Annotated in this window: 76 protein-coding genes and 12 pseudogenes (1 of these 88 only partly in view); 42 read left to right on the top strand and 46 right to left on the bottom strand. The window is 61.8% G+C overall.

What is annotated here, in order from left to right:
- Nucleotides 1-92: 92 nt before the first annotated feature.
- From AB4O25_RS03695 to AB4O25_RS03685, 3 genes and pseudogenes are all read left to right on the top strand, one after another.
- The gene (locus AB4O25_RS03695; protein WP_177412897.1) at nucleotides 93-1,418 is read left to right on the top strand and encodes a C4-dicarboxylate transporter DctA; all 1,326 of its coding nucleotides are present in this window, start codon (nucleotides 93-95) and stop codon (nucleotides 1,416-1,418) included.
- 107 nt (nucleotides 1,419-1,525) lie between these two features.
- A complete protein-coding gene (locus AB4O25_RS03690; protein WP_017527926.1) occupies nucleotides 1,526-2,227 on the top strand; it encodes a FadR/GntR family transcriptional regulator in 702 nt (233 codons plus the stop codon).
- 16 nt (nucleotides 2,228-2,243) lie between these two features.
- A pseudogene (locus AB4O25_RS03685) lies at nucleotides 2,244-2,929 on the top strand (GntR family transcriptional regulator).
- Between the two features lie 215 nt (nucleotides 2,930-3,144).
- Here the strand turns inward: AB4O25_RS03685 and AB4O25_RS03680 are convergent.
- Nucleotides 3,145-8,013 carry an NAD-glutamate dehydrogenase gene (locus tag AB4O25_RS03680; protein ID WP_017527928.1) on the bottom strand — a complete coding sequence of 1,623 codons (4,869 nt, stop codon included), beginning with the start codon at nucleotides 8,011-8,013 and terminating at the stop codon, nucleotides 3,145-3,147.
- 491 nt (nucleotides 8,014-8,504) lie between these two features.
- Between AB4O25_RS03680 and AB4O25_RS03675 the strand changes: the two genes are divergently transcribed.
- From AB4O25_RS03675 to AB4O25_RS03630, 10 genes and pseudogenes are all read left to right on the top strand, one after another.
- Nucleotides 8,505-8,858: a hypothetical protein gene (locus AB4O25_RS03675; RefSeq protein ID WP_017527929.1), complete on the top strand. Its 354-nt coding sequence runs from the start codon at nucleotides 8,505-8,507 to the stop codon at nucleotides 8,856-8,858.
- A gap of 259 nt (nucleotides 8,859-9,117) precedes the next feature.
- A complete protein-coding gene (locus tag AB4O25_RS03670) occupies nucleotides 9,118-10,077 on the top strand; it encodes an AAA family ATPase (protein WP_003174327.1) in 960 nt (319 codons plus the stop codon).
- Nucleotides 10,078-10,082: 5 nt separating this feature from the next.
- Nucleotides 10,083-11,015 (top strand): DUF58 domain-containing protein, encoded by a 933-nt coding sequence (locus AB4O25_RS03665; RefSeq protein ID WP_017527930.1) that lies wholly within the window; start codon nucleotides 10,083-10,085, stop codon nucleotides 11,013-11,015.
- A complete protein-coding gene (locus AB4O25_RS03660) occupies nucleotides 11,012-11,506 on the top strand; it encodes a DUF4381 domain-containing protein (RefSeq protein WP_017527931.1) in 495 nt (164 codons plus the stop codon). Before AB4O25_RS03665 ends, AB4O25_RS03660 begins: the two co-directional genes overlap by 4 nt.
- Nucleotides 11,499-12,284 (top strand): annotated as a pseudogene (locus tag AB4O25_RS03655) (VWA domain-containing protein); the annotation flags it as partial. The gene AB4O25_RS03660 and the pseudogene AB4O25_RS03655, both read left to right, overlap by 8 nt.
- A gap of 300 nt (nucleotides 12,285-12,584) precedes the next feature.
- Nucleotides 12,585-14,318 (top strand): annotated as a pseudogene (locus AB4O25_RS03650) (tetratricopeptide repeat protein); the annotation flags it as partial.
- Nucleotides 14,319-14,321: 3 nt separating this feature from the next.
- Nucleotides 14,322-15,962 (top strand): BatD family protein, encoded by a 1,641-nt coding sequence (locus AB4O25_RS03645; protein WP_135196551.1) that lies wholly within the window; start codon nucleotides 14,322-14,324, stop codon nucleotides 15,960-15,962.
- A 195-nt stretch (nucleotides 15,963-16,157) separates the two neighbouring features.
- Nucleotides 16,158-17,399: an exonuclease SbcCD subunit D C-terminal domain-containing protein gene (locus AB4O25_RS03640; RefSeq protein ID WP_460150506.1), complete on the top strand. Its 1,242-nt coding sequence runs from the start codon at nucleotides 16,158-16,160 to the stop codon at nucleotides 17,397-17,399.
- Complete coding sequence (locus tag AB4O25_RS03635) at nucleotides 17,396-21,034, top strand: AAA family ATPase (RefSeq protein ID WP_460150504.1); 3,639 nt, start codon at nucleotides 17,396-17,398, stop codon at nucleotides 21,032-21,034. Before AB4O25_RS03640 ends, AB4O25_RS03635 begins: the two co-directional genes overlap by 4 nt.
- Nucleotides 21,031-21,624: a glutathione S-transferase gene (locus AB4O25_RS03630; protein WP_065878415.1), complete on the top strand. Its 594-nt coding sequence runs from the start codon at nucleotides 21,031-21,033 to the stop codon at nucleotides 21,622-21,624. Before AB4O25_RS03635 ends, AB4O25_RS03630 begins: the two co-directional genes overlap by 4 nt.
- Before the next feature lie 47 nt (nucleotides 21,625-21,671).
- Here the strand turns inward: AB4O25_RS03630 and AB4O25_RS03625 are convergent, their stop codons facing one another.
- The 3 genes from AB4O25_RS03625 to AB4O25_RS03615 form a co-directional block, all read right to left on the bottom strand.
- Nucleotides 21,672-21,854, bottom strand: a complete 183-nt coding sequence (locus tag AB4O25_RS03625) for a hypothetical protein (protein ID WP_017527938.1) — start codon at nucleotides 21,852-21,854, stop codon at nucleotides 21,672-21,674.
- A 157-nt stretch (nucleotides 21,855-22,011) separates the two neighbouring features.
- Complete coding sequence (locus AB4O25_RS03620) at nucleotides 22,012-23,187, bottom strand: lactonase family protein (protein WP_065878411.1); 1,176 nt, start codon at nucleotides 23,185-23,187, stop codon at nucleotides 22,012-22,014.
- The gene (locus tag AB4O25_RS03615; RefSeq protein ID WP_065878409.1) at nucleotides 23,174-23,464 is read right to left on the bottom strand and encodes a DUF5629 family protein; all 291 of its coding nucleotides are present in this window, start codon (nucleotides 23,462-23,464) and stop codon (nucleotides 23,174-23,176) included. The genes AB4O25_RS03620 and AB4O25_RS03615 overlap by 14 nt, the downstream gene beginning before the upstream one ends.
- Nucleotides 23,465-23,636: 172 nt before the next feature.
- On the opposite strand from AB4O25_RS03615, the gene AB4O25_RS03610 reads away from it, so the two are divergent.
- Both AB4O25_RS03610 and AB4O25_RS03605 read left to right on the top strand, forming a co-directional pair.
- Nucleotides 23,637-28,271, top strand: a complete 4,635-nt coding sequence (locus tag AB4O25_RS03610; protein ID WP_460150501.1) for a hypothetical protein — start codon at nucleotides 23,637-23,639, stop codon at nucleotides 28,269-28,271.
- 129 nt (nucleotides 28,272-28,400) lie between these two features.
- Nucleotides 28,401-33,272, top strand: a complete 4,872-nt coding sequence (locus AB4O25_RS03605) for a hypothetical protein (RefSeq protein ID WP_460150500.1) — start codon at nucleotides 28,401-28,403, stop codon at nucleotides 33,270-33,272.
- Nucleotides 33,273-33,340: 68 nt separating this feature from the next.
- Here the strand turns inward: AB4O25_RS03605 and AB4O25_RS03600 are convergent.
- Nucleotides 33,341-35,717: pseudogene (locus AB4O25_RS03600) on the bottom strand (efflux RND transporter permease subunit).
- Between the two features lie 15 nt (nucleotides 35,718-35,732).
- Nucleotides 35,733-36,773 (bottom strand): WD40/YVTN/BNR-like repeat-containing protein, encoded by a 1,041-nt coding sequence (locus AB4O25_RS03595; RefSeq protein ID WP_017527944.1) that lies wholly within the window; start codon nucleotides 36,771-36,773, stop codon nucleotides 35,733-35,735.
- A 317-nt stretch (nucleotides 36,774-37,090) separates the two neighbouring features.
- On the opposite strand from AB4O25_RS03595, the gene AB4O25_RS03590 reads away from it, so the two are divergent.
- Nucleotides 37,091-38,206 carry a Gfo/Idh/MocA family protein gene (locus AB4O25_RS03590; protein ID WP_065878400.1) on the top strand — a complete coding sequence of 372 codons (1,116 nt, stop codon included), beginning with the start codon at nucleotides 37,091-37,093 and terminating at the stop codon, nucleotides 38,204-38,206.
- Between the two features lie 133 nt (nucleotides 38,207-38,339).
- On the opposite strand, the pseudogene AB4O25_RS03585 reads toward AB4O25_RS03590, so the two are convergent.
- From AB4O25_RS03585 to AB4O25_RS03535, 11 genes and pseudogenes are all read right to left on the bottom strand, one after another.
- Nucleotides 38,340-40,044: pseudogene (locus tag AB4O25_RS03585) on the bottom strand (AMP-binding protein).
- A 33-nt stretch (nucleotides 40,045-40,077) separates the two neighbouring features.
- Nucleotides 40,078-41,376 (bottom strand): acetyl-CoA C-acetyltransferase, encoded by a 1,299-nt coding sequence (locus AB4O25_RS03580; protein ID WP_460150498.1) that lies wholly within the window; start codon nucleotides 41,374-41,376, stop codon nucleotides 40,078-40,080.
- The gene (locus AB4O25_RS03575; protein WP_065878395.1) at nucleotides 41,373-42,263 is read right to left on the bottom strand and encodes a MaoC/PaaZ C-terminal domain-containing protein; all 891 of its coding nucleotides are present in this window, start codon (nucleotides 42,261-42,263) and stop codon (nucleotides 41,373-41,375) included. The genes AB4O25_RS03580 and AB4O25_RS03575 overlap by 4 nt, the downstream gene beginning before the upstream one ends.
- A 4-nt stretch (nucleotides 42,264-42,267) precedes the next feature.
- Nucleotides 42,268-43,613: pseudogene (locus AB4O25_RS03570) on the bottom strand (3-oxoacyl-ACP reductase).
- A 138-nt stretch (nucleotides 43,614-43,751) separates the two neighbouring features.
- Nucleotides 43,752-46,288: pseudogene (locus AB4O25_RS03565) on the bottom strand (acyl-CoA dehydrogenase).
- Nucleotides 46,289-46,569: 281 nt separating this feature from the next.
- On the bottom strand, nucleotides 46,570-48,009 hold the full coding sequence (locus AB4O25_RS03560) for an outer membrane protein transport protein (RefSeq protein ID WP_017527951.1): 1,440 nt from the start codon (nucleotides 48,007-48,009) through the stop codon (nucleotides 46,570-46,572).
- Between the two features lie 126 nt (nucleotides 48,010-48,135).
- Nucleotides 48,136-48,663 carry an alkane oxidation protein activator PraB gene (praB, locus tag AB4O25_RS03555; protein ID WP_017527952.1) on the bottom strand — a complete coding sequence of 176 codons (528 nt, stop codon included), beginning with the start codon at nucleotides 48,661-48,663 and terminating at the stop codon, nucleotides 48,136-48,138.
- Between the two features lie 134 nt (nucleotides 48,664-48,797).
- Nucleotides 48,798-49,292: an alkane oxidation protein activator PraA gene (praA, locus tag AB4O25_RS03550; RefSeq protein ID WP_017527953.1), complete on the bottom strand. Its 495-nt coding sequence runs from the start codon at nucleotides 49,290-49,292 to the stop codon at nucleotides 48,798-48,800.
- Between the two features lie 111 nt (nucleotides 49,293-49,403).
- A complete protein-coding gene (locus tag AB4O25_RS03545) occupies nucleotides 49,404-50,684 on the bottom strand; it encodes an alkane 1-monooxygenase (protein WP_460150496.1) in 1,281 nt (426 codons plus the stop codon).
- A 301-nt stretch (nucleotides 50,685-50,985) separates the two neighbouring features.
- Nucleotides 50,986-51,252, bottom strand: coding sequence for an alpha/beta fold hydrolase (locus AB4O25_RS03540; protein ID WP_460150494.1), 267 nt, complete (start codon nucleotides 51,250-51,252; stop codon nucleotides 50,986-50,988).
- Nucleotides 51,228-51,974: an alpha/beta fold hydrolase gene (locus AB4O25_RS03535; protein ID WP_460150492.1), complete on the bottom strand. Its 747-nt coding sequence runs from the start codon at nucleotides 51,972-51,974 to the stop codon at nucleotides 51,228-51,230. The genes AB4O25_RS03540 and AB4O25_RS03535 overlap by 25 nt, the downstream gene beginning before the upstream one ends.
- A gap of 276 nt (nucleotides 51,975-52,250) precedes the next feature.
- On the opposite strand from AB4O25_RS03535, the gene AB4O25_RS03530 reads away from it, so the two are divergent.
- From AB4O25_RS03530 to AB4O25_RS03520, 3 genes are read left to right on the top strand one after another with little or no spacing between them, the layout of a single operon-like run.
- The gene (locus tag AB4O25_RS03530) at nucleotides 52,251-53,789 is read left to right on the top strand and encodes a flavin-containing monooxygenase (RefSeq protein WP_116079570.1); all 1,539 of its coding nucleotides are present in this window, start codon (nucleotides 52,251-52,253) and stop codon (nucleotides 53,787-53,789) included.
- Nucleotides 53,786-54,676 (top strand): SDR family NAD(P)-dependent oxidoreductase, encoded by an 891-nt coding sequence (locus AB4O25_RS03525; protein WP_017527957.1) that lies wholly within the window; start codon nucleotides 53,786-53,788, stop codon nucleotides 54,674-54,676. The genes AB4O25_RS03530 and AB4O25_RS03525 overlap by 4 nt, the downstream gene beginning before the upstream one ends.
- Before the next feature lie 15 nt (nucleotides 54,677-54,691).
- Entirely contained in the window at nucleotides 54,692-55,534 is an 843-nt protein-coding gene (locus AB4O25_RS03520) for a metal-dependent hydrolase (protein WP_017527958.1), read from the top strand.
- On the opposite strand, the gene AB4O25_RS03515 is transcribed toward AB4O25_RS03520, so the two are convergent.
- The gene (locus AB4O25_RS03515) at nucleotides 55,531-57,606 is read right to left on the bottom strand and encodes a PTS sugar transporter subunit IIC/EAL domain-containing protein (protein WP_017527959.1); all 2,076 of its coding nucleotides are present in this window, start codon (nucleotides 57,604-57,606) and stop codon (nucleotides 55,531-55,533) included. The two genes, AB4O25_RS03520 and AB4O25_RS03515, sit on opposite strands and share 4 nt — an antisense overlap.
- A 304-nt stretch (nucleotides 57,607-57,910) precedes the next feature.
- On the opposite strand from AB4O25_RS03515, the gene AB4O25_RS03510 reads away from it, so the two are divergent.
- Nucleotides 57,911-58,240: a DUF6388 family protein gene (locus AB4O25_RS03510; protein ID WP_017527960.1), complete on the top strand. Its 330-nt coding sequence runs from the start codon at nucleotides 57,911-57,913 to the stop codon at nucleotides 58,238-58,240.
- On the opposite strand, the gene AB4O25_RS03505 is transcribed toward AB4O25_RS03510, so the two are convergent.
- The 15 genes and pseudogenes from AB4O25_RS03505 to tssA all read right to left on the bottom strand — a co-directional run bounded on the left by AB4O25_RS03505 (nucleotide 58,237) and on the right by tssA (nucleotide 77,999).
- On the bottom strand, nucleotides 58,237-59,082 hold the full coding sequence (locus AB4O25_RS03505) for a serine/threonine-protein kinase (protein WP_460150490.1): 846 nt from the start codon (nucleotides 59,080-59,082) through the stop codon (nucleotides 58,237-58,239). The two genes, AB4O25_RS03510 and AB4O25_RS03505, sit on opposite strands and share 4 nt — an antisense overlap.
- Nucleotides 59,079-59,792: a PP2C family protein-serine/threonine phosphatase gene (locus AB4O25_RS03500; protein WP_032883446.1), complete on the bottom strand. Its 714-nt coding sequence runs from the start codon at nucleotides 59,790-59,792 to the stop codon at nucleotides 59,079-59,081. The genes AB4O25_RS03505 and AB4O25_RS03500 overlap by 4 nt, the downstream gene beginning before the upstream one ends.
- Before the next feature lie 5 nt (nucleotides 59,793-59,797).
- A pseudogene (gene tssM, locus AB4O25_RS03495) lies at nucleotides 59,798-63,180 on the bottom strand (type VI secretion system membrane subunit TssM).
- Nucleotides 63,181-63,195: 15 nt separating this feature from the next.
- On the bottom strand, nucleotides 63,196-64,059 hold the full coding sequence (gene icmH, locus AB4O25_RS03490; protein ID WP_068934785.1) for a type IVB secretion system protein IcmH/DotU: 864 nt from the start codon (nucleotides 64,057-64,059) through the stop codon (nucleotides 63,196-63,198).
- Between the two features lie 5 nt (nucleotides 64,060-64,064).
- Nucleotides 64,065-65,393 carry a type VI secretion system baseplate subunit TssK gene (tssK, locus tag AB4O25_RS03485; RefSeq protein WP_017527965.1) on the bottom strand — a complete coding sequence of 443 codons (1,329 nt, stop codon included), beginning with the start codon at nucleotides 65,391-65,393 and terminating at the stop codon, nucleotides 64,065-64,067.
- A 1-nt stretch (nucleotide 65,394) separates the two neighbouring features.
- On the bottom strand, nucleotides 65,395-65,880 hold the full coding sequence (gene tssJ / locus AB4O25_RS03480; protein WP_083221651.1) for a type VI secretion system lipoprotein TssJ: 486 nt from the start codon (nucleotides 65,878-65,880) through the stop codon (nucleotides 65,395-65,397).
- 5 nt (nucleotides 65,881-65,885) lie between these two features.
- On the bottom strand, nucleotides 65,886-67,070 hold the full coding sequence (tagH, locus tag AB4O25_RS03475; protein ID WP_460150488.1) for a type VI secretion system-associated FHA domain protein TagH: 1,185 nt from the start codon (nucleotides 67,068-67,070) through the stop codon (nucleotides 65,886-65,888).
- Nucleotides 67,071-67,277: 207 nt separating this feature from the next.
- Nucleotides 67,278-68,810, bottom strand: coding sequence for a sigma-54 interaction domain-containing protein (locus tag AB4O25_RS03470; protein WP_460150486.1), 1,533 nt, complete (start codon nucleotides 68,808-68,810; stop codon nucleotides 67,278-67,280).
- Complete coding sequence (locus tag AB4O25_RS03465) at nucleotides 68,807-71,242, bottom strand: AAA family ATPase (RefSeq protein ID WP_460150484.1); 2,436 nt, start codon at nucleotides 71,240-71,242, stop codon at nucleotides 68,807-68,809. Before AB4O25_RS03465 ends, AB4O25_RS03470 begins: the two co-directional genes overlap by 4 nt.
- Nucleotides 71,243-71,254: 12 nt before the next feature.
- Nucleotides 71,255-72,263: pseudogene (gene tssG / locus AB4O25_RS03460) on the bottom strand (type VI secretion system baseplate subunit TssG).
- Complete coding sequence (gene tssF / locus AB4O25_RS03455) at nucleotides 72,227-74,014, bottom strand: type VI secretion system baseplate subunit TssF (RefSeq protein ID WP_017527971.1); 1,788 nt, start codon at nucleotides 74,012-74,014, stop codon at nucleotides 72,227-72,229. Before tssF ends, tssG begins: the two are co-directional and overlap by 37 nt.
- Nucleotides 74,004-74,423 (bottom strand): type VI secretion system baseplate subunit TssE, encoded by a 420-nt coding sequence (tssE, locus tag AB4O25_RS03450; RefSeq protein WP_116079575.1) that lies wholly within the window; start codon nucleotides 74,421-74,423, stop codon nucleotides 74,004-74,006. The genes tssF and tssE overlap by 11 nt, the downstream gene beginning before the upstream one ends.
- A complete protein-coding gene (gene tssC, locus AB4O25_RS03445) occupies nucleotides 74,420-75,895 on the bottom strand; it encodes a type VI secretion system contractile sheath large subunit (protein ID WP_017527973.1) in 1,476 nt (491 codons plus the stop codon). Before tssC ends, tssE begins: the two co-directional genes overlap by 4 nt.
- A 28-nt stretch (nucleotides 75,896-75,923) precedes the next feature.
- Nucleotides 75,924-76,421, bottom strand: a complete 498-nt coding sequence (tssB, locus tag AB4O25_RS03440) for a type VI secretion system contractile sheath small subunit (RefSeq protein ID WP_017527974.1) — start codon at nucleotides 76,419-76,421, stop codon at nucleotides 75,924-75,926.
- A gap of 30 nt (nucleotides 76,422-76,451) precedes the next feature.
- Nucleotides 76,452-77,999, bottom strand: coding sequence for a type VI secretion system protein TssA (gene tssA, locus AB4O25_RS03435; RefSeq protein ID WP_460150482.1), 1,548 nt, complete (start codon nucleotides 77,997-77,999; stop codon nucleotides 76,452-76,454).
- A 480-nt stretch (nucleotides 78,000-78,479) separates the two neighbouring features.
- On the opposite strand from tssA, the gene AB4O25_RS03430 reads away from it, so the two are divergent.
- A complete protein-coding gene (locus AB4O25_RS03430) occupies nucleotides 78,480-78,995 on the top strand; it encodes an Hcp family type VI secretion system effector (RefSeq protein ID WP_017527976.1) in 516 nt (171 codons plus the stop codon).
- Between the two features lie 53 nt (nucleotides 78,996-79,048).
- Here the strand turns inward: AB4O25_RS03430 and AB4O25_RS03425 are convergent, their stop codons facing one another.
- The gene (locus tag AB4O25_RS03425; protein WP_460150480.1) at nucleotides 79,049-79,870 is read right to left on the bottom strand and encodes an aldo/keto reductase; all 822 of its coding nucleotides are present in this window, start codon (nucleotides 79,868-79,870) and stop codon (nucleotides 79,049-79,051) included.
- Nucleotides 79,871-79,976: 106 nt separating this feature from the next.
- On the opposite strand from AB4O25_RS03425, the gene AB4O25_RS03420 reads away from it, so the two are divergent.
- The 12 genes from AB4O25_RS03420 (at nucleotide 79,977) to AB4O25_RS03365 (ending at nucleotide 95,388) form a co-directional block, all read left to right on the top strand.
- Nucleotides 79,977-80,471, top strand: a complete 495-nt coding sequence (locus AB4O25_RS03420; protein WP_017527978.1) for a DUF1543 domain-containing protein — start codon at nucleotides 79,977-79,979, stop codon at nucleotides 80,469-80,471.
- A gap of 100 nt (nucleotides 80,472-80,571) precedes the next feature.
- On the top strand, nucleotides 80,572-80,853 hold the full coding sequence (locus tag AB4O25_RS03415) for a peptidylprolyl isomerase (protein ID WP_010210937.1): 282 nt from the start codon (nucleotides 80,572-80,574) through the stop codon (nucleotides 80,851-80,853).
- 126 nt (nucleotides 80,854-80,979) lie between these two features.
- Complete coding sequence (locus AB4O25_RS03410; protein ID WP_017527979.1) at nucleotides 80,980-82,839, top strand: extracellular solute-binding protein; 1,860 nt, start codon at nucleotides 80,980-80,982, stop codon at nucleotides 82,837-82,839.
- The gene (locus tag AB4O25_RS03405; protein WP_017527980.1) at nucleotides 82,839-83,900 is read left to right on the top strand and encodes a microcin C ABC transporter permease YejB; all 1,062 of its coding nucleotides are present in this window, start codon (nucleotides 82,839-82,841) and stop codon (nucleotides 83,898-83,900) included. The genes AB4O25_RS03410 and AB4O25_RS03405 overlap by 1 nt, the downstream gene beginning before the upstream one ends.
- Nucleotides 83,900-84,922, top strand: a complete 1,023-nt coding sequence (locus AB4O25_RS03400) for an ABC transporter permease (protein ID WP_017527981.1) — start codon at nucleotides 83,900-83,902, stop codon at nucleotides 84,920-84,922. Before AB4O25_RS03405 ends, AB4O25_RS03400 begins: the two co-directional genes overlap by 1 nt.
- Nucleotides 84,923-84,932: 10 nt before the next feature.
- Nucleotides 84,933-86,507, top strand: a complete 1,575-nt coding sequence (locus tag AB4O25_RS03395) for an ABC transporter ATP-binding protein (RefSeq protein ID WP_065878363.1) — start codon at nucleotides 84,933-84,935, stop codon at nucleotides 86,505-86,507.
- The gene (locus tag AB4O25_RS03390; protein WP_068934772.1) at nucleotides 86,504-87,907 is read left to right on the top strand and encodes a sigma-54 interaction domain-containing protein; all 1,404 of its coding nucleotides are present in this window, start codon (nucleotides 86,504-86,506) and stop codon (nucleotides 87,905-87,907) included. The genes AB4O25_RS03395 and AB4O25_RS03390 overlap by 4 nt, the downstream gene beginning before the upstream one ends.
- A gap of 287 nt (nucleotides 87,908-88,194) precedes the next feature.
- On the top strand, nucleotides 88,195-89,586 hold the full coding sequence (locus tag AB4O25_RS03385; RefSeq protein ID WP_017527984.1) for a GntP family permease: 1,392 nt from the start codon (nucleotides 88,195-88,197) through the stop codon (nucleotides 89,584-89,586).
- Nucleotides 89,587-89,593: 7 nt separating this feature from the next.
- Complete coding sequence (locus AB4O25_RS03380; protein ID WP_017527985.1) at nucleotides 89,594-90,367, top strand: 3-hydroxybutyrate dehydrogenase; 774 nt, start codon at nucleotides 89,594-89,596, stop codon at nucleotides 90,365-90,367.
- Between the two features lie 72 nt (nucleotides 90,368-90,439).
- Complete coding sequence (locus tag AB4O25_RS03375) at nucleotides 90,440-92,392, top strand: acetoacetate--CoA ligase (RefSeq protein WP_017527986.1); 1,953 nt, start codon at nucleotides 90,440-90,442, stop codon at nucleotides 92,390-92,392.
- Between the two features lie 139 nt (nucleotides 92,393-92,531).
- Complete coding sequence (locus AB4O25_RS03370) at nucleotides 92,532-95,081, top strand: PAS domain-containing protein (RefSeq protein WP_460150478.1); 2,550 nt, start codon at nucleotides 92,532-92,534, stop codon at nucleotides 95,079-95,081.
- 31 nt (nucleotides 95,082-95,112) lie between these two features.
- Complete coding sequence (locus AB4O25_RS03365; RefSeq protein ID WP_003174397.1) at nucleotides 95,113-95,388, top strand: peptidylprolyl isomerase; 276 nt, start codon at nucleotides 95,113-95,115, stop codon at nucleotides 95,386-95,388.
- Nucleotides 95,389-95,427: 39 nt separating this feature from the next.
- Here the strand turns inward: AB4O25_RS03365 and AB4O25_RS03360 are convergent, their stop codons facing one another.
- The 8 genes from AB4O25_RS03360 to AB4O25_RS03325 form a co-directional block, all read right to left on the bottom strand.
- A complete protein-coding gene (locus AB4O25_RS03360) occupies nucleotides 95,428-96,333 on the bottom strand; it encodes a sugar kinase (protein WP_116079578.1) in 906 nt (301 codons plus the stop codon).
- 45 nt (nucleotides 96,334-96,378) lie between these two features.
- Nucleotides 96,379-97,587 (bottom strand): amino acid deaminase, encoded by a 1,209-nt coding sequence (locus AB4O25_RS03355; RefSeq protein ID WP_460150477.1) that lies wholly within the window; start codon nucleotides 97,585-97,587, stop codon nucleotides 96,379-96,381.
- A gap of 9 nt (nucleotides 97,588-97,596) precedes the next feature.
- Nucleotides 97,597-98,361, bottom strand: a complete 765-nt coding sequence (locus AB4O25_RS03350) for an IclR family transcriptional regulator (protein WP_017527990.1) — start codon at nucleotides 98,359-98,361, stop codon at nucleotides 97,597-97,599.
- A gap of 166 nt (nucleotides 98,362-98,527) precedes the next feature.
- A complete protein-coding gene (locus AB4O25_RS03345; protein ID WP_017527991.1) occupies nucleotides 98,528-98,917 on the bottom strand; it encodes a RidA family protein in 390 nt (129 codons plus the stop codon).
- Nucleotides 98,918-98,932: 15 nt separating this feature from the next.
- Nucleotides 98,933-99,715, bottom strand: a complete 783-nt coding sequence (locus tag AB4O25_RS03340) for an amino acid ABC transporter ATP-binding protein (protein WP_017527992.1) — start codon at nucleotides 99,713-99,715, stop codon at nucleotides 98,933-98,935.
- A complete protein-coding gene (locus tag AB4O25_RS03335) occupies nucleotides 99,712-100,374 on the bottom strand; it encodes an amino acid ABC transporter permease (protein WP_460150475.1) in 663 nt (220 codons plus the stop codon). The genes AB4O25_RS03340 and AB4O25_RS03335 overlap by 4 nt, the downstream gene beginning before the upstream one ends.
- Before the next feature lie 11 nt (nucleotides 100,375-100,385).
- Nucleotides 100,386-101,048, bottom strand: a complete 663-nt coding sequence (locus AB4O25_RS03330) for an amino acid ABC transporter permease (RefSeq protein WP_017527994.1) — start codon at nucleotides 101,046-101,048, stop codon at nucleotides 100,386-100,388.
- Between the two features lie 52 nt (nucleotides 101,049-101,100).
- Entirely contained in the window at nucleotides 101,101-101,949 is an 849-nt protein-coding gene (locus AB4O25_RS03325) for a transporter substrate-binding domain-containing protein (RefSeq protein WP_017527995.1), read from the bottom strand.
- 360 nt (nucleotides 101,950-102,309) lie between these two features.
- Here AB4O25_RS03325 and AB4O25_RS03320 point away from each other — a divergent pair, with 360 nt between their 5' ends.
- Nucleotides 102,310-102,654 (top strand): thioredoxin family protein, encoded by a 345-nt coding sequence (locus AB4O25_RS03320; RefSeq protein ID WP_017527996.1) that lies wholly within the window; start codon nucleotides 102,310-102,312, stop codon nucleotides 102,652-102,654.
- Between the two features lie 43 nt (nucleotides 102,655-102,697).
- Here AB4O25_RS03320 and AB4O25_RS03315 read toward each other — a convergent pair.
- The 3 genes and pseudogenes from AB4O25_RS03315 to rpiB form a co-directional block, all read right to left on the bottom strand.
- Nucleotides 102,698-104,256: pseudogene (locus tag AB4O25_RS03315) on the bottom strand (TerC family protein).
- Nucleotides 104,257-104,569: 313 nt separating this feature from the next.
- On the bottom strand, nucleotides 104,570-105,550 hold the full coding sequence (locus AB4O25_RS03310) for a sugar-binding transcriptional regulator (protein WP_017527998.1): 981 nt from the start codon (nucleotides 105,548-105,550) through the stop codon (nucleotides 104,570-104,572).
- A gap of 63 nt (nucleotides 105,551-105,613) precedes the next feature.
- A complete protein-coding gene (gene rpiB / locus AB4O25_RS03305) occupies nucleotides 105,614-106,075 on the bottom strand; it encodes a ribose 5-phosphate isomerase B (RefSeq protein ID WP_460150472.1) in 462 nt (153 codons plus the stop codon).
- A gap of 283 nt (nucleotides 106,076-106,358) precedes the next feature.
- On the opposite strand from rpiB, the gene AB4O25_RS03300 reads away from it, so the two are divergent.
- The 7 genes and pseudogenes from AB4O25_RS03300 (at nucleotide 106,359) to dhaL (ending at nucleotide 113,656) form a co-directional block, all read left to right on the top strand.
- Nucleotides 106,359-107,846 carry a sugar ABC transporter ATP-binding protein gene (locus AB4O25_RS03300; protein ID WP_017528000.1) on the top strand — a complete coding sequence of 496 codons (1,488 nt, stop codon included), beginning with the start codon at nucleotides 106,359-106,361 and terminating at the stop codon, nucleotides 107,844-107,846.
- A pseudogene (locus AB4O25_RS03295) lies at nucleotides 107,843-108,831 on the top strand (ABC transporter permease). The gene AB4O25_RS03300 and the pseudogene AB4O25_RS03295 overlap by 4 nt, the downstream one beginning before the upstream one ends.
- A 37-nt stretch (nucleotides 108,832-108,868) precedes the next feature.
- Complete coding sequence (locus tag AB4O25_RS03290) at nucleotides 108,869-109,876, top strand: substrate-binding domain-containing protein (RefSeq protein ID WP_017528002.1); 1,008 nt, start codon at nucleotides 108,869-108,871, stop codon at nucleotides 109,874-109,876.
- A gap of 90 nt (nucleotides 109,877-109,966) precedes the next feature.
- Nucleotides 109,967-110,722, top strand: a complete 756-nt coding sequence (locus AB4O25_RS03285) for an SDR family oxidoreductase (RefSeq protein WP_017528003.1) — start codon at nucleotides 109,967-109,969, stop codon at nucleotides 110,720-110,722.
- A 24-nt stretch (nucleotides 110,723-110,746) separates the two neighbouring features.
- Nucleotides 110,747-111,862: an MDR/zinc-dependent alcohol dehydrogenase-like family protein gene (locus AB4O25_RS03280; protein ID WP_065878341.1), complete on the top strand. Its 1,116-nt coding sequence runs from the start codon at nucleotides 110,747-110,749 to the stop codon at nucleotides 111,860-111,862.
- Between the two features lie 144 nt (nucleotides 111,863-112,006).
- On the top strand, nucleotides 112,007-113,008 hold the full coding sequence (locus tag AB4O25_RS03275) for a dihydroxyacetone kinase subunit DhaK (RefSeq protein ID WP_068934757.1): 1,002 nt from the start codon (nucleotides 112,007-112,009) through the stop codon (nucleotides 113,006-113,008).
- A 3-nt stretch (nucleotides 113,009-113,011) separates the two neighbouring features.
- Nucleotides 113,012-113,656, top strand: coding sequence for a dihydroxyacetone kinase subunit DhaL (gene dhaL / locus AB4O25_RS03270; protein WP_116079584.1), 645 nt, complete (start codon nucleotides 113,012-113,014; stop codon nucleotides 113,654-113,656).
- A 51-nt stretch (nucleotides 113,657-113,707) separates the two neighbouring features.
- On the opposite strand, the pseudogene sohB reads toward dhaL, so the two are convergent.
- Nucleotides 113,708-114,732: pseudogene (gene sohB / locus AB4O25_RS03265) on the bottom strand (protease SohB).
- Between the two features lie 195 nt (nucleotides 114,733-114,927).
- On the opposite strand from sohB, the gene AB4O25_RS03260 reads away from it, so the two are divergent.
- A protein-coding gene (locus AB4O25_RS03260) for a histidine phosphatase family protein (protein ID WP_368949855.1) crosses the window boundary here: on the top strand, nucleotides 114,928-115,343 show its 5' portion. 295 nt of this gene lie beyond the right edge of the window; the window shows 416 of its 711 coding nt (coding positions 1-416); its start codon is at nucleotides 114,928-114,930; its stop codon lies off the right edge, out of view.

The following is a 115,343-nucleotide window of genomic DNA, read 5'->3' as shown; positions in this document are numbered from 1 at the left end:
TTATTTCAAAAATACCTGGCCTAGACTGGCCACGCACTGGACTTACCGGTATGACCAATAACAATTAAGCCCTGGAACCACCAGGGCACCGAATAGAGATCCCTCCCATGCTCAGATGGTGCTCGCGTTCGATTTTCCTCCAAGTCGTCATTGGCCTGATGCTCGGCATCGCCTGCGGCCTGGCCCTTCCCGAATTTTCCTCGCAACTCAAACCTTTGGGTGACGGCTTTATCAAGCTGATCAAAATGCTAATTGGCCTGATCGTGTTCTGCGTGGTGGTCAGCGGTATTTCCGGCGCCGGCGACCTGAAGAAAGTCGGGCGCATCGGCCTCAAGTCGGTGATCTACTTTGAAGTGCTCACCACCATTGCGCTGGTGATCGGCCTGGTCATGGCGTTCAGCACCGGTATCGGCCAGGGCGCCAATATCCATCTGGAGCAACTCTCCTCCGCCGGCCTGAATGAACTGGCCGACAAGGGCCAGCACATCAAGGGCACCAGCCAGTTCCTGATGGACCTGATCCCCAACTCGGTGATCGGCGCCTTTGCCGACAACAACGTGTTGCAAGTGCTGCTGTTCTCGGTGCTGTTCGGCAGTGCGCTGAACCTGGTGGGCGAAGCGGCCTCGGGCATCACGCGACTGATCAATGAGCTGAGCCATGTGATTTTCCGCATCATGGGCATGATCGTGCGCCTGGCGCCTATCGGCGTGTTCGGCGCGATCGCCTTCACCACCAGCACCTACGGCCTCGATTCGCTGCAACACCTGGGCAGCCTGGTGGGTTTGTTCTACCTGACCTGCTTCGCTTTCGTCGCGCTGATCCTCGGCGTGGTGATGCGCGTGTCGGGGCTGCGCATGCTGCCACTGCTCAAGTACTTGCGCGAAGAACTGCTGATCGTCATGGGCACCGCCTCCTCCGATGCGGTACTGCCGCAGGTCATGCGCAAGCTCGAACACCTGGGTATCGGCAGCTCGACCGTGGGCCTGGTGATTCCGACGGGATATTCGTTCAACCTGGACGGTTTCTCGATCTACCTGACCCTGGCCATCGTATTTATTGCCAACGCCACCGGCACGCCGCTGTCGATGACCGACCTGCTGACCATCCTGCTGGTGTCGCTGATCACCTCCAAGGGCGCCCACGGCATTCCCGGTTCGGCGCTGGTGATTCTGGCGGCGACGCTCACCGCGATCCCGGCGATTCCGGTGGTGGGCCTGGTGCTGGTGCTGGCGGTGGACTGGTTCATGGGTATCGGCCGCGCATTGACCAACCTGATCGGCAACTGCGTGGCCACCGTGGCGATTGCGCGCTGGGAAAAAGACATCGATATCCAGCGCGCCAACAAAGTGCTCGACGGCCAGCAAGGGTACGCCTTCCAGGCCAAGAAGCCGGTATTGCCGGCGCATCAGGAGTTCTGAAGCAATTCGATAAGCACCACAAATCAACGGTGGGAGGGGCTTGCTCCCTCCCACGCTGGACCTTCCTCGTATCGAATAATGGGTTTGCAGCTTAAGGAGCATACGACGTGATCAGCACCTCAACCGTCGTCAATTCAGTGGTAGAAAAACTGCGCGCCGCGCTCAAGCGGGGCCAGTGGCGGCGGGGTGAAATGCTGCCCGGCCAACGTGAGCTGGCCGAACAGATGGGCATCAGCCGCCCCAGCCTGCGCGAGGCGGTGATCGTGCTGGAAACCCTTGGCCTGGTGCGCTCCATGCCCGGCAAAGGCGTGGTGGTGCTCGAAACCAGCGTCAGCGAACCGCAATCGAGCGACGCCGTGGCGCATGCCAGCCTCGAAGATATTCTGCAACTGCGCTACACCCTGGAGCCATTCATTGTCGGCCTGGTGGCCCAGACCATCAGCAGCAAGGATGTCGGCCAACTGCGCCTGACCCTGATGGACATGCGCGAGGCCCTGGAGGCTGGTGATGCCGAAGCCGGGATGAACGCCTACATCGGCTTCCACGAAGAGCTGTTTGCCCTCACCTCCAACCCGATCTTCCAGAACGTGGTGCAACAGACCCGCGACGCCCTCAAGCAAAGCGCCCAAGTGCTGCGCAATTCCCCCGAACACCTGGCCGAACGCCTACAGGAAAACGAAGCGGTAGTACGCGCCATACGCAACAAGAACAGTGCCTTGGCCAGCGCCGAGATGCGTCGGCACATCCTCCAGGAAGGCCTGCGCATGGGCATCGCCCTGAACATCCCGGACGACCATCTGGGCAGCTGATTTTTTGGAGACGACCATGACCGTCCACGCTCTGCAACGCGAGCCTTTCCTCCCTGCCCTGCGCCTGGTGGCCGGTAAAAAGCCTTCAGTGGATGACATCTACCCACGGCTGTTCGACGCGATCCTTGAACAACGCATCGCGCCGGCCAGCCGTTTTACCGAGGAAAGCCTGGGTGAAACCTTCGGCGTGAGTCGCAGCGTGATCCGCCGGGTGTTGGCCAAGCTGTCCCATCAGCAGGTAATCATCCTGCGCCCCAATCAACGCGCCCAGGTGGCGGCGCCGGATACCCAACAAACCCGGCAGATTCTCGAAGCACGGCGCATGACCGAAATCACCGTGGTGCAGCTGGCGTGCGCCCAGGCCACACCCGCACACATTCGCCAGTTGCGCGAACTGATCGCGTGCGAACGCGATTGCATAGAACGCGACCAGCGTGGGCCGGCGATTCGTTTGTCGGGGAATTTCACCTGCATTTGGCGTCGATCGCCGGCAATGGCCCACTGGCCCAGTTCCTGAACAGCCTGGTGCCGTTGACGTCGTTGGTCATTGCCCAATATGAAGCGAAAGCCTGCACGTATTGCGCGTGGCAGGAGCATGTGGCGATTGTGGACGCGATTGAGCATCGGGACTCAACCACCGCAGTGGCGTTGATGACCCAACACCTGGACCACCTGGAAAGCAAATTACTGAAACACCACTGACCTCCAGACTATAAGGTGGTCCAAATGTGGGAGGGGCGGTGCGACGATTCGACTTGCTCCCCGATAGCAGGGTGTCAGTCAACCTCTTCGGTACTGACCCACTGCTATCGGGAGCAAGCCCCCTCCCACACTGAACCTTCAGCGCTTGATAAATAGTGTTCCAACAAAAAGCCCCCGCCTCTTACGAGACGGGGGCTTTTGGTTTAGCCGCTAAATCAAGCCGGTTGCAGTACCGACTGACCGCTCAACGCCAGGTCCAGCAGTTCACGGTTGGCGACCGCATACATGGCGTAGTCCGTGCCGACCGCGGCACGGATTTCCACCATCATGGCGCGCCAGCGATCGGCCATGTCCTGGTGCTGCTCAAGCCACAGGGCCACGCGGGCTTCCATGTCTTGTGGCGCATCGGCCATTTGCAGTACCGAGATGGTGATCGCGCGTTGCTGCCAGTCCACATCGTCACGGAACGCTTCGCGCGCCTGGGCCTGCCAGTTGTTGGCCACGGGCAGATCACTGATCTGCTGCAGGTACCACGGCAAGTCCAAAGCGCTGCCGACGGCGAAATAAGCCTTGGCCACTTCGGCGGCGTCATGCCCGGTCACGTCGGCGGCTTCGATGATCGGCAGCAAGGTGTACAGGTGGGTGGTACCTGCAACCATGCGCGCCAACAACTCCGGTACGCCGGCCTGGGTGTAGGCCTGGTAGCGGTTCTGCCAGCCTTCACGGGTCGGGCCTTCCAGCAACTCGTCGAGCTTGAGCCCCAGCGCGGCCAGGTGCGGACCGAAGTGCGCGGTGTCACGGCCAGCATCCTGCTCGTTGCGACGGCTGCGCAGGAACCAGCGCGTAGCACGACGGCCCAGGCGCATCAGCTCGTCCATCAGCTCCAATTGCACGTCTGCCGAAACCTGGTGGTCCAGGGCTTCGATCTGACGGAACCAGTGCGGGAGGTGGAAGATGTCGCGCACGATCACATATGCGCCCGCCACGTTCGCCGGGCTCATGCCGGTCGACTCTTTGAGTCGCTGAACGAAGGTGATGCCCATGTGGTTGACCAGGTCGTTGGCGATCTGGGTGCTGACGATCTCGCGCTTCAAACGATGGCGACGCATGGCTTCGCCGAATTTCGCCACCAGGCTCGGTGGGAACGCGGTTTCCATATCACGGGTGAGGTAGTCGTCATCCGGTACCAGCGACTTGAGCAACGCTTCCTTGAGGTCGATCTTGCTGTACGAGATCAGTACCGACAGCTCCGGACGGGTCAGGCCCTTGCCGGCGGAGGCGCGCTCGGCCAACTGGTCTTCAGTCGGCAGGTACTCAATGGCCCGGTCCAGCTTGCCACGGCCTTCCAGATCGCTCATCAGGCGCTTGTACTCGGCAGCTCGCTCGTAAGCCTTGCGGGCAGCCAGGGACAGGGCCTGGGTTTGCTTGTAGTTGTTGCCCAACACCAGGCTGCCGACTTCGTCGGTCATGCTCGCCAGCAACTGGTTGCGTTGCTTGTCGGTCATGTCACCGGCCTGCACCACTTCGTTGAGCAGGATCTTGATGTTCACTTCGTGGTCGGAGCAGTCCACGCCACCGGCGTTGTCGATGAAGTCGGTGTTGGAGCCGCCGCCATTGAGGCCGAATTCCACGCGACCCAGCTGGGTCATGCCGAGGTTGCCGCCCTCGCCCACCACCTTGCAGCGCAGCTCGTTGCCGTTGACGCGCAACGCATCGTTAGCCTTGTCGCCCACATCGGCGTGGCTCTCGGTGCTGGCCTTGACATAGGTGCCGATGCCGCCGTTCCACAACAGGTCCACCGGCGCCTTGAGCAAGGCGTTCAGCAGTTCGGTCGGGGTCAGCTTGTCGGCCTGGATGTCGAAGCGTTCTTTCATCTGTGGCGAGATGGCAATGCTCTTCGCGCTACGCGAGAAGATACCGCCACCTTCGGACATGATGCTGGTGTCGTAGTCGGTCCAGGCCGAACGCGGCAGCTCGAACATGCGCTGGCGCTCGACGAAGCTGGTGGCCGGGTTCGGGTTCGGGTCGATGAAGATATGCAGGTGGTTGAAGGCCGCGACCAGTTGCAGCTTGTCGGACATCAGCAAGCCGTTACCGAACACGTCGCCGGCCATATCGCCGACGCCGACCACCGTGATGCTGTCTTCCTGCACGTTGATGCCGCGCTCACGGAAGTGACGCTGCACACCCACCCACGCGCCCTTGGCGGTGATGCCCATCTTCTTGTGGTCGTAACCGGCGGAACCGCCGGAGGCGAACGCGTCGCCCAGCCAGAAGCCGTAGTCGATAGCGATGCCGTTGGCGATGTCGGAGAAGGTCGCAGTGCCCTTGTCCGCCGCCACCACCAGGTACGGGTCATCGTCGTCATGACGCACGACGTTGGCCGGTGGCACCAGGGCGCCGTCCTTCAGGTTGTCGGTGATGTCCAACAGGCCGGAAATGAAGATGCGGTAGCACGCGATGCCCTCGGCCGCGATCTCGTCCCGGCTGCCGCCCAACGGCAGGCGACGCGGCAGGAAGCCGCCCTTGGCGCCCACCGGCACGATCACCGAGTTCTTCACTTGCTGGGCTTTTACCAGGCCCAATACTTCGGTGCGGAAATCTTCTTCACGGTCGGACCAGCGCAGGCCGCCCCGCGCCACGTTACCGAAGCGCAGGTGCACGCCTTCAACTCGTGGCGAGTACACAAAGATTTCAAACTTCGGCACCGGCTTGGGCAGCTCGGGGATGGCACGCGGGTCGAACTTGAAGCTGAAGTACGACTTGTTCTGGCCGTTGGCGTCGGTCTGATAGAAGTTGGTGCGCAGGGTGGCCTTGATCAGGTCCAGGTAGCGCCGCAGGATGCGGTCCTCGTTGAGCACCTGAACGTCGTCCAGGGCGCTGAGGATCGCTTGCTCCAGGCGTTGCTGCTTGTCTTCCAGGTCATCGGCGGTGAGCTTGCGCGCCAGGTAGAAACGGGTCTTGAACAACCGGGTCAACTCGCGGGCGATGTCGGTGTGGTTGTTCAGGGTGCTGGCGATGTAACCGAGGTCGAAGCCCAGGCGGATCTGCTTGAGGTAACGCGCATAGGCACGCAGCAGCGCGACGTCGCGCCATGGCAGGCCGGCGGTGAGTACCAGGCGGTTGAACGCATCGTTCTCGGCATCGCCATGCACGATATGCACGAACGCGTCCTGCAAGGTGTCGTTGAGCTGCTGGATATCCAGGTTCACGCCTTCGGCGGCGATGAACGCAAAGTCATGGATCCAGAACTCGCGGCCATTGGCGTGGCGCAGGCGATACGGGAACTCGCCCAGCACGCGCAAACCGAGGTTTTCCAGGATCGGCAGCACGTCGGACAGCGCCAGCGGCGTGTCGGCGTGGTAGAGCTTGCAATGCAGCTCACGCTGGCCGGAGACCTGGCCAAGCGGCTGGTAGAAGCTCATCACCAGTGGGTTGGCTTCGGTCAGGCTGAGCAGGTGCTGCATGTCGACCACCGCCGAATGCGCGGCGAAACGCTCGCGGTAACCGGCGGGAAAGCCTTTCGGGAAGTCCGCCAGCACGTTGGTGCCGTGGGCTTCGCCGAAGCTCTCCACCACCAGGCTGGAGTAGTCGTCCTGCCAGCTGCGGCAGGCCTGTACCACTTCTTTTTCCAGTTGCAGCGGGTCGATATCGAGGCGGTTCTTCGGGTCTACCCGCAGAATCAGCTGGACCCGGGCCAGCACGGATTCGGAGAAGAAGGTCCAGAACTCGCAGTCCGAGGCTTTCAGGCGATCCATCAGCACTTGCTGGATCTTCTGGCGCACTTCGGTGGAATAGATGTCGCGCGGCACATAGGCCAGGCAGTAGCAGAAACGCCCGTACGGGTCTTTGCGCAGGAACACGCGGATCTTATTGCGTTCCTGGATCTGCACAATCGACATCACGGTGCTGAACAGCTCGTCGACCGGGGTCTGGAACAGGTCATCCCGCGGCAGCACTTCAACGACTTGTGCAAGCTCCTTGCCCAAGTGCGCCTTGGCCTGGAAGCCCGAGCGGCGTTCGATCTCGGCGACCTTGCGGCGGATGTACGGAATAACCCGCACGCTTTCGCCATACACCGACGAGGTGTACAGGCCCATGAAGCGGCATTCCTTGACGACCTTGCCGTCGGCGTCAATCTCGCGGATCGACACGTAGTCCGGGTAGGCCGGGCGGTGCACGCGGCTTGGGTGCGCGGCCTTGGCGAACGACAGCACGGTCGGTTCACGCAGGTACGACACGGCGTAGTCTTCGATGCGCAGGTCATCGGCGGTGAGGCCGGCGCGCAGCAGCTTGGTCAGACCGAGGAACGAGCCGGCGTCATATTCGATATGACCGCCGTCCGCCTCGTCACGTACCACGAATTCTTCATAGCCAAGGAAGGTGAAGTGGTTGCCCACCAGCCATTCCAGGAAGTTCTTGATCTCGGCTTTTTCTTCGCCGTCGATGCTGAACCGGCTGGCGTCGATCCCGGCGAGCAGGTCCTGGACCTTGGCTTTCATCGGCTCGAAATCGGCCACCGCCACGCGCACTTCGCCCAATACCTGTTCGAGTTCCTTGCTCAACACGCTCAACTCGGCGGTGTTGGCGCAGCGGTCGATTTCCAGGTACATCAGCGATTCTTGCTCGATGCCTTCGCCCTGGGTGCCTTTTGGCAGGACTTCCAGCAACTCGCCCTTCTTGCCACGGCGCACGCTGAGTACGGTGGTTTGCAGGGTATGGATGCTGTAGCCACGGCGATTCAGCTCGGTGCGTACCGAGTCCACCAGGAATGGCAGGTCATGGTGCAGCACTTCGACCGCGGTGTGGGTCGACTGCCAGCCATGACGTTCGTAATCGGGGTTGTAGACCCGCACTTGCGGTTGGGTGTGATCAAAGCGCTCAAGCAGGCGCCAGGCAGACAGGGTGCAACCGGCCAGGTCGGAAAGGCGACGCTGGGTCAGTTCGTCCAGGGAAATGATGCCGAAGAATTGTTCAGCGAACAGCGCCACTTGTGGCAGTGCCTGTTCACTGATGTGCTGCGCCAGTGCCGCTTGCAGTTGATGCTGGAAGTCGGCCTTGCTGGCTGCGGTGAAGAACGCCATCTGTGGTACTCCGCTTGGGCTTGTTATTGATGGAAGCGTCGCGTGTTATCCCCTTGCGGGGAGACCGTCAGCTCTGATCGCTGGTAGCCAGTTAAGCACCATAAACGAATCAGGGTGACAGGTGGGTGAAGCTGGACAGGACAGTCAGGTCACATACAACTTCCATAAGATGCGCACCTTGCCGGGTGACGGTACGACGGGCAGGTCAGGCGCCTGGAACGTGCACATCCGTTGCGCAGCTTAACGAGTGTAGAAGCCCTGCTCTTGCAGCGCTGCGACATATTCGGTCATCGGTAAGCAGGCTAGGGGTTGCGACGGGTGCAACCTGGGATTTGCGGCGGATAAACAGGCAATTTTCAAACCCGCGAGTATCGAAAATGACTGGTTTGGCCCGTAAGGTCATGCCCCGGTTGTGACAGGGCATGCAGCGAAAAATTCGCCGCAATGGCACAATTACCCCGCGCAACGCCCTACCCCACACAGGATTCCCCATGCTGCAGCTGAAAACCGACGCCCTGATGGCCACCCCGTGCGACGAAGAAGAAGACAACATGGCCATGCTCTGCTGCCACGGTAAAAACGGCGAGATGTTCATGCTCAGCCGTTACCCTGATGAAGATGAGGTTGAGCTGACCTGGGATTACGAGCCGTCAACCCTGGATGGGCTGAAAGTCACCTTGAGTGACACCACCCTGGTGATTGAGCTGGCGGCGGGCGATGCCGATGCGCTGGGTGGCAAGGACCAGTTGGCGATCACCCACGCCACGGCTGCCTCCGACCTGGCCGAGGTAGAGACAACCCTGCGAAACATCCTCAACGGAACCGGCACCTTCACCCGGACCTAAGCTGCACCAACGATCAAATGTGGGAGGGGCTTGCTCCCGATAGCAGTGTGTCAGTCAGCTTATTTGTAGCTGATACACCGCTATCGGGAGCAAGCCCCCCCCCACATTGATCGTGCTCCTACACAAAATTCCTACAAGTTTTGCCAAAAATACCCGTCACTCCGTTAGTCGCCTTACCCCGCGATGCATTAAAGTAAGCGCCCCAGGCCGGTGTTTTTTCCCTGACACCCAGGCTCATCTTTCCAGGGAACCGTCATCGATGGAACATCGTGAAGCGCTGCTTGCGCTGCGAACCTTTCTTTCTACGCAGATTCTCGGCCAGGAAAAACTCATCGATCGCCTGCTGATCGCCCTGCTCGCCGACGGCCATATGCTGGTAGAAGGCGCGCCGGGGCTGGCCAAGACCAAAGCCATCAAAGAGCTGGCCGAGGGCATCGAAGCGCAGTTTCATCGTATCCAGTTCACCCCCGACCTGTTGCCCGCCGACATCACCGGCACGGAGATCTATCGCCCGGAAACCGGCAGCTTTGTGTTCCAACAGGGGCCGATCTTCCACAACCTGGTGCTGGCGGACGAAATCAACCGCGCGCCGGCCAAGGTGCAATCGGCACTGCTCGAGGCCATGGCCGAGCGCCAGGTCAGTGTGGGGCGCAGCACCTATGACCTGTCGCCGCTGTTCCTGGTGATGGCCACGCAAAACCCTATCGAACAGGAAGGCACCTACCCGCTGCCCGAAGCGCAGCTCGACCGTTTCCTGATGCACGTCAAGATTGGTTTCCCGGACGCGGCCGTGGAGCGGCGCATCCTGCAACAAGCCCGTGGCGAAGCGCTCAACGGCGAAACCAAGCCCGAGCGCCGCGTCAGCCAGCAGGCAATCTTCGCCGCGCGCAAGGAAATCCTCGGCCTGTACATGGCCGATGCGGTGGAGGAATACCTGGTGCAACTGGTCATGGCCACGCGCACCCCGGCCAAGTTCGACCCGGAGATGGCCGAGTGGATCGCCTATGGTGCAAGCCCCAGGGGTTCCATCGCCCTGGACCGTTGCGCGCGCGCCCACGCCTGGCTGGCCGGGCGTGACTTCGTGAGCCCGGAAGATATCCAGGCCGTGCTGTTCGACGTGCTGCGCCACCGCATTATCCTATCGTTCGAGGCCGAAGCCGCCGGCATTGACCAGGACCGCGTGGTGCAACGCATTCTCGACGTCGTTGCCGTCGCTTGAAGCCGATGAACGCCAGCGATGGTATCCGCGTCACGCTCAGTGAGTTGATTGAGATGCGCCACCGCGTGCGCGAAGTGCAGCTGTTTTCCACGCCCAGTCAGCGCAGCCCATTGATCGGCCTGCACCACTCCAAGCTGCGTGGGCGCGGGGTCGACTTCGACCAAGTGCGCGTGTACCAGGCCGGCGACGATGTGCGCACCATCGACTGGCGGGTCACCGCACGTACCCAGGAGCCGCATACCAAGCTGTTCCACGAAGAGCGTGAACGCCCGATTTTCATCATGGTCGAGCAAAGCTGCCGGCTGTTTTTCGGTTCGGGGCAGATGTTCAAATCCGTGCTCGCGGCCCAGGCGGCCAGCCTGATCGGCTGGGCGGCGCTGGGGCATAACGACCGGGTCGGCGGGTTGGTGTTCGGCGACAACGAGCACTACGAAATCAAACCGCGACGCAGTAAACAAAGCCTGTTGCAACTACTGAACCGCCTGGTGCGGGTCAACCAGAGCCTCAACACCGAAAGCCGCCCGGAAGCCGACGCCCTGGGTATGGCCCTGCGCCGTGGCCGCGAGGTGCTGCGCCCCGGCAGCCTGGTGATCGTGATTTGCGATGAGCGTGCGTTGAGCGAAGGTGCCGAACAACAGTTGAGCCTGCTGTCACGCCATTGCGACCTGCTGCTGTTACCGGTCTCTGACCCGCTGGACCATGCCCTGCCCGCCGCCGGGCTGCTGCGTTTTGCGCAGAGAGGCGCACAGTTGGAACTGGACACGCTCAATTTCGATTTGCGCCAGGCCTACAAAGCCCAGGCCGAAGCACGCATCGCCCGCTGGGAATTGCTCGCACAGAAGCTGCGCGTGTTGCTGATGCCCTTGAGCACCCAGAGCGAAATGGTCGAGCAACTGCGCGAATACCTCAACCCGCAACGCCCGGCTAAAAAACAATGAGCAACCTCGACCAACTGCAACCGCTGATCGCCCCGCCGCCCATCGGCTTCTGGCCACCCGCGCCGGGCTGGTGGGTGTTGCTGCTGGTAATCCCTCTGCTCGGTTGGGGGTTATGGTCGCTGCGCCGTTTTGTGCCCGCGCGGCGCCCGCTGGCGCGTGCCGAACAACCGCTGGACCCGCTGCGCATCGCCGCCCTGGCGGAACTGGCACTGATGCCCAAGCCCTACGACGGCGCGCCTGCCGGTGCCTGGCTGCAACAACTCAATGGCCTGCTCAAGCGCCTGTGCCGCAACGACTACCCCTATAGCCAGAGCCACACCCTCAACGGGCGCAAATGGCTGGCATTCCTCGACAACCGTTGCCCGGCCGCCGGCCTCACGCGCTGGATGGTGCTGGTGGAAGGCGCCTACAAGCCCGAATGCAAACTCGACGACAAGGCCATCGCCGGCCTGACCCAGGCCGTCGACACCTGGATTCGCAAACATGTTTGAGTTCGCCTGGCCGTGGATCTTCGCCCTGCTGCCCTTGCCCTGGTTGATGCGCTTGATCCTGCCGGTGGCCGACAGCGGCGAGCCGGCACCTAAAGTCAGCTACCTCGGCGACCTCGAAGGCCTAGCCCGGCGCCGTGCCCGCGCGAACCTGCCGGGCTGGCGCCAACAAGCGCCGTTCGTGGTGCTGTGGCTGCTGCTGTTGAGCGCCGCCGCACGCCCGCAATGGTTGGGTGAACCGCTGCCGATTGCCGCCAGTGGCCGCGATTTGCTGGTGGCGGTGGACGTGTCCGGCTCCATGGATTTTCCCGACATGCACTGGCAGGACGACGATGTAAGCCGACTGAGCCTGGTCAAGCACCTGCTCGGTGACTTCCTTGAAGGCCGCGACGGCGACCGCGTGGGCCTGATCCTGTTCGGCAGCCAGGCCTACCTGCAAGCGCCGCTGACGTTCGACCGGCGCACCGTACGCACCTGGCTGGATGAAGCGCGCATCGGCATCGCCGGCAAAAACACCGCCATCGGCGACGCCATCGGCCTGGCGCTCAAACGCCTGCGCCAGCGTCCGGCGCAAAGCCGCGTGCTGATCCTGGTCACCGACGGCGCCAACAACGCCGGGCAGATCGACCCGCTGACCGCCGCGCGCCTGGCGGCCGAAGAAGGTGTGAAAATCTACCCCATCGGCATCGGCGCCGACCCGGAGCAAACCGGTTCCCTGGGCATCCTCGGCGTCAACCCGAGCCTGGACCTCGATGAACCGGCGCTCAAGGCCATCGCCGCAGCCACCGGCGGCCAGTACTTTCGTGCCCGCGACGGCGAAGAACTGCAAACCATCAAGCAGACCCTCGACCGACTCGAACCCGTCGAACAACAACCGACCCAGGCGCGCCCGGCCCAGGCGCTCTACAGTGGCCCATTGGCGCTGGCGCTGATTCTGAGCATGTTGCTGGTGATTCAGGAACGTTGGCCGAACAATGCGCTTGCAACGCTGGTTCAACAAACTGTCGAGCAAGGGGATCTTCCTGCAACAGCACCCGCAATGGCGTCAGCGCCTGCAACGCCTGCGTTTGCGGAGGCGTCGATGATCGACCTGTGGCCGCACTGGTTCCGTCCCTGGTGGCTATTGCTGCTGCCGCTGCTCGGCTGGTTGCTGTGGCAGTTATGGCACCGGCAAAAACGCGCCGGCCGCTGGCAGATGCTCCTGCCGCCGGCCTTCCATGCCGTGCTGCTCAGCGGTGGCAATGGCCGCGAGAGCAAATCCCCCTGGGTGGTGCTTGGCATGGCCTGGCTGCTGGCCGTGCTGGCATTGCTTGGTCCCAGTTGGCAACGGGTGGAACAAACCAGCCAGAAGCCTTCCGACCCGTTGGTCGTGTTGCTGGAGCTGACCCCGGAAATGCTCGCCACCGACAGCCCGCCCAATCGCCTGGAGCAGGCACGCCGCAAACTGTATGACCTGCTGCAGGCGCGCAGCGATGCGCAAACCGCCATCATCGTGTACGCCGGCAGCGCCCACACCCTGGTGCCGCTGTCGGACGACCTGGCCACCAGCCGCAACCTGCTCGAAGCCCTGCGCCCCTCGATCATGCCCGAGCCCGGCCACCGCGCCGACCTGGCCGTGGAGAAGGCCCTGGGCCTGCTCAACCAGAGCGGCCTTGGCCAAGGGCGCCTGCTGCTGATCGGCTCGTCGTTGTCCAAACAGGAACGCCAGGGCATTCGCCTACTGCTGCAAAGCAACCCGTCGCCGCCCTTGTCGATTCTGGGCATCGGCAGCCGCGAAGGCACACCGGTGACCCAGGAAAGCGGCGAGTTCCTCAAGGACGAACAAGGCGCGATCCTGGTGCCGCGCCTCGACAGCCCGACGCTCAAGGCCTTCGCTAGCGAGATGGGTGGGCGTTACCGTGCGGCGCGCCTGGACGACAAAGACCTGCGCCAGCTCGGCGTGCTCGACCCGCCGCAAGCCCTGCGCAACGACGGCCAGTTGCTGCACCTGGACACCTGGGCCGACCAGGGTTACTGGCTGCTGCTGCCCTTGCTGCTGCTGGCGGCCTGCGCCGGTCGCCGTGGCTGGCTGCTCTGCCTGCCGCTGCTGCTGATGGCCGCGCCGCAGCCCAGCTATGCTTTTGAGCTTCAGGACCTGTGGCTGCGCCCCGACCAGCAAGGCCAATACCTGCTGAAGAAAAAGCGCCCGGCCGAGGCCGCCGAGCATTTTCAGGACACCCAATGGCAAGGCGTGGCGCTGTACGAGGCCGGCAACTATGCCGAGGCCATCAAACGGTTTGCCGAGGGCAACGATGCCTACTCCCATTACAACCGCGGCAACGCGCTGGCCAGGTCTGGTGAGCTGGAAGCCGCCATCGACGCCTACGAACAGGCCCTGGAAGCCCAGCCCGACCTGCAACCGGCGCTGAAAAACAAGGCCCTGGTGGAAACCCTGATGCAGCAGCAGGCGCAGCCCGAGCCCGAGCCGCCGGCAAAAAACGAAGATGACGAAACCACCCAACCCGGCCAAACTGCGCAACCGGGTGCCACGGGGCAAAACGCCACGGGTGGCGAGGAATCGGCCCAGGGCCAGGGCGAAGCCGGCGCCGGTGATACCCAGGCCGGCGCCCCGACGCACACCGGCAATAACGAAGTACCGGGCAGCGAGCTGGGCGACGAGCGCACCACCACGCCGCCGCTGCTTCCCGCCAACGCCAGTCTCGACGGCGAACATCGCCAAGCCCTGGAACAATGGCTGCGGGAGATCCCGGACAACCCCGGCGAGCTGCTGCGCCGCAAATTCTGGTACGAACAGCAACAACATCAGGACAAGACCTCGATGAGCCGCCGCACCACCCTTCTGCTTCTGCTCGCGTTATCGGCAAGCGACGCCCAGGCGGCGAACCTGGTTGCCAGCGTCGACCGCAGCCGCCTCAATTCCGGCGAGACAGTAGAACTGACGGTGGAATCGAGCGACGTCACCCAGTTCGGCAAGCCCGACCTGTCGCCGCTGGATGCGCAGTTCGAAGTCAGCGGCACGCGCCAGCTCAACCAGCTCACCACCCTGGGCGGCGATAATCACGCCACCACGCGCTGGATCATCACCCTGCTGCCCAAGGAAAACGGCACGGTGGTGATCCCACCGTTGCAGGTGGGCGACTACCAGACCCAGCCGATCAGCCTGCAAGTGATGGAAACCGCCAGCCAGAACACCAACGCCGAACTGGCGCCGGTGTTTGTCGAAGCCAACCTCGACCAGACCAGCGTGTACGTGCAGGCCCAGGCGCTGTTGACGGTGCGCGTGTACCACTCGGTGTCGCTGTATGACGACAGCAGCCTCACCCCCTTGCAAATTCCCGATGCACGCGTGGAGCAGTTGGGCGAGTCGCGTACCTACGAAAAAGTCATCAACAGCATCCGCCACGGCGTGATCGAAACCCGCTATGCGATCTACCCGCAGCACAGCGGCACCCTGGATATTCCGACGCAGACCTTCAGCGCCACGTTGGTGGAACCCCGCCCGCCACAAGAAAACACCCTGCAAGGCACCAAGCCCGGCAAGCTGATCCACGTGAGTTCGGCGCCGCTGGCGTTGGCGGTCAAGCCCAAGCCGGCGCTGTATCCGGCCGACACCCCCTGGTTGCCGGCGCGCAGCCTGACCCTGAGCGAAGGCTGGAACCCGGAGCCTGAGCATGTACAAGTCGGCGATTCCCTGACGCGCAGCCTCACGGTCAAGGCCGAAGGCCTGTCCAGCGCGCAACTGCCCGCACTGCCGAGCACCGACATCAATGGCCTGCGCCGCTACCCGGACCAACCGGTGCTGGGCAACCAGACCAGCGACCGCGGCCTGATCGGCAGCCGCGAAGACCGCGAAGCGCTGGTGCCCAACCGTATGGGTACGCTGGAGTTGCCGGCCGTTGAAGTGGTGTGGTGGAACACCCACGAAGACCACCTCGAACGCACCAGCCTGCCCGCACGCACCTTGCAAGTGGCCAACAACCCGAGCCTGATGGTGGACACGCCCGCCACACCCACCATCATCACCGCGCCGGACGATAGCCGCCTGTGGCTGTGGCAACTGAGTACCCTGCTGCTGGCCTGCACCACCCTGCTGGGCTTCGGCCTGTGGTGGCGCGCACGCTCGCAACCGGCGGTACTGCGCGCCGCGCAAACCGGCCCCAGCCCACGCACCTTGCTCGACGACCTCAAGCGCGCCACCCAGGCCAACGACCCGCACGCCACCCGCCAGGCCCTCGACGCCTGGGCGCGCCAACAGCCGGAAACCCTGGCCGACATGGCGGCCCGGTTTGTGCCGCTGTCGGACGCGCTGGATGGCTTGAACGGCGCGCTGTACAGCGAGAGCGGCCATTATTGGCTGGGTGAAGACCTGTGGCGCGCGATCAAGGCCATTCCGATGGCCGAGCGTGAACTGGAAACGGCAGCGGATGCCACCAGCTTGCCGCCGCTGTATCCCAAATGACCCACTCTCTCTGGCATCACAAAATGCCTGTGGGAGGGGGCTTGCTCCCGATGGCGGTGAGTCAGTTACAGATAAGCCGGCTGACCCAACACTATCGGGATCAACCCTCCCACACTCGACCGGCGTCATCCCGGGCACCCCATCGGCTTTTACAGGTAAACTCCCCTCCTTTTCATCTTCTCGACGGAGTTCGCCTTGCGTCTGTTCCACACCTCCGACTGGCACCTTGGCCAAAACCTGCACGGCCAGGAACGCGACTTCGAACACGCCTGTTTCCTTGAGTGGCTGCTGCGCCAACTCAATATCCATCGCCCGGATGTGCTGCTGATCGCCGGCGATATCTTCGATACGGTCAACCCGCCGCTCAAGGCCCAGGAGCGGCTGTATGACTTCATCATCAGCGCCCACGAGCAAAACCCCGACCTGACCATGGTGATGATCGCCGGCAACCACGACTCCGGCTCGCGCATCGAACTGCCCGCGCCGTTGATGCGGCGCCTGCGCACCCATGCGCTGGGCCGCGTGCTGTGGCTGGACGACGGCCAACTGGATGCCGAGCGCCTGCTGATTCCCCTGCCGGATGCCAAAGGCAAAATCGCCGCCTGGTGCCTGGCCCTGCCCTTCCTGCGGCCGGCCGAAGTCACCGGCGCCCACCTGGGTGACGATTACCTGCGCGGTATCGGCCAGGTGCACGAGGGGTTGATCGCCGCCGCCAACGCCAAACGCAAAAAAGGACAGGCGCTGATTGCCATCAGCCATGCGCACATGGCCGGTGGTTCGGTGTCGGAAGACTCCGAACGCAGCCTGATCATCGGCAACGCCGAAGCGCTGCCCGCCAAACTGTTCGACAAGAGTGTCGCCTACGTTGCCCTCGGCCATTTGCACAAGCCGCAAAAGGTCAATGGCGAAGAGCGCATTCGCTACAGCGGCTCGCCGATTCCACTGTCGTTTTCCGAAATCGGCTACAAACACCAGATTCTCGATGTGACCTTCCAGGGCCAACGCCTGGTGAGTGTCGAACCGCTGCTGATTCCCCGCTCGGTCGACCTGCAACGCCTCGAAGCCGCGCCGCTGGCGGATATCCTCAAGCAGCTGGCAGAGCTGCCCGACATCGACCTGCTCGCCGAAACCCAGCGCCACCCGTGGCTGGAAGTGCGCGTGCGCCTCGACGAACCGCAACCGGACCTGCGCCAGCAAATCGAAACCGCCCTGCAAGGCAAGGCCGTGCGCCTGGTGCGCATCGCCGCCGAGTACGCCGGCGAACGCGGCAGCGATGCCACTGACGAAGAGCGCTTGATCGAACTCGACCAGCTCACGCCCCAGGAGCTGTTCAGCCGCGCCTGGCAAGACAGCTACGGCAGTGAAGTGGACGAACAGACCTTGCAGGACTTCGCCGTGCTGCTCCAGGAAGTGCAACACCAGGAGGAGCAGCCATGAAGATCCTCGCCATCCGCCTGAAAAACCTCGCCTCCCTCGCCGGGCCGTTCGAGATCGACTTTACCGCCGAGCCCCTGGCCAGCGCCGGGTTGTTTGCGATTACCGGGCCGACCGGCGCCGGCAAAAGCACCTTGCTTGACGCCTTGTGCCTGGCGCTGTTTGGCGCCGTGCCGCGCCTGGGCGATACCGGCCAGGCCAAAATGCCCGATGCCGACAGCGATATTTCCATCGGCGACCCGCGCACGCTGCTGCGCCGCGGCACTGGCGGCGGCTATGCCGAGGTGGATTTTGTCGGCGTCAGCGGCCGTCGCTATCGGGCGCGCTGGGAGGCCAACCGCGCACGCGACAAGGCCAGCGGCAAGTTGCAGAACAGCCGCCAGAGCCTGATCGACCTGGACAGCGAGCAACTGCTGGCCAGCCAGAAAACCGAATACAAAACCCAGTTGGAACTGGCCCTGGGCCTGAATTTCGAGCAGTTCACCCGCGCCGTGTTGTTGGCGCAAAGCGAATTCAGCGCCTTCCTCAAGGCCAACGACAACGAGCGCAGCGAACTGCTGGAAAAACTCACCGACACCGCGCTGTACAGCCAACTCGGCCGCCGCGCGTTCGACAAGGCCAAAGAGGCCAAGGACGCCCACAAGCAGTTGCAGGACCAGGCCACCGGCGTAGTGCCCCTGGCTGCTGAAGCACGCGCCGACCTGGACCAGCAACTGGCCGACGCCCAGCAACAACTCAAGACCCGGCAGGCCCAACTCAAGCAGTTGGAGTTGCAGCACACCTGGCTCAAGGAATTGCGCGAGTGGCAGGAGCGCCAGCTCAGCGCCACCGAGCAACTGCAACGCGCCGAGGCCGAGTGGGCCGGCCAGGGCCAGCAACGCCAGGACCTCAGCCGCCTGGAACAGTTGGCGCCGCAACGCCATCACTTCGCACGCCAGGCGCAACTGAGCGCATTGCTGACGCCTCTGGCCGCGCAGATTCAGCAGCATATCGAGCAGCAGAGCGCGCTGCAGCTACGCCAGGAACAAGCCCAACAGCAGCAGGCAGCCGCCCAGGCCGCCTTGGCCGATGCCCTGAAAAACCAGGGCGATGCGGTCGCGCCGCTGCGTCAGGCTTTCGACGAACAAAGCACCCTCGCCCACTTGACCAAAGACCTGGCCAAGCGCACCGAAGAGCACCTCCAGCAGCAAACCGCCTACACCGAAGGCCAAACCCTGCTCAATGGCTTGCTCGAAAAGCAAGCGCAGGTTGCCGGGCGCCTGCAACGCCTGGGCGCCGAGCTTGAGCGCAGCACGGCCCTGGCGCCGTTGAGCGAGGGCTGGACCTACCAGCGCGAGCGCCTGCAACAACTCATGGTGATTGGCAGCCGCCTGAAAAAGGGCCAGGAAGAACTGCCGCAACTGGAAGAACGCGCCACCCGCGCCGCCGAACAACTCAGCGCACAACGCGAGTCGCTGGACCTGCTGTACCAAGAGGCCGGCGCCGAACCCCATGCGGTGGCCGAGCAGATCCAACTGCTCGCCAGCCTGTTGCAGGACAATCGCAAGCAGCAGCGCGCCTTTGAAGACCTCACGCGCCTCTGGGACAGCAGCCAACAGCTGGACCAGCAAGCCGTCACGCTGACGCAAAAACTCGCCGACGCCCAGCAACAGCGTGAACAACTCAACAAGGCCGGCCTGCAAGCCAAGGCCGAACTGACGGTCGCCGAGCAGACGCTGACAGTGACCAAGCAACTGCTCGAACGCCAACGCCTGGCGCGCAGTGCCAGCGTCGAAGAGTTGCGCGAGCAGTTGCAGGACGACCAGCCCTGCCCGGTGTGCGGCAGCCATGAGCACCCGTACCACCAACCCGAAGCGCTGCTGCAAAGCCTCGGCCGCCATGACGAAACCGAAGAGGCCACGGCGCAGAAAGCCGTCGACACCCTCAAGGAACAACTCACCGAGCTGCGTGGCGAAGTTGGCGGGCTGATCGCCCAGCAAAAGGAGTTCCTGCACCAACAGGAGCAAGTGGCCGCGCAACAACAGGCGCTCCAGCCCAGCCTGGATGCACATCCGCTGGCCGCTTCGCTGTTCAACCAGGACGCCGCCAAACGCAGCCCCTGGCTGGCCCAGCAACTGGCCCAACTGACGCAAAGCATCAGCCAGGACGAACAGCGCCAGGCCGCCCTGCTCAACCTGCAACAAAACGCCGGGCGCTTGCAGCAACAATTGCAAGCCGCCCAGGACGCCAGCCAGCAAGCCCGTCAGTTGCTGGTGGACCAGCAGCGCGAACTGTCCAACGACCGCGAACGCCTCGACGAAGAACTCAACGCCTTCGCCAGCCTGTTGCCGGCCGAAACCCTGGAGGGTCTGCGCAAGGAGCCCGCGGCAACGTTCATGCAATTGGACCAACAGGTCAGCCAACGCCTGGAGCAACTGGGCCACCAACGTGATGAGCTGGCCGAGCAACAGGAACGCCAACAGGCCATCGAGAAACAACAGACCCACCAACAGCATCGCCAGCAGCAACTTGAGGCATTGGCCCAGCAGGTCGGCGAGCTGGCCACACATCAGCAAGCCGCCGAGGGAAAACTGCGCGACTTGCTGGGCGAGCACCCCAGCGCCGACCAGTGGCAGCAGCGACTGGACCAGGCCGTGGCGCAGGCGCGCCAAGGCGAAACCGACGCCAACGCGCACCTGCAAGAGACGCGCAATGCGCTGGTGCAACTGGCCGCCGACCTCAAGGCCCAACAGGAACGTCAACAGGCGCTGCTCGCCGAACAGCAGGCGCTCGACGCCAGCCTGCGCGAATGGCGCGCGTTGCAGCCCGAGCTGGATGATGCCGGCCTTGCCCGCCTGCTGGCCTTCGACGACGCGCACCTCAACGCGCTGCGCCAGCAATTGCAACACAGCGAGAAGGCCGTGGAACAAGCCAAGGTCCTGCTGCAAGAGCGCGAGCAGCGCATGGCCGAACACCAGGCCCTGCACAACGGCAACCTGCAAGCCGAACAACTGGACAGCGCCCTCGCCGCCCTCAACCAGCAACTGGCCGAGGGCGACAAACAGGTGGCTGAACTGCGTGCGCGCCAGGCCGAAGACCAGCGGCGCCAGGACGCCAACAGCGCCCTGGCCGACCAGATCGCCAGCGCCTACGACGAGTGGCAACGCTGGGCGCGCCTGAATGCACTGATCGGCTCGGCCACCGGCGATACGTTCCGCAAGATCGCCCAGGCCTACAACCTTGACCTGCTGGTGCACCACGCCAACGTGCAACTGCGCCAACTGGTGCGACGCTACCGCCTCAAGCGCGGCGGCAGCATGCTGGGCCTGCTGGTGATGGACACCGAAATGGGCGACGAACTGCGCTCGGTACATTCGCTGTCCGGCGGCGAGACGTTCCTGGTGTCGCTGGCACTGGCTCTGGGCCTGGCGTCGATGGCGTCGAGTACGTTGAAAATCGAATCGCTGTTTATCGATGAAGGCTTCGGCAGCCTCGACCCCGAGTCGCTGCAATTGGCGATGGACGCGTTGGATGGCTTGCAGGCCCAGGGCCGCAAGGTAGCGGTGATTTCCCATGTGCAGGAAATGCACGAGCGCATCCCGGTGCAGATCCAGGTCAAGCGTCAGGGCAACGGCTTGAGCACCCTGGAGGTCAAGTGAACGAGGCGCTGCTGTATTCGTTCAGGCGCTGCCCTTATGCGATGCGGGCACGCCTGGCGTTGCGCTACTCAGGGGTCGCGGTGCGCATTCTAGAGGTCAGCCTCAAGGCCAAGCCGGCCGAGATGCTGGCGCTGTCGCCCAAGGGCACGGTGCCGGTGTTGAGCGTGAACGGGCAGGTGATTGATGAGAGCCTGGCGATCATGCAATGGGCCCTGGCGCAAAACGATCCTGATGACTGGTTGCTCCAGGGTGAGCCGAGGGTGTTGGCGCTGATCATGGAAAACGATCAAGCGTTCAAACACCACTTGGATCAATACAAATACGCCGAGCGCTACCCACAGCAACCGATGGAATTTTATCGGGCGCAGGGTGAGGTGTTCTTGCAGCGGCTGGAGGGGTTGCTGGCGCAGCGAGACTACCTGCTGGCCGATCATCTGAGCCTTGCCGATGTGGCGCTGGCGCCATTCGTGCGCCAGTTCGCCCATGTGGATCGAGAGTGGTTCGCGGCGACGCCGTATCGGCGCTTGCAGGATTGGTTGCGGCGGTTTTTGGAGTCGCCGCTGTTTATCGCCGTCATGGCCAGGCCTTAACGCAAAGTCGGAGGGGGGCCAACTCAGCTTGCCCCCCACATTGGATTTCAGTGTGCTTGAACCTTGTGATCCAACGCGGCGTAAAAATTGGCGCTTTGTTGCAGGTATTTGTGGGTGTAGGCGCTGGTGCTCGATGGCTTGCCGGCGACTTCCACACTGGCCGCAGCCGGCAGTGCAACAGTGGCCGATACGGCGGAAGCAGCGATAACAGAGAAGAGATTGAAGTTCATGGCGGTAACCCTTGTGTTCGTTTGGTTGAGTGGCCGGGAAGGCCTTGGAACCAAACTTACGCTCCGAGGGTTACGCCTTAGAAATGCTTTGAAACAGTAGCCGCTATCACTGCAATTAATACAAAGGCTCAGGCCCTCGCACGGCGGGGCCTGTGGCTTATTGACGCAGCAGGAACTTGAGGTCGCTGGGCGCATCGATCGGCATTTTTTGCACGGTTTTACCCAGCAGGCCGGTGTTGGGGTCACGTTCGACCACTACGATTTCGTTGCTTTTCTGGTTGGCGATCAGCAAAAACCTGCCGCTGGGGTCGAGGCTGAATTCGCGCGGGTGGTCGCCCTCCACCGAGCGCTGCTGCACTTGCTTGAGGTGCGCGGTGGCCGGGTCAATGCTGAACACCAGGATATGGTTGGCCGTGCCACGGTTGCTTACATACAGGAACTTGCCATCGCTGGAGGCGTGCAGCGCGGCGCCGGCTTTGTCCGACACCGGTTGCCCGGCCGCATAGTCCACCAACTGGGTTTGGGTCAATGTGCCGTCGTGGTAATCGAACACCGCGACCTGGGCACTCATCTCGGTGGTCAGCCAGGCATGCTTGCCATCGGCGCTGAACAGCAGGTGGCGCGGGCCACTGCCCGGCGGCAATTGCACCGAGGCCGGGGCGGCCGCGGTCAACGGCTGCTCGTGGCTGGCCTTGGGGTCGTAACGGTAGACAAAGACCTTGTCGGCCCCCAGGTCCTGCACAAACACGTACTTGCCGTCCGGCGACGACACGACCGAATGCACATGGTTGGACGCCTGGCGTTCAGGGTTCACGCGGCTGGCCGGGTGCCCGCTCAGTTGCACCGGCGGCGACAGTTTGCCGGTGGTGTCCACCGGCAGGATCGCCAGGCTGCCGCCCGGATCTTCCTGCACCGAATAGTTGGCGACGAACAGGTAACGCCCGTCAGCGGCGACGCTGGAATGGGTGGGCTCGTTGCCCAGGCTCTGCACCTGATTGATCAGGGTCAGTTGGTGGCTCTGTGGGTCGATGCGGTAGCTGCTGACGCGGCCGACGGCGTCTTTCTGCCCTGGGCCGTTCTCGTTGACCACAAACAGGTGCTTCTGGTCCTTGGAGACCGTGAGCCACGAAGGGTTGGCCGCCTTGGCCGCCAATACCGGCTTGCCCTGCAACCGGCCGGTACGGCTGTCGAACTGCACACGGTAAATGCCTTCGCTGGTGCCGGCGGTGTAGCTGCCCACCAACAGTTCATAGGTGTCGGCGGGTGCGGCCTGTACCGACATCGCACCCACACTGCCCGCCATCAGCAGGGGCCAGAATTTACGCATCATCATCGGCTTCGTCCTCGTCGTTATTGTTGTCGCCTTTGACAGCCTGCAGGCAAGCCAGGTGATGCTCACCGTCGTCATTGCTCAAGCGCCAGCGCTGCAAGGACTCATCAAAGGTCGCGGCCTTCAGTTGTTCTGGACTGAACGTCCAACGCTTGAGTTCCCGACCGTCCATGCTTTCGATGCGCAAAGCTTCCTCGAAGGTGAAATCAAAGGCGTGCAGTCCGTCGATGATCAGCATATCGCTGTCTTTCAGGGCGGTGCTCAGGTCAAGGGCATTCATCACAAGTCGATCATCTTAAAAAGAAAGGCCGCCATGATAGGCGAGTTTCGCCCACACACCCACCGCTACCGTGAGCCTTGAGGTAACCCGATACCCCTTCTCCCCCTCTGGAACGGCGTTAAGTAATCGCGCATCGCTGCGATGCTCGATTATTCATTCCGGAGAACACTACATGCCGTCCCCCTCGCCCAGCGTGGCCAACACTGTCAGCGCGATGTTCGCCGACCGCCCCAGTTTCGAATCCGTTGTACAAAATCTACTGGCGAAGACCATCGCCGAGCAGTACCCCGACCTGAACCTGAACCTGGACCAGGTCCGACTGGCCAGCCCTGCCCCCACTGCCGGTTGGACCCATCAACTGCTCATGCCCCGCGTGCTCGACTACCTGGCGACGGGCGCCGCACTGGGCATGGGCGAGGTGGACTCGCGCGCGCCGTTTCTTACAGAACAGCCGCCGACCCGCTTGAGAACCCGCGCAGGCGCTGCACTGGATATGCAGCGCATCGACACCCTGATCAAAGAGCTGCCCTGGTCGGTCCCGATCGCCCTGCAAAACGCGCTGACCGACTACTGGAACAACACCGACGACCCGGCCCACAGCCGCTGGCGCCAGATCAGCGACCTGCTGGCGCAAACCCTGCAAATCGCCACCCTGAAACAACCGGGCCTGAGCGACGTGGAGCGCGAGACGCTGCAACAGATCATCGACTGCGCTGACTACGATCAACGCCAGGCGCAAAACGGCCCGACGCAGACCTATGTGTACGCCCTGGAAACCCGTCTTGACCAACAGGAGGCGTTGCTGAGCCCAGACCTGCTGCTGGTGCGCACCGTGCAGACCCGGATCATCGTTCTGCTGTGCCGGCCCGATGGCATGATCAAGTCGTTCGCCTCGATTGACGCGTTCGGTCAATATTGGGGCGCACACATTGCCGATCAGTACCGTTTCGATACGCTGACCTGGACGCGCTACGAGGTGCAAGGCAATGTGTTCGACCAACAGGCGGCGCTGATCCTCAACCAACAATTGAGCAACCTGCAAGCCCTGCGCCTGCCCTGCACGCTGGGACGAGCCACCCTGCAAGCGCTGTTTCGCGAACTCAGTGACCCCGCACGCTACTTTGCCGACACCCCCCAGGCCGACCCGCTGCTGGCGAACCTGGGGCGCACGCAACTGCCGGCCTGGCTGCAAAACGCCTCGCCCACTCAACAACAGGCCTACCGCCAATACAGCCTGGGGTTGGCCGGCAGCAAAATCCTCAACAAAGGCCAGACGTTTCTCAGCGGCATTAGCGATATTCGTCGCTACACCGTCGGTGTGCTGTGCAAGGCCCTTGAGGCTGAACAGCAACGCGCCCTGAGCGGCGACGAGCAGCCCTCGCTCCCAGCCAGCTATGACCCCGATAACGTGCTGCTCACCTTCACCAAATACGCGGGCTACCCCGGCGCGCCCGGCATTGCCGAGGCCAGGCAGATGAGCCTGACTGAATTGGCCATCACCAATCTGGCCGGGCGACCCGACGGGACCCTCACGTTGAAACACCGTGACGGCCTGACGCTGCCGAGCTGGTTGACGGCAGACTTCATCACGCGCACCGACGGCCTGATCGAAAGCGTCGACATCGGCCAACGCTACCCCGACGCTCTGAAACAACAGCTGCTGGGCGACGCCCCGCCCGTGGAAGCGCGTACGCGCCTGTTTGCCGAGCAACTGCGCTATCAATTGCCCCTGCAAGCACTGGAAACGCACCTCAAGCAAGAAGGCGGGATCACCGCCACCGGCGCCCGCTACGTCGCCGCGTTGGTACAACCCGGGGCCGATGCGCGCAAGGTGGACGATCAAGCCGTGGCCATTCGCTGCCTGGCGTTGCTGCGCAAAGCTGAAGCGGTACCGGACATCGTCGCGAACATGTTCATCATCGAACCGCTGGACAACACGCAAGGCCCTCACCTGCTTTACCGCCCGCTGTACGCCGAGCCGCTGCTCGAATTCGCCACGCGCCAAGCGTTGCTCACTGCCATCGCGCAGCCGGGGGCGTTGCAAACCAGCGTGCTGACCTGGCTGTCCGACAAGGCCCGCCCGATCTACGACAACGGCGGTTTCCAGGAGCCGCATTACGTACGTTTCGGCCAGGGCGACGAGTTCGCCCCGCTTGAAACCCCGGCGCCGGCGCAACTGGCCAATGACGGCGCCAGCCACGAACTGCTGCAATACCTGCTCAACGGGCAATTGATGCAGTACCTGTACGGCAGCAACGCCAGGGCGCTGGTCGGCCAGGCCAGCCATGAATCGGTGTCCACCCGCAGCAGCCGCTGGTCCGCGCTGATGGAAGCCGGCGGCGTGGTGTTCAATACGCTGTTGCTACCGCTGCTGCGCGGGCCGGCGTTATTCACCGCCTGGTTGATGACGCTGACCGCCAGCTTCGAGCGGGACGTGCCCGCGCTCAACAGCGCGGATCCGGTCACGCGGGAATTGGCCGCCGCCGACGTGGTGCTGAACATGGCAATCGTACTGGGTGAGCTGGCCCCAACGGCGACAGCCGCCGCGCCATTGCCAACCGAGGTCACGGAGGGCGCACTGCGTCTGCCCGCACCGCGCCGCTTGCCGGAGCAGTGGCCGCAACCCAAGGCAGCCGCGATCACCGAAGGGGTGGTGGTCATGGCCGGCCAGTTCCCAGGCGAGCGGCGCACAGCCTTGGATATGGGTTTCGCCGGCGCACACCGGCGACTCTCGGCATTGCAGCAGGCGCGCCTGTTGCGCCTCAAGGTGCCGCGCCCGGCGGCGTTGCCGCAGCCGGTTGTTTATGGTCCGCGTAAAGGGCTGTACGTGATCCACAAAGAATGGCACGTGTTGATTGAGCAGAACCTGTACCGGCTCAGATTGCTGGACGACGACAGCGTGGTGATCGTCGACCCGTTCGACACCACTCGCCAAGGGCCCTATGTACGCGCGGATGCTCAGGGCCGCTGGTCGGTGGACCTCAACCTGCGCCTGCGCGGCGGCATGCCGCTCAAGCGCGTGGCAGCGGAGCGCGAGCGCAAGGCCAAGCGGAAACTGCAACTGACCGACCAGTACAACGACTTCGTGGCCCAACAGGTCGCGCTGCAGCAGGCGCTGGATGTGTCCCAAAGCGTCATGGAAAAATCCGAGCAGGACCCACGCTTCACCGCGTTGCAACGCGCCAGCCAACGGCGCAAGTTCGAGACCGCCCTGGAAAATCAGACCCGCGTGTTCCAACAGCTGCTCGATACCCAGGACGAACGGGTGCAACACGGCATTCCCTTGCCCGCGGATACCCTGCTGGTGCTGATGGAAAACACCATCAACAACGCGCGCAAAGCCGTGGTGATCGCGGAAAAAGACCGAGCGCAGCTTTACGCCGATAACCGCAGCTTCACCACGGGCGGGCTGCAACTGCGGCAAATCATCCGCAATCAATACGCCCGCTACCTGGCATTCATCAATGAGCTGATCGGGATCAATGAGCGCAGCATCCGCAACCTTGAACTCAAGGACCGGCAACTGGCGGCCCTGTATAACCTCGGCGAGGACGGCGTTAAAACCTACGAACGCCTGACAGCGGACCGGCCGGAAGATGAAATCAGCGCGCTGGGGGTGACCAAGCTGCAACTGCTGAGCCTGCGCGTGCTGAGCATCAAGGAGGTGGAACTGGACCTGATGGAAGGTCTGAACGCAATCATCGAGCCGTTGAATGTGCAGGTTCGCTCCCACTCCGAACTCAAGCTCACCGAACTGAGCCCGGTTGAACTGCGCGAAGCCCTGGAGAGCCTGGTCGAGCATTACGGGCAGGCACTGGACGGCCTACAGGGGTTGCGCGAAGTCAACGGCGAAGAGCTGGAAACCGAGCACTTCAATAAGATGTTCACGCTGGTCGAAAAACTCTACGAGGACGCCAGCCAACAATTGGCCAGTGAAGTCAAACCCGACCCCAAACCCCGTCGGCGCCCACCCAAACGCCCCAAAGTCAGAACCGGGCGGGCTTCCAAAAAACTCATCAGGACGCGCAGCGGCGGTGTGGTGATCGGTGACCTCACACCCGCCGCCACCAGCCAGTCGGTCGACCTGGTCGAGGTGCGCTCGGAGGACGATAACCAGCTCATCGCCACCTACTCACGCCGTGAAGCCGAGATCTGGGACGAAGTGCGCGTGGTACGCAAGCCGGACCCGCTGCCGTCCCGACCGATCAACGAGCTGCGGGGTAAAGCGCGCAAGCTGTTCAGCCAATTGGACGGCCACCTGAGCGGTGCCGAGCGCTATAAAAAACTCTGCCGTCACCCACAGGAAATCCAGGAACTGCTCAGCAACGAAGCCTCGCGCCTGGACAAACTCGCGACCGAACTGGGCACCGCGATCCAGGCGCAGCCCAGCGCGTCCAGGCTGGCGGCGGACCAGGGCCTGGTTGAGCAGATGCGCGAAGGTGTCGCGCGACTCCTGCGCAAGGGGCATGAGCTGCGTATCGCGTTGAGCCTGGAACTGCCCCCCACCAATGGCAACCTGCAGTTTCTGGTCGATCAAAACCTGGTGCAGGTCGCGGCGCTCGGCGAGCGCATCGCGATGACCGGTGCGCGTAAAGACTTCATCCAGGAATATGCGATCAATGACCGCGAGGGCTACCCGCTGTGGTACGCACACTTTCACTACAGCAGCGCGCAAACGCCCAAAGCCGATTACAGCGTGGCGCACCTTAAAACCAAAGAGCAACGCCGTCAGGAGTTATTACGCCTTGCTGGAGAAAGCGCAAAGCTCACAGGCGGTGGTAGACATTCATCGCGGCATGCTCGGTAAACCACTGGCCGAACGCTGGTTTTTACCGTTGGCCCACTGAAGGCGAACAGCGGTAGCAGGCTAACACCTGGGTGGTCCAGCGGGCCTTAACGTACACAGGCATCCCTTCTCTCTCGTAAAGGAATACCTGTGACTGACAACCCTGTGAAATCCGCCGTTGAAGCCCAATTTGCCACGCGCCCCAGCTTACGCTCGGTGGTCGAGCGCCTGCTGGCCGACAACCTCAAGGAGAAATACCCACCGTTGACGTTGCCCGTCACGTCGCTGCGCCTGGCGCTGCCCCGTGACGGCGGCGGGCGTGGCCTGACACCGCTGCTCAGCGCCGCGCTGGACTACCTCGCCACGCAACGCCTGCCTGACCTGGCGTCACACAGCGGCCTCGATGCCTACCTGAGTGACGCCACCGGCACCCGCCTCACCTTCGAGTCCAACGGGCCACGCAGCTACGACCTGACGGTGATCAGCGCGCTCATCCGCGAACTGCCGCTGATCCTGGCGGTGGGTTTTCAAGACGCCCTGACCGCCTACTGGAACCAACCCAGCGACGCAGACGGCAGCCGCTGGCAGTGGTTGGCCGCTGTGCTGCAGGGGCGGCTGCGCACCTCGGCGATCCGCCAAACAGGCAGCGATGCCCACGCACTGCAACGCCTTATACACCTGGCCGACTACCCCGCGCGGGAAACCCGTAACCGGCACACCGGCCCGCTGGCTTCGCTGCATGCCTACAGCGTGGAGACCCGGCTGGCGCATGGCGACACCCGCGTGACGCTGCAATCGAGCGATATTGTGCTGGTCGACGGCGAGCAGGTGTGGCTGTGCAGCCTGCAAGGCCGGATCGACAGCTTCGCCAGCCTGGACGCCTTCGGCGAAGCCTGGGGCCGGCGCATGGCGCAGCAGTACGTCGCCGACAGCCTGACCTGGCACCTGTACGAGCCCGACGGCAATATTTTTGAAGTGCAGGCCGCGCTGATCCTCAACGAACACCTGGACAACCTCGCGGCCATCGACTTGAGCGTCGTCACGCCCCTTAACGAGCTTGAGCAGGTGTTCCATAGCCTCACCGACCCCGCCGCACAACTTGACCCTCCAGCCGACACGCCGCCCCAGTCCCTGGCAACCCTGCGTACCGCCCTGCCCGGCTGGTTGCAGCACGCATCGGCCGGCGCGCGCTTTGCCTACCGCCAATGCCTGCTTGAACAAGCCAGCGCCCGGCGCGTGCATGCGGGTAAAACCTGGCTGGACGGCCTGCACAGTATCCGCAGCTATGCCACGCAACATCTGAACAACCAGCTGTGCCTGGCGCGCAATGCCTGGCTGACGGGCCAGCGCACCTGCGAATCCGGCGTCTCGATTTACCAGGCCGACAACCTGCAACTGAGCTTCGCCGTGCCGGTAGGTAGCCTCGGCAGCGGCTACATCGAGCCCGTGCGCATGAGCCTGGTGGACCTGGCCTTGAACAACCTGTCGGGCAAGCCCCAAGGCCGCATGACCGTGCGCAGTACCGACGGCCAGGCGATTGAAGCGTGGTTGACGCCGGACGTGGTGGCGCAACTGGTGCAACGGGTCGACGTCGGCCGCAATTACCCCAACTATATTCGCCGCGAACTGCTGGGCGACACCGACGCGGCACAGCAGCGTAAACGCCTGTTCATCGCCCAGCGCCCGCTTCAACTGAAAAGCCAGGCGCTGGAACACGCGACAAAGCGCGAAGCGGGTTTGACCCCCAAAGGCTTCGAGTATGCCGCCGCCGTGGTCGGCGCCAGCCACGCCGAGCGATATGTCGATGACAACGAGATCGTCATGCGCCCGCTGGCCTTTGCGCGTAAACCCGGCGCCACGGCGGACGTGGTGCAACACATGTTCATCATCGAACCCCGTAACGGGCTGTCCGGGCCGCACCTGCTGTATCGCCCGGCCTATGCCCAAGCGTTGATGGAGTTCAGCAGCCGCGAGCAGTTGCTGGCGGCCATCGTGCAACCGGGCGAGTTGCAGGACAGTGTGCTGGCCTGGCTGGCCGACAGCGCACGCGCCATGTACAGCAACGGCGGCTTCACGCAACCGCATTACGTGCGCATCGGCGGCATCGGCGCGGAATTCGACCCGCTGCCCGCCGTGCCGAAACCGGCAAAACTGGCCGACCCCTTCGATGAAAGCAACGACGAAATCCTGCAGTCGCTGACCAATGGCCAATTGATGGAATACCTGTTTACCAGCGAGGCGCGCCAATTGCTGGAGCAGGCTGACCGCGAGTCGACCTCCAATGCCGAAAGCCGCTGGAAGCTGATCCTGGAAGGCGCGCAGTTGGGCTTCAACACCTTGTTTATGTTGGTACGCGGGCCCTTGGCGGCAGCGGGCTGGCTGTTGCAACTGGCGCAGGGCCTGGCCCAGGATCTGCCGGCCTTGGCCAGCAATGACCCGATCGCCCGGGAACTGGCCTGGGTCGACTTGCTGCTGAACACCGCAATGGTGCTGGTCCATCAGGTCACCTCCACCTCTGCATCGCCGCGCCCGATCATCGATGAGCACGCTCACCAACGGGCCCTTGCCCGGCTGCCGTTGAGACGCACGCCAGGCGAAGCCTCCCCAGCCCTGCCGACGGTCAAACGTGGGGCCTTCGGCCTGCCCGCCGAACCACCGGGCGGCGGTCATACGCTGCTCGATTTTGACCGTTCGCTGGCCAGCGATGCAGCAGCGGCGCGCTTGTTGGAAAAGCTGCTTGAAGTCAAGGTCGCCTGGCCCACACCTGTGCCGGAGCCCGTCAGCCTTGGCGCGCTCAAGGGCCTGTACAAAATTGACGGGCATTGGCATGCCTCGGTGGGCGGCCTGCTCTTTCAGGTCAACGTGGTTCCGGGGTTTGGCGAGGTGTTCATCGTTCATCCGCAAAAACCCGCGCATCCAGGGATCAAACTCAAGACCGACGGGCGCGGCCACTGGACCTTGGATCGCGGCCTCAAACTCGAAGGCGGCGGGCCGAAACGCATCGCCGCCCTACGCGAGGCAAACCGGCGCAAGACCCAGGAACTGGTGGATCGCATGCAAGCGTTGAGCCTTGAAATAACGCCCAGGATGCACACCTACCTCGAGTCCCAGGCGCGCATGAACAGCGCCTATAAGGCCCTGAAAAAACAAGCCGACACACTGCGCCTGGTGTGGACGCTGCTGCAAAACGCCAGCGAGGCACAGCAGCCGGCCTTGCAGGCGCGACACCTGCGCGAGATGCAGGACTACGCCAAGCGCCGGGGCCACTACGACATTCTGCTCGACGCCCTGCAAACCCAATTCGACCAATCACTGCCCTCACGCCTGGAACTGGTTCAGGTCGGCCAATCCCTGGAAAAAGTCGCAGGCGCCGCCGGCAACGTGCAAGACCGGGCCAAAGTGCTGAAGACCATCGGCGAACAACAGATGGCCCTGCACTTCTATCAGGTCGAGTGGGCGCGCAACCTGCAAATGACCGATCGCGGCGAATCCATGCTGGCCCTGAGCGAACGCATGGTGATCGACAACCTGTGGGGCGATAACACCGCGTTTGAGCAATACGTGGCTCAATCGATCAGCCTGGCGGACGCCATCGAGCGTATGGCCGAGTCCACGCGCAAGATAGAAACCACCCTGGATCAACTGGAGCAGGACTCAGCCGCGGGTCGCGCCATGCGTCAGCAACTGCTCGCACAAATCACCAACCCTCAGGAGTTTTTCCCTGACAGCTTGAAGCTGCGGGCGTTGATCCCCCTCATCAAGGCCAGCGTTGAGATCGGCAGAATGCTGCCGGCGCAGGAGGCCTTTTATGTCGAGCGCCTGAAGCCCGGTGCCTTGATCCAGGCGCTGTTTTCACACATCGAAGTGCGCAGCAGCGCGGACTACCCACTGGAAGACCAGCGCGGCGTGTACGAGACCGTCCTCGACAACTACCGCGAATACGAAAGTGCGATCCAGGCGCTTAAACTCATCAACCCCAACCGCCTCAAACCCGCCAGCGCGCGGTTGCTTGAAGGTCTTCACTACGCACGCACCTTGGCGCAAAACGAGCTGGACGCGGTGGTGCGCAAACAGGAACAGCTGGAGGTGCAACTGCCGCTGTCCAAAACCCTGCGGCCCAAGGCAGCCACCAAGCGCGTGTTCAAAACCGCCGGCAAGCAATACCTCATCGGCGAATTCCAGCCGGCCGATGCTCAGGTCAAAGTCGAACGCTACACCATCAGCGATGCGCTCTCCGGCACCACCGTCACCACGTTCGAACAGCGCCCGGACGGCTGGACCGACGTGCGCGAACCGCAACCTACCGCCGCGCCGCCGGTTGCACCGGCCCGCGAGTTGGCCACGCTCAAAACCCTCGGACAGGCGTTGATCAACGGGCGCGCCGCGATCGAACGCGTCATTGCGGCCCAACAACAAGCCCTCGAATCACCGAGTACCCGGCAAACCGTCAACCCCGGCGACTGGGATGCCCTGCTCAATAGCCAGGCCGCCCAACTCACGGCGCTCGCCGATGAAGTGGCGCGCGAGCATCTGGACAAACCCACGGCCAACGACCTGATCGATGACTTCAAGGCCAATGCCAGGGACATGCAGCGCATGGCGCAACGGGTATGCAGCGCGGCCTACAAACGGCAATGGCCGACGCAGGAGAGCCTGGATTATTTATGGCGCCAGGGTGAGATCGACATCAACCTGACAAGCCCGGCCGACCCGCAACGGCCCACCCTCAGTGGAGATTTTTTCACCGAGTACGCGGTGTATGACAAAACCCCCAAACCGCCGACGGTGCTGTGGTATGCGCATTTCCACTACGCCACCGCCGACGCGGCGCCGGCGGACTACACGCGGGCGCATCTGAAACTGGCCGAGCAGCGCAAATACACGCAGAAGGATCTGCTCAAAGCTCACGTACAGGCGGCGTTGCCGGGCACCGAGCCGGTGCGCCAGATTCTTTACGTGCTGATCACGCCCCCCGTGGACCAGTTGTTCCTGGCGATTGCGCCACGCAGCGGCCCGCGCTGATCGCGGCGCCAAACAAAACGCCCGACGGTCAAGGTCGGGCGTTGCATTTCAACGGCGTCGCGGCCGCGTCAGTGGGCAAACAACGAATTGCCCTTCTGGCCCGCGAGTTTCTCGGGTTTGATCAGGAACCGCGCCAGTGCCGGCAGCAGCCACAGCGCGCCGAACATGTTCCACAACAGCATGAAGGTCAGCATCAGGCCCATGTCGGCCTGGAACTTGATCGCCGAGAAGATCCAGGTGCACACGCCGATGGCCAGGCACAGGCCGGTGAACAGCACGGCTTTACCGGTGGACTTGAGCGTCTGGTAATAGGCTTCCTGCAACGGCAGGCCCGCACGCAAAAAGCTTTCCAGGCGGCTGTAGATGTAGATGCCGTAGTCCACGCCGATGCCCACGCCCAACGCCACCACCGGCAAGGTCGCGACCTTGACGCCGATGCCCATGAACGCCATCAGCGCGTTGCCCAGCACCGAGGTCAGCACCAACGGCAGCACGATGCACAGGGTCGCGGCCCAGGAGCGGAAGGTGATCATGCACATGGTCGCCACGCACAGATACACCAGAATCAGAATGGTCAGCTCCGACTCTTTGATCACTTCATTGGTGGCCGCTTCGATGCCGGCATTACCGGCGGCGAGGATGAATTCCAGGCCGTCCTTGTTGTTCTCCCTGGCGAACGCCTGCACCGCATGCACCGCGCGGTCGAGGGTTTCGGCCTTGTGGTCGTTGAGGAACACCAGCACCGGCGCCAGCGAGCAATTGTTGTTGTACAGGCCATCGGCACGCGCGATGGAGTTGTTCAACACATCCGGGTTGCGCGACAGGGTTTCCCATTTCAGGTTGCCTTCGTTCATGCCCTTGATCATCTGCTTGGACACCGTCACCAGCGAGATCGCCGACTGCACGCCCTCGGTGTTCTGCATCTTCCACATCAACTGGTCGATGGGCGCCATGGCTTCATAGCGCGAGCAGCCTTCGGCCTTGGTCTTGACCATCACCACCAGCACGTCGGAGCTGGTGGAGTAGTTGCTGATGATGAAGTTGTTGTCTTTGTTGTAACGCGAGTCCGGGCGCAGTTCCGGTGCGCCTTGGTCGAGGTCGCCGATCTTCAGGTTCTGGCTGTACCAGAGGCCGCCGCCAAAGGCGACCAGCGCCAGCAGGATCGAAACCGGTGCCACTTTGGCGCTGGCGAACCTGGACAGCAGGCGCCAGAACGGATGGTCACGGTGCGCGTCCTTTTTGCTCCTGGCAATGGCGCGGTGGCTGATGCCGGCATAGGAAATCGCCACCGGCAGCAGGATCAGGTTGGTAAACACGATCACCGCCACGCCGATGGACGCGCCGATGGCCAGTTCGCGGATCACGCCGATGTCGATGATCAGCAGGGTAATGAAGCCCACCGCATCCGCCAGGATCGCGATCATCCCCGGCAGGAACAGTTGCCGGAAGGTGCGCCGTGCGGCGGTGAGTGCGTTGTCTGCCTCGCTCGATTGCAGGGCGATGCCGTTGATCTTCTGCACGCCGTGGGAAATACCAATGGCGAAGATCAAAAACGGCACCAGCATCGAGTACGGGTCGAGCCCGAAGCCGAAGAAATGCATCAGCCCGAGTTGCCAGACCACCGCCACCAGCGTTGTGCTCAACACCGCGACGGTGCTGCGCAGGCAGTTGGTAAACCACAGCAACAGCACCAGGGTGATGACAAACGCGATGCCGAAGAACAACACCACCATCACCAGGCCGTCGATCAGGTCGCCGACCTTCTTGGCGAAGCCGACGATGTGGATCTTGACGTTGGGGTTCTGCGCTTCGAACTTGTCGCGGATCTTGTCTTCGAGCTCATGGGAGAACTTGCGGTAGTCCAGGGCCAGCAACTTGCCCTGGTCCTGCGGGTCCGGGTAGGCCTCCAGCAGCGGAATGTCGACGATGCTCGACTTGAAATCGTTGGCCACCAGGCGCCCGACCTGGCCGGACTTGAGTACGTTGTTGCGCAGTTGGTCGAGGCTTTGCGGCGAGCCGTTGTAGCTTTGCGGGATGACTTCGCCGCCGGCAAAACCTTCTTCGGTCACTTCGGTCCAGCGTACGCTGGGGCTCCACAGCGACTTGAGGCCCGAGCGGTCGACGCCGGAGATGTAGAACACCTCGTCGTTGATCTGGCGCAGGGTCTCCATGTAGTCCTTGGTAAAGATGTCGCCGTCCTTGGCCTCCACCGAAATGCGCACCGTGTTGCCCAGGTTGGCCAGGTCGTTGCGGTGTTCCATCATCTTTTCGATGAAGGGGTGCTTGAGGGGGATCATCTTTTCAAAGCTGGTGGAGGGGCGAATCAGGGTTGCCTGCCAGAACAGGAACACGCTCACCAGCACGCGAGATCGCGATGACTGCCGGGCGGTTGTTGAAGATCAGGCGCTCAAGAAAGGTCGCTTTATCGTTGTGATGACTGCTCATTCTTTGCCCGCCTTCTTATTGTTTTGTCGGTTCAGCGCCGGCTGGCGTGGCCACACGAACGCCACCCTGCCCGACCAGAATCAAGTTGCCGTTGCCGGCTGCCGTGACCGCCGACAGTGAAATACGGTCCGGGCGATTGAACACGCTGAACGTTTGGCCGTCATCGTGGCTGACCACCACGCTGCCGCCGTTGCCGACCACCACGATGGAGCCATCGTCCAGCAAGGTCGCGCCCGACAGGCCGAACTCCAGGGCACCGCGCGCGGCGTTCAATGGGACCTGCTCCCAGGTGCCGCCGAAATCGGTGGACCGGTACAGGTTGCCACGCAGGCCATAGGCCAACAGTGTCTGCGCTTGCGCGGTGCCGATGACGCCAAACAGCGAGCCCTCGTAGGGGCCTTCGAGCTTTTCCCAGGTCTGGCCGTCGTCGCTGGAGCGGAACATGCTGCCCTGCTCGCCGACGATAAACAGGCCGGCGTCCTTGATGGAGGCGATGGCGTTGAGGTGATATTGGTCTTCGTTGTCGAGGCGGTCGCTGACGTCGGCCCAGGTCTTGCCGCCGTCGGTGGTTTCGATCAGCGCACCGTAGGCGCCTACGGCCAGGCCGTGATTGGCGTCGTTGAACCACACATCGAGCAACGGCGCTTCGCGCTTGAGGTCCTGGTATTGCTGGGTCCAGGTGGCGCCGCCGTCAGTGCTGGCGAGGACTTGCGCATCGTGGCCCACGGCCCAGCCGTGTTGGTCATCGACAAAAAACACAGCGGTGAGCAACTGCCGGGTCGGCACTTTGGCCTGGGCCCACGTGGCGCCCTGGTCATCGGAATAGAGGATATGCCCGCGATCACCGACCGCCACCAGGCGCTTGCCGGCCTGCACCACGTCGATCATCAGGCCTTTGGCGGCCTTGGGGGATTCAATCGCAAACACTGCGCCGGCCGGGGTATCGCCGGCGGCGTGGACGGCGGTCGGCAACGCGACGGCTCCAAACAGCGAGAGCGCTGTGACCAGCAACGCGACCTTGCGTGCGGCGCGTGGGCGGCAAACAACCCAACCCATGACAGGCTCACTCATAGACCTTTCTCCCATTTATTATTGTTAGGTCTTGTCTTTGCTTGCCTTGCCGGGCGCTGAAACCTGCAATCTAGAGCGCCGGAACGAAGCAGGGGCCATCCTATCGGGCTTTGGAATCGTCTGACAATCAGCGCTACGTTATCTTTTGTTAACTGGCGGCTTTTGGCCATGTGGTGAATATAGCTGCATTCGCCAGGCTGATTGTCGGCAGGGAAATGAATTTTTATTCCATCTATTGAATTCAGGGAATTTTTATTCCATTAATGCACGCTCTGAAAACAATAATCCAAAGGACCACGGCAATGCGTGAACTCGGAATCGGCTTGATCGGCACAGGCTTCATGGGCCGAGCCCATGCCTTGGCATTCAACAACGCGCGGGCGGTCTTTGAACTGCCGGTACACCTCAAACTGGCCGCGCTTGCCGATGCCGACACCGAACGCGCCCAACGCTGCGCCACCGCCTGGGGCTTTGCCCGGGCCCATGGCGACTGGCAAGCGCTGATCGACGACCCCAAGGTCGATGTGGTGGCCATCACCACGCCCAATCACCTGCACTACCCCATGGCCATGGCCGCGATAGCTGCCGGCAAAGCGGTGTATTGCGAAAAACCCCTGGCCGTGAGCCTCGAACAGGCCGACGCCATGCGCCGCGCCGCGACCGCCGCCGGCGTGGTGACACGGGTGGGTTACAACTACCAGCACAACCCCATGATCACGTTGGCGCGGCAGCTGATTGCCGATGGCGAGCTGGGCGACATCATCAGCTTCCAGGGCGAGTTCAGCGAAGACTTTATGGCCGACCCGGCCTCACCCTGGTCATGGCGCTGTGAAGTGGCGCACGCCGGCGGTGCGTTGGCGGACCTGGGCAGCCACTTGCTGTCGATGGCGCGTTATCTGGTGGGCGACGTGGTCAGCGTGTGCGCCGATACCCACACCGTGCACGCCCAGCGCCCGGCCACAAAAGGCAGCCACGACCTCAAGGCCATTGCCGTGGACGACCAAGTGCATGCGCTGCTGCGTTTCGCCAACGGCGCGCGCGGCACCGTGAGCAGCAGTTGGCTCAAGCACGGCTACAAAAACCACCTGAGTTTTGAGATCAGCGGGACCAAAGGCACGTTGGCCTTCGATCAGGAATGCTTGAATGAACTGCGCCTGTACCGTCTCGGCCAGGACGGTTTCCAGCGCGTGCTGGCCGGCCCCGCCCTGCCCGGTTACGCCGCGTTCAGCCCAGCGGCGGGGCATCAGTTGGGCTACAACGAACTCAAGACACTGGAGGTGCAGGAACTGATCATGGCGCTGGCGGGCCAAGGCGCGGATGGCACTGACTTTGAGGCGGCATGGGAAGTGGAGCGGCTGGCGACGGCCATTCGCGTGGCGGCCCAGGAAGAACGCTGGGTCAAGGTGAACTCGGTCTGAAACACAGCGCAACCCCCCTGTGAGAGGGGGGCTTGCTCCCGATGGGGGAGTGTCAGTTGATGAATCTGTTGCTGACCCACTGCCATCGGGAGCAAGCCCCCTCCCACATTTGGATCACCTGCATGCGGTTACATCAGCGCAAGGCTCGGCGCAGTACTTTGCCCACGGTGGTCTTGGGCAATTCTGTGGTGCGAAACTCCACATACTTGGGCACCTTGTAGCCGGTGAGGTATTCCCGGCAGTGGGCGAGGATCTGCTCCTGGGTCAGGTTCGGGTCTTTGCGCACCACGATGATCTTCACCTTCTCCCCCGTCACGCCATCCTCTACCCCAATCGCCGCCACTTCGCCTACACCGGGGTGCAACGCCACCACGTCTTCGATTTCATTGGGGTACACGTTGAAGCCCGAGACCAGGATCATGTCTTTCTTGCGGTCCACCAGGCGGATGTACCCACGCGCGTCCATCACGCCAATGTCGCCGGTCGACAACCACCCCTCGGCATCCAACACTTCGGCGGTGGCCTCCGGGCGTTGCCAGTAGCCTTGCATCACCTGCGGGCCGCGCACTTGCAGTTCGCCCTGCTCGCCAATGTCGGCCAGCTCGCCGTCTTCACGCATAAACCGCACCCAGGTCGACGGCAGCGGCACGCCGATGCTGCCGGTGAAGTCCATCTCGCGCATGCGTGAGATATCGATAGGGCTGATGCTCACCACCGGCGAGCACTCGAGTGAGGCCATAGCCTTCGATGATCGGCAGCCCGGTGACCTCCTTCCAGCGCTTGGCCACCGCTGTGTGGGTGGCCATGCCGCCGGCGATCACCATGCGCAGGTCGGAAAAATCCCGCGCACAGAACGCTTTGTTCTCAAGCAAACCGTTGAACAAGGTATTGACCCCGGCAATGCCGTTGAAGCGCTCCTTGCGCAGGATCATCTGCACCCGTTTCACGTCCCGGGGGTTGGCGATCAGGATGTTGCGCCCGCCCAGGCACATGAACATCAGGCAATTCACTGTCAGCGAAAAGATGTGGTACAGCGGCAGCAAAGTGACGTTGGTTTCCTGCTTGCCCTGGTCCAGTTGATCGCCGACCCAGGCCTTGGCTTGCAGCAGGTTGGCGATGATATTGCGGTGGCTGAGCATCACGCCCTTGGCGTCGCCCGTGGTGCCGCCGGTGTACTGCAGGAAGGCCAGGTCATCAAGAGCCAGGCTCACCGGCAGGTGATTGAGCGCCCGCCCCTGCTTCAAGGTGTGGTTGAAGCGCACTGAACCCGGCAGATTGAACGCCGGCACCTGCTTTTGCACCCGGCGCAGGATGAAGTTCATCGCCGCGCCCTTGAAGGCGCCGAGCAAATCGCCGATGGCCGCCACCACCACGCGCTTGACGCTGCTGCCGACGATGACTTTTCCCAGGGTATGGGCGAAGTTTTCGAAGATCACGACGGTTTCGGCGCCGCTGTCCTTGAGCAGGTGCTTGAGCTCATGGGCGGTGTACAGCGGGTTGACGTTAACCACCACCGCGCCGGCCAGGATCGTGCCCAACAGGCAGATCGGGTATTGCAGGCAGTTGGGCATCATCAACGCCACGCGGTCACCCGGCTTGACGCCCTGGCCCTGCAGCCAGGCAGCGAACGCGATGCCATGGACCTGCCAATCGGCGTAGGTCATTTCGGTGCCGATACTGACGTAGGCCACGCGCTCGCGGAATTTCTCCAGGTGTTCCAGGAACACTTCGCGCAACGAGGGGTAATCCTCGATAGCCGCATCGATGTCTGCCGGGACGCCGGGCAGGTAAGCGTTCAACCACACCCGTTCGGTGTGTTCCAGGCTGATAGCGTTCATGGCAGTCTCCTTGTTGTTGTTTTTGGGTTGGCGCTATTTTTCGACGATGGCGGTAATGCCCAGCCCGCCCGCCGCGCAGATCGAGATCAACCCGCGCCCCCCACCGTTTTCATGGATGATCTTGGCCAGCGCCGCCAATTGCCGGCCACCGGTGGCGGCGAACGGATGGCCGCAGCCGAGCGAGCCACCGTTGACGTTCATTTTGGCGCGGTCAATGCTGCCCAGCGGTGCATCCAGGCCCAGGCGCTCGCGGCAGTAGTCAGCGTCTTCCCAGGCCTTGAGGGTACACAGCACCTGGGCGGCGAAGGCCTCATGTATCTCGAAGAAATCAAAGTCGGCAAAGCTCAGGCCCTCGCGCTTGAGCATGCGCGGCACGGCGTAGGCCGGGGCCATCAGCAGGCCTTCGCTGCCATCGACGAAATTCACCGCCGCCGTCTCGCCGGTACGCAGGTAGGCCAGCACCGGCCAACCATTGGCGGCCGCCCATTCCTCACTGGCCAGCAGCACCACCGAGGCGCCGTCGGTGAGCGGCGTGGAATTGCCCGCCGTCAGGGTGCCGTTCTGCCGGTCGTAGGCGGGTGCCAACCCGGCGAGTTTTTCCAGGCTGGCATCGGCGCGCAGGTTGTTGTCGCGAGCCAGGCCACGATGGGGGCTGATCAAGTCGTCGAAAAACCCGCGTTTGTAGGCGGCGTCCAGGCGCTGATGGCTGGTGAGGGTCAGTTCATCCTGAGCCAGGCGCTTGATCTGCCAGCGCTGGGCCATGGCTTCGCAGTGCTCGCCCATGGACAAGCCGGTGCGCGGCTCACCGTTGCGCGGTAACAGTGGCTTGAACAACATCGACGGACACACCTTGAGCAACGCCTTCAATTTGTCGCCCATGCCCTTGGCGCGATTGGCCGCGAGCAAGGTGTGGCGCAGGGATTCGTTGATGCCGATGGGCGCATCCGAGGTGGTGTCGGCGCCCCCGGCGATGCCCACGTCGATCTGGCCCAGGGCGATTTTATTCGCCACCAGCAACGCCGCTTCAAGGCCGGTGCCACAGGCCTGTTGCACATCGTAGGCCGGGGTATCAGGCGACAGCGTGGTCGACAGCAGCGATTCGCGTGCCAGGTTGAAGTCCCGTGAATGCTTGATCACCGCGCCGGCGGCAAACTCACCCAGGCGCTGGCCGTGCAGGTTGTAGCGATCCACCAGGCCTTGCAGCGCGGCCACCAGCAGATCCTGGTTGCTGTCGTGGGCATAGACGGTATTGGAGCGCGCAAAGGGGATGCGGTTGCCGCCGATAATCGCCACGCGGCGGGTCGCGGCCGGATTGAAGCTGTAGTCACTCATTTAACGCTCTCTTTCCAAATGAACAGCCCACGCATATGGGGTTTGTCGCCGGCAAAATTACGCACCTCGAACTCACGGCGCGGGCCGCACGAGGGGTGGTTCCACAGGGCGACCTGGCCGGGCAGGAAGATCGGCAGCTTGAAGTCGCAATGGGCCTCGGCCTGGTCCAGCCCACCCGGCGGTTGCTGGGCGGCAAGGGCGCGGCCCAGGGTCCACATGCCGTGGGCGATGGCACGGCGAAAGCCAAAGATCTTCGCGCCGATCACTGAAGTGTGAATCGGGTTGAAATCCCCGCAGACGTGGGCAAAACGCCGGCCCAGATCGGCCGGCAACACCCAACGCTGGGTGCGTAGCAGGCCGTCTTCCTGCAACGCCAACCCATCGTCCCAGGGCTCGCCGATGGGGTCTTTGACGTCGCGGCGCAGGTACAGGCTGTCGCTCTCCCACACCAGGGCGCCCGCGCCATAGGCCCGGGTGGCAATGCTTAACGCCTGGCCCTTGGGATGGGCGACCCAGCGTGCGCAGTACACCTCCAGGCGCAGCACCTGGCCCGCCTGCAAGCGCTGGTGCTGACGAATACGGTTGGCCAGGTGCACCATGCCGCTGGCCGGGTACGGAAAGCTCGGGCGCGTGAGCAACATCAGGTGCAGCGCGAACGCCAGCACATGCGGATACGACAGCGGCACGCCCTGCTCGGGCCGGAAACCGCAGGCACGCCCATAGGCGGCGATGTCGGCCGCGTGCAGCTCCACCGCCGGACGCACCAGGCGCTCCTTGGGCAGCGCCGGCATGCCGTCGGGCTTGGGCTTGCGCAGCGCGCGCGCGCCGTCCAGCAGCAGGCGCGTGCGTGAGGGTGGCGGGTCAATAATCTGCGTTACGTAGTCCATGAGGTCAGGCTCCCAACAGGCTTTGGCCGCACACCCGCACCACCTGGCCATTGACCCCGCCCGAGGCCGGGTGCGCGAGCCAGGCGATGGTTTCGGCCACATCGATCGGCTGGCCGCCCTGGCTCATCGAGTTCATGCGCCGCCCCGCTTCGCGGATCATCAGCGGGATCTTCGCGGTCATCTGGGTCTCGATAAACCCCGGCGCCACGGCGTTGACCGTGACCTGTTGCACCGCTGCGCGCGGCGCCAGGCCCTGCACCAGGCCGATCACACCGGCCTTGGAGGTGGCGTAATTGCTTTGCCCGAGGTTGCCGGCAATAGCGCAAATCGACGACACGCCACGATGCGCCCGCCGGGGTTCACGCCCTGGTTTTGCAGCAGTGCATGGCTCAGTTGCAATGGCGCCTCCAGGTTGACCGCCAGCACACTGCGCCAGGCCGCTTCGGGCATTTTGGCGATGGTCTTGTCGCGGGTGATGCCAGCGTTGTGCACCACCACATCGAACGCACCGTATTGGCTGACATGGGCCAGCAACCGTTCAGCGGCATCCGCTGCGGTGATATCCAGCGGCAGCGCCGAACCGCCGACGCTGGCGGCAGCCTGTTGCAGGGCGTCCTGGGCCTGGGGCACATCCACACACACCACATGGGCACCGTCGCGCGCCAATACCTGGGCGATGGCCAGGCCGATGCCACGGGACGCACCGGTGACCAACGCACGCCGACCCGCGAAGGGGGCGTCCCGGTTGACGGCGTAGTGGTCGTCCACGGTTTTATCCACGCGCACCACTTGCCCCGACACGTAGGCCGAGCGGCGCGACAGGAAGAAACGCAGGCTGCTCTGCAACGCGTCTTCGCTACCTGGCGCTACCATAAAGCAACTGCACGGTGATCGCCCGGCGCAGTTCCTTGGCCAGCGAGCGCACCAGGCCTTCAAGGGCGCGTTGGGCGATGGCCTGGGCCAGGTCCTGGCAGTGTTCGGCGCGGTGCCGAGTACCACCCACGCGGGCGTGCTGGCCGAGGCGTTTGGCGTTGGCGTGAAAGAACCCATAGAGGCTCGTCCAGCTGTTGCACGTCGCGGATGCCCGTGGCATCAAACACGGCGCCCTGCACCTTGACCGTGGACGGCGCCTGCAGCGTCGCCGGGGTGGCGGCCACTGTGTCGGTGGCGCTGAAGACACGCTGCACCTGATCAACCAGGCGCCCTGCCCCGGCGATGATCACCGGGTTGGCCAAGGCTGGCTGGCCGCAGCGATAGCGCTGCAACGGCAAGGGTTGCGGCAAGCCGATAGCCTGGGCCGAGGCGATGGCCCCAGGGGGAATTGACGAATGAAAGGTAGTTGTCACTCATAAACACAAATCCTGCCTTGTAAACCCAGTCAAATGTGGGAGGGGCTTGCTCCCGATGGCGGTGGGTCAGCTACCCATCAGTTGGCTGAAGCACCGCCATCGGGAGCAAGCCCCCTACCACACTGGCCGCGTTACCGATCTAATTTACCGAGGCGTTTCGCGCCCTGGCTGGTACGCCGCTTGGCCGCCGGTTCCGAGCGCTTGTTTGCGTTGCTGCAAGGCTTCCAGCAACCCGAAGTCCTGCGCGCAAGTCGTCCACCTGGATCGCGTGGTCGGCGTATTCCACGTAGCGCGCCAGTAACGCTTCCTCGTCATCACTGATCAGGTCCAGCGCCCGCGCCTTGACGCGCCAGGCGGTAAACGCCGTGGTGGAGATCGGCAACGGTTCGATCAGGCCCTGCTTGATGGCGGGCTTGAGCCGGGCGTCGATCAGCTCGACTTGCGGCAACAAACGCAAGCCCAGCTCGCCGTAAGCCAATTTGTCGATTTCCGGGCGTGGGATGTAGGAATCGGCCAACAACCGGTCGCGGGTTTCGCCCGGTGTCTGCACCACATCGGCCACCTGCGCCAGCAACCGATCCGAGGGTTTGCGCAACGGGATGCCGAACGGGAATGTCAGGCCGCGCACCACGCCGGCGGCAATGTTGGAGGGGTAGTTCTCGAGCACTTCGGCGAGGGGCTTCGTGGGCGCGCAGGCAAGGCATCCTGCGCCGACCAATGCACCAGCGGCAGGTCGGCCTGGGGTCGGCCATCATCCTCAAATCGCTTGAGCACGCAGGACAGGATGTACAGCTGCGACAGCATGTCGCCCAGGCGCCCGGTGATACTTTCCTTGCGCTTGAGCGCACCGCCCAGCACGCCCATGGAAATATCCGAGATCAACGCCAGCACCACCGACAGCCGATTGGCCTGGCGGTAGTAGGACGCCAGCGCCGGGTCGGTCTTGGCCGGGGCGGAAATCAGCCGCCCGCCGGTCAGCGCATGTACCGCCGCGCGCACGGTGTTGGCCAGTACGAAGCTCACATGGCCGAACATCGCGCTGTCGAAATCCTCCAGCGCCTTGCGCCGGTCGAGGTTGCGCGCCGCTTCCATCTCGCGGAACACATACGGATGGCGGCGAATCAGGCCCTGGCCAAAGATGATCAGGCAGCGCGTCATGATATTCGCGCCTTCCACCGTGATAGCGATGGGGCTTTGCTGGTAGGCCCGGGCCAGGAAGTTGTTGGGCCCCATGCAGATGCCTTTGCCGGCCACGATGTCCATGCCGTCGATTGACGATGATCCGCGCGCGCTCGGTGACGTGGTACTTGGCGATGGCCGAAATCACCGACGGTTTTTCACCGGCATCCAGGGATGCCACCGAGACCTTGCGCACCGCATCGCAGGCATACAGATGCCCGGCCATGCGCGCCAGTGGCGCTTGTACGCCTTCGAACTTGCCGATGGGCAGGCCGAACTGTTTACGCATCGCCGCATAGGCCGTGGTACCGCGCACGGCGACCTTGCCCAGGCCGACGTTGGCCGACGGCAAGGAAATCGCGCGACCGGCGGCCAGGCACTCCCATCAGCATCGCCAGCCATTGCCGACCTGTTCGCGGCCGCCGATCACCCATTCCAGCGGGATAAACACGTCCTTGCCGGTGGTCGGGCCGTTCTGGAACACCGCGTTGAGTGGCCAGTGGCGACGGCCGCTGTTCACGCCGGGGTGGAGGTCGGGATCAGGGCGCAGGTAATACCGAGGGAGCCCGGCGCGCCGAGCAAACCGTCCGGGTCTTCGGCGCGAAATGCCAGGCCAAGCACGGTAGCAATGGGGCCGAGGGTGATGTAGCGCTTGTCCCAGGTCACACGGAAACCCAGTACTTGCTCACCCTCGTGGGTGCCTTTACACACGATGCCCAAATCGGGAATCGCCCCGGCGTCGAACCGGCATATGGGCTGGTCCAGGGCAAAGCAGGGGATGTCTTCGCCACGGGCCAGGCGCGGCAGGTAGTAACTGCGCTGGGCGTCGGATGCCGCTGTCAGTGCAACAGCAGCTCGGCCGGGCCCAGGGAGTTGGGGACCATCACCGAAATCGCCGCCGCCGAGCAGCGGGTCGACAGCTTCATCACCACCATCGCGAGTGCGCATAGTGAGAGAAGCCTTTGCCCCCGTATTGCTTGGGAATGATCATGCCCAGGAAGCCCGCGTCCTTGGTGTACTGCCAGCACTCAGGAGACATGTCCTGCCAAATCTGCGTGGTTTCCCAATCGTTGGCGATGTCGCACAGGGTTTCCACTTCGTTGTCGAGGAAGGCTTGCTCCTCGGCGCTGAGCTTAGCCGGCGCGGCGTGCAGCAAGCGCTGCCAGTCGGGTTTGCCGCTGAATAACTCGGCGTCCCACCACACGGTGCCGGACTCGATAGCCGCACGCTCAGTGTCGGACATTGCCGGCATGATCGTACGAAACAGGCCCAGGGCCTTGCTGGTTAACAAGGCGCGGCGCAGGGTTTGATTGTCATCAGCAACGCGGGCGCGATCACCAGCAATGCCGCGACGCCAGCACCAACACCCACCACCACGTTAAACACGTAACCCAGCGCCAGCCAGATTACGCCAGCGCCCAACCACAAGGTCGCGGCAGCTTGTCGATACGCCAGGGCAATCGCAGCCGCGAAACCCACCAATAACCAGATAACCATGGGGATACCTCTACTTGATTCAGGGTATGGCTTAAGTGCGGCAGGTCGGATGAGCTGCGGCGTAAAACCACACTACAAACTTGAGAAAGCAAATTCAAATTTTGTTTTGAAATTTTTATTTAATACGTGGACGAAAAAACAGCGGCTGATCGGGTCAGCTCAATAGGTTGATTGAACAAGAAAATCGAAACGGGTCGCGTGGGCAACCCGTCGATGCTTCACCCAGATGCACGCCAACAGCGAGATGCGCTAACTGTTGGCGTCTCACGGATGTCGCCGGATCAAAACTCGTAAGTGGCCGATACGCTAACCACATCACCACGCGCCTCTGACTTGCCGTCCAGGCTGGCGCCACCAAGGCGATCGACGTTTTTGGTCCTCAACTTGACGGTCTCCACAAACTGGTGGGAATAAGCGCCGTCGACACTCAAGCCTGGAATTGCGCTGACTTTGTAACCAAAGCCAAGGGACACGAAGGTGCGGTCGCCATCAGGAATACGCGGATCACGGGTGGAGTCCGGCGTAGGCGTCTGGTCGAAAGAAACACCGCCACGCACTGTGAAGTCATCGGTCAGTTTGTAGTCAGTACCGTACGAGAACTGCCAGGCATCTTTGTAGCGATAAGGTATCGACACAATGGTGCTTCCCTCGGATTTAAGGGTCAGCGCCTTGAACGTTGACCAGTCTGTCCAGGTGGCACTAAAGCCGATACCCCAGCGATCATTGATTTGGTGCACCCAATCGAAGGATGCGTTGGCCGGAATATCCAGTTGCGTGGAAGCATTCGCGCCATCGGGGTAAAGATGAAGGCCCGGGTAAGCCATCTCTACGAGGGTTTTTCCGTCGACCACAGGCGTGGTCATCAGTAACCGAGATTGTTCGTCGGCGTAGATGTTGTATTTACCCTCTAACTTGTTCTTTATTTTCGCGTGGTAGTTCAGGCCCAGGGTGTCTTGAGCCGTCGGCTTCCAGGCAATCCCGGCGAACCAGCCCAAGGATGTATTGTCGACTTTGACACGCATCAACGAGAAGCCTTGACCCGCTGCGAAGGGGGTAAAACCGAAGTCTGCGGATTGTGCCGCTGCGGCAAACAAATCGACGTTCTGGCTTACAAAGCCGGACGTATGCTGAAGAATTGCACCGCCCCCAATGGAAAATTCGTCTGTCACTTTAAACGACAGCGAACCGGTCACTCCGACCGTTTCGATCTTGGTATCGACCGCGAAGTCCCTGCCTTTCCAGTCACTGTCATAGCTTGTCCTCGCCCCCATCGGCACCACTTGGCTGAGGCCGAAGGCCAAGCGATCGTTAATAGGCATGACCATGAAGCCGGTAGGCACCCATGCCTCAAAACCCGCCTGTCCGCCGTCTCCCGTGCGTGTGTTATAGATCGCGTTAAAGTCAGGATCCAAGACCGTGGACGAAGTGGGTCGCCCCGAATAGTCGTACGCGCTGCCCTTGTACTTGATGTCGATATTTGCGTAGTTGAGCGTGAACTGAGAGATGTTCTTGTCGATAAATGCCATTGCTGCCGGATTGTTATAGGCCGCTGACGGGTCGTTTTTAAACAACGACCCCCCGCCAAAGGCACGGCCCCAACCGGCGGCGTTGGTAGTAGGCGTCATGTATGCCCCCGCCTGGGCAGAGCCGGCAGCAACCATCAACCCACCGAGCAATGCCAGCCCCAGGAAGGTTTGCGCCTGTGGTTTTTTATTATTCATGCTCCACTCCTTTGTTGTTTTTATGCAGCACCAACAGGTCGACCCCGATGGTTTGTCTCAACAGGTGCCTCTTGCGAGACACCTGTCTTTACGTGGGTGATCAGCCCAACGAGCGCGGTAGAACGCTTAAGGAACGATCTGCAGCAGCGGCGTGGTGGTCACAGTGACACTCAGACTTTGCAGAGTGCAGGACGAACCCAGCGGCTGACTGGTCGGGCTGCTGGTCAGCGCGCCAGTGCTATTGTTGTAGGCCACCGTGACGGTCGATGGACCGCAGTTAGAAGCGGGGTACAACACAGAGGCCGGAATGGTGTAGCCAACGTTGGTCACATTCCCGGCGCCCGCAGTACCACTCAGGCTGGTGGCAGTCAGTGTCCACGGCACACCGGTGATCTTAGGCAGTTTGCACAAGCTGTTAGAGCCGGAGACGGTGACATTGGTGATACTCGCAACCCCCACCGTATTCACAGAACCATCAAACTTCACGTCACACGTGATGGGCAGTTGAAAAGAGGATGGCGACTTCACCGTTAGCGATCCGGAGGCGGAGAAATTACTGCTGACGGGAGCGATACTGACGGCGTTCGCCATGGAAGCCGCACCCATGCAAACAGTCAAAGCAGTCAACGACACGAGAGTTTTCAAACTTTTCATTGTTGTTCCTCACATGTAATGGCGAGTCATTCGCCAGGGGGTAATGGCCATGAACGAGGAGGTCACGTTGAAACTGCAGAACTTCCCTTTCCAGCCAAATTTCAATTCAATGAGCGCTGTACACCTGAAGCGCGTTATTCAACAACTTTGAAGTTCGGTGGCATCTTGATCGACACCGTCTTGATCTTGCAGTCTTCGCCGATCGGGACATTGCTGGCTTCCAGCTTGCCGGTGGCGTTATCCCACGTACCCTCGGCGGTCGAAGGACCGCATTTGCCCCCCAGGCCGAAGGCGTGCACATCCACGCTGATCTTCGACATCGAGCCGCTTTTTGTGTCTTTGGCAACCAGTACCCACGGTAAGTTGATGGCCTCGACCCGGCTGCACTTGAGGCCGCCGTCGAACTCGACTTTGTCGACATTGACCGAGGAGCCATCAGCCGCAACGTTGCCGGCCACCTTGATGGTGCAATCGGCGCTGATCAGCTTGCCCTTTGAAAAACTGATGGGGCCCTGGGCCGTGAAGGCGCTGCCGGCCGGTTCGATGCGTGCGGCCTGGGCCTGGTGATAGGCAATGAGGCCCAGTGCGGCCAACAGCACATGGGCGGTGAACTTGGCAGGTGCTTGCATGGTGTACGTCCTTCCCTTTAATTATTGTTGTTCGGGTCAAACCACTTTCTCGGGGCGATAACTACCCGCGCGGCGATTAAGCCCCGAGTACACATATAACGTGCAACGTGTTTAGAACGGCTTGGCGTTGCCGCTGTATTTCTCCAGATACTTCAAACGCTGGGACGGCTGAAGATTGGTCAACCTGATATCCCCGGCGTAATGATTAAGCACCCGATGGTCCATGCGCCTGCGCCACAAGTACGGCACATAAGCCCAGACAATCATGCTCGCGTAACCGTACGGAAGTTGCGGCGATTCATCGAAGTGGCGCAACGACTGGTAACTACGGGTCGGGTTGGCATGGTGGTCGGAGTGCCGTTGCAATTGGAACAGAAAGATATTGGTGACAATCCGGTTACTGTTCCAGGAATGCCGAGGCGAACAACGCTCGTAACGACCATTGGGCAACTTCTGGCGTTTAAGGCCGTAGTGTTCGACGTAGTTCACCACTTCCAACAGCGAGAACCCGTAGATGCCCTGGATAAGCAAAAACGGAATCACCGCCGCCCCCAGCCAGGCAATCATCGCGCCCCACAGCACTATGCTGTACATCCAGGCACTGAGCACACCGTTCTTCCAGTGCCAGGCCGGCAGGCCGAGTTTGCGCAGGCGTTCGCGCTCCAGGTTCCACGCCGAGTGGGCGCTGAACCACACCGAACGCGGCAGGAATGCCCAGAAACTTTCGCCAAGGCGCGAGCTGGCAGGGTCTTCCGGGGTGGCAACACGCACGTGATGACCGCGGTTATGTTCGGTGTAGAAGTGCCCATAGAACGTCGGCGCCAGCGTGACCTTGGCCAGGAACACTTCCAGTGCGTTGGGCTTGTGCCCCAGCTCATGGGCGGTGTTGATGGCAATACCGGTGGCCGCACCGGTCGACATGGCCATGCCCAGGTAGGTAAACCCACTGGGCGTGCCATGTAGCTGGGTGCGGGCGGTAATGTAGCTCGCCACGTGGGAGAGCCAACTGGACAGGTCGAGGCTGGCGGTAGCCTGCACCAGGCCACCCTGCATGATCCACTCTATGCCGCCGGCGGCCAGCCAACCGGTGATGATCACCGAACTGATCACCAACAGCACGCCGGTGTAGACGATCCAGCGGTAGTAACGTTGGGATTCAAGGTGGCTGACGGCGGATTCGGGCGGGTTGCTCACGTCTTCACCGAGCAGGCCGTCGATCAGCGGGATGAGGCCGAAGATCACCAATACGCCGACCCACCACAGCTGCTGGATACCGGTGGAGATGGCCAGGGCCCCGGAGAGTAATGGCGTGGCCAGAGGCATGATGCCCAGCCACCACAGATGGCGCTTGCCATCGGCCCATACGCTTGGCGCTGCCAGAGTCTGGTTCATGGCAGCCTCCGCACGCTGGCAACAGGCAGGAAAAACAGGTTCAGGGAGTACTGGGTACTCCGGGAAATCAACCATGCGATAAAAGACGTTTTTTTCATTTTTATTCGCTCTTAGGCACTGCAAAAAATCATTTCAAAATAAATATTGAAATATTTTTTTAAATAAATAACGCGGAATCGTTAGGTCGTCAACTACTTTTTCAAGGCCTTTTTACGATGACCGACCAGTCTCTTTTTCAGCGCTTTGGTCAGGTCTCTAGGGCAAGCATTTCGGACCGTACAACCCGCCATGAAGGCCGAGATTATTTGTTCACCAACGCAAAAGGCGCGTGCAGCAGCTTGGCGTTTTGCGGCGGCTTCGCGCGTTTGGCCACCTGCAGCACCGTCTCGACCACACGCGCCGTGGCGGTGATCGGCAACATATGGCCGCGCCCTTCCACCAGCTGCAGCTTGAGGCCCGGCACCTTATCGGCGAGCGCCTGCCCGTGCTTGCGAAAGTCCAATACCTTGTCGCGTGCGCCATAGATCAGGCCGATGGGCAAGCTCAGTTGCGCATAGCGCTTGACCATGTCCGGCAGGTGATCGTTGACCAGGGCGATTTCGCTGGAGGCTGCGTAAAAGTTGCCTGGGCGCATGCCCAGCAGCCCGCCGCCGCGAGTGGCGAAATCAGCAGGGCCGGGTCGGGCGCGAATACGCCCTTGACCACCGCGCCTCGGGTCAACAGCCCGATGGGCACCGTGAGGGTGTGGGCCACCCAGCGCCGCAGCCAGGCCGGGCGCACCGCCAGCGACCAGAACACCGGTGGCAAGGTCGGTTGGGGATGGGTCAGCGGCGCCACCAGCACCAGGCCCGACACCGACTCGCGATGGTCAAGGGCCAGCGCCAGGGAAATCGCGCCACCGAGTGAATGCCCTAGCACCAGCGGTTTATCCAGGCCCAACCTGTCGATAAACGCCGCCACCTGCCGTGCCTGGGCCGGCAGGTCTGCCGCCGTGCCTTTATGGCGAGTTGAATAACCCGAGCCCGGACGGTCGAGAGTGATCACCCGAAAATGCTCACGCAACTGGCCGGACAAGGCATAGGTCAGGTTGCGACTGCTGCCCATCAACCCATGGATCATCACCAGCGGCGGGCCCTTGCCCTCTTCAACATAATGAAAGCGCTCGCCATCGACCTCCACGTAGCGCCCGTCGCTTGGAACGGCCGCTTCAATGCGCCGTGTCATCCAGGCACTCAACGCCCACAACACCGCACTTGCACCCGCCGCAGCGGCAACCCACTCCACAGCCATAGCTCGGTCCTCTGCATCCCTGCCGCTGGCGACCTGACCGGAATTGATCGAGACCGCAGCCACCGCGCGCGCCCTGGATTCGGATCTCGTTCCAGCTGAGCGCGTCCGTCGGACAAGTCGCACATTCGGAACAAGAACCTGGCGCAGGCGGTATTTTCAGGTAGATTATTTAAAATCTTTTTTAAAATAATTAATTCAATTTTCCTTTGCAATGGTGTTCTATCTAAAAGACACAACAAAAACAGGAGCACATCCGATGCCCACCAAGGACCGCCTATGAATGCCCACAGTGATTCAATCGACGTTGCCATCATCGGCTCGGGCTTTGCCGGCCTGTGCATGGCGATCCGGTTAAAAGAAGCCGGCTTCAACGATTTTTTTATCGCCGAGCAGGCCGACACCCTCGGCGGCACCTGGCGGGACAACCACTACCCCGGTTGCGCCTGCGATGTGCAGTCCCATGTGTATTCGTTTTCGTTTGCGCCCAACCCTGACTGGACGCGGCAGTTCGCGCCTCAGGCCGAAATCCGCGCCTACCTTGAGCAGTGCGCCAAGCGCTTCGAACTGGCGCCCTACCTGCGGTTTGGCATGGCCCTGCAACGGGCGGTGTTCGATGAGCAGCAGCAACGCTGGCAATTGAGCTTCAGCGATGGCCGCCAGGTGAGTGCGCGGGTGCTGGTGTCGGGGATGGGCGGCTTGTCGCGCCCGGCGTTGCCGGATATTCCGGGGCTCGACAGCTTCAAGGGTAAACGCTTCCACTCGCAGCAGTGGGACCACGACTACTCCTTGAAAGGCAAGCGCGTGGCGGTGATCGGCACCGGCGCCAGCGCCATTCAATTCGTGCCGCAGATTGCGCCGCAGGTGGCCCACCTCGATCTGTTCCAGCGCACCCCGCCGTGGATAATGCCCAAGCCCGACCGCGCCATTGCCCCGCTCGAACGTTGGTTGTTCAAGCACTTGCCCTTCACGCAACGCCTGGTACGCGGGGCTTTTTACTGGGCTCTGGAAGGTCGCGTGGTGGGCTTTGCCTTGCACCCGCGGCTGATGAAAATGGTGCAGAAGATCGCCCTGCGCCACCTGTACAAGCAAGTGGCACGCCCTTCCCTGCGCAAAACCCTGACGCCGGACTACACCATCGGCTGCAAACGCGTACTGATCTCCAATGACTACTACCCGGCGTTGTCGCGCAGCAACGTCGAGGTGATCACCGACCACGTATTACGCATCGAAGCCGATGGCGTGATCACCGCCGACGGCATCAAGCACCCGGCCGACTGCCTGATCTTCGGCACCGGTTTCCAGGCCAGCGACCCGCTGCCCCGCGATTGCATCATCGGGCGTGACGGCGTGGACCTGATGGACACCTGGCGCGAGGGTGCCCATGCCTATAAAGGCACCACGGTGCCGGGTTATCCCAATTTGTTCCTGATTATCGGGCCCAACACCGGCCTGGGGCATAACTCGATGATCCTGATGATCGAGGCTCAGGTGACCTACATCCTTGACGCGCTCAAACACATGCAGCGTCAGCGCATCGCCACGGTGGACGTCAAACCTGCCGTGGAACAGGCCTACAACCGCCAACTGCAAGACAAACTCAAGCGCACCATCTGGAACACCGGCGGCTGCCAGAGTTGGTACCTCGACCCTCGCACCGGCAAGAACACCACCCTGTGGCCCGGCTCGACATGGCGCTTCAAGCAGGTCACCCGCCAGTTTGCGCTCAAGGACTATGTGACCGAGCAGTTGCCGGTCAGCCCACCCGCGCGCCCTGCCACGGCGCCCTATCCCAGCGCAGAAGGCAGGTTGTCATGAAAACATTCAACGGTCGCGTGGCGGCCATCACCGGCGCGGCATCCGGCATGGGGCGCGCCTTGGCCCTGGCATTGGCGCGGGAAGGTTGCCACCTGGCGCTGGCGGACAAAAACGCTCAGGGGCTGGAACAAACCCTGGCCCTGATCAAGTCCTCGACCCTGGCGCCAGTCATCATCACCCTCCAAGTGCTGGATGTGTCCGATCGCCAGGCCATGGAGGACTGGGCCGCGCGCTGCGTGGCAGAGCACGGCCAGGTCAACCTGGTGTTCAACAATGCCGGGGTGGCGCTGTCCAGTACCGTGGAAGGCGTGGACTATGCCGACCTGGAATGGATTATCGGCATCAACTTCTGGGGCGTGGTCCATGGCACCAAGGCCTTCCTGCCTTACTTGAAGGCCAGCGGCGACGGCCATGTGATCAACACCTCCAGCGTGTTCGGCCTGTTTGCCCAACCCGGCATGAGCGGTTACAACGCCAGCAAGTTCGCCGTGCGCGGGTTTACCGAAGCCTTGCGCCAGGAACTGGACCTGCAACGCTGCGGCGTATCGGCCACCTGCGTACACCCCGGCGGCATCCGTACCGATATCTGCCGCAGCAGCCGCATCGACGCGAACATGACCGGTTTCCTGATCCACAGCGAACAACAGGCCCGCGCCGACTTCGAAAAACTCTTCATCACCGACGCCGATCAGGCCGCCAGGGTCATCCTGCACGGCGTGCGTAAGAACAAACGCCGCGTACTGATCGGCCGCGATGCGTATTTCCTCGACCTGCTCGCCCGTTGCCTGCCGGCGGCCTACCAAGCGCTGGTGGTGTTCGCCAGCAAGCGCATGGCACCCAAGCAACGCCGACCGGTGTTTGAAACCAACGACGAGACCCGTCTCTGAACAGGAGCACGCACTATGCTGCCCATCCGCCGCGACCTCCGTTTTGCCCTGCCTGCCGAGCGCATCAAGGACTGGCATGAACAAGGCCCGTTCATCACGCATTTCTTCAACGCGTTATCGCTGCTGTTTCCCCAAGGCGAACTGTTTTTCATGGACAGCGTGCGCCACTACCGCCAGCGCATCGATGATCCTGAATTGAAACAGCAGATCCAGGGTTTCATCGGCCAAGAGGCCATGCACAGCCGCGAACATGTGGCCTACAACGACCTGATGCAGGCCGCCGGCCTGCCGGCACACACCCTCGACCGGCGCCTGAAATTCATCCTCGACCTGCAAAAAAAACACTGCCCGCCGGCCTTCAACCTGGCCATCACCATCGCCCTTGAGCATTACACCGCGATGCTTGCCGAGATCCTGCTCAGCGACCCGACGCGCTTCGGCGATTCGCTCAAGGGCTACCAACAGATGTGGTACTGGCACGCGCTCGAAGAAACCGAGCACAAGGCCGTAGCGTTTGATGTGTGGAACACGGTGATCAAGCCCGGCCCCAAGCGCTACCTGCTGCGCACCGGCACAATGCTGACCACCACGGTGTTCTTCTGGCTGGTGGTGCTGGACTTCCACCTGCGCCTGTTGATCGCCGACCGCAAGGCGGGTGGGCTGCTCAAGGGCTTCTGGCGCATGCTGAAGTTTCTGTATGGCCCCAAGGGGGTTTTCCCACGGATGCTGCGGCCGTGGCTGCACTACTTCAAACCGGGTTTCCACCCTTGGGATCACGACAACCGAGCGCGCCTCACGGGCATCGAGGGCTTGATCGAGGAAATCGAACAGACGCGACGCGGCTACGAATCAGCCTAGGTGTCGGCCAGGGCCACGCGCTCGCGCACAAAACCCTCCACCTGATCGCCCGGCAGTGCCTTACTGAAATACCAGCCCTGGATAAACAACTCGGTGCCGGTATTCAAGAAGGCCAGCTGCTCGGCGGTCTCGACCCCTTCGACCACCACCCCCAGGTTCAGCGCCTCGCAAAAACGCAGCATGCCGGTCAGCACCTGGGCGCCCTTGGGGTCGTGCTGGGCCACCACGAAACTGCGATCGATTTTGATGAAATCCACGGGAAACTGGTGCAGGTAACTCAAGGCCGAAAAACCGGTGCCGAAATCGTCGATATAGACCTTGGCGCCGATGGCCTGCAACTTCTGGATGGTGTGGCGCGTGGCCTGGATATCACTGACCAGCGCGTCTTCGGTAATTTCCACCGACACCTGCCCGTGGGCCTGGGCCAGGATCTCCACCAGGCGTTCGCCGTAGCCGGCGTCGGTCAGGGTGGCGCTGGAAATATTGATGGTCATCGGCAAGGCAAAGCCCAGCTTTTGCCATTTCTGGTACTGGCGAACCGCCTGGGACGCCACCCACACATCCACATCCGGCATCAACCGCGCCTGCGCCAGCCACTGCAGGAACTCCCACGGCGAATGCACGGTGCCCTGGGCGTCCCGCGCACGCATCAACGCTTCGCAACCGGTGCACAGGCCGGTGCGGGTCGAGACTTGCGGCTGGAATTCGAGATAGAACTCATAGTCGCTGATCTGTTGGATACGGCTCAGCTCGTTGGCTTGGCGCGCCAGGACTTTGTGGGATGCCAGCACCGGGTCCAGCTCGCGCAAGCGGCCTTTTTCTTCCAGGCCACGAAAGGTCATGTCCAGCGACTTGAGATACACCGTGCCACCCTCGGCGGGCTGGCGATGAATCGCCCGCACGTAGGGCGCATACACCAGGGTTCCCAGCCCCAGGAGCGTCACTTGCAACGCCACCGCCGCCAGGTCGCCATGAGTGCTGAGGTAGGCATTGAGCAGCACCGGTGCGGTGAACGGCACACTGGCCACCGCCGGGGACACCCACCCCAGTTGCACCACGCTCAGCGCCACCATGGCGTTCAAGGCGGGCACCACCAGAAAAGGGATGAACAAGCGTGGGTTGAGGATGATTGGCAAGCCGAACAGCAACACCTCACTGACGTTGAACAACGACAGCGGCAAGCTCGCTATCGCCACCAGGCGCATCGACTGGCTTTTGGAAAACAGCAGGATCGCCAGCAACAGGCACAACGCGCCGCCCGAGCCGCCGATAAAGGCAAAACTGCCGAGCAGGCCGCTGTTGAGCACATACTTGATCGGCTCGCCCGCCGCCAATGCGGCACCGTTGAGCACCACTGCCTGGTCCAGCACATCGAACAACGGCTGCAGGGCGTACACGCCGTGAATGCCAAAAAACCACAACAGCGAGTTCATCAGGGTGGTAAACAAACCACTGCCGTAAGGCGACTCCAGGGCATCCAGCACCTGCGGCCCCTGCAACTGCGCCACATAGGGCACCTGCAGGAGCAAGGACAGCACCACCACCAGCGCCAGCGCGGTGATGGCGCCAGGCACCACCATATTGATCGTACCTCTAAGGTTGTGCCCCACCAGGTCCTCATTGACCAGGCGCGTCCAGCGGTAGCGGTGCAGCCAGGCAATGGCCGGCACATTCAACAGCGGCGAAGCGATGGCGATAAACAGCACGAAGGTCGCCGAAGCACGCGGGTATTCGCGCAGAATATACGTGGCCACCACGACATGGGCCAGGCACAGGAACGCCACCGGCAACTGCGGCAGGCGATACTGGATCGCCAGCATATAACCAATGGACGCGGCCACCAGCAGCGGGATCACCGAGCTGATCTGGTTGTGCAGCCCCGCAAGAAAAGCCACGACCTGTCGATCAACACCCAACACCCGCGCACATTCGGACAGGATCAGAAAAAACGCCGAGACCAACAGGCACGGCAGGATCCACAACAGCCCTTCGCGGATCGCGCGTAACGACTCGGTACCGGCCAAAGCAGCCAGACGCTGGGTAAAGAAAAGTTTGAATAGCGTTTGCGCCATGACACATCCCTCTGCCCATCGCCCACTGCCCTTGCAAGGCAGGGCCGGAAACTCCGGGGCTAACGCTACACGTCATGGCACTGGAAGCGAAAGCCTTTTGCCCGGTATACGGGTGATTTTTGCGCAATGAGTGACCGCCTCGACGGGCAGCGCCTCGCGGGCCCCGCTCGGGTACTGAGCGCCTATCTGGTATTGTTCGCGCACCGCCCGATACATGCCTGGGTAAATCCACCCTTACGCAGCCGCGTCCGCTGTCATGCGGCCCGGCACGCGGGCCTTGTTCCACCTGATTTGGAGCACACGCTTGTCACCACCTGGCGATAACCACCAGCGCGCGCTGGACCGATTCCTCAACGAGCACCCCGACGTCGCAGCGGAGCTGGACACCCTGAACCCGCTCGCCGCCCAGGCCAAGGGTGAAACCCAGGCGCAGTATCGCGCCGAACGGCTGCATGAAGCCTTCGAAGCCGAGGCGGAACGCCAAGGGCTATTTGCCTGGGAATTAACCCTCAAGCTCACGGCGGACTCCCCCGAAGCCTTCGAGACCCAGCGCCTGGAAGTGCACAAGGAAGTGGCCCAGATGGCCGGCCTGGGATGGGACGAATACTGCAAGTTGCATGACTTGGCCGGTTAACGCTCAAACCACAGCCACCCGCGGTGCCGCTGCCCGCCCAGCGCTTCGCGTAATTCGGCGGCGCTCAGGGTTCGATACGCCGGGTCCGTGGCCAACGCCGAACGCAGTGCCGGCCAGCAGTGTCTTGGCAATTGACGAGGCCGGTGCAGGGGTTCATTGAGCTGCCGCACACGCCCACGGGCCAACGCAAAGAGTACGCAGGCCGCGCCATACAGGTCGGTACTCGCGCACGGGTACGCGCCGGCTATCAGTTCCGGTGCCGCATAGGCAGGGGTCCAGGCGTTCAAACGGCTGCGGTTCAAACCGGGCAGCCCGGCGGCCTGCTGCGCCTGGGCATGGCCCAGGCCAAAATCGAACAAACGCACGCCCTGCTCGCCCACCATAATGTTGGTCGGCTTTACGTCCCCGTGCACAACGCCTTGCCGGTGGACGGACGCCAGCGCATCCAGCAGCTGCAAGGCCAAGGGTTGCAGCTCGTGCCAGGGCAACCCATCCGGGCATTCCAGCAGCAAGCGGTCCAGGGTCAGGCCTTGCAGTAACTCCATGGTGAAAAACGCCGCCTGGCAAGCGGTGTCGACCTCGAAGGTAAACAGGCGCACCACGTGCTCATGTCGCAGGCTTCGGGTCAGTGCGAACTCGCTGTACAGCAACACATGGCCATCGCACGACTCAGTCAGCGTTTCGCCCAACAGTTTCAGCGCCACCCGCGCATCGGGCTCGCCGAACGCCTCGTGCAGCAGGTCACGGGCACGATAGACCACCCCCATACCGCCAGAACCCAATACCCGCTCAAGCTGGTAACGGCCCGCAAGCAGGGTCGACGGGCCGATGCGCGCGCTCATGGTTGAACCACCACGGCCGTCAGGTCGTCGCGGGCCGGCCCACGCAACGCGTCGGCAAACAACCGGTCCACCACCTGCCGGGGAGTGCCCGCATTCAACGCACGGCCCAACTCGCCATGGCTGAGCCCCTGATACAACCCGTCGCTGCACAACAAAAATACATCCCCAGGATGCGTACTGAGCTCCAGTACCTCCAGGCTCAGAGGCTGTCGACCGCCGAGGGCACGGGTCAGCGCCCTGGCATCCGGATGGGCCCGAGCCTGTTCCGGGCTCAGTTGCTGGGTGTCCATCAGGTGTTGGCGCAGAGAATGATCCCGCGACAGCTGGTACAGGCGCCGCCCACGCCATAGGTAGCAGCGACTGTCCCCCGCCCAGATGCAGGCCGCGCGCTGACCGTCCAACAACAACACGACCACCGTGCTGCCCATGATGCCCTCGCCGGCTTGCTGCGCCGGCTGCCCCAGCCGGCAGTCCAGCCATCGCAAGCATCGCCGCACCGCCTCGACCCGCTCATCGAGGCTGCCCTGGCCTGGCAACGCCGCCAGGCTGCTGATGACCCACTGACTGGCCACATCCCCGGCACGGTGGCCGCCCATGCCGTCGGCGACCGCCCAACAACCACGCTGTGGGCCGTCAAAGAACGCGTCCTCGTTGCGAGCACGCATCTTGCCGCGTGACGTACGCCCAATGCTGCGCCAGCGGGCAGGCATCTGGCTCACAGCTGCTCCGGCAGGCGAAAGGTGCGCCATGCGGCCATCTGAAACGGGCCGGGATTGCGCTGGCTGGTGAGCAGGAAGTTAGCGCGCAGCCCTCCGAGATCGGCCTTGAGCACTTGTGCATCGCGACCGCTGGCGGGCTCGCTGTGCATCAAGTCCAAAACCGGAACAACGACCACGGCCCACTGTTCTTTTCGATCCCCAGCGGCCGCTCCATACCCCGCTCCAGCACCAGGCTGCTGCGGCCGTTGTCCGCGTCGCTTGGCCAATGGAATGCCATGGGCACGATCGGACCATGCCGGTACTCAAGCTGTTTATCGCCAATGCGCAGCACCGCACGGCTGACCGCCTGATCCAGGCTATAGGGTGCCAACGTGAATCGAACGGCCCACTCCCCCTGCTCTTCACTGAAAAAACCCTGGCGAATCATGTGTACTTTCACCAGTTGTTCCAACAACGAACGTGACACCGGCAGGCTGCGGCCATCCAGGCCGCGCAAGCGATAGCGGCCGCCCTCGGCACTTACGAAGGGCCGCAGGTAATGGTCATAAAAGCGTGCCATGCCTCCCCGAGGCTTGAAAAACTCCTGGAAGTCACCGAGGGCGACATCGCTGCCGGCATGGGCATTGAACGGGTAGCGGCGTTGAATCGCCTTAGCATAAAAACCATACACCTCACTTTGATAACGCTGATTCATAAACACATAGGTATCCTCCAGCAGCAACCGCCAACTGTCGTCGGCAATGCCTTCGAACCACCCCTTGAGCGGCGACGGCAGACGCACCGCGGCATCACGCACCTTGCCCAACAATGGCAACTGCCCCTCCATACGATGCTTGACCAGGTTGAATGCCGCCTGTTCGGGTGCGCCCTCGCGGTGAAGGGCCGCCAGTTGCTGCTGCCATTCATCGAGTAGCCGCAACGCCTGTGTCAGTTCGACGCCTGGGTTCTGCTCGGTGTCGAGCAAGCGGTGCAACGGTTCGAAGCGCCGTTGCAATGCGCGTCGCGCCGTATCAGGCGTCGCCTGCCCTGGCACGCGGCCGGCCAGCACGCTGGCCCCCTCGAACGGAACCTGTGCGGCCAACTCGCCTACCTGCTGGCTGATGGCTTCAGCGCGATCACCCGGCAGCAATCGGGTGTTTTCCCTCACCCGTTGCAACAGTTGCACCAACGGCGACTGGGCTGACGCCAGGCTGGCCAGCTCATCGGCATGCTGCTTGAGGCCGTCGCTCGGCTGCAGGCGGACTTGGCTGATGGCCTGGCTCCAGGCGTCGGCGTACTCGCTGAAATAGCGCTGTTCCAGCACCAGCATCAATTGGCGCAGGTCCATGGCGCTGAGGTCGCCGTTTTCTCCCAGCAGCCAATTATCCTGGGCAATGGCATTGACCAGCCTGGGGCCCTGCTTTTCAAAATACTGCACATACCGTTTGGTGTAGAAACCGGGGATAGGTTGCTCCGCAGCGGCAAATCCGGGGCCTTCTACCAGACGATAGGGTTCCAGGTCGCGGGCTTGTTCGCGCAGCACCCGATAGACCCCTTGCGCCAATGACTCTCCACGCAGGTCCTGGCGAGCGTCTGCCACCAGCGCAGTGTTCAAGGACGCCACGAAGGGTTGCTCTAATAGCTGCGCGAGGTGTTCATTCAAGCGGTTCTGCGCCGAGGCATTCCCGGCATAACGCTGCGACCAATAACCGGCCATGCGCCGCGCCAGCCATGCGTTGTCGCGACGCTCGCGCAGGCTGAGCATCAGGTAGGCGCGCAAGCTGTCCGGCAGCGCCTCGCGATCCCCCAGGTCGGCGCGCACCTGTTCTTCGAGCAGCGCGGTCAGCAAGGGTAGCAACTGCTGATGCAGCGCCTCTGCATAGGCCCGGGTCAGCAGTGGGCGGCTTGGTTCACCTTGATACAAGCCGGCCCGCTCGTGCCACTGACTGTCCTGCGCCGCCGGGAACAACCGCATTGCAGCCAAACGACTGTCCAGCAACGGCAGCAACGCCAGGGTAGCGTCCAAACCGGCATCGGCGGGCGGCAGTGGTTGAGTCAGTTCCGCCAACCGCATCAGGCGCTGGTGGTTGAGCCCGTAGCTGTGAGCCCATAGCCCGCCCGCCCCGGCGAGCACCAGGGACGCCGCCAGCGCCAACAGCCCCTGGTGTCGCCGGATGCGTTGGCGCTCCGACGCATGCAGCCCGGCAAGATCGGCCTCGGCAAAGATCACCCGGTTGAATAACCCCTGAATGAAGTAGACACGTCGCTCACCCGCCTGCGCACAGGTCAGGTAAACGCCACGCAACCCATTGATGTGCTGGAAACGATGAGCGGAAAACGCAGACTCCACGAACTGGCACAGGCGTTCGCCGATTTGCGCAACGTGCCGAGGAAAATCAAGCATCTGGCCACGACGCTCAAGGTTACGCTCGTGCTGCAAGCGCGCAGTCAGCTCTGCCACAAGGCGTTGCAGCAACCCCTCGAACGCCTGGCGGACCTCGGCCATTGCGGTCCCCGTGTTGCCTGCGCCGACATACACGCCCAATACCGCATCTGCGCTGTCACCCTGGGGCGCGTCGAAGAACTCAGTGAAGCCGGGCAGTCGATCCGCCTGGGTCAGCACCAGATAGATCGGCACGTCCAGGTGCAATCTCTGTTGGATATCCTGTAAGCGGGTGCGCACGTGGCGTGCATGCAAATCCAGGTCATGCTCATTGCTGCCAAGCAGCGTCTCTACCGCCAACGTCACCACCACGCCATTGAGCGGGCGCGCCCGACGCCGCGACTTGAGCAACCCCAGAAACGTCGACCAGCCCGCGCCGTCCACCGCACCTTCAGGTTGATCCAGGTATCGCCCTGCGCTCTCGACCATCACCGCTTCGTCGGCCAAGTACCAGTCAAAATACGCGGTTGTACCTGGGGGCACCGACTCGCCCCGATCCAATGGCAAGTGCAGCCCTCCGGCGGCCAGGACACCGGTCTTGCCACTGCCCTGCTGGCCAATCAATAGGTACCAGGGCAAGGCGTTACGCCAACGGTCGCTGCGCTGCGCATAGCGACGGGTAGTCTTCAGCGTGTGCAGGGCCTCCTTGAAACGCCCGCGCACCTGCCTTTGTTCGTCGTCGATCAGCCCCGTGCGTTGATACCGCTCCTGGTACTCAGGCTGCTTCAGTCGTGCAGTACGGCGCGCGCCCACCACGACCATCGCCAGCCCCCACAGCAGAAACAACCCACTGATGGTCACCAGGCGAGCCGTCGAGCCCTGCCAGAACCGGTGGTCAGCCACTGCCAGCAACGGCCCAAAAAACCACACCAGCAGTGCGCTGGACAGCACCAGCAACAGGCTCCAGACCCAACTTTTGCGCAGCACGGTGCCCGCGCCCTTGAAGAATGCGTTCATTCATTGCTCCCAGCGTTACAAGGGCGTCCGCGTCTGATCCGGCGCCAAAGGTTGAAAAAGTTGCAGCACCGTCACGCGCTCATTACCCAAGACCCAGGCAAACCCCGAGTACATCGCCAGCAAACCGGCACACGCCAAAACAGCGACCCAGGTGGCCGACACAATGCGCAGCCGCGCGCCTGGCACGCGCCCTGCGTTCGCGGGGGTAAATATCGGCAGGCGCTCGCCGCGTACATGCCGGATCTGTCGATACAAGGCATCTCGGATGTCCTCGAGCTGCGCCCCTCCCCGCTCCATAACCCGATACTTACCTTCAAACCCCATCGACAGGCACAGGTACATCAACTCAAGCATGGCCACGTGCTTGACCGGATCGCGGCTCAGCCGCTCCAGCAGTTGGAAAAACTTTTCGCCACCGAAGGTTTCGTTATGAAAGCGGCTCAGCAGGCTCGTCTTCGACCAGTGGCTACGACTACCCCATGCAGTGGTGACGACCGCTTCGTCAATTACGCTGCACAGCACGTAACGCGCGGACATCACCTGGCTGTTCGCTACGCCCTGGTGCAGGGCATGTGCTTCAAACGCGGTAATGGCCGACGACAGTCGGTCATTGAGGCTCTGCAAGCTCTCCCGAGCGGTGCTGCTTCTGAGTTCAACAACCTGTGACAGCAGGTCCCAGGCGGCTGCCACCAGAGCATTGGGCCCCATCTTGAAACCCTGGGCGCCTTGCAGGCTGGCGGTGTAGATCATCCGGTCTTCCAATTGCTCAAAGCGTGGTGGCGAGGGGTAATCCGTCACCGCGGCCTGCGCCGGGGCACGACCCTGGCGGTCGAGCAGAACGGTTTTTTCGTCCTGCGGGTATTCGCTGTCCATGGTCATGGCGTTCAGTTCCTGATGGCCCAGAAGTTGAGTTCAAGCGCCGCAAACTCGCCGCTGGCGTGGAAGGCAAAACCGCCGGACTGTTCCAGTTGCGTGATATCCCGGGCACTGAGTTCGAGCATGAAATAGGTCTTGCCGGCATGGAACGGAATCTGGCGTGGCGCCACCGGCAGCGGTTTTACCTTGATACCGGCCAGGTGCAGATTGACCAGCTCACGTATGCGCTCAACCGGTCCAACCTTGAGATGCGCGGGCAAACGGTGGCGCAGTTCTTCCGAATCGCAGTGGGCGGTTGCCGCCAGAATGAAGGTTGCCGCGCCCAACAATTTCAGATCGCTTACGGGGCACACCAGCACCCCGTATTGCCGTGCTTCCAGCGGGAGTTCGATGGCGTGCTGTTCCAGCACCGCTGACAGCACCTTGCGAATACCGTCCATTAGCCCACGAAAGCTCGCCCCCTGATCTCCATGCCGATAACACCCTTCCACCTGCGCGCGTTTGTCGTCGACGGCGAAGGTAGACAGCTCACCGAGAATCGACAGCAATACCCGGTACACCGCCTCCGGACGCACCTGGCTTTGGCTCAGGTAGTGACGCAATAGCACCTCGGTACGATTGATCAGTTGCAGCATCAGAAAGTCGCCGAGCTGGGCACCGGCCGAACCTCCATTGCCCTGGACGCGGGCGGCAATCGCATCGCCTCGGGCAGCCAGCAGGCTGACCACCTCCTTGACGCATGACGACACATAGCCGGCGCTCTGCACATAAATAAACGTCGGTACGAAGTCCGCGTCCAGCTGTACGCCGGCCTCTCGCGTGGAATCGAGCACCTGGGCTACCTGGAGCTTCACATGCAGCGAATCACTGGGTTGTTCCCCCAATTGCAGGTGTAGATCCGGGCGGGCGCAGTGGATCTGGCAGTGAGCGTTCATACCGACATTCGAGTCTGCGATCTGTGTTTCGTAACTCACATAACGCGCCAGCACATCGCTTTGCTCTGGCTGGCGCACGTCCAGTTGATTGCCGATGGCCAGGGGCAACGCCAGGAACACGGCTTGCCCAGCGGTGTCGGCGGGTACCTGCAACACCAGCGGCGGCATGGTGTTGTTCAATTCGAACAGGCTTCCATCGGGAAATACCCCGCTGGCCTGGTTGACGACCAGCTTGCCCAGATTCAGGTACTGCACATCGATGTCCAGCGTCAGGAACCCCCAGCCATCCCTGCTCAGCAAGCGGCTACGGTTGAGCTGTTGATGGTAATAACGGTCGTTGTGCTGCAAGTGCTGCGGACGCAGCAGCATGCCCTCCCGCCAGATGACTTTATCAATCTGCATTTCAGTTCTCCGACCGGCCGGCTTGAGGGCCGACAGCGCGAACCCCCGACTCGTCAAGTAACAACTGCGCGCGCGTCAGTTGCTGCCGGGTAACGGGCAGTACCAGGCGCCATTGCACATGCGGCAGGTCGCGATAGGCTGCCAACACGCCGATATAACGACTCTGCGGTTCGATGCTGAGCTTGAGCACCTGCTGTTCACCGGGGCGCAACTCCAGCTCTTCGCTGTTGACCCAGTCTTTGGGCAGTGCCTGCTCGGCGTGGCTATAGAGGCTGAAGAAGTCAGCATTTTCGAACGCCGCCGGGTGCCGCAACTCAAGCAGGCGCACGACCACCGGAGAGGGCCGGCCGTGAAGATCGGGGTTGACTGTGTCGCTGGCCGTCAAGCTCAGGTCGAGCTTGGTCAAGGTTGAAAACGGTGAAAGGCTGCCACAACCGGTCAATAGGCCCAGGGCAAGCAGCATTGATATAAAGGTGGCTCGATACATGATTGTCATCCCGGATAAGCCGCATGCAGGGCGCCGACGAGACGCACCTGCTCCTCATACGCTTTGGAAAAGTCGTTGCGTAACAGCTGCTCGCCCAAGGGGTGCTCCTCGCTCAGGCGCATGTAATGGCGTTGGTATGCCCGCCAACGAGCGCCGTCGGTAGCGAACCGGGGCGGGTTGCCCTCACGTTCGAAGCAGAGCAGCAGATGGCCGGGGGCAAACGTCGCGAGCGCGCTGCGCACCGCTGCACGGCAGGCCACGACCAAGGCCAATTGGTGAATTTGCATCTCCCGGCACGCCTGGGCGATCGCCAATTCGGCAGGCAGTTGGCCCGAATCGCCTGCGCCCAACAGCGACGCCAAGGCTGCCTGTGTGTCGCCGCAATCTTGCAAGGGGTTGCGGCGCGTGCGCGCCAGCGCTGTGCCGTCCAGGTTCAACTCACTGTTGAGCTCATCGCGGGTCCGCAGGCTCTGCTGCAACCCTTCGGTGGTTTGCCTGAACAGTCTCGCCACCTTGATCGCCAGGGCTTCGCGCCCCAGGGTATCGAGTGCATCCATCTCCACGCCCAGCACAGCGCCGAACTGTGACCAGAACCCTTCACCTGCAGGCGTCGTAACGGTCTGCGCCGCACTGGAAGGCCCAGGGCTGGCGGGTTCGGCCCAACTCGGCACGATCAAGTGGTCTTGTTCTACGGCACCGTGGGAAAGCAGGCCTCCGGGCACTTCTGCACGGGGCTCCGATGCATCCAGATGCTCGGGTAACTCGCTGCCCGGTTGCTCACGCTCCAGGCCGTGCAAGGGGTCCAGTATCAGAAACGCATCGTCGGGAATCGTCTCGTTGCCGGCAAAGGCCGGCCGGTCATAATGCGCCCCCTGCCCTATCAGTTGAGCGCGAATGCTCACCGCCCCCAACTGGTACACATCGCCTTCGCTGATCAGACGCGCCTGGCCTTTGCACAACCGCTCCGTGCTGCCAGACACGCCGATACCATTGCTGCTGATATCGGTGAGAAAGTATTGGCCGTCTCGGTAACCGACCAAACCATGGAGACTGGAAAGCAAGCGATCGGGATCGGCAATCACCCAGTCACACCCAGCCCCACGCCCGATCACGCCGCCGACGCCGTCGAAAAGCTTGCGGGCCGGCGGTTCGCCGCTCCCGCTATCACACACCTCAAACACTAACTGCATGGCAGGTTTTCCCAACTCAATGGCCTCGACGGGGCGCCTGGGAGTCACCCAGCGCACGGTAATCAGCATCATCAAAAACGTAATTGCCGTTACAACCGCTCAGCAAACACAACACAAGCACCAAGGCGTGCCAGGGGCGAAGAAGCATCAGGTATCTCCCAGGAAAATGAGGCTGGCGTCGAAGCACCAGGTCCATGCGCGCACCATTCAGCCTTCCCCTCGGGCATCACTGCAGGGAATATTCAGACGTGCCAGGCGGTACAGCAGCGTGCGGCGCGCAACCCCCAACTCACGGGCGGTGCGGGTTCGGTTGCCACGGTTCTTGTGCAGGCAGTCGATCAAAAATACCCGCTCAACCCGCTCCAGGCGTTGGCGCAACGTTGCATCGAGGGCCATGGCAGTCGGCGCTGGCGACAGGCACAAATGCGCGGGCAAGATCACACCGTCATCGCAGAGCAGTACGGCACGTTCCACCAGGCATTTGAGTTCGCGCACATTGCCGGGGAAAGCATGGCTCGACAGTTGATCCAAGGCCGCACTGGACCACTGCACCGACGTACAGCCGAGTGCCGTACACGCTGTTTGCGCGAACTCTCGCGCCAACAGCAACACATCACCGCCCCGCTGACGCAAGGCCGGCAGTTCGATGGGAAATTGCGCCAATCGGTAGTAGAGATCCTCACGGAAGCTGCCTTCGGCCACCATTGCAGCGAGGTCGCGATGGGTCGCGGCGATGATGCGCACATCGACCTTGTGGGCTGCACTGGCTCCCAACGGACGGATTTCGCCCTCCTGCAACACCCGCAGCAACTTGGCCTGTAATGACAGCGGCATATCGCCGATTTCGTCCAGCAGCAATGTTCCGCCATGCGCGGCGTCGAACAGCCCTGCATGGTTACGCTCGGCGCCGGTGAACGCACCCTTGCGATAGCCAAACAGTTCACTTTCCAGCAACCCTTCGGGAAAGGCGGCGCAGTTCTGCACCACAAAGGCTTTGCCGCTACGCGGCCCGCTGGCGTGAATGGCCCGCGCCACCACCTCTTTTCCGGTCCCGGTCTCGCCGCGCAGCAAAACTGTGTACGAGGTGTTCAGCACCTTGCCAATCAAACGGTAGGTTTCGTCCATGGCTGTGCTGTTGCCGATCAGCCCATACGCCGTCCGGGCGACCGGCGTGCCAGGTTTTGTCGGGGAAGCGCTTTGCACAAGGCGCAGCCCCTTCAAAACGCCCAGCTGGTTCAAGGCGAAACTCCCCAGCAACCGCAATGACGGGCCATGGCCCTGCAAGGATCGGGGACGCTGGCTGGCGCATAACAACAGGCCCGTCACGCTCGCGCGCCGCCCCGACAATGGCACGCATGACAACGCCTGCCAGGGCAACCTCGCGGCCGGCAGAAAGGCACTTTCGTAGACGCTGTTGGCCAGGTCCTCCAGGCTCAAAGAGTGGCCCTGGCTGAGGACATAGTGCAGCAATTGCTCATGCTGGAAGTCATAGCTACTTGCCGGCTCGCCAAGCGCCAGTGCGCCGGGCAAATGCTGGGCAATCAGGTCGAGGCGCCCTGTCACCTCGTCGCGCCAATACAATTGGGCAAGTTCGCACTGGCTTAGTTGTGCCGCAGCCGTCACACAGAGCTGCGCTAACGTGGTCTCGTCAGCGTCGATACCCAAGCGAGCGAACCAGGTGAGCAGCACATCGGCGTAGTCCAAGGGATGGGGCAATTGGGCAAACAGATTGTCGCTCATTGGCTGAACTCACAGGTCGGTTGCCCGCCGGCATCCAGGCATGCATGGACCCGCGACAGGGTTTCGCCGCAGGCCATTGCCTCCAACAGGCGATCAACCATCTGGGGCAACAGGTGGATCTCGATCCATTGGTCGATATACCGCGCACCGCTGTCCCAGTGGTTGCAACGCTCGGCCATATAGGTGATCAGTTCGCGCGTGTAACCGAACGCCAGGTTGCGCAGTTTCAGCCGTTGCCCCAGGCGGTCCAGCTTGAGCCTTGCCAGGTCATGCAGCACTTCACCTACAACCGGGTAATAGGGCACGACACGCATGCGCGCCAGCAGCGCCGGCTTGAAGTAATCGCGTAGCAGCGGATGTATCGCGTCTTGCAACACCTGCGGATCTGGCCGCCGGCCCCCTGCGCATAGATCGACGATGCATTCGCTGCCCAGGTTGGAGGTCATCAGGATCAGCGTGTTACGAAAGTCGATCTCTCGGCCTTCGCCATCATTGGCCAACCCTTTGTCGAAGATCTGATAGAACAGGTTCAGTACGTCCGGATCGGCCTTTTCGACCTCGTCGAGCAGCACCACCGAGTAAGGTCGTTGGCGCACGGCTTCCGTCAGTACCCCGCCCTCGCCATACCCCACGTAACCCGGCGGGGCACCGATGAGCCGAGACAGCGCGTGCTTCTCCTGAAACTCAGACATATTGAGGGTAGTGACAAATCGCTCACCGCCGTACAGCAAATCCGCCAGGGCCAGGGCCGTTTCGGTCTTGCCCACGCCACTTGGGCCCACCAACAGAAACACCCCAACCGGAGCGTCGGCCTTGTTCAGACCGGTGGCGACCGCGCGTTGGTTACGGTCGAGCGCCAGCACCGCGTGCTCCTGACCGAGGATGCGTGAGCGCAACGCGTCGGCAAAACCAGACACTGTTTCACTGTGTTCAAGTGCCAACTGCTCAACCGGAATACCGGTCCAGGCACTGATGACCTGTGCCACCAATCGCGGGCAGACACGCGCCGGTTCGACCCGCGCTTGCGACTCAAGCCAGGCTTGCTCCAAAACCCGACGTTCGATCTCGACAGCCGCCAATCGCACGTTCAATGCGCACAAGGATTGCTCGTCCACCGGTAGCCCGGTGTCCTTGTCTCGACTCATTGCCTCGCGCTGCTGCAAGCCTTCAGCATGCTCGGCGTTCAGGCGCTGGAGTGCCTCAGGTGCGGTTGCCTGGCTGATTCGTGCGCGGGCGCAGGCAGTATCCAGTACATCGACGGCCTTGTCGGGCAACTGCCGCCCGGCCAGGTAACGGGCGCTCATGTGAGCCGCCGCGACAACGGCATCGTCACGGACATACACGCCATGGCTGGCTTCATACACCGGCGCCAGCCCGCGCAGGATCGAAATTGCCTGCTCCACGCTGGGCTCGCCGACCAGCACCGGCTGGAAACGTCGCGCCAAGGCAGGGTCTTTTTCGAAGTATTTTTTGTATTCAGACCAGGTGGTGGCCGCGATGGTGCGTAGTTCACCGCGCGCCAGAGCCGGCTTGAGCAGGTTGGCGGCGTCACCGCCACCCGCCTGGGCGCCCGCGCCCACCAGCGTATGCGCCTCGTCGATAAACAGAATCACAGGCTGCGGCGAGGCGTTGACCTCATCGATCACGCCTTTGAGACGGCGTTCAAACTCGCCCCGAATGCTGGCGCCGGCTTGCAGCAAGCCCATGTCCAGCGTGAGCACCCGTACCGCCTTGAGGGGCTCCGGCACCTGTGAGTTGACGATGCGCAGGGCCAGACCCTCGACAACGGCGGTCTTGCCCACCCCGGCCTCGCCGACGAGAATCGGATTGTTCTTGCGCCGGCGCATCAGTATGTCGATCAACTGAGCAATCTCTACGTCACGGCACAACACCGGGTCGATACGCCCTTCATGGGCCTGGCTCGTCAGGTCATGGGTAAAGCGCGCCAACAACGACTCACCCCTGGCTGACGAGGGGATAGCGGCAACCTGACTCAACGTAAACTCAAGCACACGCTGCGTATCCAAACGGCTCAAGACCCTTTGATAGGCGCTGCCCGCGTGCTGGGGGTGACGCAAGATCGCCAGTAACAAGGCACCGTGGTCCACTTCGGTCTGGCGCAGTTCCAGATGCGCCACCATCAACGCTTGTTGCAACCATTGCACAAGGGCCGGGGCGAACACCGGATTGCGCGACGCGCTCGCCTGCCCCTTGGGCTGCAGTGCGGCTTCCAGTTCGCCAGCCTGGACCTGCGCATCGGCCAACGCCCGCACCAGCAGGCCATCCCGTTGTTCAAGCATGGCCAGCAGCAGGTCTTCAACCAGGACGTCGCTGCCACCGCGCATCACGCAACGTTCGGCCGAACGCTCCAAATCTCGACGGGCCAGGGGCGTCAATGTGTTGATAAGTTGTTGCAGGTCTACATTCATCATAATCACTCGTCCCTAATGAGCATTGCCGGCCACGATGACCACACCATCTGCGCACTCGTGCGCCAGCCAACTGGCCCAGCCCAATCGACAGACGTTGTGCTCGCCGATGCGCAACGGCCTTATTTCCTCCCTGGTCAACACCAGGCACAGGTCATATTCCAGGGGCGCCCGTGCGGTCAGTCGAACCAGCGAGCACAACTGCGGATAGTCCGCCCCCGTGGGTAAAAACCCATGAAAACGCTCCCAGTCCAGGTTTTGTATGTGCACCCTGAACTTACCGCTGCGATCCGCGACCCGGCTTCCCAGCACCTGGTCCGAACCCAACGCGCTGTGGGTGACGCCTAAGCGGTTTCGCTGCAAGTGAGCAATCACCACTGTGCGTTCAACCCATTGCTCGATAAACAAACGGTTGTGCTTGAAGTAGTAACGCAGCACCGTCTCGATCAAGGCAGCCGAATGCACTCTCAACCCAAGCAAGCCCAGGTACGGCAGCAGTCGCTTGCAATCCACTTGCGCCGCCGTGCGGATTTGTCGCCCCCCTCAGCCCGATCAGCGCAAACATCTGCTCGGAAAAAGCATCAACTGCGCCTTTCTGGAAACTCGCGCGGTAGCGGTACTTGCGCCAGATCGGCAGCATCAGCCGCTGCAAACGATGGTGAAACACATCCAGGAAGTCTCGAGTTACGTGACCGCCCAACCCGTCGGCGAACGCCTGCTCGCCATAAAAAGCCGGCAGCGGCGAACCCGCACCGCAAAGGCCCAGCACATTGAGGCGAAGACGCGCGCGCAACTGCCCGCGCTCAACAAAAAATTCCACCCGCTCGATATCGTGGCCAGGAAAACCAAGACTTGGATTCGCCTGGAATTCCAACCGGTCATACAAGGCGTCGTCATCCAACGCAGGATGCGCGTCGCGCAGGCGCTTGAGCACCTGCACGACCGCCTGGAACAACGAATACTCGCGGATGACGCGAGTGAGTTCCGTCAAAGCAGAGGCTGCTGGCCCATCCGGGGTGGCCATAGGTACACGTCTCCTTGTGTGCTGATGACTCTGAGTTCGTGGTAAGCATTGAGGCTGGCGTAGAGCGCAAAAAATTCGTTGAGCACCGAGGCGAATACAAATGCTTCTCCCTGGCCCAGAAAGCCCTGGGCGTCGATGTTGAGGTCGACCCGCAATCCCCGAAACGGTATTCCACGGTGCAGGCGGTCGACGGCCACATGACTGATGGACCGCAATGCCCCCAGCCGCCGTTGGCTAATCTTCAATGCTTGCCGGTCGTGATAACGCGGCAGGTCGTAGGTTTCGAGGATGACCTTCAACGCGTTGATATCGCTCAGTGACAAGTAGTTGAGCGACATGTTGCTGATTAGCCGCCAGAGAAAATCCTGGTCCAGAGGCGGCGCAAAACTGGCGGTGGGGACGCTGATATTGCGAAACGACAACCCCTCCGGGGTCTGCTCGCAAGGTTGGTTGATCTGCCCAGCCTGCAATTGCCGGGGCAGGTTGTGATTGGTGCATGTCAGCTCGACCGAGAGTGTTTCCTGGACATGTGCCTGGCCACCGCTGAACCCCAGCCATGTATCGAGGCCGGTGTGTTGCGCCGAGGCGCGCTGGCGGATGCTGTAGCTCGGGGGCGCGGCCGACACATCGGTATCGCCGTCATGCTCGAAAGACTCAAACGGTACGTAGGTGTGATACCCCAACCCACCAGGGCGCCACCCCGTGACCTTATCCACGGAAAATACACAGGCGCTCCCTCGCGCATACTCCCCGGGAACCAGCAGGTACTCATCCTGTTTACCGTCCAGGCGAATCGGCACCGCATCGTGTTTGAACAGGTTGACGATGGGCGTGCAATACAGCTTTACGTTATCCAGTGTGGGTCGCTGGAGTTCCTGGGGCTGCGCGCGCAACGCGAAGCACAGCCTTATGCCGCAGGCCTGCTTGAGAAGCTCATCGGGCAAACGTTGCACTGCATCAAGCCCGGCCACCTCGACAAACAAGTACTTGTCAGGGAAAGCGAAGTACTCCTGCAGATGGCGGTACCCTCGAAAGGTATTTTGTGGATAGGGAATAAGCGCCTGCTCCTCGGCAAACCCCACCGGCTGTACCTGGTCGGCGTCCAATCGCAGCGACAGGGCCTCGCCGTCAACGCCTTTGAGTACCTCTCCATCGCGCCCCAACGGCAGCAATTCGATACCCTCCAGGTGACGCAACAGGCTCAGGTACAACCCTTGGCTTATATAGCGATCCCCCGCCAGATGCAGGCGCAACCGTTCAAACCGCACCCCACTGAAGTTGCCCTCGGCACTCATGTCCAGGCGCAGGCTCAACACGCCCTGCTCCCCTTGAACGTTGTAGTCGAGCGCGCTCAGTTGCAGCGGCAGGACCTCAGTGGCGTAACAGGTCTGAAAGCGGCAGCGCTCGCCCTCGACACATGCGCTTTCGACAGGCGTGCCTCGCGCCACCAGCACACCTGGACCTGCGTGCTTCAACGGGTCGAACTGCAAGATGCTGAACGCCGGCATGGGCCGCATGTAGTTGGGCCATAACAGGTGCATCAATGAGTGGGTCAGCTCAGGCAGTTCGTCATCCAGCTTCTGGCGCAGGCGACCGGTGAGGAACGCAAACCCCTCCAGCAGACGTTCTACATCCGGGTCTTGCCCAGGTTCCGCAAGAAAAGGCGCAAGCGCCGGATTGCGCTCGGAGAAACGTCGCCCGAGTTGACGCAATGCACTGAGCTCGCTTTGGTAATAACGGTTAAAAGACATCCGGCGACACCTCGACCTGTCCGGCGTCACGCAGTCGGGCGGTGAACACCACGGGCTGCGCCACCCCGTCGATGCTCAGCGTCGCTTCAATGGCAAACGCCAGGGCCAGCACGTCGTGATCCCGAGGCAATGCCCGCACTCGCACATGCTTCAGGCGAGGTTCGTAGGCCCGGATAAAACGCTCGATGAGCAAGCGCGACTGGCTCAAGGATTCATGCAGGCTGCGGTTCATGTCATTGAAGTCCGGCAAGCCGTAATCCGGCAGCGCCTGCACACTTCCCGCGCGGATGCTGAGCATTTTCCCCAGGTGAACCGCCACCGAGGTCATGCCGCATGGCGAAGTCGCTGCCGGGCAATCAAGCCGCTCGAAAAGGCTTTGGTTGGGGCCCCTCCCCTGACGCCTGCTCATTCTTTGTCGAGCTTGCCAACCAGCGACAGCGTAAAGTCGGCCCCCATGTACTTGAAGTGCGGACGTACGCTCAAATTGACGCGGTACCAGCCAGGCTCGCCCTCGACGTCACTGACAACGATGCGTGCCGCGCGCAGCGGTCGCCGCCCGCGCACTTCGGCGCTGGGGTTTTCCTGGTCCGCAACGTATTGGCGAATCCACTTGTTCAGCTCCAGTTCCAGGTCGGTACGCTCCTTCCACGAGCCCAGTTGCTCGCGTTGCAGCACCTTCAAGTAATGGGCCAGGCGGTTGACCACCATCATGTAGGGCAGTTGGGTACCCAAGCGGTAGTTCAACTCGGCTTCCTTGCCCTCGGCACTGATGCCGAAATTCTTGGGCTTCTGCACCGAGCTGGCGGAGAAGAACGCCGCATTGTCACTGCCCTTGCGCATCGTCAAGGCAATGAAGCCTTCTTGCGCCAGTTCGTATTCGCGACGATCGGAGACCAGCACTTCAGTGGGAATCTTGGTTTCGATTTCGCCCATGCTGTGGAAGTGATGCAACGGCAAGTCTTCCACCGCGCCGCCGCTTTGCGGGCCAATGATGTTCGGGCACCAGCGGAACCGCGCGAAACTATCGGTTAAACGCGTGGCAAATGCGTAGGCGGTATTGCCCCATAGGTAGTGCTCATGGCTGTTGACCACGTTTTCCCTATAGGCAAAGGTCTTGACGGGGCATTCAAGGGGGTCGTATGGCGTGCGCAGCAGGAAGCGTGGCACGGTCAGCCCTATGTACCGGGCATCTTCGCTCTGGCGAAAGCTCTGCCATTTAGCGAATTGCGGGCCTTCAAAATGGTCCCTGAGGTCCTTCAGGTCAGGTAGGCCAGTGAAGCTTTCCAACCCGAAAAAAGCCGGCCCGGCGGCGGCGATAAAAGGCGCGTGAGCCATACATGCCACGCTGGAAACGTACTGCATCAGTTTCACATCCGGGGCGCTGGGAGAGAGAAAATAGTTGGCAATGATCGCGCCCACCGGCTGGCCGCCAAACTGACCATATTCGGCGCTGTAGACATGCTTGTAGAGCCCCGCCTGGGTAACTTCCGGCGAGTCTTCAAAGTCATCGAGCAGGTCTTGCCGTGAGACGTTCAGCAGCTCGATCTTAATGTTCTCGCGAAAGTTGGTGCGCTCGACCAACAGCTGAAGCCCTTTCCAGGCCGCTTCCAAAGCCTGGAATTGGGGGCAGTGCAAAATCTCATCCATCTGCCGGCTGAGCTTTTCGTCAATCTCGGCGATCATCCGGTCAACCAAGCGTTTCTTGACCGGTTCACCGCTGTTTTGCGGTTTGATCAATTCTTCGATAAATGCCGAGACGCCACGCTTGGCAATACCATAGGCCTCGTCGTCGGCGCTGAGCAGCGTTTGCGCAATGATGTTATCGAGGATGCTGCAATCATCAGCGGTGTGGGCAGTGATCGGGTTCTGTTGAATGCTCATGGCGTCAGTGTCCTTTTACTGAAAAGTGTCAGGCGCAAGGGCTATTGAGCCCCAACTCCGCGAGTACCCGGGCGCGGCTGTCGTCGTCGGCCAGGGCATGCTCAATGGCCTTGCGAAAGCCCGGCGTATTGCCCAGCGGCCCCTTGAGGGCCATCAATGCTTCACGCAAGGCCATCAGTTTGTGCAACTCGGGAATCTGTTCCACAAGGTTCGCCGGGGTGAAATCCTTCATTGAATTGATCTGCACCCGAATCGGTAACTCTTCGACGTCGGCGCCCTCCTGGAGGCGATTGGGTACGCTCAGGGTCAGGCTTAATGCCTGCTTGGCCAACACTTCATCGAGCGTGTTCTTGTCTATGGCGATGGGTTTGCGATCTTCGAGCTTGCGCACGTCTTCACGCTGGGTGAAATCCCCCAATACCAACAGTTTCAACGGCAGCTCGACTTCCTCTTGCGCCCCGCCGATGGCAGGTTTGAAGGTGATATTGATGCGTTCCTTGGGTGCTACCGAACCTTCTTTGGCCACGGTATTTCTCCTTTTTCATGGCTCGAAAGCCTATTCAAGTACCGCTTCAAGATCGAAGAGGCACAGCCTGCGGTGGGTGTCTTCCTTGCGCTCGCGAGCGGTATGGTTGTGTGGCATCAGGTCGCAGCAGCGGTACAAAAGCTGAGCGACCTGCAAGGCCAGTTCAGGCTCCCAGCGCTCCAGGCCCGTGCGCTGCAATTCGATATCCAGGTGCTCAAGCTGGATCTTCGCCAGCTCATGTTTACCCGCGTGTATACACAGTCGGGCCTGGACCAACTGCCAATGGAAGCGGGCGCGGTCACTCCGGGCGGCGCACGCGCCTTGCTTGAGTGCCTGCACGGCCGCCTTGAGCCCGTCCTTTCGCAGCCTGGGCAGCACTTCCTGCAACGCGACCTCCCAGGGTTGCGCATCCGCCACCCCAACGGGAGCCTCGGTTTTTTTCAGGTGACGGGAAACATGCAACGCAATCCAGTCGCGAGTGACCGTGTCGGCAAACGGGGCGCCATCGTGAAAGCGAAACTCCGGCAGATCCGGAAAGCGCTGTAGCAACAGGGCGAAGCTGACCTCGAGTTCAGTCATGGCCAGGTCCGCCTGCAAGGCTTCAAGACACTGCCAGGCCATGCGTACCCCATCGAACCAGAACATCGCACCCGCCAGGCTGGCCTCGAGTTCAAGCAGCAGATCGGCATGCTCGCCCTGGGCGAAACGCTCCCGGTAACGCTTGAGTTTGTCCGGTGCCGGCCCACGCAATGCGGTGACCCGCTGATTGTCGGCGTTCGGATAACTGACGATGACCAGCCATGCCAGTGTGCGATTGAGGCTCAGCGCACGCAGGTCGGTAGCCTGCTGGCGCAGCCACCAGGCACATAACGGACGAGCCTGTTCCTGAAGGGCACGCAACAATTTATGTGCGTCTTTTTCGTTGTTGAGCACCGGCTCGGGCTTGAGCAGTTGGGTAGTCGCCTGCTTGACCTGGGCAATCACCCCACTCACAGCGGCTGCGGGCGCCTGGCCTTGCGCGGCGCGCTCAAGGCGTTGGTCCAATTGCCGGCGAATGGGCAGCAACGGTGGCGCGTCATCGCCCAAATGCAGACTCCAGCGTTCATCAAGGTGCGTCAGAAGCTCCAGCATCGATCGGAACAAGGGTTGCTGGTCTTGAAGCGCCAGGTTTTGCGCAAACAGCGAGTCAAGCCTCAAGGTCAACCAGCCGAATGCTGCGCTGCGGGTACGCAGCTTTTGCGGGTACACGGCAGCCCAATGGTGGTCACACAGGTGGCGCAGCAACCCGAGCCCCGCCAGCAGGCCAGGGAACGATTCGCGCTGGTACAGCGCCCAGGCCAGCCAGACAGCCACCCGTAGATCCTTGGACCGCTCACGCAACAGCAGCTCGCTGGTTTCCACGACTTTTTGCCAATCCGGCTGGCCGGCACCGTGAATGGACTGCACCTTTGCCAGCTCGACTTCCAAGGCTTCGTATTCATTCGAATAGCGCATATCGCTGCCGGCAAAACTTGTTTGCGAACAGGGCAACTGACCGAGATCAAGGTAATAGGCGCAGAGTTTATTCAAATAAGCCATGGTGAACCGCAGATGAACATCAAGATCCGAGCGACGAACCAACACACTGTTTAAATAGTGCGCCAGCGCATCAATTAAACTTCGCACCTTCTGCCGCGAAGTTCGCAAACCTTAGCCATGCAAATACCATTCGGCAAGTATTGGGACGACACTTAAGAAACATCCTACAGCCCAGTAAAACCCGCATGTGCGCAGCATTTTGCGCAGGTAAAACCTTGAACAGCGCAGGATTAAGCTGCAAAAAGCACTCACGGGCTCGCCATCTCAATGAGCAACTAAATGCGCAGTAATGTGCAAACAACACTGCACTATAAGAACTTGAAAATCAGCAAACTTATTTAAATTAATATCTTATTGCCCATCAACCCCGCGCCGTTATTGGCGCTAGCACTTTCTGGCACACTTCTTGTTAGAGGCATAGTTCCAACCAGCACAGTTGCCGGCTGGAACTACCTCTCAAATAAGGCAAGGAAACCCGTCATGCCAACACCCGCGTATCTTTCTATCACCGGTGTCAAGCAAGGTTTGATTACGGCAGGCACATTTACCCAGGACTCGGTAGGCAACATCTATCAGGAGGGCCACGAGGACCAGATTCTGGTCCAGGCTTTTTCCCATCAGGTGATCATTCCGCGGGACCCGCAGTCGGGCCAGCCAACGGGCCAGAGAGTTCACAAGCCGTTGATGATCAGCAAGGTCTTCGATAAGTCCTCACCGTTGCTGTTCAGCGCATTGACCAGCGGCGAAGAGGTCAAGTGCAGGCTGGAATGGTTCCGGACCTCTTCGGCCGGCACCCAGGAACATTACTTCACCATTGAACTGGAAGGCGCGACCCTCGTGGACATCCAGTCGCGCATGCCCAACTGTCAGGACCCGGACAACGCGCACTTTACGCACCTGGAAGATGTGTACTTCACCTACCGCAAAATTGTTTGGACCCATGAAGTGTCCGGTACCTCGGGTTCGGATGACTGGCGCAGCCCGGTAGCGGGTTAAGTCGGTTGCGGGCAGAAACGGTCGCCAAGGACGGCGCCGTTTCTGCCCAGCCGCTACACCATCGCCAAAGGGTGCTTGCGCTTGGGCGCGCCAAACACACGGTCGATCGCGTCCAGGTCGTGCTCGTCGAGCACCAGGTTGGCGGCGGCCGCGTTAAGCCGCACATGCTCCGGCGTTACCGCCTTGGGAATGGCGATTACGCCGTCCTGGCGCAAAACCCAGGCCAGGGAAACCTGGGCGGGTGTGACGTCGTGGCGCTGGGCAATCTGCTTGAGGGTCGGGCTGGACAACAGTTCGCCGCCCTGCGCGATCGGGCAGTACGCCATCAACGGCAAATGGTGCTGTTGCCACCAGGGCAACAGGTCAAATTCGATACCGCGCTCTTGGATGTTGTAGAGCACCTGATTGGTGGCGCAGGCCGGGGATGCGAGTTCCTGCAGGTCGGCCACGTCAAAGTTGGAGACGCCCCAGCGGCCGATCTTGCCGGCCTCGCGCAGGCGTTCGAAGGCTTCGACGGTTTCTTCAAGGGGGTATTGGCCCAGCCAATGCAGCAGGTACAAATCGATATGGTCGCTACCCAGGCGCCGCAGGCTGGCGTCGCAGGCGCGCGGAACGCCCTTGTGGCTGGCATTGTGCGGGTACACCTTGCTCACCAGGAACACCTGGTCACGCTTGCCACGAATGGCTTCACCGACGACCTCTTCAGCGCCACCCTCGCCGTACATTTCAGCGGTATCGATCAGGGTCATGCCTTCGTCGATTCCCAGTTGCAACGCAGCGACTTCCTCCCGGCGCCGGCTCGGGTCTTCGCCCATGCGCCAGGTGCCCTGGCCAATGACAGGGACGGGCACACCCGCCAGATCGATGGTACGCATAACAACCTCCTGATGAGTTCGCGGGTTAACAGTGTGGCATTGACCGGACAAAAGGGTTCAACCGAAGTATGGTTGGCGTCTGCCAAGTCGCCAGGAAGGACCTGCAATGCTGTTTGTCGTTATGCTCGGGGGCAAGCACCCACGGGCCAGGATCGAAGTGCATGATGTGGTGTTTGCCGTCGCGGACACGCTGCAAGCCACCTACCCACAACTGCGTGATGCGTGGTTCGGCAGCCCCAAGGGCATGCACATTGATTCGTGGATGGCCGTGGATGGCGTCGACGGGTGGAAAATCGAACTCAGCCATCTGGCGCCACAAGCGGGTGCGCATCATCTGTACTTCATCAACCTGGGCGGTTATGAAGCCGACAGTTTCGGTGAGGCGCACCACTATTTACTGGTGGTCGCCCGTAACAAACAGGAAGCCAAGAGCAAGGGCAAGCAACAGATGCTGCGGCATTGGTCTCAGGCGCATACGGATGCGGTGATGGACATTGATGACTGCCTGCCGATCGACCTGGTGGACGGTCGTTACCTGCATCTGGTGCAAGACCCGCACCATCCCATCATCCGGCAGAACGACTATATCGTCCTGGGTTGAGCGCCCAACTGCGCCGCCCAGGCAATCCATGGGAACTTTGCCGGGAAATAATCGCCTGAATCCGGTACGCTCACCCTTTTCATTCAAGGAGTTACCCACCATGGCCAAAGCCACCGCCCGTCACATCCTCGTTTCCACTGAAGACAAGTGCAACGAACTCAAGGCCCAAATCGAAGGCGGCGCTGATTTCGCAGAGATCGCCAAAGCCAACTCCAGCTGCCCATCAAGCCGCGACGGCGGCAACCTGGGTTCGTTCGGTCCAGGCCAGATGGTTAAAGAATTCGACACCGTGGTATTCAGCGCTCCGGTCAATACCGTGCAAGGCCCGGTCAAGACCCAGTTCGGCTACCACCTGTTGGAAGTCACCAGCCGTCAGGACTGATGCCTGGATGATGCTTGAAACAACGGCCCGCCTTTTGGTGGGCCGTTGTGCATGTGATGACTGGCGACGCTGATGCCGTTAGCGTACAAATCCTTATTCTTCTTCACCCGGCGTTCAAGACTGATAATGCGATTGGCCTTTTCGACCCTATTGAGCTCCACCCTCGCCCTGCTGCTGGCCAGTGCCGCCGTGATCGCGGCGCCACAACCGTACCTTACGGTGTATGGCGAAGCGGCCAAGTACCCTGCCGGTTTCACCCATTTCGACTATGCCAACCCCAATGCCCCCAAGGGCGGCAGCCTGCGGCGCTCGGCGATTGAGATCGGGCGTTTTGACCATGTGCTGCCCTATATAGACAAAGGTATCGGCGTGTCGCAGGTCGATGGCTGGCTGTATGCGCCCCTGGCCCTGCGCTCCCTGGACGAACCCTATACGGTCTACGGCCTGGTCGCCGAAAAGATGGATCGCGCCGATGACGGCCTGTCGCTGCGCTTCTACCTGAACCCCAAGGCGCGCTTTGCCGACGGCAAGCCCATCACCGCCGAAGACGTGCGCTACAGCTTTGATGTGTTGATGACCCAAGGCAGCCTGCGCTTTCGCACGTTGTTCGCCGACGTAAAGCACGTTGAAGTGGAAAGCGAGCGCCAAGTGCGCTTCGACTTTTCCAGCAATGAAAACCGCACCCTGCCCCTGGATATCGCCACGCTGCCGGTGTTCCCCGAGCACTGGTGGAAAACCCGCGATTTTGCCAATGGCGGCGGCTACGAAGCGCCGCTGGGCAGCGGCCCGTACAAGGTCAGTAAAGTCGACGCCGGCAACACCATCACGTTTACCCGCGACCCGGACTGGTGGGGCAAGGACCTGCCGGTGAGTCGCGGCCTTTACAACTTCGATCACCTGAGCCTGGAGTATTTCGGCGATACCGAGGTGGCTCGCCAGGTACTGCGCGGCGGCGCCTACGATTTCAACCGTGAGTTCTCCGCCACCGGCTATTCCATCGGCTACAACGGGCCGGCCCTTGACGATGGCCGCTTGCAACGCGCGCATTTGGCCAAGGAAATGCCACAACCGGCCCAGGGCTATGTGTTCAACGTGCAGAAGCCGATGTTCAAGGACCGCCGCGTACGCCAGGCACTGGCAATGTTGTGGGACTTCGAATGGGCCAACCGGCAGATGATGCGCAATATGTACATCCGCCAGCAGAGCTTTTTCTCCAACAGTCCGTTGGCCGCCAGCCAGTTGCCCACGAAGGAAGAACTGGCGATTCTCGAGCCGTTGCGCGGGCAAGTGCCCGAGGAAGTCTTTACCCAGGTGTTCAAGGCGCCGGTCACCGATGGCAGCGGCATGATCCGCGACAAGCAATTGCAAGCACTGGCGCTGCTGGAAGAGGCCGGCTGGAAACCGGACGGTGACCGGTTGGTAAATGCCGAAGGTGAGCCGTTGGAATTTACCTTTCTCAACGCCCAGGCGGGCCTTGAGCGCCTGTTGCTGCCCTACAAGCGCAACCTGGCGCAGATCGGCATTACCCTGAACATCCGTCGCATCGATTCCTCCCAGTACGTCAACCGTTTGATGGCGCGGGACTACGACATGATCGTCACCGGTTTTCCGGTCACCACCTCGCCAGGCATGGAGCTGTACAACTATTTCGGTTCAAGCGCAGCCTTCGATCCGGGCGCCAACAACTACATGGTGCTCAAGGACCCCGCCGTCGACACGTTGATCAAGGGCCTGGTCAAAGCGGACACCCAGGCGCAGATGCTCACCTACGCCCATGCCCTGGACCGGGTGCTGCAATGGAATTACCTGTGGATCCCCAATTACTACCCGCCCGGCACCTCCGCCGCGTGGTGGAACCGCTTCGGTCGCCCGGCCATCGAGGCCAAGAACGACGAAGCCCTGGAAACCTGGTGGGAAATCAGCCCCACGCCACTGACCCATGAGCAAATGAACGCCGAGCTGAAAAAACGTGGAGGGGCACGCTGATGTTTGCGTATATCGTGCGCCGCCTGCTGCTGATCATCCCGACCCTGGTGATCATCCTGCTGGTGAATTTCGTGATCGTGCAGGCCGCCCCCGGTGGCCCGGTGGAACAGGCCATCGCCCACCTGCAAGGGATTGGCGGCGGTGGTGTCGGCGGCTCTTCCGGCGAAGGTGTGAGCAGTGGTTCACGCGCCAGCCGTGGCCTGGACCCAAAGCTGATCAAGGACATCGAAAAACAGTACGGTTTCGACAAGCCCGCGCCGGAACGCCTGTGGCTGATGCTCAAGAGCTACGCTCAACTGGACTTCGGCAACAGTTTTTTCCGTGGCAAGACGGTGATCGATCTGATCCTGGAAAAAATGCCCGTCACTATCTCCCTGGGCCTGTGGGCCACGCTGATCACCTATCTGGTGTCGATCCCCCTGGGCATTCGCAAAGCGGTGCGCCATGGCAGCAGCTTTGACGTGTGGAGCAGCACCGCGATCGTGATCGGCTATGCGATGCCCGCGTTCCTGTTCGCGATGTTCCTGATCGTGGTGTTCGCCGGTGGCACCTCGCTGAACTGGTTCCCGGTGCGTGGCCTGGTCTCGGAAAATTTCGAAGAGCTGAGCACCGTGGGCAAGATTGCCGACTACTTCTGGCACCTGGTGCTGCCGGTGACGTCCCTGGTGATCGGCGGGTTCGCCACGCTGACCATCCTTACCAAGAACTCGTTTCTCAATGAGATCACCCGCCAGTACGTGGTCACCGCGCGGGCCAAGGGCTTGAGCGAGCGGCGCGTGCTGTACGGTCATGTGTTCCGTAACGCCATGCTGTTGGTGATCTCCGGAATTCCCCAGGCGTTCATCAGCGTGTTCTTCGCCGGCTCGCTGTTGATTGAAGTGATCTTCTCCCTCGATGGCCTGGGCCGCATGAGCTATGAAGCCGCCGTTTCGCGGGATTACCCGGTGGTGTTTGGTTCGCTATTTATCTTCACCCTGTTCGGCCTCTTGATAAAACTGATCGGTGATCTGTGCTACACCCTGGTGGACCCGCGTATCGACTTCGCCGCGAGGAACGCCTGATGCTCAATTTATCTCCCGTGGCCCGTCGGCGTTTTGAGCGTTTCAAGAAGAACCGCCGGGGCTGGTGGTCGCTGTGGCTGTTTATCGGCCTGTTTATCCTGACCCTCGGCGGCGAGTTGATCGCCAACGACAAACCGTTGGTGCTCAGCTACCAGAACGCGCTGTATTTCCCGGCATTCAAGCGCTACACCGAGCAGCAGTTTGGCGGCCAGTTGCCCTTTCAGGCGGATTACCGCAGCGATTACGTGCAAAAGCTGATCAAGCAGGACGGTGGCTGGATGCTGTTCCCACCCATCCCGTTCAGCGACGACACGCCCAACTACGAACTGACCCGCCCTGCCCCCAGCCCGCCCTCAGCGGTGAACTGGCTGGGCACCGATGATCAGTCCCGCGATGTGCTCGCACGGGTGATCTTCGGCGCGCGCGTATCGATCCTGTTCGCCTTGGCGCTCACCGCGATCAGCGCGGCCATCGGCATTGCCGCCGGGGCCTTGCAGGGTTACTACGGCGGCTGGGTCGACTTGCTCGGCCAGCGCGTTCTGGAGGTGTGGTCGGGCCTGCCGGTGCTGTACCTGCTGATTATCCTGTCAGGGTTCGTCGAGCCGAACTTCTGGTGGTTACTGGGGATCATGGCGCTGTTTTCCTGGCTGGCGCTGGTGGACGTGGTGCGCGCCGAATTCCTGCGCGGGCGCAACCTGGAGTACGTCAAGGCGGCACGCGCGTTGGGCCTGGGCGATGGCAAGATCATCCGCCGGCACATCCTGCCCAATGCGATGACCGCCACGTTGAGCTACCTGCCGTTTATCCTGACCGGGGCGATTTCCACCCTCAGTGCCTTGGATTTCCTCGGGTTCGGCATGCCCGCCGGCAGCGCCTCGCTGGGCGAGCTGATCGCCCAGGGCAAGCAGAACCTGCAAGCGCCCTGGCTGGGTTTGACGGCGTTTTTCACCCTGGCGCTGATCCTGTCGCTGCTGGTCTTTATCGGCGAGGCGTTGCGTGACGCCTTCGACCCACGTTCATGAGTGAGCCCCTATGAACCTGATCGAAATACGCGACCTCAACGTCGCCTTCAGCGGCCAGACCGTGGTGCGCAACCTGTGCCTGGACGTGCGCCCCGGCGAATGCTTGGCGCTGGTGGGCGAGTCCGGCTCGGGCAAGTCAGTCACCGCCCATTCGATCCTGCAACTGCTGCCCGAGGCCGGCACCCACACCACCGGTTCCATCAAGTATCGCGAACAGGAGTTGATCGGCGCATCCACCGCCACGCTGCAGAAACTGCGCGGCAACCGCATTGCAATGATTTTCCAGGAGCCGATGACGTCGCTAAACCCGCTGCACAGCATCGAAAAGCAAATCGGCGAAACCCTGCTGCTGCACAAGGGCCTGGGCGGTAAGGCGGCGCAGGCGCGCATCCTCGAACTGCTTGAACTGGTGGGTATCCAAAAACCCCAGGAACGCCTCAAGGCCTACCCGCACCAGTTGTCCGGCGGCCAACGCCAGCGGGTGATGATCGCCATGGCCCTGGCCTGCGAGCCGGAACTGCTGATCGCCGACGAGCCCACCACCGCGCTGGACGTGACCGTGCAGCGCAAGATCCTGTTGCTGCTCAAGTCGCTGCAACAACGCCTGGGCATGTCGCTGTTGCTGATCAGCCATGACCTCAACCTGGTGCGCAGCATTGCCCAACGCGTGTGCGTGATGCGCGCCGGCGAAATCGTCGAGCAGGCCGCATGCGAGACCTTGTTCACCGCACCGCAACACCCCTACAGCCGTCTGTTGCTGGACGCCGAGCCTTCCGGCGACGTGTTGTGTGCCGACCCGCGCGAAACCGTGCTGGAAGTCAACGACCTGAACGTGCACTTCCCCCTTGGCGGCGGGCTGTTTCGGCGCAAGACCTATTTGCACGCGGTGAATGGCATCAGCCTCAGCGTGCAGCGCGGCAAGACCCTGGGGATTGTCGGCGAGTCCGGCTCGGGCAAGTCCACCCTGGGCCAGGCGATCCTGCGTTTACTCGACTCCACCGGCAGCATCCGCTTCCAGGGCCATGCCCTTGACCCGCTCAACCACCAACAGATGCGCCCGTGGCGCAAGCAGATGCAGGTGGTGTTCCAGGACCCTTACGGCAGCCTCAGCCCGCGCATGTCGGTGCAGCAGATCATCAGCGAAGGCCTGCAAGTGCATGCGCCGTGCAGCCTGGCCGAGCGCGACGCCCAAGTGATCCAGGTGCTCAAGGATGTGGGCCTCGACCCGGCCAGCCGCCACCGCTACCCCCATGAGTTTTCCGGAGGCCAGCGCCAGCGCATCGCCATCGCCCGCGCTTTGGTACTCAAGCCGGCGCTGATGCTGTTGGATGAGCCGACCTCCGCGCTGGACCGCACGGTACAAAAACAGGTGGTCGCGCTGTTGCGTGAGCTTCAGGAAAAATACGGCCTGACCTACTTGTTCATCAGCCATGACCTGGCGGTGGTGCGCGCCATGGCCCATGACATGATCGTGATCAAGGATGGCAAGGTGGTGGAGCACGGCGCGAGCCATGCCGTATTTGAATCGCCACAGCATCCCTACACCCAGGAGCTGCTGGCCGCCGCGTGTGGGCTGTCGACATGAACAGCCGCCTGACGGACTACCAACACGTTCGCGGGCTGGCCATCCAGTCGCTGTTCGAGATCATCGAGCAGTCCAGCGAAGGCACGGTGATTGTCGACCGTGACGCGAATATCGTCTGGATGAACGAGCGCTACGCCAAGCGCTTCGGCCTCAAAAGCGCCGAAGAAGCCATCGGCCAAGCGTGCGAACAGGTGATCTCCAACAGCCTGTTGCGCCAGGTCGTGCGCACCGACCGGCCGATTTTGCTGGATATCCAGGACACGCCCAAAGGCCCGCTGGTGGTAATGCGCCTGCCGATCCACGACGATGCCGGCGAGGTGATCGGGGCGATTGGTTTTGCGCTGTTCGACGAACTGCGTAACCTGTCGCCATTGATCGAGCGCTACCTGAGCATGCAGCAGGAGCTGGCCTCTACCCGCTCGCTGCTGCGCGCACGCCAGAGCAAATACAATTTCGCGCACTTTATCGGCACCAGCGCCGCCAGCCTCGAAGTCAAGCGCCGCGCCCGGCGCAGCGCGAGCGCCGAGTCGCCGGTGCTGCTGCTGGGGGAAACCGGCACCGGTAAAGAACTGCTCGCCCAGGCCATTCATGGTGCATCGCCGCGCGCCCACAAAGCTTTCGTCAGCATCAACAGTGCCGCCATTCCCCATGATCTGTTGGAGGCCGAATTTTTCGGCACTGCGCCCGGTGCGTTTACCGGCGCCGACCGCAAAGGGCGTCCCGGCAAGTTTCAGATCGCCCAGGGCGGCACGCTGTTTCTCGATGAAATCGGCGACATGCCCTTGCCGCTGCAAAGCAAGCTGCTGCGGGTATTGCAGGAGAAGGAGTTCGAGCCGGTCGGCTCCAACGAAATGCTGCACAGCGATGTGCGGGTGATTGCTGCCACGTCGATGGACCTGGAAGCGGCGATCAAACGTGGCGAGTTCCGCGCGGACTTGTATTACCGCCTGAATGTGCTGCCGATCCAGGTGCCGCCGCTGCGTGAGCGTTTGGAGGATATTCCTGCGTTGAGCGAGGCGATCCTGGAAGAGTTGCGCAGCCAGCATGAACTGGATCGCGAAGCGCTGGCCCTGCTCGCGCAACATGCGTGGCCGGGGAATATCCGCGAGTTGCGCAACGTGTTGGAGCGTGCCGCATTGTTAAGTGATGACCTGGTGTTGAATGCGGGAGAGATTCGCGCGGCGATTGGCACGTTCAGCCCGGTGGAACGCGGCACTGGCGTGGCGCCGGTTGAGGGCGAAACGTTTACGGCGGCGCGGGAGCGCTTCGACCGGCAAGTGATCGCGGCGGCGCTCAAGGCTTGTGAGGGGAATGTGGTGGAGGCTGCCAACCGGTTGGGGCTGGGGCGGTCGACCCTGTACAAGAAAATGGTCGCACTGGGCATCAACGATTCTCAGTAAAGAGACTAAAATCTCCATATAAAGACAAACCCTGTGGGAGGACGCTTGCTCCCGATAGCGGTATGACAGTCACTGTATTAGCTAGCTGACCCACCGCAATCGGGAGCAAGCCCCCTCCCACAGTTGATTCATGCATGTCTCTAAAATGAGATATTCTTTCGAGATCGCTTCGAAGTACCGAAAAATACCTTTTAATATCAATACGTTAACTAACTGGCACAAATCTCGCTATAGCCCTCCCCAAAGCACCATCCCACAAAAATAACAATCCAATCTGGAGACACACCATGAGTGTGATCATTGCCCTGGCAGCCCTGGCGCTGCTGATGCTGGCTGCCTACCGTGGCTATAGCGTTATCCTGTTCGCCCCCATCGCCGCCCTCGGCGCCGTGCTGCTCACCGACCCGTCCGCCGTTGCCCCGGCCTTTACGGGGGTATTCATGGAGAAAATGGTCGGGTTCATCAAACTGTATTTCCCGGTGTTCCTGCTCGGTGCGGTGTTTGGCAAGCTGATCGAGCTGTCGGGCTTTTCGCGCTCGATTGTCGCGGCCGCGATCCGCTTGCTCGGCACGCGCCAGGCGATGCTGGTGATCGTGCTGGTCTGCGCCCTGCTCACCTACGGCGGCGTGTCGCTGTTTGTGGTGGTGTTTGCGGTGTACCCGTTCGCGGCGGAGATGTTCCGCCAGAGCAATATCCCCAAGCGCCTGATCCCGGCGACCATCGCCCTCGGTGCGTTTTCGTTCACCATGGACGCCCTGCCCGGCACGCCGCAGATCCAGAACATCATCCCCAGCACCTTCTTCAACACCACCGCCTGGGCTGCGCCTTGGCTGGGCTTGATCGGTACGGTTTTCGTGTTCTGCGCCGGCATGCTCTACCTGGCACGCCAACGCAACAAGGCGCAGCGCGCCGGCGAGGGCTATGGCACCGAACTGCGCAACGAACCGGAAACCGCCGAAAACCTGAGCCTGCCCAACCCATGGGTCGCGCTGTCGCCACTGATCCTGGTCGGCGTGATGAACCTGTTGTTCACCCGCTGGATCCCGCTGTGGTACGGCAAGACCCATAGCCTCAGCCTGCCAGGCATGAGCACCCCGGTGACCACAGATATCGCCAAGCTCACCGCGATCTGGGCGGTGCAGGCGGCGTTGCTGGTGGGGATTATCGTGGTGCTGGTGTTCGGCTTTTCGGCGATCAAGAGCAAGCTGGCCGAGGGCAGTAAAAGTGCGGTCAGCGGTGCGCTGCTGGCGGCGATGAACACCGCTTCGGAGTACGGCTTTGGCGCGGTGATTGCCTCGCTGCCGGGCTTTCTGGTGCTGGCGGACTGGCTCAAGGGCATCCCCAACCCGCTGGTCAACGAAGCGATTACCGTGACCCTGTTGGCGGGCATCACCGGTTCCGCCTCGGGCGGCATGAGCATCGCCTTGGCGGCCATGTCCGAGAGTTTTATTTCGGCGGCCCACGCGGCCAATATTCCTCTTGAAGTGCTGCACCGGGTCGCGGCCATGGCCAGCGGCGGCATGGACACCCTGCCCCACAACGGCGCGGTGATCACCTTGCTCGCGGTCACCGGGCTGACCCACCGCGAAGCCTACAAGGATATTTTTGGCATCACGATCATCAAGACGCTTGCGGTGTTCGTGGTGATCGCTACTTTCTATGCCACCGGCATTGTGTGAGGTTTGTATGACGACATTGAACGGCAAGACCGCGCTGGTCACCGGTTCCACCAGCGGCATCGGCCTGGGGATCGCCCTCAGCCTGGCCAAGGCCGGCGCCAACCTGATTCTCAACGGCTTCGGCGATGCCAGTGCGGTGATCGCCCAAGTGCAGGCGTTTGGCGGCAAGGTCGGGCATCACCCGGCGGATGTCAGTGACCCGGCGCAAATCGCCGACATGCTCGCCTACGCCGAGCGCGAATTCGGCGGCGTGGACATCCTGGTCAACAATGCGGGGATCCAGCACGTGGCCGCCGTGGAAGACTTCCCGGCCGAACGTTGGGACTCGATCATTGCCATCAACCTTTCTTCGGTGTTCCACAGCACACGCTTGAGCCTGCCGGGCATGAAGGCCAAGGGCTGGGGGCGTATCGTCAATATTGCCTCGGTGCACGGCCAGGTCGGCTCCGTGGGCAAGGCCGCCTATGTGGCGGCTAAGCATGGCGTGATCGGCCTGACCAAAGTGGTAGGCCTGGAGACGGCCACCAGCAATGTGACCTGTAATGCTATTTGCCCGGGCTGGGTGCTGACGCCGCTGGTGCAGAAGCAGATCGATGACCGCATCGCCATGGGCGTGGCCCCGCAACAGGCGCAGCATGATTTGCTGGCCGAAAAGCAGCCGTCGCTGGAGTTCGTGACGCCGCCGCAATTGGGTGAGTTGGTGTTGTTTTTGTGCAGTGAGGCCGGCGCCCAGGTGCGTGGGGCCGCGTGGAATATCGATGGCGGTTGGCTAGCCCAATAAGACCAAACACCGCCCCTCCCACATAAGAATTCCAGTGCTTGGAAGACCTGCACAAGAAAAGAGACTTCGCTTATGTCCGACATCCTCTGGCAGCCCTCCCCGGAACGCATTGCCAACAGCCGAATGGACCAGTTCCGGCGCTTCATCAACAACCGCCACAACGTGCAGCTCAATGACTACCCCGCCCTGCACCAGTGGAGCATCGACCAGCGTCCCGACTTCTGGCGCGCCATCGTAGCGTTCTTCGACGTACAGTTTCGCAGCCCGCCCAGCGCAGTGCTGGTCGAAGACCTTGAGATGCCCAGCGCGCAGTGGTTTCCCGGCGCGACCCTGAACTTTGCCGAACACCTGCTGCGTCGGCGCGATGAGCATGCGGCCGTGGTTGCGATCAGCGAAGACGGCCAGCGCGAACAACTCACCTACGCCGAACTGGCCCAGCACGTCGCCGGTTTACAGCGCAGCCTGCGCGCAGCCGGTGTCACCCTGGGCGACCGCGTGGCGGCGTGCATGCCCAACACTTGGCAAACCCTGGTCGGCATGCTCGCCACCACCGGTTTGGGCGCGATCTGGTCGTGTTCCTCGCCGGACTTCGGCACCCAGGGTGTCATCGACCGTTTCGGTCAAATCGAGCCCAAGGTGCTGATCACCTGTGCCGGTTACCGCTATGCCGGTAAAACCATCGACCAAAGCCGCAAACTCAATGAGATCCTCGACCGGCTGCCGTCCCTGGAGCAATTGATTGTGCTGCCGTATGCGCGGCCCCAGGCGCGGGTCGAGGACTACCACACCCAGGCGAACGTGGCGCTGTGGGCTGATTTTTACCAAGCCGGCGGCGAGCCCGAATTCGTCGCGGTACCGTTCGACCATCCGCTGTACATCCTCTACTCCAGCGGCACCACCGGCGTGCCCAAATGCATCATCCACGGCACCGGCGGCGTGCTGCTCACGCACCTGAAGGAACACGGCCTGCATGCCGATTTGTCGAGGGAGGACTGCCTGTTCTACTACACCACCTGCGGCTGGATGATGTGGAACTGGCTGGTGTCGGTGCTGGCGATCGGCGCCACGGCGGTGCTGTATGACGGCTCGCCGTTTCACCCAGGCCCCGAGCGCTTGATCGACCTGATCGATGCCGAAAGGATCAGCGTGTTCGGCACCAGCCCCAAGTTCCTCGCCACCCTGGAAAAAGCCGGGTTGCAACCGCGCCGCAGCCATGACTTGAGCAGCCTGAAGACGCTGATTTCCACCGGCTCGCCGCTGTCGCCGCAGAGCTATGACTACGTGTACCGCGAAATCAAGGCCGAGCTGTGTTTGTCATCGATGTCCGGCGGCACCGATATCGTCTCCTGTTTTGTGATCGGCAACCCGGTGTTGCCGGTACGGCGCGGCGAGATGCAGTGCAAGAGCCTGGCGATGGCGATCGAGGTGTGGGACGACCAGGGCCACCCCTTGATCGGTGAAAAAGGCGAACTGGTGTGTACCCGGCATTTCCCGGCCATGCCCATCGGTTTGTGGAACGACCCGAATCAAAAGCAGCTGCGCGCGTCCTATTTCAGCCAATTCCCCGGCGTCTGGGCCCAGGGCGACTACGCCGAGCAACGCCCGAACGGCAGCCTGTTGATCCACGGACGCTCCGACGCGGTGCTCAACCCCGGCGGCGTGCGCATCGGCACGGCGGAGATCTATCGCCAGGTGGACAAAGTCCCGCAGGTGCTGGAAAGCCTGGCCATCGGCCAACGCTGGCAGGACGATGTGCGCGTGGTGCTGTTTGTGCGCCTCGATGACGGGGTTGCGCTGGATGATGCGCTGGAGCAGCAGATCCGCCAGGTGATCCGCGCCAACACCACCCCTCGCCATGTACCGGCCAAGATCGTCGCGGTCACGGATATCCCCCGCACCCTCAGCGGCAAGATCGTCGAACTGGCGGTGCGCAACGTGGTACACGGCGAGCCGGTGAAAAACACCGACGCCCTGGCCAACCCGCAGGCGCTGGAGGAGTTTCGCAACCGCCCCGAGCTGGCGTGAAGATGAAAGGTTTCAGCCCACCGGCACTCCTTTGAAGAAAACCCCCAAATGCGTGCTATTTTTTGGGGGTAGTCACTCATTCCCGACTCACGGGATAATGAGTGTTGTCATTTTTCAAAGCGTTACGCTCAGGGCTTTTATGAAGGAAACATCCACCGTTAGCGAAGCCGCAGCGTTGATTGCACGGCTGGACTGGGCACGAAGCCCGCTCGGTGAGGCCAATGACTGGCCGCAAAGCCTGCGCACCGCCGTGGACATCGTCGTCCACTCGCCGATGCCGATGCTCCTGCTGTGGGGCAGCCAACTCATCCAACTCTACAACGATGGTTTCGCCTTGCTGGCGGGCAACAAGCACCCCGAGGCCATGGGCCAGCCGGCGCACCAGACGTGGCCGGAGCTGGAGAGCTTCACGGCACCGATCTACGAGGCCGTGCTCACCGGCCAGGTGCGCACCTTCAGCGAGCAGCGGTTTGTGCTGCAACGCGATCACCGCGACACCGAGATCTGGCTCGACCTGACCTACAGCCCGGTTCGCGATGAAAGCGGCGATGTGGCGGGTATTCTGGTCACCGCCATCGAAACCAACGAACGTCGCAGTAAAACCCTTGAACTGCAGCAACGCTCCGAAGACAGCCTCAAGGCCCAGCACAACACCGAGCAACGCCTGCAACTTGCCCTGGCGGCCACCGACGCCGTGGGCACCTGGGACTGGGATATCGGCGAAGACCGCTTTATTGCCGACGCCCACTTCGCGTATCTGCATGGCGTTCACCCCAGCGACGCCGGCCTGCTGCCGATCAGCGATTACCTGCACGGCGTCCACCCCGAAGACCGTGGCACGGTGGCGCGCAGCATCAAGCACTGCATCACCCACGGCACCGAATACGCCGAGGAATACCGCCTGTTGCAAGCCGACGGCCAAGTGCGCTGGGTGTTTGCGCGCGGGCGTTGCTACCAGGACCGCCACGGTCGCCCGGCGCGCTTTTTAGGTGCCGCGCTGGACCTCACCGAGCGCAAGAACACCGAACAGGCCCTGCGCCAGAGCCAGACCGAATTGCAGCTGATCATCAACGCCATGCCGGTGCTGATCGGTTACGTCGACCACGAACAACGTTTTCGCCTGAACAATAGTGCCTATCTCGAGTGGTACGGCATGACGCCTCAGGAGCTGTACGGCAAGACCATCCGTGAAGTGCTGGGCGATGAGGTGTATGCCGGGCGCGCAGACAAGATCGCCGCGGCGCTCAAGGGCAAGGCGTGCAGTTTCCTGACGGTCACACCTCATCGCGACGGGCGGCCGCGCCATGCGCTGATGAAGTACCTGCCGCGCTTCAGCAATGACGGCTCGGTCAATGGCTTTTACATTTTTGTGATCGATGAGACCGAACGCAAACTCACCGAAGAAGCCCTGCGCCATCTCAACGAGAACCTCGAAGAACGCGTGGCCCAGCGCACCCAGGCGCTGGCCGAAGCCAACCAGCGCCTGCAAAACGAAATGTACGAACGTGAGCGCGCCGAAGACGCATTGCGCCATGCGCAAAAAATGGAAGCCGTGGGCCAGCTCACAGGCGGTATTGCCCACGACTTCAACAACATGCTCACCGGGATTATCGGCAGCCTCGACCTGATGCAGCGCTATATCGCCGCCGGGCGCAGTGAGGAAATCGGCCGTTTTACCGATGCCGCCGTGTCTTCGGCCCATCGCGCGGCCGCCCTCACCCACCGCCTGCTGGCCTTCTCGCGGCGCCAGTCGCTGGATCGCCAGCCACTGAACCCAAACCAATTGGTAGCGTCCCTGGAGGACCTGTTCCAGCGCACCAAAGGCGCGCACATCACGCTCAAGGTGCAACTGGGCCAAGACATCTGGCCGGTCAACACCGATGCCAGCCAATTGGAAAACGCCCTGCTTAACCTGGTCATCAACGCCCGCGATGCCATGCCGGATGGCGGTGAGCTGCTGATCGAAACCGCCAACAGTTACCTGGACGGCACCGACATCACCACCCTCGAACCGGTCAAGGCCGGCGACTACGTGATGCTCGGCGTGTGCGACAACGGCAGTGGCATGGCGCCGAAGATCCTGGCCAAGGCGTTCGACCCGTTCTTCACCACCAAACCCATCGGCCAGGGCACCGGCCTGGGGCTGTCGATGATCTACGGCTTTGCCCAGCAGTCCGGCGGCCACGTGACCATCCAGAGCGAACCGGGCCAGGGCACCTGCGTGCGCCTGTACCTGCCGCGCCTGCACGGCACCGCGCTGGAGAGCAGCCTGCCCGCCAGCCTCGGCGAAGCGCCGGTGGCATTGGCCGGTGAAGCCGTGGTGGTGGTGGAGGACGACCCGGCGGTGCGCATGCTGGTGGTGAATGTGCTCGACGAACTCGGCTACACCGCTCATCAGGCAGCGGACTCACGCACCGCATTGCCACTGCTGGAGTCGGACCTGCGCGTGGACTTGCTGGTGACCGATGTGGGCCTGCCGGGGATGAATGGCCGACAACTGGCGGAAATCGCCCGCCAGCGTCGACCTGGCCTCAAGGTATTGTTCATGACCGGCTACGCCGAAAAAGCCGCCGAGCGCCAGGGCTTCCTGGAAGACGGCATGGACATGGTGGCCAAGCCGTTTTCGATTGACCTGCTCGCCACTAAAATCCGCAGCATGATCAACGCCGATGATTCAGTTCAGGCATAATCGCGCGCCGTCGCCTACCTGGTAGAGCCTTATGAAAGCCCAAGCCCGTCACATCCTGGTAAAAACCAGCGAAGAAGCTGAACAGCTCAAGCAGCGCATCGCCAAGGGTGAAGCCTTTGATGTGCTGGCCAAGAAGTACTCCACCTGCCCCTCCGGCAAGCGCGGCGGGGATTTGGGTGAAGTGCGGCCTGGGCAGATGGTGGGGGCCATTGATGCGGTGATCTTCAAGAAACCGGTCAAAGTGGTGCACGGGCCGATCAAGAGCAAGTTCGGGTATCACCTGGTGCAGGTGTTTTACCGCGACTGAGGGGTTGGCTTTAGAGCCGCTATCGGAGCAGGCAGCCATTCACCTCGGTATCAACGCCCCCGGCACCTGAATCACCCGACTCGCCAGCCGATGCCCCGCCAACGCCGCCTCCTCTGGCGAACCGCCCTTGAGCCGACTGGCCACATACGCCGCACTGAACGAATCCCCCGCCGCCGTCGTATCCACTACCCTCTCGACCTTCAATGCCGGCACAGCAAAGTGCTCGGCATTGCAACGGATCAGGCATTCATTCGCGCCGCGCTTGAGCACCACTTCGGCAATCTCCGGGTACGCCGCAAACACCTGCTCGCTGTCGGCAAAACCAAACAGCGCCTGCTCGTCGTCCTCGGTCAGCAAGGCGATATCCACCTCGGCCAGCACTGGGCGATACGCCGCGCGCGCCGCCTCGACACTGGCCCACAAGCGCGGCCGGTAATTGTTGTCGAACACCACCTTGGCACCGCGCCGACGGGCCTCAATCAAGGCCAGCACCAAGCGCTCACGCCCGACTTCGCCGATTACCGCCAGGGTGATGCCGCTCAAATACACCACGTCGTAATCCGGTAACGCCGCCAGAATGGGTTCAGCCGCAGGCGTAGTGAAGCACTCGCGCACGGCGGCCTCGTTGCGCCAGTACAGGAATTTACGTTCGCCGCCGGCATCGGTCTGGATGCAGTACAAACCGGGCAGCCGCCCAGGCAGGCGCTGGACCCTTTCCAGCCCCAGGCCCTCGTCGGCCCACTGCCGGCACATGGCGTCGCTGAAACTGTCATCGCCCAAGGCGGTGACGTAGTCGACGCTGCCGATAGCGCCCAGCTCGCGGCGCAGGTACACCGCCGTATTCAGGGTGTCGCCACCGAAGCTTTGCTGCAGGCTGCCGTCGGCGCGGTGTTGCAGTTCGATCATGCATTCGCCGATCAGGGCGATGCGCGGGTTTGTGTTCATGCCTTGTGATCTCTGGTGTGGCGGGTGGCCGCTGCGCGACTCGGACTAGAAGCAGGTATGCAGGCTTTCGATCACGCGCAACTCTGAATCCACCAGGCACCCCACCTGCCACTTATCGAACGTCAGGCATGGGTGGGAAGTACCGAAGGACATAATGTCGCCGACCTGCAACTCGACCCCCGGCGCCACCACCATGAACGCGTGCTGATCCATCACCGCCGTGACCTTGCACGCGCTGACATCATCGCCTTCGGCCGGCACGATCCCGGCCTTGTAACGCTTGAGTGGCACCGGCAAGCCGGCGTCGTAAGCCACATCGCGCTTGCCCATGGCGATCACCGCAAAGCCAGGCTCAGGCAACGATTGCACATGCGCCCAGACTTCCAGCGCTGGGCGCAGGCCTTCGTTGAGATCAGTGCGGCGGTCGAGCACGCAGCATTGCGCGTCTTTGTAGATGCCGTGGTCATGGGCCACATAACTGCCGGGGCGCAGTACGCTGAGGAAACGGCCGGCAGCGTTCTGCTGCTCAAACGACTCAGCGATCAGGTCGTACCAGGCCGACCCCGACGCGGTGATGATCGGCTTGGGCAAGTCGAAAGAACCGCTGTTTTGCAGGTCTACCGCCAGACGCACCAGGCTCGCGGCGAAGTCGCGAATGCCACTGATGGCGTGCTCGCCATGGATCACCCCTTCATAGCCTTCAATGCCGGTGAGGGCCAGGGCCGGTTGGGCCTTGATCGCCTTGGCCAGGTCGCGCACTTGCTGTTCACTGCGGCAACCGCAACGGCCGCCGATCACACCGTATTCGATCATCACGTTCAGGCGCAGGCCACGGGCGGCGAAGAACCGCCCAAGATCGGCGACGTTGTCCGGATGATCGACCATGCAATGGAAGTCAAACGCCTCGTCGGCCAGCAACTCGGCAATCAACGCCATGTTCGGCGCGCCCACCAGTTGGTTGGCCATCAATACACGACGCACACCACCGGCATAGGCGGCGCGGGTCTGTACCGCGTTGGCCAGCGTGATACCCCAGGCACCTGCCTCAAGTTGGCGCTGGAATAGCGCCGGCATCATGCTGGTCTTGCCATGGGGCGCCAACTGGGCGCCGCTGTTGCTGACAAAATCCTGCATCCAACGGATGTTGTGCTCCAGCGCCTCGCGATGCAGGACCAGGGCCGGCAAGCTGACGTCACGGACCAGGTGTGCACCGAGGGTGGCGGCGCCTTTTTCAACGGCGTTGATGGCGGACATGGAAAACTCCTATTCGTTGATGCGACGGGCCAGGTTGTTGGCGCTGTCGATCAACACCCGGCGATAGTCGTTGTAATTTTTAATCGCGTCGGCGCGTGGCGCGACAATGCACAGGGTCGCGATGCTGACGCCCTGCGCGTCCCGCACCGGGGCGGCAAAGCAATGGGTAAAGGTGTCGGCCACGCTGTCGAAGGAGAAGAACCCATCGAGGGTGGCCTGACGGATTTGCGCCAGGAACGTGTCCAGCGCCAAGCGCTGGCCGTCCGGCAGGATGAAATCGTCGGGGTCGATCAGCTCGACAATCTGCTGGTCGCTCAAGTGCCCCAGCAACAGGCGCCCGGAGGCGGTCCACGGAATCGGTGCGTTTTCGCCGATGTCCGAGGAAATCCGGAAATGCCGCTCACCTTCGCGCATCAGCGCCACGGTGTATTTGCGCCCGTTGAGCAGGCACATCTGCGCGGTTTCGTGGGTTTGGCTGACGATTTCCTGCAAGGCGTGGTCGGCCTCGCGGGTCAGGTCGAAGTGGCGCAAGTGCGCCTGGCCGAGAAAGTACAGCTGGCGGCCCAGGTACACGTGACCGTCCTTGCCCACGGTTTCCAGGATGCGCCGCTCCAACAAGGAAGCGACCAGTTCGTAGACGGTGGACTTGGGGCTGCCGATGCCACTGGCAATATCATTCGGACGCAGGGGCTGGCCGATCTCCTTGAGGAAATCGAGGATATCGAATGCACGGTCCAGGCCTTTGGCGCGGCGTTTGATGGTGTCTTCGGTCATGACAGTTTTCGGTCCGGTAAAAGGGTTGTGCTGCACAGTGAACCCTGTGGGAGGGGGCTTGCTCCCGATAGCGGTGGGTCAGTGTCAGATGCATTCATTGACACCCCCTCATCGGGGGCTTGCCCCTCCCACACTTGATTTGCCGTGCTTTCAAGAGTCGGGCAATTTAGCCCTTTTTCTTGTAGGCCACGCAATCGATCTCGACCTTGCAATCGACCATCATGTTGGCCTGCACACAGGCCCGCGCCGGGGCGTGCTCGGGGCTGAAGTATTCGCCGAACACCTTGTTGAAACTCCAGAAGTCCCGCGGGTCTTCGAGCCACACGCCCACGCGCACCACGTCCTTGAGTTCGTAGCCGGCTTCTTCGAGGATCGCTACCACATTGCGCATAGTCTGCCGGGTTTGTTCGATAATGCCGCCGGTGATGATTTCACCGTCCACCGCAGGCACCTGACCTGAGACGTACAACCAACCGTCCGCCTCCACCGCGCGGGCGAAAGGGCGCGGCTGACCGCCGCCGGCAGTGCTACCGGCACCGTAACGAGTGATGCTCATAAAAAATGCTCCTGATTAAAAACGAATATTCTTCAAAAATTCAGCCAGGCGCGGCGACTGCGGCCGTTCGAATATGTCTTTCGACGACCCCTGCTCCTCGATACGCCCCTGGTTCATGAACACGATCTTGTCTGAAACTTCATAGGCAAAACGCATTTCGTGGGTAACCAGCAACATGGTCATGCCCTCTTCCGCCAGCCCCTTGATGACGCTGAGTACCTCCCCGACCAATTCCGGGTCGAGGGCCGAGGTGACTTCGTCGAACAGCATCAGGCTGGGGTTCATGGCAATGGCGCGGGCAATCGCCACCCGCTGTTGCTGGCCGCCGGACAACTGGCCGGGGAAGTGGTTGCGACGTTCCAGCAAGCCGACGCGGTCCAGCCATTTTTCGGCCAACGCCACCGCCTCATCCTTGCCCATTTTTTTGACCTTGAGCAGGCCCAGGGTGACGTTTTGCAACGCGGTCAAATGCGGAAACAGGTTGAACTGCTGGAACGCCATGCCGGTCATCGCACGGTGTTGGGCAATCACGCGCTCCGGGTGACGCACGCGCTTGCCACCGATATCGCTGTAGCCGATGGACTCGCCGTCCAGGGTGATCCGGCCGCCCTGGAATTCTTCCAGCAGGTTGACGCAACGCAACAACGTGGTCTTGCCCGAGCCGCTGGAGCCGATCAAGGTCACCACGTTGCCGCGCTGCATCGACAGGTCGACGCCCTTGAGCACTTCGACCGCGCCGTATTGTTTACGCAAACCGCAAATGTTCAGCAGCGGCTCGGTTGTTTGAGGTTGGTTCATGGCAAGGCCACCCGTTTTTCTATGTAGCGCCCGAATAACTCGATGGCGTAGTTGATGACAAAGAACATGACGCCGGCGAACAGGTAGAACTCCAGGGTCATGAAGGTGCGCGCGATCACCTGTTGGGTGCTCAGCAGCAACTCGGCCACGCCGATCACCGAGAGCAGGGTCGAGGCCTTGACGATTTCCGTGGAGGAATTGACCCAGGTCGGCAGGATCTGGCGCAGCGCCTGGGGCAACAATACGTAGGCCAGGGATTGGCGAAACGTCAGGCCAATCGCCTTGCCCGCTTCCAACTGCCCACGGGGAATGGCTTGCAGCGCGCCGCGCACGATTTCCGAGACGTGGGAGCCACAGAATAAGGTCAGACCGACCGCACCGGCCTGGAATGCGCTGATCTGCCAACCGAGGGCCGGCAGCATGTAGAAACAGGCCAGCACCAGCACAAACACCGGCGTGCCACGGATCAGATCCACGTAAAGACGAAACGGCGCACGCATCCAGAATGTGCCGTAGGTCAGCACCAGCCCGGCAAAAATACCGATCAGAGTGCCGAAGATAATCGCCAGCGCCGAACAATAAATGCTGGTTTGAAACCCCGCCCAGAGGGTGTCCCGGGCGATCCACAACTCATGCAGCCAACTGGGAGACTCGTACATGCAAACCCTCCTTAACGACGGATCGCCAGACGCTGTTCCAAGTAACGGAGCAGCATGGCAATGAGGTAACAGGCCGCCACGTAGAGCGCGGTCGTGACCAGCCAGGTTTCAATTACCCGGTAGCTTTCAACGTTGATCTTGCGGGCGTAATACGTCAGTTCGGGCACCGCGATGGCAGCGGCCAGCGAGGTGTCCTTGAACAGCGAGATAAAGTTGTTCGACAGCGCGGGCAGCACGTTGCGCAGCATCACCGGCACGGTGATATAAGCGCGGATACGCCACTCACCGAGGCCAATCGCCAGCCCGGCTTCACGCAGCCCCTTGGGAATATTCAACAGCCCGGCACGGAACACTTCGGTCAGGTAGGCACCGGCGTAGAGCGACAAGGTGATGATGAACGAGGGGATCTTGTCCAGCCGGACCCCCAGGCTGGGCAAGGCGAAGTAGATCAACAGGATCAGCACCAGGATCGGCGTATTGCGGATCACCGTCACATACACCGAGGCGAAGAGGCGCAAGGCGCGGTGCCGGGACAGCATGGCGAAGGCCATCAGCAGGCCGATCACGCAACCGATGGCGATCGACAGCACAGCCAGTTGCAGGCCCAGGCCGAGCCCCGCCAGCAAGGTGTCGAAATCGCGCCACACGGCGGCAAAGTTCAACTGGTAGTTCATGGTCAGCAGTACCTGATTGGGGCGCCCTGACGGGCGCCCCGGTTAGTCCGAATCACTTGAATTCAACAGGGAAACCAATCGCCGGCTCGGGCAGATCAACGCCAAACCATTGCTTGAACGAGGCCTTGTAGGTGGGGAACTCCACACCGGTCATGGCTTCATGCAGGGCGGTATTGACGAAGTTCAGCCAATCCTGGTCGCCACGCTTGACTGCGCACGCATAGGTTTGCGGGCTCCAGGCGTAGGCCGGGCTGCGGTAACGGCCGGGGTTCTGCACCATCAGGTATTTGACCGAGGACTGGTCGGTGGCGGCTGCATCGGCGCGGCCGGAGTTCACGGCCTGGTACATCAGGTCGACGCTGTCGTACTGGTCGACCTTGGCCTTGGGCAGCGCCTGGTGCACCAGTTCTTCGGCATACACGTTTTGCAGCACGGCCACGGTAACGCCGTCGCCGGCGGCCTGCAGGTCTTCAATCTCTTTGTATTTGCTGTTGGCCGGTAGCAGCAGGCCCACCCCTTCGCGGTAGTACGGCAGGGTGAACGCCACTTGCTGCGCACGGCTGGCGGTGACGGTAATGAACTGGCAACTCATGTCGACCTTGTCGGTCAGCAGGTTGGGAATACGTGCGTCGGACGACTGCACCACAAACTCGACCTTGGACGGGTCATTGAACAACCCCTTGGCCACGATGCGACCGATGTCGATATCGAACCCTTGCAACTTGCCATCCGCTCCCTGGAAGTGCCACGGCGCATTGGTACTGCCTGTACCCACGATCAGGTGCCCACGCTTGAGCACGTTATCGAGCTTGCTGTCCGCCGCCTGCACGATGCCTGCGAGGGAAGCCGATGCGGCGAAGAGAAAAACACACGCTTTGAACACGGAAGGTCGGTGATGCATGACAAGCACTCCAGAGATTGTTTATTCCGCTATACCGGAACCTGGTATGTAACAACGGAATAGACAGCAGAAAGTGTGCCACACACCTCAAGGGAAACCGAAGGTGTTAATAAATTCGTTGTTAATCAGGTAGATGAGTCAACGCTAGAGATGAGGCGTTGCGCCAGCATCTGAAATCAAATTGCTACCCAAGGCCCCACGCAGGGGTGACAGCGCCATTGGAGTGCGCTGACGCCCCGTTACCGCGCGCAGATTGCCGACGATGCTTGAACAGGGATACCTGTGAAGGTTGACAGTAGACGGCGGTGATCGCTCGGCTTAGCGTGACCTAAACCAACACCGTCAGGGAGGAGGATTATCATGGGGATTGCCAACGCGACTATTGCCAATGCCGAGGACTACCAAAGAGTACTGAATACACCCCACCCGGTATTCCTGCTGTTTGCTTCGGAGTACTGCCCTGCCTGCCCGGAGGCGGTCGAACTCTTCGAACGGGTTGCCGCTAGATATCCGAACGTGGTCAGCCTCGTTCTGGATTGCGCAAAGACGCCTAGGCACCCAGAGGTCAGCGGCACTCCAACGCTGTTGATTTATCTCAACGGGCAGCTACAGAAAAAGCTCAAGGGCTTTGGCGACTACGAAGGTCAGGCAAAACGCTTGATAAGTACGTTCAAACGCTACGCAACCGCCAAGTCAAAACCCTGAGCAGCGTTCGGGAGAGTGCATCCCACGCACCCACCGATTTAAATCACACTGCCATAGGCACCAACACCACCTGCGTCACCCGTCGTTCCTCCACCGCCGCCACCGTCAGGCGCCAGCCCGCATATTCCAGGCTATCGCCGACCACCGGCAGCCGATCGAGCAGGCTCATCACCAACCCCGCCAGGGTCTGGTAGTCCTGCGTCGCGACAGCCTTGAAGCCCGTACGCTGACACACCTGGCTGAGGTTCAGGGCGCCGTTGGCACGGAAGCCGCCGCCCTCCTCGACAATATCCGGCCCCTCGATCTCACTGGCGTCCGGCAACTCACCGGCGATGGATTCAAGGATGTCGGTCATGCTCAATACGCCCATGAAGTCGCCGAATTCGTTGATCACGAAGGCGATATGGGTCGACTCCTGGCGCATCTGCTCCAGAGCATTGAGGATCGAGAAGCTCTCCAGCAGGTTGATCGCGCGGCGCGCCAGGTGCTCCAGGTTCAGCTCGTTGCCGGCCAGGCACGCCTTGAGCAACTCTTTTTGTGCACAAAACCCAGGGGCTCATCCACCGCGCCATTACGGATCAGCGGCAAGCGCGAGTAGGACGAATGCATCAGCTTCAGACGAATCGAATCGGCATCGTCCGCCAGGTCGATGAAGTCGACCTTGGCCCGCGGCGTCATCAGGCTGCGGATCGGCCGCTCAGCCAATTGCAGCACACCGCTGATCATCACCCGCTCACGACGGTCAAACAGCGGGCCTTGCGCCGCATCCGTCTCACCCAGAAGGTCGGCCACCTCCTCGCCCACTTCTTCCACCGCCAGGCTGCGACCGCCCAGCAAGCGCATCACCGCATGGGCGGTTCGCTCACGCACCGGCAACACACCCTGCGCCGACTTTTTGCGACGAGCGCGAGCAATCTGGTTGAACACCTCGATCAGGATCGAGAAACCAATCGCCGCGTACAGATAACCCTTGGGAATATGAAAGCCCAGGCCCTCGGCGGTCAGGGCAAAACCGATCATCATCAAAAAGCCCAGGCACAGCATGATCACCGTGGGATGAGCATTGACGAAGCGCGTCAGCGGTTTGCTGGCGACGATCATCAGGCCAATGGAAATGATCACCGCGATCATCATCACCGCCAGTTCATCGACCATGCCCACCGCGGTAATCACCGCATCCAGCGAGAACACCGCATCGAGCACCACGATCTGCGCCACGATCGGCCAGAACATCGCGTAAGCCACATTGCCCGCGCGCTGCGCCACATGACCTTCAAGGCGTTCGTGCAGCTCCATGGTGGCCTTGAACAGCAGGAACACACCGCCAAACAGCATGATCAGGTCACGGCCGGAGAAGCTCTTGTCGAACACTTCGAACAGCGGCTGGGTAAGGGTCACCAGCCAGGAAATACTCGCCAGCAGGCCCAGGCGCATCAACAGCGCCAGGGACAAACCGATCAACCGCGCACGGTCGCGCTGTTCCGGCGGCAACTTGTCGGCCAGGATCGCGATAAACACCAGGTTGTCGATGCCCAGCACCAGTTCCAGCACAATCAACGTCAACAGGCCGAGCCAGGCCGTTGGGTCCGCTAACCATTCCATTTATAAAGCCTCTTTAACGATGTTCAGAATGCCAGACACAGCAATGCGCGATCAGTGGACCGGGACAGGATGAGTAGACGGAATACGGGATGCTTCAGCTGGAACAGCGACAGCGGGTGTCTTGGGAAAAGACGACTGGGAGGCTCCGAGAGGGTGTTCATGCAAGTCCTGCGATGGGAAAAGGACTTGAATCGTACAGGCGAAATACAAATGTCCTACAACGCAAAACTATTACAAAACCTGTCTCTATAAGCAGCGGATGATCACAACGTACGAGGGCTTGCCCCTTCCCACACTGTGATCCCCTGTTGAATCAGGATTTTCGGGTGGCGTCGTCCAACGCCAAAATGGTGTGGGCATTCGTGACGGTGGTTGCGAGGGTATTGATCACCCCCGAGCGCAAAGCCCCCAGCGTCGCCGCCGCCTTGGTGTTCTCACTGGCAATCGCCACCACGTCGGGAATCCGAAACAACTCTTGCACCGTCAAGCCGATCACTCGCCCCTGGATGGCGTTGACCGCCGGCTGGCCATGAATGTCGATAAAGTCATAGCCCATCATGTCGCCCACGGTGCCGGACAACCGCGCCTGGGCGATTTCCTGCGGCGAGAACCACCCCATGCGCACCATGTTGCTGTTTTCGCTCATGTCGCCGATGCCGATCAGCGCAATATCCGCCCGGCGCGCACGGTCCAGGGTCGAGCGCACCGTATCGTTGTTGATCAACACGCCGCGCAGTTCCGGGTTGGCCACCAGGGCCGGGGCGTACAGGCTTTCACTTTCACCGCCAAAACGCAGGGCCAGGCGACGGCAGATGTGGTCAGGGTTCATGTATTCGCCCGCCTTGAGCGAGCCGCCGATGGCGCAAACAAACGTACAGTTGCGCGTCACCGGCAAGAACACATTATCGGCAACGGCCCCGACGTTGCGGCCCATGCCCACGGCGACGATCATGCCGTCACTCAAGGTCTTGTTCAGGTAATTCGCCACCAGGCTGGCGACGGCCGAGCGCTGGGTGTCGGGGTCGCTGTGATCGACGGCGATCAGCGCGCGATCCAGCTTGAAGCGCTCCACCAACGCCCGCTCCAGCTCGTTGTTCATTGCCGGATGCTGCAACACACGCACCTCGACAATCCCCTCATCGCGCGCGCGCTTGAGCAAGCGGCTGACTTTCGCGCGCGACAGGTCGAAGCGCTTGGCGATGGCTTCCTGAGTGACGTTCTCAAGGTAATAGAGCATCGCCACTTCGGTCATCTGATCGATATCGCTGGCAATGCGCTGGGTACTGTCACTCATGGGGACGGGCTTCCGTTTCGGCGTCAAAGGCGCATTCTCCCGACTCTTGCCCTGTTACGTCCACTACTGATGCCCATCACGCTCGATCGCATTGATGCGCTCAACCTTGGCCCCGGAACGCGCCGCTTCGAACTCAGACTCCAGGAACGATTTGACGATGCTCTTGGCCAGCTCGGCGCCGATCACCCGCGCGCCGATGGACAGAATCTGCGCATCGTTACTCTTGCGCGCACGCTCGGCCGAGTAGGTGTCGTGAGCCTGGGCCGCGCGAATGCCCAACACCTTGTTGGCTGAAATAGCCATGCCGATACCGGTGCCGCACACCAGTACGCCGAGCCGCTGCTGCCCGTTATTGATCGCATTGGCCACCGCCAGCGCAATGTCCGGGTACAACACCGGCACCGTGGAATGGGTGCCGAAGTCGGTCACCGGATAGCCCAGTGCCTCGATGTGGCGCTTCAACAGCTCCTTGAGCTCAAAACCCGCTTCATCGCATCCGATAGCCACCGCAAAAGGTGTGTTCATGGCGTCTGGCTCCACTGCCGTGATCGTGCCCAAGACTGATCATATGATCAGCCACTGAAATTTCGCTCAGTCATTTCTCAGGCATCTTACAGCCACTGTCAAGCATGTTTTCACTGGCTCGGCGGTCAAATCCGTCTAAAGGGGCCTTATTGACCCAATTCATCAGAATTGTAGCTTTTACATGAAAGGGATTGACTGATCAGAATTTCATTTGATACACATATGATCACAGCGAAACATGACTGTGCGACCTAATAAGAATTCACAGCACGAGGACACGCCGATGGCCACGCCATTACTGCTCCAGGCTGAACATGTCGCCAAGGCTTACGCCGGCATCCCTGCCCTGCGTGACGGGCGCCTCTCTCTGCGGGCCGGCAGCGTCCACGCCCTGTGCGGCGGCAACGGTGCAGGTAAATCGACTTTCCTGAGCATCCTCATGGGGATCACCCAGCGTGATGCCGGGACCCTCCTGCTCAACGGCGCACCGGTGCAGTTCAACCGCCCCAGTGAAGCTCTCGCGGCGGGGATCGCGATGATCACCCAGGAGCTGGAACCCATCCCCTCTATGACCGTCGCCGAAAATATCTGGCTGGGCCGCGAACCGCGTCGCGCCGGCTGCATCGTCGACAACAAGACGCTCAACCGCCGCACCCGCGAGCTGCTCGAAAGCCTGGAGTTCGACGTCGACGCCACCAGCCCCATGCATCGCCTGAGCGTGGCGCAGATCCAACTGGTGGAAATCGCCAAGGCGTTCAGCCATGACTGCCAGGTGATGATCATGGACGAGCCGACGTCGGCCATCGGCGAGCGTGAGACCGAGACCCTGTTCAAAGCGATCCGCCGCCTCACCGCGCGAGGCGCAGGCATCGTGTATGTATCGCACCGCTTGAGCGAGCTGGCGCAGATCGCCGATGACTACAGCATCTTCCGCGATGGCACATTCGTGGAAAGCGGGCGCATGGCCGATATCGACCGCGACCACCTGGTGCGCGGCATCGTCGGCCAGGAACTGACGCGCATCGACCACAAGGTCGGCCGCGAATGCGCCGCCAACACCTGCCTGCAAGTCGACCACCTGAGCCGCACCGGCGAATTCCATGACATCAGCCTGCACCTGCGCCAGGGCGAGATTCTCGGCATCTATGGCCTGATGGGCTCGGGCCGCAGCGAGTTCCTCAACTGTATCTATGGCCTGACGGTGGCGGACTCCGGCAGCGTCACCCTGCAAGGCAAGCCGATGCCGGCGGGCCTGCCCAAGGCGACTATCAACGCCGGCATGTCGCTGGTCACCGAAGACCGCAAAGACAGCGGCCTGGTGCTGACCGGCAGCATTCTGTCGAACATCGCGCTGTCGGCCTACAAGCGCCTGTCGAGTTGGTCGCTGATCAATGCCCGCAAGGAAAACCAACTCGCCCAGGACATGGTCAAGCGCCTGCAGATCAAGACCAGCTCCCTGGAACTGCCGGTGGCTTCCATGAGCGGCGGCAACCAGCAGAAAGTGGTGCTTGCCAAATGCCTGTCCACCGAACCGGTGTGCCTGCTGTGCGACGAGCCGACCCGCGGCATCGATGAAGGCGCCAAGCAGGAGATCTACCACCTGCTGGACCAGTTCGTACGTGCCGGCGGCGCGGCCATCGTGGTGTCGTCGGAAGCCCCGGAACTGCTGCACCTGAGCGATCGCATCGCCGTATTCAAGGGCGGCCGGCTGGTGACCATCAGCACCGACACTGCCCTTTCCCAGGAAGCCTTGTTGAGTCTTGCCTCATGAACGCCAAAACACTCTCCGCCCCCGCCACCGTGCCTGTCACCACCGCGCCGCGCAGTCGCCTGCGCCTGTCCCTGGACCGCTTCGGCCTGCCGCTGGTGTTTATCCTGCTGTGCGTGGTGATGGCGTTCTGCAGCGAATACTTCATGACCTGGCGCAACTGGATGGACATCCTGCGCCAGACCTCCATCAACGGCATTCTCGCCGTGGGCATGACCTACGTGATCCTGACCAAGGGCATCGACCTGTCGGTGGGCTCGATCCTGGCCTTTGCCGGATTGTGCAGCGCCATGGTTGCCACCCAGGGCTACGGCTTGCTGGCCGCCGTCAGCGCCGGGATGTTCGCCGGGGCGATGCTTGGGGTGGTCAACGGTTTCATGGTCGCCAACCTGTCGATCCCGCCGTTCGTGGCCACCCTCGGCATGCTCAGCATTGCGCGCGGCATGACCTTTATTCTCAACGACGGCAGCCCGATCACCGACCTGCCCGACGCCTACCTGGCGCTGGGTATCGGCAAGGTTGGCCCGATTGGGGTGCCGATCATGATCTTCGCGGTGGTCGCGCTGATTTTCTGGATGGTGCTGCGCTACACCACCTACGGCCGCTATGTGTATGCGGTGGGCGGCAACGAAAAAGCGCGCGCACCTCGGGTATCGGCGTGCGCAAGGTGATGTTTTCGGTGTACGTGGTCTCGGGCCTGCTCGCCGGGCTGGCCGGCGTGGTGCTGTCGGCGCGCACCACATCCGCCCTGCCCCAGGCCGGGGTGTCTTATGAGCTGGACGCGATTGCCGCGGTGGTAATCGGCGGCACCAGCCTGTCGGGCGGTACCGGCAGCATTGTCGGCACGTTGTTTGGCGCGCTGTTGATCGGCGTGATCAATAACGGGCTGAACCTGCTCGGCGTTTCCTCCTATTACCAGCAGGTCGCCAAGGGCCTGATCATCGTGTTCGCAGTACTGATCGACGTATGGCGCAAGAAAAAACGCTAGAGAACGACCCACTACAACAATAACTGGAGTTCCGCTCATGAAACTGGGTACCACCTTTGCCGCCGCGGCGGCTCTCTCCCTGCTCGCCAGCAGTATCGCCCTGGCCGCCGACGGCAAGACCTACAAGGTCGGCGCGGCCGTCTACGGCCTCAAGGGCCAGTTCATGCAGAACTGGGTACGCGAGTTGAAGGAACATCCGGCGGTCAAGGACGGCACCGTGCAGTTGACCGTGTTCGACGGCAACTACGACGCCCTGACCCAAAACAACCAGATCGAAAACATGGTGACCCAACGCTTCGACGCCATTCTGTTCGTGCCGATCGATACCAAGGCCGGTATCGGTACCGTCAAGGCAGCCATGAGCAATGACGTGGTAGTCGTGGCCTCGAATGCCAAAGTTGCCGATGCCAGCGTGCCGTATGTGGGCAATGACGACGTGGAAGGCGGACGCCTGCAGGCCCAGGCCATGGCCGACAAGCTCAAGGGCAAAGGCAATGTGGTGATCATCCAGGGCCCGATTGGCCAGTCGGCGCAGATCGACCGGGAAAAAGGCGAGCTGGAAGTGCTGGGCAAATACCCCGACATCAAGATTATCGAGAAAAAGACCGCCAACTGGGACCGCGCCCAGGCCTTGGCGCTCACCGAGGACTGGCTGAACGCGCACCCCAAGGGCATCAATGGCGTGATCGCACAGAACGACGACATGGCCCTCGGTGCCGTGCAGGCCCTGAAGTCCCATGGACTGACCGCCAAAGACGTGCCCGTGACGTCGATCGACGGCATGCCGGACGCGATCCAGGCGGCAAAAAAAGATGAAGTCACCACCTTCCTCCAGGATGCCCAGGCCCAATCCCAAGGCGCGCTGGACGTGGCATTGCGCGCATTGGCCGGTAAAGACTACAAGCCCCGGTCGGTGATCTGGGAGCGGTATGGCAAGGATGTGAAATGGGCCGATGGCACCGCCAAGAACTACATCCTGCCGTGGGTGCCGGTGACCAATGCCAATGCGGATGCGCTGTACAAACAAGTCAGCGGCGGCAAGTAGTTATTGACTTGAAATACAGCCAAGTGTGGGAGGGGGGCTTGCTCCCTCCCACACTTTGATCTCCCCTCTGCTTAAAAATGGAGTCTGTTCATGTCTGGTTTCTGGAACCAAGCCTTCGACCTCACCGGCCGCTGCGCGGTGATCACCGGAGGCGCCGCCGGCATCGGGCTGGCTTGCGCCCACCTACTGGCGGAGCGCGGCGCGCGCGTGGCCTTGCTGGACCGCGACCCGACGGTGGTGGACGTGGCCGCCAAGCTGGGTGCCGGGCACCTGGGCATCGCCGTCGACCTCGCCCAGGTCGGCCAGATACAGCACACCATCGACAGCGTATTCGAACAGTTCCAACGCCTGGATTACCTGATCAACAGCGCCGGCGTGGTACTGCTGGACAAGGCTCTGCAGGTCAGCGAAAGCGCCTGGGACACCACCCTGGATATCAACCTCAAGGCCAGCTTTTTCGTGGCGCAAGCCTGTGCCCGGCACATGCTCGCCCAAGGCAGCGGACGCATCGTCAACCTCGCCTCCCAGGCCGCCGTGATCGGCCTGGACCGGCACGTCGCCTACTGCGCGAGCAAAGCGGCCATCGTCGGCATGACCAAGGTATTGGCCATGGAATGGGCGCCCCGGATTACCGTCAACGCCATCTCGCCCACCATTGTCGAGACCGCCCTGGGCAAAAAAGCCTGGGCCGGCGACGTGGGTGAGCGGGCCAAATTGCAGATCCCGGCGGGCCGTTTTGCCCAACCCGAAGAAATCGCCGGGCTGGCGTTGTACCTGCTCAGCGACGCGGCCCAGATGGTCACCGGCGCCAACATGGTGATCGACGGCGGCTACAGCATTCAGTAATTGATTTTTTCGTGAGGTCCTGTCATGTCCACCGCTACCGAACGCACACCAGAACAGCTGTCCCCGGCTATCCCGAAAACCATGCAGGCCGTGGTCTGCCACGGCCCGGAAGACTACCGCCTGGAAACCGTCGACGTCCCCACCCCCGGCCCCGATGAAATCCTCACCAAGGTCGAGCTGTGCGGCATTTGCATGGGTGATATCAAGACCTATCGCGGCGCCCCGTCGTTCTGGGGTGACGCCGAGCAACCCCGCTACGTGAAGCCACCGATGATCCCTGGGCATGAGTTCGTGTGCCGCGTGGTCGCACTGGGCCCTGGCGCGGAAAAGCGCGGCGTGGCCGTCGGTGACCGGGTGATTTCCGAGCAGATCGTGCCGTGCTGGGGCTGTCGCTTCTGTAACCACGGCCAGTACTGGATGTGCCAGAAGCATGACCTCTATGGTTTTCAGAACAATGTGCAGGGCGCCATGGCCCAGTACATGATCTTCACCAAGGAAGGCATTATTCACAAAGTGCCGGAGTCCATTGCGCCTGACGAGGCGATCCTGATCGAACCGCTGGCCTGCTCGCTGCACGCGGCGGAACGCGCGAATGTCGACCATGACGATATCGTGGTGGTCGCAGGCGCCGGCACACTGGGCCTGGGCATCATCGGCGCCGTGCGTTTGCGCAATCCGAAAAAACTCATCGTGCTGGACATGAAACCCGAACGCGCCGCCCTCGCCCTGCGCATGGGCGCGGACGAGGTGTGGAACCCCGCCGAAGTGGACGTACTGGCGAAAATCCGCGAGATCACCGACGGCTACGGTTGCGACATCTATATCGAAGCCACCGGGCACCATAAAGCGGTGAACCAGGGGCTGGCGATGCTGCGCAAGTTGGGGCGGTTTGTCGAATTCAGCGTGTTCAACGACGAGGCCACGGTGGACTGGTCGATCATTGGCGACCGCAAGGAACTGGATATCCTGGGCTCGCACCTGGGGCCGTACATGTACCCGAGGGCCATCGACTTTATCGGCAACCGCAAGATCGACATGCGCGATGTGGTGACCCACAAGTTTGCGCTGGCGGACTTCAAGGAAGCGTTTGCAGTGATGGAGCGTGGCGATAAATCACTCAAGGTTGTACTGCAGCCTTAAGCCCACCACCTATCCAAAGGTCTGAGGGGGCTTGCTCCCGATTGCGATTTAACAGTGATAGATAAGCTGACTGACACACCGCTATCGGGAGCGCCCTCCCACCCTGGATAGTGGTGAACCAATAAAAAAACAGGAGCCCGCGTTATGAATCGAGTCATCAACGATCCGGACCAAGTGGTCGAGGACATGCTGCGCGGCATCCTGGTCGCGCATCCCGAACTGCGCCAATACGAGGCCAACCCGCGCGTCATCGTCAAGGCCAGGCCATCGGGCCAGGGCCGCGTGGGCATCGTCACCGGCGGCGGTTCGGGCCATGAGCCTGCGTTTCTCGGCTATGTCGGCCCGGGCCTGGTCGACGCGGTGGCGGTGGGCGAGATTTTCTCCTCGCCCACCGCCAAAAGCTTCTTCGACGCCTTCCGGGCCGCCGACCAGGGTGCCGGCGTAGCCTGCCTGTACGGCAACTATGCCGGCGACAATATGAACGTAAAGCTGGCCATGAAGATGGCCGCCAGCAAAGACATGCGCATCCGCACAGTGGTCGCCAACGACGACGTGGCCTCGGCGCCCAAGGCCGAGATTGCCAAGCGCCGTGGCGTGGCCGGCGAAATTTTCATGTGGAAGGTCGGCGGCGCCGCTGCCGCCCAGCATTACGATCTGGATGGCGTGATTCGTGTTGCCCAGAAAACCGTCGATCACTGTCGCTCGATCGGCATCGGTCTCACCCCCTGCACCATTGCGGCCGTGGGCAAACCGAACTTCCAGATCCCCGCTGGCCAGATGGAGCTGGGCATCGGTCATCATGGCGAACCGGGCATTCAAGTCATCCCTGTCGAACCGGCCGCCGCGATGGCCGAACGCATGCTCGCGCCGATCCTTGAAGACCGCGATTTCAGCCAGGACGACAGTGTGGTGGTGCTGGTTTCGGGGCTCGGCGCCACGCCGGTGATGGAGTTGTACATTTTCTACGCTGAGGTCGAAAAACAGCTCAAGGCCAAGGGGCTGAAGATCCATCGCTGCTACGTCGGCAACTACTTCACTTCCCTTGAAATGATGGGCGTGACCCTGACCCTGCTCGGCCTCGATGCCGAACTCAAAACCCTCATCGACCAACCCTGCCGCTCCATCGGCATGACCCAGGCGGACTGAACCATGAGCCAGCATTTTTCCACCCACGAGGGCAGCGCCATCGTCGCCGACCTGGTCAGCGTGATCACGGCCAACCGTGAGTACCTCAGCGAGGTCGACGGTGCCATTGGCGACGGCGACCACGGCATCAATATGGCCAAGGGTTTCGCCCATTGCGGGCGCACGATCGAAGGCCGGCAGCTGACCCTCGCCGAAGCACTGGATGAACTGACCCTGAGCCTGATGGAAGGCATCGGCGGCTCTATGGGCCCGTTGTATGGCAGCCTGTTCATCGGCATGGCCGATGAAGTGCGGGGCAGCGAAGACATCGATGCCGCCACCTTCGCTGACCTGCTGCGCGGCGGGCTGACATCGCTTCAAGACATTACCGAGGCCGGTGTAGGCGACAAGTGCCTGATGGACACCTTGATCCCGGCAGTGGAAGCCTTTGAACAGGCACATGCCTCGGGGGTGACCTTCAACGGCGCGCTGGACGCGATGAAAGCCGCCGCGTCCCAGGGCCGCGATTCGACCAAGGACCTGGTAGCGAAGATCGGCCGCGCCAGTCGCCTGGGCGAACGTTCACTGGGCGTGCTGGATGCCGGAGCGGTGTCGTGCTGCCTGATCCTTACGCGGTTGGCGGACTCTATCCAGCCCCGCTTGACCTGACAGGGCCGCAAGCCCGCTCCCACAAGGGATTACCTGGATTTCAGTTTTGGGTTACCAGAAGCGCTGCTGGGTCAAGCGGCTCCACCAGGTCAGCAGCACGCGGTCCACCGAACCGCTGGCCGCCAGGCCCACGCGCTCCTGCAGGCTTTTACGCTCGGCATAGTGCAGGTGGAACACCTCGGCGGTCTTGGCCTTGGTGGCCAGGTATTCGTCGCTGGTCTGCAGTTCGTCGACCAGTTGTTTGTCGAGCGCCGCAACACCCAGCCACACTTCCCCGGTCGCGACCTCATCAATCGCCAATTGGGGGCGATAGCGCGACACGAAGTTCTTGAACAACTGATGGGTGATGTCCAGGTCTTCCTGGAACTTCTCGCGGCCTTTTTCGGTGTTTTCGCCGAATACCGTGAGGGTGCGCTTGTATTCACCGGCGGTCAGCACTTCAAAGTCGATGTCGTGCTTTTTCAGCAGGCGGTTCACATTGGGCAACTGCGCCACTACGCCGATGGAGCCGAGGATGGCGAACGGTGCGCTGATGATCTTCTCGCCGATGCACGCCATCATGTAGCCGCCGCTGGCCGCTACCTTGTCGATGCACACGGTCAACGGCACGCCCGCCTGGCGGATACGCGCCAGTTGCGAGGACGCCAGGCCGTAGCTGTGGACCATGCCGCCGCCGCTTTCAAGGCGCAGCACCACTTCATCCTTGGGCGTGGCCAGGCTCAGCAGCGCGGTGATCTCGTGGCGCAGGCTTTCGGTGGCCGAGGCCTTGATGTCGCCGTCAAAATCCAGCACGAACACCCGTGGCTTGGCCTCGGGTTTATGCTTGCTGTTCTTCTTTCGGTTTTGCTTTCGGACTTGCGCAAGGCCTTGAGTTGGTCCTTGTCGAGCAGGGTCGATTCCAGGCGTTCACGCAGGCCTTTGTAGAAATCATTGAGCTTGCTGACCTGCAATTGGCCGGCGGATTTGCGACGACCTTTGCTGCGCAATGCCGCGAAGCTGATCAGTACCACCAGAATAGCGACCACCAGGGTGACGGTCTTCGCCAGAAAGCTCGCGTATTCGGCCAGGAAATCCATGTTGCTCCTTACAAGTGCAGTGCGCCAGGCGCGGATTGTCCCAGCATACCGGCGGCCAGGCGTTCGGGCCAGTGATCAAACCGCCAGCAACCCAGCACTCCAACAGCGTTTTAAAACAAGCGTATGTTTTTTCATTGACAGCTCCCTGGCATCCTCATAACCTCGCCAGACTTTCAACGTACCGGGAAAACGGACGTGGGCAGCATCTATCTGATTCGACATGGCCAGGCCTCCTTCGGTGCAGACGATTACGACGTGCTGTCGCCCCTCGGCGTGGAACAAGCCCAAGTCCTCGGTCGCCACCTGGCCGACATGGGCCTGGTATTCGACCGCTGCATAGCCGGCGACCTGCGCCGCCAACAGCACACCGCCAGCGCTACGTTCGATCAATACAGCGCCCGGGGCCTGCCGGTCCCGCCGCTGGAAACCGACGTCGCCTTCAATGAATTCGACGGTGAGGCCATTATTCGCGGGTTGCTCCCTGACCTGCTCGGCGTCGAACCCAACGCGATGCACATCCTGCGTAACGGCGCGCAAAACCGCAGCGAATTCCAGCGCATCTTCGCCCTGATCATCGAGCGCTGGCTGGCCGGCACCTATGATCCGCCAGG

It is taken from the genome of Pseudomonas sp. S3_A03, assembly GCF_054668275.1.
This window is presented reverse-complemented; position numbering and strand designations above follow the sequence as displayed.

What these genes read in the sequence shown, in the direction of transcription:
- AB4O25_RS03675 (WP_017527929.1), top strand. Translation starts at nt 8,505, where the DNA reads ATGCTGCAGCTGAAAACCGACGCCCTGATGGCCACCCCGTGCGACGAA.
- AB4O25_RS03430 (WP_017527976.1), top strand. Translation starts at nt 78,480, where the DNA reads ATGCCAACACCCGCGTATCTTTCTATCACCGGTGTCAAGCAAGGTTTG.
- tssC (WP_017527973.1), bottom strand. Translation starts at nt 75,895, where the DNA reads ATGAGCATTCAACAGAACCCGATCACTGCCCACACCGCTGATGATTGC.
- AB4O25_RS03355 (WP_460150477.1), bottom strand. Translation starts at nt 97,587, where the DNA reads ATGTCCGCCATCAACGCCGTTGAAAAAGGCGCCGCCACCCTCGGTGCA.
- AB4O25_RS03330 (WP_017527994.1), bottom strand. Translation starts at nt 101,048, where the DNA reads ATGAACTACCAGTTGAACTTTGCCGCCGTGTGGCGCGATTTCGACACC.
- AB4O25_RS03275 (WP_068934757.1), top strand. Translation starts at nt 112,007, where the DNA reads ATGAATCGAGTCATCAACGATCCGGACCAAGTGGTCGAGGACATGCTG.
- AB4O25_RS03535 (WP_460150492.1), bottom strand. Translation starts at nt 51,974, where the DNA reads ATGGCTGTGGAGTGGGTTGCCGCTGCGGCGGGTGCAAGTGCGGTGTTG.
- AB4O25_RS03530 (WP_116079570.1), top strand. Translation starts at nt 52,251, where the DNA reads ATGAATGCCCACAGTGATTCAATCGACGTTGCCATCATCGGCTCGGGC.
- AB4O25_RS03470 (WP_460150486.1), bottom strand. Translation starts at nt 68,810, where the DNA reads ATGAGCGACAATCTGTTTGCCCAATTGCCCCATCCCTTGGACTACGCC.
- AB4O25_RS03375 (WP_017527986.1), top strand. Translation starts at nt 90,440, where the DNA reads ATGTCCGACATCCTCTGGCAGCCCTCCCCGGAACGCATTGCCAACAGC.
- AB4O25_RS03540 (WP_460150494.1), bottom strand. Translation starts at nt 51,252, where the DNA reads ATGGTCAAGCGCTATGCGCAACTGAGCTTGCCCATCGGCCTGATCTAT.
- AB4O25_RS03670 (WP_003174327.1), top strand. Translation starts at nt 9,118, where the DNA reads ATGGAACATCGTGAAGCGCTGCTTGCGCTGCGAACCTTTCTTTCTACG.
- dhaL (WP_116079584.1), top strand. Translation starts at nt 113,012, where the DNA reads ATGAGCCAGCATTTTTCCACCCACGAGGGCAGCGCCATCGTCGCCGAC.
- tagH (WP_460150488.1), bottom strand. Translation starts at nt 67,070, where the DNA reads ATGCAGTTAGTGTTTGAGGTGTGTGATAGCGGGAGCGGCGAACCGCCG.
- AB4O25_RS03515 (WP_017527959.1), bottom strand. Translation starts at nt 57,606, where the DNA reads ATGGCGCAAACGCTATTCAAACTTTTCTTTACCCAGCGTCTGGCTGCT.
- AB4O25_RS03560 (WP_017527951.1), bottom strand. Translation starts at nt 48,009, where the DNA reads ATGAATAATAAAAAACCACAGGCGCAAACCTTCCTGGGGCTGGCATTG.
- AB4O25_RS03405 (WP_017527980.1), top strand. Translation starts at nt 82,839, where the DNA reads ATGTTTGCGTATATCGTGCGCCGCCTGCTGCTGATCATCCCGACCCTG.
- AB4O25_RS03290 (WP_017528002.1), top strand. Translation starts at nt 108,869, where the DNA reads ATGAAACTGGGTACCACCTTTGCCGCCGCGGCGGCTCTCTCCCTGCTC.
- AB4O25_RS03595 (WP_017527944.1), bottom strand. Translation starts at nt 36,773, where the DNA reads ATGGGTTGGGTTGTTTGCCGCCCACGCGCCGCACGCAAGGTCGCGTTG.
- AB4O25_RS03620 (WP_065878411.1), bottom strand. Translation starts at nt 23,187, where the DNA reads ATGATGATGCGTAAATTCTGGCCCCTGCTGATGGCGGGCAGTGTGGGT.
- AB4O25_RS03340 (WP_017527992.1), bottom strand. Translation starts at nt 99,715, where the DNA reads ATGAACCAACCTCAAACAACCGAGCCGCTGCTGAACATTTGCGGTTTG.
- AB4O25_RS03645 (WP_135196551.1), top strand. Translation starts at nt 14,322, where the DNA reads ATGAGCCGCCGCACCACCCTTCTGCTTCTGCTCGCGTTATCGGCAAGC.
- tssF (WP_017527971.1), bottom strand. Translation starts at nt 74,014, where the DNA reads ATGTCTTTTAACCGTTATTACCAAAGCGAGCTCAGTGCATTGCGTCAA.
- tssK (WP_017527965.1), bottom strand. Translation starts at nt 65,393, where the DNA reads ATGCAGATTGATAAAGTCATCTGGCGGGAGGGCATGCTGCTGCGTCCG.
- AB4O25_RS03590 (WP_065878400.1), top strand. Translation starts at nt 37,091, where the DNA reads ATGCGTGAACTCGGAATCGGCTTGATCGGCACAGGCTTCATGGGCCGA.
- AB4O25_RS03385 (WP_017527984.1), top strand. Translation starts at nt 88,195, where the DNA reads ATGAGTGTGATCATTGCCCTGGCAGCCCTGGCGCTGCTGATGCTGGCT.
- praA (WP_017527953.1), bottom strand. Translation starts at nt 49,292, where the DNA reads ATGCAAGCACCTGCCAAGTTCACCGCCCATGTGCTGTTGGCCGCACTG.
- AB4O25_RS03320 (WP_017527996.1), top strand. Translation starts at nt 102,310, where the DNA reads ATGGGGATTGCCAACGCGACTATTGCCAATGCCGAGGACTACCAAAGA.
- AB4O25_RS03545 (WP_460150496.1), bottom strand. Translation starts at nt 50,684, where the DNA reads ATGAACCAGACTCTGGCAGCGCCAAGCGTATGGGCCGATGGCAAGCGC.
- AB4O25_RS03580 (WP_460150498.1), bottom strand. Translation starts at nt 41,376, where the DNA reads ATGAGTGACTACAGCTTCAATCCGGCCGCGACCCGCCGCGTGGCGATT.
- AB4O25_RS03370 (WP_460150478.1), top strand. Translation starts at nt 92,532, where the DNA reads ATGAAGGAAACATCCACCGTTAGCGAAGCCGCAGCGTTGATTGCACGG.
- AB4O25_RS03325 (WP_017527995.1), bottom strand. Translation starts at nt 101,949, where the DNA reads ATGCATCACCGACCTTCCGTGTTCAAAGCGTGTGTTTTTCTCTTCGCC.
- tssE (WP_116079575.1), bottom strand. Translation starts at nt 74,423, where the DNA reads ATGAGCAGGCGTCAGGGGAGGGGCCCCAACCAAAGCCTTTTCGAGCGG.
- AB4O25_RS03400 (WP_017527981.1), top strand. Translation starts at nt 83,900, where the DNA reads ATGCTCAATTTATCTCCCGTGGCCCGTCGGCGTTTTGAGCGTTTCAAG.
- tssA (WP_460150482.1), bottom strand. Translation starts at nt 77,999, where the DNA reads ATGGCTTATTTGAATAAACTCTGCGCCTATTACCTTGATCTCGGTCAG.
- AB4O25_RS03350 (WP_017527990.1), bottom strand. Translation starts at nt 98,361, where the DNA reads ATGACCGAAGACACCATCAAACGCCGCGCCAAAGGCCTGGACCGTGCA.
- AB4O25_RS03635 (WP_460150504.1), top strand. Translation starts at nt 17,396, where the DNA reads ATGAAGATCCTCGCCATCCGCCTGAAAAACCTCGCCTCCCTCGCCGGG.
- AB4O25_RS03465 (WP_460150484.1), bottom strand. Translation starts at nt 71,242, where the DNA reads ATGATGAATGTAGACCTGCAACAACTTATCAACACATTGACGCCCCTG.
- rpiB (WP_460150472.1), bottom strand. Translation starts at nt 106,075, where the DNA reads ATGAACACACCTTTTGCGGTGGCTATCGGATGCGATGAAGCGGGTTTT.
- AB4O25_RS03425 (WP_460150480.1), bottom strand. Translation starts at nt 79,870, where the DNA reads ATGCGTACCATCGATCTGGCGGGTGTGCCCGTCCCTGTCATTGGCCAG.
- praB (WP_017527952.1), bottom strand. Translation starts at nt 48,663, where the DNA reads ATGAAAAGTTTGAAAACTCTCGTGTCGTTGACTGCTTTGACTGTTTGC.
- AB4O25_RS03680 (WP_017527928.1), bottom strand. Translation starts at nt 8,013, where the DNA reads ATGGCGTTCTTCACCGCAGCCAGCAAGGCCGACTTCCAGCATCAACTG.
- AB4O25_RS03420 (WP_017527978.1), top strand. Translation starts at nt 79,977, where the DNA reads ATGCTGTTTGTCGTTATGCTCGGGGGCAAGCACCCACGGGCCAGGATC.
- AB4O25_RS03500 (WP_032883446.1), bottom strand. Translation starts at nt 59,792, where the DNA reads ATGCCTGCCCGCTGGCGCAGCATTGGGCGTACGTCACGCGGCAAGATG.
- AB4O25_RS03505 (WP_460150490.1), bottom strand. Translation starts at nt 59,082, where the DNA reads ATGAGCGCGCGCATCGGCCCGTCGACCCTGCTTGCGGGCCGTTACCAG.
- AB4O25_RS03525 (WP_017527957.1), top strand. Translation starts at nt 53,786, where the DNA reads ATGAAAACATTCAACGGTCGCGTGGCGGCCATCACCGGCGCGGCATCC.
- AB4O25_RS03575 (WP_065878395.1), bottom strand. Translation starts at nt 42,263, where the DNA reads ATGGACTACGTAACGCAGATTATTGACCCGCCACCCTCACGCACGCGC.
- AB4O25_RS03660 (WP_017527931.1), top strand. Translation starts at nt 11,012, where the DNA reads ATGAGCAACCTCGACCAACTGCAACCGCTGATCGCCCCGCCGCCCATC.
- AB4O25_RS03610 (WP_460150501.1), top strand. Translation starts at nt 23,637, where the DNA reads ATGCCGTCCCCCTCGCCCAGCGTGGCCAACACTGTCAGCGCGATGTTC.
- AB4O25_RS03365 (WP_003174397.1), top strand. Translation starts at nt 95,113, where the DNA reads ATGAAAGCCCAAGCCCGTCACATCCTGGTAAAAACCAGCGAAGAAGCT.
- AB4O25_RS03520 (WP_017527958.1), top strand. Translation starts at nt 54,692, where the DNA reads ATGCTGCCCATCCGCCGCGACCTCCGTTTTGCCCTGCCTGCCGAGCGC.
- icmH (WP_068934785.1), bottom strand. Translation starts at nt 64,059, where the DNA reads ATGACCATGGACAGCGAATACCCGCAGGACGAAAAAACCGTTCTGCTC.
- tssJ (WP_083221651.1), bottom strand. Translation starts at nt 65,880, where the DNA reads ATGTATCGAGCCACCTTTATATCAATGCTGCTTGCCCTGGGCCTATTG.
- AB4O25_RS03615 (WP_065878409.1), bottom strand. Translation starts at nt 23,464, where the DNA reads ATGAATGCCCTTGACCTGAGCACCGCCCTGAAAGACAGCGATATGCTG.
- AB4O25_RS03390 (WP_068934772.1), top strand. Translation starts at nt 86,504, where the DNA reads ATGAACAGCCGCCTGACGGACTACCAACACGTTCGCGGGCTGGCCATC.
- AB4O25_RS03310 (WP_017527998.1), bottom strand. Translation starts at nt 105,550, where the DNA reads ATGAGTGACAGTACCCAGCGCATTGCCAGCGATATCGATCAGATGACC.
- AB4O25_RS03300 (WP_017528000.1), top strand. Translation starts at nt 106,359, where the DNA reads ATGGCCACGCCATTACTGCTCCAGGCTGAACATGTCGCCAAGGCTTAC.
- AB4O25_RS03395 (WP_065878363.1), top strand. Translation starts at nt 84,933, where the DNA reads ATGAACCTGATCGAAATACGCGACCTCAACGTCGCCTTCAGCGGCCAG.
- AB4O25_RS03335 (WP_460150475.1), bottom strand. Translation starts at nt 100,374, where the DNA reads ATGTACGAGTCTCCCAGTTGGCTGCATGAGTTGTGGATCGCCCGGGAC.
- AB4O25_RS03665 (WP_017527930.1), top strand. Translation starts at nt 10,083, where the DNA reads ATGAACGCCAGCGATGGTATCCGCGTCACGCTCAGTGAGTTGATTGAG.
- AB4O25_RS03360 (WP_116079578.1), bottom strand. Translation starts at nt 96,333, where the DNA reads ATGAACACAAACCCGCGCATCGCCCTGATCGGCGAATGCATGATCGAA.
- AB4O25_RS03345 (WP_017527991.1), bottom strand. Translation starts at nt 98,917, where the DNA reads ATGAGCATCACTCGTTACGGTGCCGGTAGCACTGCCGGCGGCGGTCAG.
- AB4O25_RS03410 (WP_017527979.1), top strand. Translation starts at nt 80,980, where the DNA reads ATGCGATTGGCCTTTTCGACCCTATTGAGCTCCACCCTCGCCCTGCTG.
- AB4O25_RS03415 (WP_010210937.1), top strand. Translation starts at nt 80,572, where the DNA reads ATGGCCAAAGCCACCGCCCGTCACATCCTCGTTTCCACTGAAGACAAG.
- AB4O25_RS03285 (WP_017528003.1), top strand. Translation starts at nt 109,967, where the DNA reads ATGTCTGGTTTCTGGAACCAAGCCTTCGACCTCACCGGCCGCTGCGCG.
- AB4O25_RS03625 (WP_017527938.1), bottom strand. Translation starts at nt 21,854, where the DNA reads ATGAACTTCAATCTCTTCTCTGTTATCGCTGCTTCCGCCGTATCGGCC.
- AB4O25_RS03280 (WP_065878341.1), top strand. Translation starts at nt 110,747, where the DNA reads ATGTCCACCGCTACCGAACGCACACCAGAACAGCTGTCCCCGGCTATC.
- AB4O25_RS03380 (WP_017527985.1), top strand. Translation starts at nt 89,594, where the DNA reads ATGACGACATTGAACGGCAAGACCGCGCTGGTCACCGGTTCCACCAGC.